We start from the raw sequence: 115343 nt of genomic DNA on the forward strand, positions 1-115343 counted from the left end.
ACTAGCGGAGGTGAAAACAAATATGTCTAAACAGAAGAATAAGAAATTGAAGAATAATCCTGCAATGCCGAAAACAGATGTAGAATTTGCCCATAATGGACTGGAAAGAGTCGCATTAAAAGCCCAAGAACGTCAAAATAAGTAAATAACAAAAAGCAGAGCGAATTCACATGAACCGCTCTGCTACTGAATTATTTCCGCAAACACCATCCGGTCCTTGCCGTTAATATCATTAAGAACTTCTACCTTCACATTCACAAACGCCTTTTTAAAAAGGTCGGCTACCGCCTCCCCCTGACCGGCCCCAATTTCAAAGCCAACCAGCACGCGCGGTGCGATCACTTCCGGCAGCTCCACCATAAAGCGGCGGTAGAAATCAAGCCCATCCTCGCCCGCAAACAGCGCCCGGTGCGGCTCATGCTCAGTTACTACCTCTGACATGGTTTCCATGTCCCTTACCGGAATATAGGGAGGATTGGAGATCACCACATCAAACCTCTGACCGCGAAACGGCTGCAGCAAATCCCCTTGGACAAATTCAATCTCAGCGCCAAGCTGCCTAGCATTTTCTTCTGCAACCTTTAACGATTCCTGAGCAATATCAGAGGCATATACCTGTAACGTTGGCTGCTCAAGCTTCAAAGTGATGGCAATCGCCCCGCTGCCCGTCCCGATATCTACAACCTTTACTTCCCGTTTATTGATTCGCTTCAATGTTTCATAAACGAGTTCCTCGGTTTCCGGCCGTGGAATCAAGACCTCTTCATTGACGATAAACTCCCGCCCATAAAATTCCTCTGAACCAATTATGTATTGAACCGGCGTACCCTTCACATGTTCATGGACCGCAGCTTCAAATCGACAAACTTCGGGTGGTGACAGGCACTCCCTCATATTCGCAAACAGCTGTGCCCGCGACATCCCCGTGATATGGCGAAGCAGCAGTTCCCCGGCGTTATCGTCTCGATTAGCTTTTTTTAAAAAAGAAGAAGCCCATTGCAGAGCTTCATACACTTTCTTACTCATCTTGACCACTTTCAAGCTTACTTGTTTGATCTTCCAGCGTTAACGCATCGATGATTTCGTCAAGCTTGCCTTCGATAATTTGATCAAGCTTCTGAAGGGTTAAGCCAATTCGGTGATCCGTAACACGGTTTTGCGGGTAGTTGTAGGTACGAATACGCTCAGAACGGTCACCGGTACCAACCGCAGATTTACGAACCTGATCATACTCTGCCTGTGCTTCCTGCTGGAACTTGTCATAAACACGTGCACGTAATACCTTCATCGCTTTGTCTTTGTTTTTGTGCTGTGATTTCTCATCCTGAATCGATACCACAATTCCAGTCGGAATATGGGTTAAACGAACCGCTGACATCGTCGTGTTAACAGACTGACCGCCGGCGCCGCTTGAAGCAAACGCGTCAAAACGGATATCTTTATCATGGATTTCCACTTCTAGTTCTTCTGCTTCTGGTAAGCAAACAACGGTAGCGGTAGAAGTATGAATGCGTCCGCCAGATTCCGTTTCCGGCACACGCTGCACACGATGGGCACCATTTTCAAATTTCAACTTAGAATAGGCACCTTGGCCATTGATCATAAAGCTGATTTCTTTGTAGCCGCCAAGACCTGTTGCGTTGGCATCAAGCAGTTCCGTTTTCCAGCCTTGCGCTTCTGCATAACGGCTGTACATACGGTAAAGCGTACCTGCAAATAAAGCCGCTTCCTCGCCGCCTGCAGCACCGCGGATTTCAAAGATAACGTTTTTGTCATCGTTTGGATCCTTCGGAATCATCAGGAACTTCATTTTTGCTTCTAGATCCTCGATTTGCTGTTCCAGTTCATTGACTTCTTCTTTGACCATTTCGCGCATATCGTTGTCGAGCTTTTCCTCAAGCATAGCCTTAGCATCCTGAAGCTGTTCGCGGACCTCTTTATATTCACGATACGTTTGCACGGTCTCTTGTATATCAGATTGTTCTTTTGAATATTCACGTAATTTTTTTGAATCATTAATAATGGTCGGATCGCTCAAAAGTTCATTTAATCTCTCATAGCGATCTTCAACGGATTGAAGACGATCAAACACAGTTATTCACCTCTAGTTTTTGTCCATAACATTCTAATTATAGTATAGGTGAAAACCCCCGTCAAAACCAAATTCTTGGAGAAAAAATTTTGGTCTGCAAAAAAAAGCCCGAAATCAAAAAAACATGCCCTGAAGCCAGAGCATGTTAACGTTCCCTTATTTGGAAAGAATAACGCGGTAAAGCCTGCTGCAATTTTGCACGAAGGGTGTTAACGGCTTTATTGCGTACTTGGCCATTAAGCTCGCCTTCCGTATCTACCGTTACTGTCATCCGGTTTTCACCATTATTAATCCAAATCGATTCCGCTCTAAAATCATCACTTTCATTTACAATATCTCTGGCGATGTCTATATCTCTGCCGGTATTGTTTCTATTAGAGGCATCATTCATTGCTGTTCCGCGCAAATTAAGGAAATTCGGGTTTTGGTCAGACATTGGCCCCATATCCTGATTTACCCCGTTAGACATAAAATTTGGGTTCGTATTGTCATCGCGTAAATTATAGGCGGTATTTTCCGTGTCATTTCCTTTCATACATCCTGAAAGCATAAGGACCGTTAATACCCCAAAACACATGATTTTTTTCAACGTATTGCACCTCCTACAACTATCTTTCCCAAGCAGTCGGAGGAACGTTCTAGTAAGATTATGCCAAAAAAACCGCCTGAGAGACTCAGACGGTTTTTAGATCTATTTCACCACAGGTTCTTGTATGCGGTAGGATGCCGTTTTAGGTACCTCATGATGGTGGCGGCAGCGCGGCTCGTAGGCTTCGGAAGCACCAACCAGGATAACAGGATCATGATAAGAAGCCGGTCTGCCATCGATTAAGCGCTGCGTCCTGCTTGATGGCGAGCCACAAACACTGCAGACAGCCTGGAGCTTCGTTACCGTTTCCGCAATCGCCATCAATGCTGGCATTTGCGCAAATGGTTCGCCGCGGAAATCCATATCAAGACCCGCCACAACGACACGATGTCCACTGTCAGCAAGCTGTTGAACCACCCTTACAATCCCTTCATCGAAAAATTGCACCTCATCAATGGCGATGATGTCGATATCCGCCTCTACATGGTGTAAAATCTCAATCGAATGGGAAATCGGCTTCGCATGAAAAGAGGTGCCATTATGAGAAACGACAGATTGTTCGCTATAGCGATTGTCAATTTTCGGCTTGAAAACAGCAATTTTTTGTTTAGCAAATTGAGCCCGTCTGACGCGACGAATCAATTCCTCTGATTTTCCTGAAAACATACTGCCGCAAATAACCTCTACCCATCCGAGTTGCTTCATTAAATACATAAACCGGCGTCTCCTTCCTATCACGAAACCTTCATAAATCTATATTTTTAAAATTCATTGCCTTTTATTCAAATAAAAAACAGGCAAGTAAGTTTCTGCTTGCCTGTTTTGTGTGAGTGATTATTGTTGTTGTGCGTTTGGATCTTTAAGGCCGTATTTTTTGTTGAAACGGTCTACACGTCCACCAGCTTCAGCAAACTTTTGACGACCAGTATAGAATGGATGACATTCAGAACATGTTTCAACGCGAATTTCATTTTTCACTGAACCAGTTTCAAATGTATTTCCGCATGCACAAGTCACCTGTACCATTTTATAATTTGGATGAATTCCTGCTTTCATTCTTTTCATCTCCTTCCGCCCTGAATCATTCGAAACAGAGTTATATAAATGCCTGTCTTAAAAACAAGCACCAAATACTAAAAACACACTGTTCACATTATAACAAGGTGAACCTATTTTGGCAAGTTGGGTTTTTATGGATTTTACTGTTTTAATTGGTCTGTTGATTTCCGCTACAGGCGCTACGCTTTCCGCGGGCTCGCCCGTGAGCCTCCTCGATCGTTCCGATCTGCGGGGTCTCACTCAGCTCGTGCATCCCGCAGGAGTCGAGCGCCTTTCGCTCCAATCAACGAGTTCTAAAATCAACGGTTTCCTGTTAACACAGACCATAGACCAAGAATTAAACCCTAAGACCTTCTACCCTTTAATTCTTCCCCGATTTGGGCGAAGAATTCTTCGTTGGATTTGGTTTGTTTTAGTTTTTTCAGGAAGCGCTCGGCGAAGTCTGGTGAGTCTGACATTGATTTTCGGATTGCCCATAGCTTGTCCAGATGATCTTTTGGAAGAAGAAGTTCTTCTTTCCTTGTTCCAGAGCGGCGAATATCCATTGCAGGGAAGATACGGCGTTCTGCAAGCTGTCTGTCGAGATGCAGTTCCATATTACCTGTTCCTTTAAACTCTTCATAAATAACATCGTCCATACGTGAACCTGTATCCACCAATGCTGTGGCTAGAATCGTTAAGCTTCCGCCTTCTTCAATGTTTCGGGCTGCCCCGAAGAAACGCTTCGGACGGTGGAAAGCCGCTGGGTCAATACCACCAGAAAGGGTACGGCCGCTTGGCGGAATCACTAAGTTATACGCACGAGCCAAACGCGTGATGCTGTCCATTAGAATAACAACGTCACGTTTATGCTCGACTAAACGCATCGCGCGGTCCAGCACAAGCTCTGCGACTTTAATATGATTTTCTGGTACCTCATCAAACGTGGAGCTGACGACATCGCCGGCAACCGAACGCTCAATATCGGTTACTTCCTCTGGGCGTTCATCGATAAGAAGCACAATTAATTCCACTTCAGGGTGATTCGTCGTAATGCTGTTAGCAATTTCCTTTAACAGCATGGTTTTCCCTGCCTTTGGCGGCGCAACAATTAAGCCCCTTTGTCCAAAACCAACTGGAGCAACTACATCCATAATTCTTGTAGAGATATATTTTGGAGTGGTTTCTAGTTTCATATGTCTATCTGGATAGAGAGGAGTTAATGCTGGGAAGTGAACACGTTCTTTGGCTGACTCTGGATCTTCACCGTTAACTGCTTCTACATGTAAAAGTCCGTAATAACGTTCATTTTCTTTTGGAGGCCGAACCTTACCGGATACTTTATCCCCATTTCTTAAATCGAAACGACGGATTTGCGATGCAGAGATATAAATGTCTTCAGAACTTGGCGAGTAATTGATTGGTCGTAAAAACCCAAATCCTTCCGACTGGATAATTTCCAAGACGCCTTCCATGAAAAAATACCCTTGCTGCTCCGCACGTGATTTCAAAATGGCAAAAATAAGTTCTTTTTTCGACAACTTGCTATAGTAGGTCACTTTAAATTCGCGCGCAAGCTCATAAAGCTCCTTCAGCTTCATGTTTTCTAAACTTGATATAGTTAATTCCATAGTACACCACACTTTAAAATTTTTACTCTATTTTCGTTTCCGAGAACTAATCGTATAATAGAGGGTTTTTGATTACTAAAAATATTGAGGGAAAAAAGAGAAATGAATAGAATAGCAGAATCAATTTAATAAAACACTATCTATTGTACCCTTTGAGTAAAAAATTAATCAACTGGAAATTTTCTATTTGGAGGGGTTAATAGACTTTTCATTGGAGATAAGAGACTAGAATCTACATCTAGTCTCTTAGTAAGTGTTTACTATTTTCGTTTATCTAATCACTAAATTGGGTTTCTTTTTCAAACTGTGACGACCTTCGACAAATCGGACCGTTCCAGATTTTGCGCGCATAACGATGGAATGAGTAGACCCATAAGAGCCCTTGAATTGGACACCACGAAGCAGTTCGCCGTCTGTTACGCCGGTTGCTGCAAAAATCGCGTCGTCACCTTTCACAAGGTCTTCCATGCGAAGAACTTTTTTGACATCTAGTCCCATTTTCACGCAGCGCTCTAATTCGGCATCACTTTGCGGCAGCAACTTACCGATGATTTCACCGCCCAGACATTTTAACGCAACCGCTGAGATAACGCCTTCCGGTGCACCGCCAGAGCCGAATAAAATGTCAACGCCTGTGTTATCAAAAGCCGTATTAATTGCTCCTGCCACATCGCCATCATTGATTAACTTAATTCGTGCGCCTGCATCACGAAGCTGTGCAATGATATGCTCATGACGCGGACGGTTTAATACCGTTGCCACAACGTCTTCGATATCCTTGTTTTTCGCCTTCGCCACTGCCTTCAGATTATCAAGCACAGAAGCATTGATATCCACAAGTCCTACAGCTTCAGGACCAACAGCAATCTTCTCCATATACATATCTGGTGCATGAAGAAGGTTGCCATTGTCAGCAATCGCTAAAACAGCTAGAGCGTTCCATCCGCCAGCGGCTAGAATATTTGTACCTTCGAGTGGATCGACGGCTACATCGACGCGAGGCCCGAACCCTGTACCAAGTTTTTCACCGATATAAAGCATAGGGGCCTCGTCCATCTCGCCTTCACCAATCACTACCGTTCCCTTCATTGGGATCGTGTCAAACACATCACGCATGGCAGAGGTTGCAGCCCCGTCTGCTTCATCCTTTTTCCCGCGGCCCATCCAGCGTGCTGAAGCAAGTGCAGCCGCTTCCGTTACGCGGACAAGCTCCATAGATAAACTTCTCTCCATGTTCTCAATCCCCCAATTTTCTGTTTATACTTTTTTTAATACTATTAGTATAACAGATTCAAGGAATTAGTATAGCTTATTTACGTATTCTTTAGTTGTTCGACTTCATCTTTTGACAAAGCTTCACGCCAAACCGTTGCACCAAGCCCATTTAATTTTTCAACAAGATTGCTGTACCCGCGGTCAATGTGCTCAAGGCCTGTGACTTCTGTAATGCCTTCAGCAAGAAGGCCGGCAATGAAAAGTGCGGCTCCAGCTCGAAGATCGCTTGCCTTCACTTTTGCACCTTGAAGCTTGAGAGGTCCGCTTATAATTGCCGAGCGGCCTTCCACTTTAATGTTGGCGTTCATTCTTCTTAATTCATCGATGTGTTTAAAGCGGGCACCATAAATCGTATCCGTTACAACGCTAGAACCCGTCGCTCTCGTTAACAGTGTGGTAAATGGCTGTTGCAGGTCGGTTGGGAACCCAGGATAAACAAGGGTTTTGATATCAACAGACTTCAACTTGTCCGAACTGCTGACAAACACCTGATCATCGCCCGTTTCAATTTTCACACCCATTTCTCGCAGCTTAGCAATCAGCGATTCCAAATGCTGGGGAATGACATTATCGATTAATACACCTTCACCGACGGCAGCACCTAAAATCATATAGGTTCCCGCTTCAATTCGATCCGGAATAATCGTATGCCGGCAGCCATGGAGGCTGTCCACACCATCAATCCGGATGACATCGGTTCCTGCACCCTTGATTTTCGCTCCCATATTCGTAAGTAAGGTAGCGACATCAATGATTTCCGGTTCTTTTGCAGCATTTTCAATAAGTGTCCTGCCCTTTGCTCGTACCGCCGCTAACATAATATTAATGGTTGCGCCAACACTGACAACATCGAGATAAATACGTGCGCCGCGAAGCTCGTCCGCCCGCAAATAAATAGCGCCCTGCTCATTTGTTACCTGAGCACCAAGTGCCTCAAACCCTTTAATATGCTGATCGATTGGCCGTGGTCCGAGATGACATCCACCCGGTAAACCGATGACGGCCTTTTTGAAACGGCCAAGCATCGCCCCCATTAGATAGTAAGAGGCACGAAGCTTCTTGACTTTTCCGTTTGGCAATGGCATTGAAATCATCGTCGATGGGTCAACCGTCATATCAAAATCATCTGAAAGTTCTACTTTCCCGCCAATTTCTTCGAGCAGGTCCTTCAATATTTCTACGTCTGAAATATCTGGAAGCCCTTCAATTGTCACCGGTGATTCTGCTAAAATGGTTGCTGGTATCAACGCAACTGCACTGTTTTTTGCACCACTTATTCTTACGGTTCCCTTAAGCGGATATCCGCCCGCAATTTTAAGTTTTTCCATTTTCGACTCCCTTCTACGCCATTGGGATGGACTGTGATCCTTATTAATCAACTAAAATGATATTCAAATCTGAATTTAGGTAATTATTTCCAACAGCAAATTACATAATCCGACAATTTGTCTATCATCTAGTGTACACCAATAAATTATTTTCATGTATCAATATGAAAAAAAGTTTTAAAAATTGGTAAATTTATGCGTTGCGGCCTTCCCAATCCTTTATGAACGCTTCAATTCCCTTGTCGGTTAATGGGTGATGGAACAATCCGATTAATACTTTGTAAGGAATGGTAGCAATATGAGCACCTCTTAGTGCTGCTTCTGTTACGTGAACTGGATTACGAATGGATGCTGCAATGATTTCAGATTGAATTCCGTGAACAGCAAAGATGTCAGCTACTTGAGAGATTAAATCTAAGCCGTTTTGACCGATATCATCTAATCTGCCAAGGAAAGGAGAAACATAAGAAGCACCAGCTCTTGCTGCAAGAAGCGCCTGATTGGCATTGAAAATTAAGGTAACATTGGTTTTAATACCTGCTTCTGCAAAGGCGTGACAAGCTTTTAATCCGTCTGGAGTCATTGGAACTTTAACCGTTACATTGGGAGCGATGGCTGCAAGTTCTTTTCCTTCTTTGATCATGCCTTCTGCATCAAGGGCAATAACCTCCGCACTTACAGACCCAGGAACAAGCGCTGCAATTTCTCTAATGCGATCATGGAAGGAAACACCTTTTTCTCTTGCTACAAGTGTTGGGTTTGTTGTGACTCCTGCTAATAATCCAAGCTCATGTACTTCACGAATTTCCTCTAAGTTAGCTGTATCAATAAAAAATTTCATCTGTTTCTCCTCCAATTTTTCGGCAAGTTTCGCCAATATTCTAATTTTTCCTTACAGTTTGAAACCGCCCATTCGTAAAGGGGCGGTTTCAATTATTACTGTCAATGTTACCAAACATTGGATAGTTTTTTCAAGAGGACAAGTCCCCTTATATTAAATTATGCTTTACCTGATGAACCGAATTCGCGCATTTTGCCGATTACGGTTTCTTTGATGGCATCGCGTGCTGGGCCTAAGTATTTACGTGGATCGTATTCATTTGGCTTCGCTGCTAATGTTTCACGAACCGCTTTTGCAGATGCAATTTGGTTTTCAGTGTTTACGTTAATTTTCGCAGTTCCAAGAGAAACTGACTTTTGGATATCATGTGTTGGAATACCAGTTCCACCGTGCAGTACTAGTGGAAGACCTGTTGCATTACCGATTTCTTCCATCTCTTTATAACCAAGGTTTGGCTCACCTTTGTATGGACCGTGAACAGAACCAAGTGCTGGTGCAAGGCAGTCGATGCCTGTACGCTCAACAAGTTCTTTACATTCAGCAGGATCCGCATAAATAATGCTGCCAGAAACATCGTCTTCTTGTCCGCCAACTGTTCCTAATTCTGCTTCAACAGAAACACCTTTTGAATGCGCGTATTCTACTACTTTAGAAGTAGTTGCTACGTTTTCTTCAAACGGATCGTGAGAAGCGTCAATCATAACAGAAGTAAAGCCCGCATCAATCGCTTCTTTACATTTTTCAAAGCTAGAACCGTGGTCCAAGTGAATGGCAACAGGAACGGTAATTTTGTAATCTTCTAATAAACCTTCTACCATTTTAACAACGGTTTTAAAGCCGCCCATATAACGAGCTGCCCCTTCAGAAACACCAAGAATAACAGGTGATTTTTCAGCTTCCGCTGCTTGTAAAATAGCTTGGGTAAATTCTAAGTTATTTAGGTTGAATTGCCCAACAGCATAACCTTCCGCTTTCGCTTTGATGAGCATCTCTTTCATTGAAACTAAAGGCATTTTATTTCCTCCTTGGTATGGGTGTCTATCTTCTCGAATTAGGGCTTTCCTAATAAGGATTTCCTATCATTTTACTGATTATGTATACTCGAGAAAGATAAATGGACGAGCAAAAGTTCATAAGTATCATACCAAACTGATTGATAAAATGCCATTAAAGAAACTATAATATTATAAACGTTCACAATGAAAGCGGCAACACTTTTCGACAATCGTTTTATTTTTCAAAAAATTCCATTAATTGGCTTTCTGAGGAATATGTTTTCTTACCGCCGCACGAATATCATCAATATCGAATGGCTTTGCAAAATGCGTAATTGCGCCTAGATCCTTGGCCTCTTGAATCATATCCAATTCACCATAAGCGGTCATGATAATAACGCGGATATCAGGATCAATGACTTTCATTCTTTTTAAAATTTCAATACCATCCATACCAGGTATTTTCATATCCAATAGGACGAGATCAGGGTCATGCTTCGTAACAATATCTAGTGCTTGAATTCCATTTGCTGCCTGAAAGGTTTGATACCCTTCCTTTGAGAATACCTCATTTAATAAAATCCGTATCCCAAATTGATCGTCAACAATTAAAATTTTCTCTTTCATAACTCCACCTCTTCCACCCTTTTTTATTTATAGTTGATTCCTATTTCTACCACCATGATATTCTTCGACATTTCTTTTATAAATCCTCTATTTATTATAAAGGTATATTGTGGAAATTGTCTTTTATTTTTAAAAAGCTATAATATTTCTGTGAAGGAGTGGTTTTAATTGATGAAAATGTTTACGACCCAATTGACTGGATTATTTAAAAGAATCGAGGAAAAGGCAGAGTTTTCTTTTGAAGACGGTGCCCGCCTGCTCGCGCAAGGTCAGACGATTTATCTTGTCGGATTTCGGGAAATGAAGGCTGTTGAATTTGAGGCTTTGGAGGGTGCAGAACCGTTAAAGGGTGCTTTAACGAATGTCGACGCTGCAACTAGTGCCGACAGAGTGCTGCTATTTACTCGGACCACAGCGGATAACGATGCGCTAGAGCTTGCAGCGAAGCTTTTGGAAAAAGATATCCCATTTGTTGCTGTATCTACATCGGTATCTGATGGAAAATTGGAAGAAATGGCGGATGTACATATAAATTTACAGCTGGCGAAGGGTTTATTGCCGGATGATTTCGGAAATCGATACGGATATCCATCCTCTATGGCAGCTTTGTATGTTTATTATGGCTTAAAATTTACAATTGATGAGATATTAGCGGAATATGAATGATTTTTTGCGGCCTAGATTAGGTCGTTTTTTTATTTTGGACTTTTTTTAGAGTGTTTTGGAATTTTTTTGATAAGTTATGGACTTTTTTAATGTGGTTTTGGACTTTTTCAAAATGGTTTTGGACTATTTTCAACAACTTATGGACTATTAGACATTTTCTGGAAATACCAACCACATAAAAAGCCAGTCCCCACAAAAGGGAACTGGCCGCACAAATCTTATTTTTGCAATGTAGCTTTAATAAAGTCACGGAATAGCGGCTGTGGACGCGTAGGTCTTGAAACGAATTCCGGATGGAACTGAGACGCCACAAACCATGGATGGTCTTTAAGCTCAATGATCTCCACAAGACGGCCATCTGGGCTAGTCCCAGAGAACACAAATCCAGCGTCTTCCATTTCTTGACGGTAATGATTGTTAAACTCATAACGGTGACGGTGACGCTCATAAATCACTTCATCCACATAGGCATCGAACGCTTTCGTACCTTCAATTAGACGGCATGGGTAAAGACCCAGTCTTAATGTTCCGCCTAAATCCTCAACGTCCTTCTGCTCTGGAAGTAAGTCAATGATTGGGTGCTTGGTTTCCGGTACAAATTCTGCAGAATGTGCATCCTGGTAGCCAAGAACGTGGCGTGCATATTCAATCGTTGCCAGCTGCATTCCTAAGCAAATGCCAAGGAAAGGCTTTTTCGTTTCACGCGCATAGCGGGTGGCTTGAATCTTCCCTTCAATTCCACGGTCACCGAAGCCGCCAGGAACAAGGATTCCATCCACATCCTGCAGAAGCTCGGCGACATTATCTGAAGTAACATGTTCTGCATTAATCCACTTAATTTCCACATCAGCGTCAAACGCATAGCCTGCATGCTTCATCGCTTCAACAACAGAAATATAAGCATCCTGAAGCTCAACATATTTTCCAACTAGGCCAATGCGCGTTTTACCGGAAAGATTAAGAACCTTGTCCACTAATGCTGTCCACTCGGTCATTTCTGGTTCTGGTGTCGTTAACTTCAAGTGGTCACAAACAATTTGATCCATGTGCTGCTCTTGAAGAGCAAGTGGAATTGAATAAAGCGTATCGGCATCCTGACATTCAATGACCGCTTTCGCATCGATATCACAGAACAATGCAATTTTATCCTTCATATCCTGGGAAACCGGCATTTCAGTACGAACGACAATGATATTTGGCTGAATACCAAGGCTGCGAAGCTCTTTAACACTGTGCTGTGTTGGTTTGGTTTTCATTTCGCCAGCCGCTTTAATGTAAGGAATTAAGGTACAGTGAATGTACATTACATTGGAGCTGCCAATGTCACTCTTAATTTGACGAATCGCTTCTAAGAATGGCAGTGACTCAATATCCCCAACTGTTCCTCCGATTTCAGTGATGACCACATCGGCATTTGTTTCGTTACCCGCACGGAAGACGCGTTCCTTAATTTCATTGGTAATGTGCGGGATAACCTGAACGGTTCCACCTAGGTAATCCCCACGGCGTTCCTTGCGCAAAACAGTAGAATAGATTTTTCCAGTGGTTACGTTAGAGTACTTGTTTAAGTTAATATCGATAAAACGTTCATAGTGTCCTAAGTCTAAGTCCGTTTCCGCGCCATCATCGGTAACAAATACTTCACCATGCTGGTAGGGACTCATCGTTCCTGGGTCCACGTTAATGTATGGGTCAAACTTTTGAATCGTAACGTTCAATCCACGGTTTTTCAACAAACGGCCTAAAGAGGCTGCGGTAATCCCTTTTCCTAACGATGAAACGACACCGCCAGTTACAAAAATATACTTCGTCATAAAATATCCTCCTCTAATTCAGTTTGTACAATATTCTTGTTGTTTAAGGCTTCTTTTATAAAATTTTTTTATTTGTAAAGAAGTCTCGGCTTCCACCGAAAGAGCTGTGTATCATTTGACTAAAAAAATAAAAAAGCACTCCGCATACGCAATGTAAGGGAGCGCTCTATAAGCTAATTATGATCCGTTCCTGTTTAAAGGAGCCCAAAAAAGATTTTACAAGTGCAGAGTTAAAAAGTCAAGCCTATAATAGGTCGTCTTCATCCTCTAACTCTTCTTCTTCATCAAGATCCTCGTCAAGTTCTTCTTCTTCATCAAGCTCAAATTCATCATCGTCTTCGATAACCTCATCATCATCGTCTAAATCATCGACATCATCAAGGTCATCCAGAAGATCATCATCATCATCGTCATCGAGGAGATCATCTTCATCGGCAAAGTCATCCAACTCATCCTCGAAGTCTTCATCAATTTCATCGACATCATCAAAGTCTTCATCGACAACCTTTTTCGCCTTTTTCTTCTTAGGTTTAATAACGGTAACGACTTCTTCTTCCTGTGTATCGACTGGATACCAGACGCGAAGTCCCCAGCGGTTGTCACCTAATGAAAGAAAACGACCGTCGATATTTATATCGGTATAAAATTGTGCAATTCTTGATTTGATTTGTGCCTCTGTAATTTCTGTAGCGGCCGCAATTTCTTTGATTAAATCATGGAAGGAAATTGGCTGTTTGCTGTCTTTTAGAAATTCATACGCCATCTCAATGAGGGATAACTCTTTTAATTGTTCTTTTGAGTAACCTTGTAAACTCAATATCGGCACTTCCTTTCTCTATTTAACACTCTATAAAAATGAGTGATAACGGGCAAAAATTTCAGCACCAAAGTGCTTGCATTTTTTACATATTCTTCATTATAAACAATATTCTCCCGTTTATGCTAGTTCTATCTATTGTTTTATTTGATATTTTCCCTCTTTGGCGGGGTATCATCAGGTTTCTTCTCTTTTTTCAGCATTTTTAACTCTTTCATCGCCGAAAAAAGGAAGATCATAGCCAGCACTAGGAAGGAAATTGCCCCTAATTGGTGTTGATAGAGATAGTATAACGGCCAGGCTAAAATTAATAATAGTAAAATCATATAATTTTTTTTCATCTGTCAACACCTGCCCCGGGATCCATTGATGTATGTATGTTCATCTATTATATAAGAAAGTGAGCCAATATTAGTACTAGTTTAAAATTTATTTTTAAATAAAAAACAATGGCTTAAAAGCATTTTGCTTTTTAAGCCATTGTAATATATTTTTACATATTTCTCCGGTACTGCCCGCCTACTTCGTAGAGTGCTTTTGTTATTTGTCCGAGGCTGGCTACTTTTACGGTTTCCATTAGTGCCTCGAAAATATTTTCGTTGTTGACTGCTGCTGCTTTTAACCGCTCTAATGCTTTCGCAGTTTCTGCTGCATGAGTTTCTTGGAAGGCGCGTAAATTGGTAATTTGTAATTCCTTTTCCTCATAGGACGCTCTTGCCAGCTCCATGCTGTCGATGTCTTCCGCTGAAGGTGGATTCGGATTTAAATACGTATTTACTCCGATAATTGGAAGCTCGCCTGTATGCTTTTTCATTTCATAGTACATCGATTCATCTTGAATTTTTCCGCGTTGATACTGGGTTTCCATTGAACCAAGAACACCACCGCGATCATTTAAGCGTTCAAATTCTTGCAGAACCGCTTCCTCTACAAGGTCCGTCAGTTCCTCGACAATAAAAGAACCTTGAAGTGGATTTTCATTTTTCGCTAACCCATGTTCTTTTGTGATAATCATCTGAATCGCCATCGCGCGGCGAACCGATTCTTCTGTCGGTGTCGTAATCGCTTCGTCATAGGCATTGGTATGAAGCGAATTACAGTTATCCTGCAAGGCCATCAATGCCTGCAAGGTGGTACGAATATCATTAAAGTCAATTTCCTGGGCGTGCAGCGAGCGGCCTGAGGTTTGAACATGGTACTTCAGCTTTTGGCTGCGTTCACTCGCACCATATTTATCACGCATCACACTTGCCCAAATCCGGCGGGCCACCCGGCCAATGACGGTGTATTCAGGATCCAAGCCATTAGAGAAGAAGAATGACAAGTTTGGTGCAAAGTCATCGATGTTCATCCCGCGGCTTAAATAATACTCCACATACGTAAAGCCGTTCGATAATGTAAATGCCAGCTGCGAAATCGGATTCGCACCCGCCTCAGCAATATGATAGCCAGAAATCGAAACAGAATAATAGTTGCGCACCTGCTGGTCGATGAAATACTGTTGAATATCACCCATCATCCTTAAGGCAAACTCAGTAGAAAAAATACATGTGTTTTGGCCTTGGTCTTCTTTTAGAATATCCGCTTGCACGGTACCGCGGACAGACTTAAGGGTATACGCCTTCACTTGTGCAAATTCCTCAACCGTTAACACACGCCCAAGCTCAGCCTCTTTTTTCTTTACCTGCTGGTCAATCGCTGTGTTCATGAACATCGCCAAAATAATCGGAGCCGGACCATTAATCGTCATCGATACCGAAGTAGATGGATGACAAAGGTCAAAGCCGTCGTAAAGCTTCTTCATATCATCAAGTGTACACACATTGACTCCGCTTTCGCCAATCTTTCCAAAAATGTCCGGACGGTGATCTGGGTCCTCGCCATACAAGGTAACCGAGTCAAACGCGGTGCTTAAGCGTTTTGCATCATCATCCTTGGATAAATAGTGGAAGCGGCGATTCGTTCTTTCCGGTGTCCCTTCGCCAGCAAATTGGCGTTTCGGATCTTCCCCTTCGCGTTTGAACGGGAACACCCCAGCTGTAAACGGATAATAACCTGGTACATTCTCGCGGTACACCCAGCGGAGGATTTCACCGTAATCTTTATATCTTGGTAAAACAACCTTTGGAATATAAATGCCAGAAAGACTTTTTGTTTTTAAAATGGTAATGATTTCTTTGTCACGAATTCTCGTTACAAATTTATCAGCCTGGTAAGCAGCCTTTGTTTTCTCCCAGCCATTGAGTATTTTTTTCGATTCTGGTGTTAATTTCTCTTCCGTTGCTTGTCTAATGGCTTCTAAGGATGCAAGAACTTCACCATTTGCCTCTGTCTCCTTGACCGCTGCAATCGCCCCTTCAAGCTGGAATAATTTCCGGGCAATATTTGCCTGCTCTTCGGCTTTTTGATGATAGCGGCGGACTGTCTCCGATATTTCCCGGAGATAATAACGGCGGTCAGTTGGAATAATCACATTTTGCTTTTCTACTAACGCAGATTTACTAAAAGAAGTAACCCAATCAGTGCCCGTCTTTTCATTAATTTTTTCAATTAATGCCGCAAATAAAGCATTGGTGCCTTGATCATTAAACTGGCTGGCAATCGTACCATATACCGGCATCTCGCTTGTATCTTTTTCAAACAGCATATGACTGCGCTGGTATTGTTTTTGCACCTGACGCAGTGCATCCTCAGAGCCCTTGCGCTCAAATTTATTAATGACAATTAAGTCTGCAAAGTCAATCATATCAATCTTTTCAAGCTGTGTAGGTGCCCCGAATTCACTGGTCATCACGTAAAGGGAAACATCACAAATTTCAGTAATCTCGGCATCGCCCTGGCCGATTCCGCTCGTTTCTACAATGACAAGGTCAAATCCAGCCGCCTTTACAACCGATACAGCGTCTTTAATAGCAAGCGACAGCTCGGTTTTGGAAGAACGGGTTGCCAGGCTGCGCATATAAACATTTGGATTAAAAATCGCATTCATCCGAATACGGTCGCCTAATAGAGCTCCGCCTGTTTTTTGCTTCGTCGGGTCAACAGATAGAATCGCCACTTTTTTATCAGGCAGTTCATTGATAAATCGGCGAATCAATTCATCGGTTAGTGAACTTTTCCCAGCACCGCCCGTACCAGTGATCCCAACAACAGGAATCTCTTTTGTTAGCGATTTTACTTTTTCAAGCAGACTTTCTGCAGCCGCTGCCGCTTCCCGGTTGCTGTCCACATGAAGCTCAGCAAGGGTAATTAGTTTCGAAATCGCATTCACGTCACCAGTTGGCAGCTTTTCAATGTGTTCCGAATGGTCAGCCGAAACCGTTGGAAAGTCGCACTCCTCGAGCATTCGGTTAATCATTCCTTGAAGCCCCAGCTTCCGGCCATCGTCAGGAGAGAAAATCCAGGCAATCCCATAATCATGCAGTTCCTTAATCTCGCGCGGGATAATAACACCGCCTCCGCCGCCATAAATGCGGATGTTCGGCGCCCCTTTCTCCTTCAGCAAATCGTACATATACTTAAAATACTCGACATGTCCGCCTTGGTAAGAAGAAATCGCAATCCCCTGCGCGTCTTCGTGAATCGCCGCATTGACAACCTCTTCAACCGAACGGTTATGACCAAGATGGATGACCTCCGCTCCGCTCGCCTGCAGAATTCTCCGCATAATATTAATCGAAGCATCATGTCCATCAAACAAACTCGACGCCGTGACAAAACGAATATGGTGCTTGTGTTGATAAACCTCCGTCGTACTCATATGTCTCCCCCTTTATTTCGTTATCGTCCCTTTTTTCTGGGCCTGACTAAGCCCGTTTATTCCCGAAAATAAATATTCCGTTTGCAATTCAATATATTCTTCTAATGAAAATAATTTTTGCAATGACCAGCGGCGGAAGCTCCACATTTGTCCCTCGACAATAATCGTGTGCGAAAGAATTCTTATCTGATTTTCTGTTAGGTTCAATTCCCCATTTTCTACACACAGCGTGATGAGTTTTTCAAACATCGCCGCCATCTCATTTTCCTTATTCAACACATATGGGAGGGCATCCTTCGTAAGCGACTTCGCCTCTTGATACATGACCAATACTTCGTCCTGCATTTCATCAATAACGCGAAAATAATCGGCAACTCCATGCCTCAAGCTATTGAGGGTGCCTTGCTTATCTTCAAGATCCTCCTGAAGCCGCTCGCTCACATGGTCATAAATGCTATCACAAACGAGGTAAAGGACGTCTTCCTTCGTACGAATATATTCGTATAACGTCCCAATGCTAAAGCCTGCCGCCTTCGCAATTTCCCTTGTCGTCGTCCGGTGAAACCCTTTTTCTTTAAAAAGTGAAACGGCCCCTTTGATCATTTGATCCCGTCTTCTTTGTACAAGGCGTTCATCTTTCACTGAAGCTTGCACTTCACGCTTTTTCATCCCTTTTTACCGCCTTTATTCATTAAGTGGTTATTTCGTAATCATTCTAGAGATTACGAGGCGTTGGATTTCCTGTGTTCCTTCGTAGATTTGCGTAATTTTCGCATCGCGCATGTATCGCTCTACTGGGTAATCCTTTGTATAACCATAGCCCCCAAATACCTGAACCGCTTCCGTAGTAACCTTCATCGCCGTGTCGCCAGCGAATAGTTTTGACATTGCCGATTCCTTGCCGTACGGCAGGCCTTTCGACTCGAGCCATGCAGCTTGATAGGTTAATAGTCTTGCTGCTTCAATGTTTGTCGCCATATCCGCAAGCTTAAAGCCGATTCCTTGGTTGGCAGCAATTGGCTTGCCAAACTGCTCGCGTTCTTTTGCATACTCGACCGCAGCGTCAAGTGCACCCTGCGCAATTCCAACAGCCTGTGCCGCAATTCCATTACGTCCGCCATCGAGTGTCATCATCGCAATTTTAAAGCCTTCGCCCACTTCACCAAGTACGTTGGTGACAGGCACCCGGCATTCTTCAAAAATAATTTCCGTTGTTGGTGATGAACGAATGCCGAGTTTCTTTTCCTTTTTACCAACAGAGAAGCCTGGGAAGTCACTTTCAACGATGAATGCAGTCGTTCCTCTTTGTTTGCTAGATGGATCTGTTAACGCGAAAACTACGTAAATATCAGCGATCCCGCCATTGGTAATGAAAATTTTCGAACCATTTAGGACATAGTGGTCGCCTTCAAGTCTAGCGGTTGTTCTCATCCCGCCAGCGTCCGAACCGCTTCCTGGCTCCGTTAAGCCGTAAGCACCGATTTTTTTACCTTCCGCCATTGGACGAAGGAATTGCTGTTTTTGCTCCTCGGAACCGAACTTGTAGATCGGCCAGCCCGCTAGTGAAGTGTGTGCGGATAAAGTAACACCCGTTGACGCGCAAACCCTTGATAGCTCTTCCACCGCAATACAATACGCAAGGTAATCGCTTCCAATTCCACCGTACTCCTCCGGCCACGGAATTCCCGTTAAACCCAGCTCCGCCATCTTGTCAAAAATCTCACGATCAAAACGCTCCTCCTCATCACGCTCAGCCGCTGTTGGAGCAACCTCATTTCTAGCAAAATCACGAACCATTTTCCGAATCATTTCATGTTCTTCAGACAAGCGAAAGTTCATTTTAAACGTCCTCCTCAAGGTAACTTCTCTTTTTACCGCACCGTTTTTACGAAAAACCATACAGTTCCTACACAGAACCGTACAGTTTCTACAAATAACCATACTGCTTCTACAAATAACCGTACACCTTCTACAAAAAACCATACTGCTTCTACAAATAACCGTACACCTTCTACAATTAGCCTGGACATCCACATATTTCAGTCCGATATCTATACAAATTGCTCAGATATCTACACATTCCAACGCGATATCTACAAAAATCCGTAACCTATCCACAAACTAAAGATATTTACTAATCACAATCCGTTGTATCTCACTAGTCCCCTCATAAATCTCAGTCACTTTGGCATCGCGGAAGTAGCGCTCGACGGGATAGTCTTCTGTATAACCATAGCCGCCAAACACCTGAATGGCTTCTGTTGCCGTCTCCACAGCCGTTTTCGACGCAAATAACTTTGCAATGGATGCTTCCATGCCACATTTTAGACCCTGTGCCCGTAAATCTGCTGCCCGAAAGAGTAATAGTCTAGCAGCTTCCACATTCGTCGCCATATCCGCTAATTTGAAACCAATTCCCTGCTGCGCAGCAATGGGCTTCCCAAATTGCACGCGCTCTTTCGCATAATTCACCGCAGCCTCTAAGGCCGCTTCCGCAATCCCAAGCGCCTGGGCAGCAATCCCGATTCGCCCAACATCCAGGTTCGCCATCGCAATTTTAAACCCTTCGCCTTCCTCGCCCAAAAGGTTTTCAGCGGGTACGATCATATTTTCAAACGTAAGCTGGACCGTACGAGAGCCATGAAGCCCCATTTTATGTTCATCCTTGCCAATTACGAGGCCTGGTGAATTTTTTTCCACAATAAACGCTGAGATTCCGTTGCTGCCCAATTCAGGATTGGTTGAAGCAAATACAATATAAACATCCGCTTCCCCGCCATTGGTAATAAACATCTTGGAGCCGTTGATGACATAATGGTCATCCTTTTTTACCGCCCGGGACTTCATACTTTTCGCATCCGATCCTGAGCCTGCCTCCGTTAAGCAAAACGCCGCCAAATACTCACCAGATGCCAGTTTTGGCAAAAAACGCTGCTTTTGTTCATCCGAACCAAAATACAAGATTGGGTTTGTTCCGACGGAAGTATGAACGGAAAGAATCACGCCCACTGTCGCGCTTACTCTTGAAATCTCATTGATCGCGATGATGTAAGAGACAAAATCCATTTCAGCACCGCCGTATTTTTCAGGAACCGGAATTCCCATCAGGCCAAGTTCACCCATTTTACGGAGTATCTCCCGAGGAAATTCTCCCTTTTCCATCCGCTCGACAAACGGGGCAATTTCATTTTCAGCAAAATCGCGCACCATTTTCCGCATCATTTCTTGCTCTTCTGAAAATGTAAGATTCATAGTGTGACCTCCAAATTATTCGTATGTGTAGAAGCCTCGCCCTGATTTTTTGCCAAGCCATCCAGCTTTCACGTACTTGCGCAGCAGCGGGCATGGACGGTATTTTGTATCCCCAAAGCCTTCATGTAAAGTTTCCATTATATAAAGACAGGTATCGAGTCCGATAAAATCAGCCAGAGTCAACGGACCCATGGGGTGATTCATCCCAAGCTTCATGACATCGTCAATCGCTTCCTTCGTTGCCACACCTTCATACAGTGTATAAATGGCTTCATTGATCATCGGCATCAGAATTCGGTTCGCCACAAATCCAGGGAAGTCATTTACCTCAACCGGAACCTTGCTGAGTGTCTTGGTCATATCCTCGATCACCTGGTAGACCTCATCTGCTGTTGCCAAACCACGAATAATCTCCACGAGCTTCATTACAGGTACCGGGTTCATAAAGTGCATCCCGATTACCTGTTCCGGACGTTTCGTGGCAGCCGCAATTTCTGTAATCGGCAATGATGACGTATTGCTCGCCAAAATCGCATGTGCCGGCGCAATTTCATCTAACTGCGCAAAGATTTTTGTTTTGATGTCCATATTTTCAACCGCCGCCTCAATGACGAGGTCGACCGTACGGGCATCCTGAAGGTCAGAAGATGGTGTAATTTTGTTTAACACTTCCTGTTTTTGCTCCTCCGTCATTCGGCCTTTATCCACATGACGAGACAAGTTTTTGCCGATCACACTCAACCCGCGCTCCACAAATTCCGGTTTTAAATCGTTAAGATACACCGTGTAGCCAGCCTGTGCACAAACCTGTGCAATCCCAGAACCCATTTGACCGGCTCCAATAACCATAATTTTTTCAACCTTCATTATTTCCCCTCCAATTGAGGCTTGAAATGCATTCAAGCCCCTTTTTTTATAAAAAATTTCGACTTTTTATGTTTTGGACTTTTTTTTATGTGTTTTGGACCCTTTTCAATGTGATTTGGACAATTTCCATGACGTTTTGGACTTTTTTCTTATGGTTATGGACTTTTTTCAAGCCCTTTTGGACGATTAGACATTATCTGGAAAACAAAAACTCCTTAACCCCTTGGAACCTCAATCATAACCGCATCACCCTGACCGCCGCCGCTGCAAATCGCTGCAATCCCAATTCCGCCGCCACGACGTTTCAGTTCATGCATTAAGGTAATAATAATACGGGCACCACTTGCCCCGATTGGATGACCAAGCGCGACCGCACCGCCATTGACATTGAGCTTTTCAGGATCAAGGCCGGCAATTTTTCCACTCGCTAAGGCAACCGCCGCAAAGGCTTCATTGATTTCAAATAAGTCGATGTCTTCTACGTTTTTACCGGTCTTTTTCAACAAGTTATTGATGACGACACCTGGTGTTTGTGGAAAATCCTTTGCTTCAAGGGCAATCGCTGCATGCCCTAAAATAATTGCTTCTGGATTTCTGCCTTCGCGTAAGGCTCTTTCTTCACTCATTAAAACGAGGGCCGCCGCACCGTCATTGATTCCAGGTGCATTCCCTGCCGTAATCGTCCCGTCTGAATTAAAAACAGGTGCTAATTTTGAAAGTCTTTCGATTGAGGTGTCTTTTCGTGGTGATTCATCATGCTCGACGACAACCGGTGCACCTTTACGCTGTGGTACGGTGACAGGCACGATTTCTTCAGCAAAAATTCCGCCTTCGATGGCACTAACCGCCCTTTGGTGGCTTCTTAATGCCCACTCATCCTGGGATTCTCGGCTGATTTCCATTTCTTTTGCGGTTGAATTTCCGTAGGTTCCCATATGAGCCCCTGTGAAGCTGCAGCTTAAGCCGTCATGAATCATTAAATCCTTCACGGACGAATCGCCCATTTTTAAGCCCCAGCGTGCTTTTGGTAAAATATATGGTGCGTTGCTCATCGATTCCATGCCGCCTGCTACAATCAAATCTTCATCGCCCGCACGGATGATTTGATCCCCTAACGTCACACTGCGCATACCGGATGCACAAACTTTATTAACGGTTTCTGTTTTCACTTCCCAAGGAAGTCCAGCCTCTCTCGCTGCTTGGCGTGAAGGAATTTGTCCCTGTCCGCCTTGTAAAACGGTACCTAAAATAACCTCTTGTACATCTTCTGATTTCACTTCAGCTCGAATAATCGCTTCTTTAACCGCAATTCCTCCAAGCTGTGCAGCCGTTAGGCTGCTAAGTGATCCTCCAAATTTTCCAAAGGGTGTTCTAACTCCACTTAAAATAACTGTTCTTCCCATCCAAAACACTCTCCCTTTTTATCACTTTAAATCATTACCGACTGAACGCTCGCTCGATATAGCAGCAAAAAAAATCCCTGCCATCTGAAAGCGTTTTCCCACTCACTATCTATTTTACATAAAAAAAGGCAAAAGTTGAAATGTTTTACACAAAATTCTTAAGATTTTATGAATTCAGGTATCTCATAACAACTTCTGCCTTACCTACGGCTGCGTACTAGCCCCACGGATCTATTTTTCTATGCTGCTTCCCCACAAACCGCTTTTTCTAAAAGCTCTGCCACATCATAAGTTGCAATCTTTTCTTCTACTTCTTTTGCCTTGGTTCCGTCTGATAACATCGTTAAGCAGTACGGACATCCGGAACTGATGATGGAAGGATTGACTGCAATGGCTTGCTCGGTTCTTGACACGTTAATGCGGTGTCCGGTTTCTTCCTCCATCCACATCAAGCCGCCGCCTGCCCCACAGCACATTCCTGTTTCTCTGTTTCTTTCCATTTCCACGAGCTGCACACCTGGAATCGATTTTAGAATCTCTCGTGGCGGATCGTAGACGTCATTGTATCGACCTAAATAACATGAATCATGGAAGGTAATTTTTTCATTAACCGCATGCTTCGGTACAAGCTTTCCGTCACGAACGAGCTCATAAAGAATTTCTGTATGGTGATAAACCTCTGCCTCTAAACCGAAGTCAGGGTATTCATTTTTGAAAATATTGTAGGCATGCGGGTCAATCGTAACAATCTTCTTAACCTCAGCCTTTTGGAATTCCTCGATATTTTTCGTCGCAAGCTCTTGGAACAAGAACTCATTGCCGAGACGGCGCGGTGTATCGCCAGAGTTTTTCTCTTTGTTACCTAAAATCGCAAACTTCACTCCTGCTTCGTTCATTAGCTTCGCAAAGGAAAGAGCGATTTTCTGGCTGCGGTTATCATAGGATCCCATTGAACCGACCCAGAATAAATATTCGAACTCTTCGCCTTTTTTGTTCATTTCTTTTACCGTTGGGATTTCAACATCCTCGCGAACCTCACGCCAAGTTTCGCGTTCTTTTCTGTTTAAGCCCCATGGATTTCCCTGGCGTTCGATGTTCGTCATCGCACGCTGAGCGTCTGCATCAAGCTTTCCTTCTGTTAAAACAAGATAACGGCGAAGGTCGATAATCTTGTCGACATGCTCGTTCATAACGGGACATTGATCCTCACAGTTTCGGCAGGTTGTACAAGCCCAGACTTCCTCTTCCGTGATTACATCGCCAATCAGGCTTGGATTATAAGCCAATGTGGCCGCTGTTTCTTGTGCACCTTGGCTGCTTGCTGCAAGTGCGATTTGATTGCCCGTTGTGTTGCCAAACGCGAAGGTCGGCACCCACGGCTGTTTCGAGGTAACGGCTGCACCATGATTGGTTAAATGGTCACGCATTTTCACAATTAAGTCCATTGGTGACAGCATTTTCCCAGTTCCTGTTGCCGGACACATATTGGTACAGCGTCCACATTCCACGCAGGCATAAAAATCGATCATTTGGTGCTGCGTAAAGTCCTCAATTTTTCCAACACCGAAGGATTCTTGTGACTCGTCCTCAAAATCAACCTTCATCAACTTACCTGGTTTTTCTAAACGATTAAAATATACGTTTGCCGGTCCGGCAATTAGGTGTGCGTGTTTGGATTGCGGCACATACACTAAGAAAGTTAATAAGAACAATAAGTGCAGCCACCATGCCACATAAAATATGACAATTGAAGCGGTTTCACCAATTCCTGAAAAAATAAGCGCAATTAACGACGCAATTGGCTCTGTCCAAGTAGCTTCATGACCGTGCCATATAATGCCCATACCATTTCCTACTAGAACGGACAGCATTAATCCGCCGATAAAAATTAACACAAGACCTGATTTAAAATTGCGTTTCAGACGGACAAGTTTTTCAACATAACGTCTGTAAAATGCCCAAATGACAGCAACTAGAATCAGCAATGTAACGATTTCTTGGAAAAAGGTAAATCCAGCATAAAGCGGTCCGAGTGGTAAATGAGAACCCGGTACTAATCCCTTCCAAATAAAGTCAATCGCACCAAATTGGACAAGAAGAAAGCCGTAAAAGAACATGACGTGCATGATTCCACTTTTTTTGTCCTTTAATAGCTTCTTTTGACCAAAAACATTGACCCAGATTTTTTGCATTCGTTCCTTGACATTGTTGTCAAACTCGACTTTTTTCCCCAGCTTAATGAATTCAATCCTCGTTTTCACTACGTAAACGAATAGACTGATCGCGTAAGCGGTTACAGCCAGGAATGCAATGAGGTTTACCCATAAAAGCCCATTCATTCAATACGCCCCCTTGTTTTCTATTGTTCACTCTTACTAGAAAATTTTAAAACAATCCAATTTTCTGAATTCTATTAACACCATTATATAATGAATGAGCATTCAGTCAAATGTTTTTCTGAAAATTTATTTGACCTTTTATCAAATTCATACTATCGCCCCTGTTTGGCAAACCTAAAATAAATGATTGGAGGAACAATACGGAATGAATTTACCATCCATAGTCATCGCTCTTATAATTCTTATCATTGCATGGCTTTATCTTGATTTAACCTTCGGCAGGAAAAAGCATATCAGCCTTTTTCAAAGGCGCGAAACACCGATTCTTCATGGAAACTTTGATATTTTCCCACATGGAAAAGAGCTGTTTGCAGATTACTTCCATGAATTGAAAATGGCCCGAAGCCATATTCACATCCTGTTTTATATCGTCAGGGATGACCAATTTAGTCAGCAGTTTTTCGATATTTTAAAAGCAAAGGCAAAAGAAGGCATCGAAGTCAGACTGTTAGTCGACAGGATTGGCAGTCATAAAGTGAAAAAGCCTGTCATTAACGAATTGCGTGCCGCCGGTGTTCAATTCGCCTTTAGCAACCGGATACGGCTTCCGTTTCTTTTTTATTCCTCTCAGGTGCGAAACCACCGTAAGATTACGATTATTGATGGAGAAATTGGATATCTTGGCGGCTTTAATGTGGGTAAAGAATATATCGACGAAGATCCAAAGCTGAGCCCATGGCGGGACTACCATTTAAAAATCACCGGTGAAAGCATCCCATTCCTGCAGCAAGAGTTTTTTATTGATTGGAATGAGTATTCTTCTGAAAATGTGAGTTCAGATGCTTATTTTCCTGAGCAGCCTAAAGGAACGGTAGCTCATCAATTTGTACCGACAGAGGCTGGCTATCTTGAAGAAAGGTATTTCGACTTTATTCAAAAAGCAAAGAAGTCGATTATCATTGGCACACCGTATTTCATTCCAAGCAGCAAACTCATCCATGAACTCATTACTGCTGCAAAACGTGGTATTAAGATAACCATCGTCGTTCCCTATATCACAGATCATATGCTTGTCCAAGAAGCTTCATACCGATATTTACGTTCGATGTTGAAGGCAGGAGCACAGGTTTTTCAGTATAGGAATGGTTTTTACCATGCAAAATCAATCATCATTGACAACCAACAATGTGATATCGGTACCGCTAATTTTGATAAACGAAGCTTATTTTTAAACAAAGAAATTAACTGTTATTTTTATGATGCTGCCTTTGTTAATCGGTTTAAGGAAGTCATTCATAAGGACATATTAGACTCCAAACCTTTGAGGCTGGAGGACCTTAATAAGCCAAATTTATTCAGATCCTTGAAGGAAGGCGTTGCAGGTGCTCTGTCTTTCTTTTTATAGTAAGGAGTTATACGATGAAGATTCGTTTCGGCTATGTTTCGACGGCCATCACCTTGTGGGACGCCTCTCCGTCGAAGACACTGACCTTTACACGCTATCAGCAGCTAACAGATAAAGAACGTAAAAGTAAATTGCTTGAACTTACAAAGCTTAATCTAGCCCATACCCTAAGAATGTTTTATTTCAATCTCGCTCATGAAATTGAATTGTACCGGCTATCTAGTTCCATTGTTCCATTAGCTACCCATCCGGAGGTATTTTGGGATTTTGTCACACCTTTTAAGAAGCAGTGGAAGGAAATTGGCATGTTAATCAAAAAGAACAACTTGCGTGTCAGCTTCCATCCCAATCAATTCACGTTATTTACTTCTCCACAAGATAAAATTACAAATAACGCCGTCATCGATATGGAATACCATTATCGGATGTTCGAAGCCATGGGTGTTGAGGACAGAGGAATGATGAATATTCATATTGGCGGTGCCTATGGGGATAAGGTTGAAACCATTGTTCGCTTCCATGAAAATTTAAAAAAGCTTCCGAGCCATATTAAAAAGGCGATGACCTTGGAGAACGATGACAAAACCTATAATGCGGAGGAAACGCTGATTGCATGTGAAAAAGAGACCATTCCCTTTGTCTTTGATTATCATCATCATATGGCAAACCTTTGCGAGCCGCCATTAGAGGAGTTGCTGCCACGGGTTTTCAAAACCTGGGACAATGTCGGCCATTTACCGAAAATCCATATCTCCTCTCCAAAGGCTGAAAAGGAATTCCGTTCCCATGCCGACTACGTTGACCTAGAATTTATCATGCCCCTGCTAAAAATGCTGAAAGAAATTGGACAGGATGTTGATTTCATGATTGAGGCCAAGGCAAAGGACCAGGCAGCCTTGAAATTAGTCGAGGACATTAGCAAGGTGCGCGGTTTTAAACGAATCAGCGGAGCAGCTATTGAGGTGAAATAACTCCCAGCATTTTTACAAGGAGAAATGGTTAAAGTAACAACAGATTCACACAAGGAGGGATTGTTGATGGAAAGCACTAGCCAATTCGTGCAAAAATTAGCCGAAAACCAAAAGAAGCAGGAAAAAAATAAAAAGCATGGCAATAATGACCCTGAAAGCAAATTACCAAATCACCAGCACTCACAAGGTGTATAAAAAGAAAGAGTCTCCTTAGCGGAGACTCTTTCTTGTCTAGCTCCAGTGCCTAGCCCCTCGAGGTCGCTTCGGCCCTGCGGATGAAGTCAAAGAGCGCGACTTCACCCACAGGCCCTCCAGCGCTTGTCGGGGCTGATCGAGGCACTTCCGCTTTTCTTACTCTTCAATTAGGTTTAATACTGGTACTTCCCGTTCATTATCAGGATCAGACTTCGCATAAATCCTCGCCATCTTCGTATTATCATCCACATGCTGAATAATCACAGGCGTCCCCTCATACGTAACAGTAACCATCTCCAAAGACTCAGAAATTTCCTTCGCTCTTCCCACATTCATCAGAGCCACTCCCATCTACTCATCTCAAAATCACCTTACTAACATTTCCAAAAAACGGATAAATATGCAGTGATGTATAAATGGTGCCTGTCACCAAGGTGACACCGTTATAACCGCTATAAAAAAACAGCCCCCTAAAAGGGAGCCGAACTAGAACTTACATTTTTTCGGGAGCGGAGACACCGATCAAGGCAAGGGCATTTTTCAATGTGATTTGAACGGTTTTGATTAACGCGAGGCGCGCCTTTGTGCGCTCTGGCTGCTCGCTGTCGAGTACTTTTTCTGCATTGTAGAAGCTGTGGAACGTTGAAGCCAGTTCCATAATATAGTTCGTAACGCGGTGCGGTACACGCTTCACTGCTGCCTCTCCAACCGCTTGCGGGAACTCGCCCAGCTTCTTCAACAGCTCAATCTCTTTTTCCGCACCAATTAATGAGAAATCAGCATTCTTATCAACTGCAATACCCTGCTCCTCACCAGAGCGAAGAATACTGCAAATCCTCGCGTGTGCATATTGAGCATAATAAACAGGATTTTCATTTGATTCTGATACCGCTAAATCCAAGTCAAAATCCATGTGGGTATCTGAACTTCTCATCGCAAAGAAGTAACGCGTGGCATCAAGGCCAACCTCATCGACCAAATCACGCATCGTCACCGCTTTACCGGTACGTTTACTCATCTTCATCTTCTCACCGTTTTTATACAGGTGAACAAGCTGAATAATTTCCACCTCGAGGGCGTCCGCACCATAGCCAAGTGACTGAATCGCCGCCTTCATCCGCGGGATATAACCGTGGTGATCCGCACCCCAAATATTAATCAGCTTTTCAAAGCCGCGGTCAAGCTTATCCTTATGGTAAGCGATATCCGGCGTCAAGTACGTATACGAACCATCCTGCTTAATCAGCACGCGGTCCTTATCATCACCGAAATCCGTCGAGCGCAGCCAAGTCGCGCCCTCTTCCTCATAAATATAGCCGTTCTTCGTAAGCGCCTTTAAACCCTCATCGATTTTTCCATTTTTATAAAGGGACGTTTCAGAGTACCAAACATCAAACGAAACACGGAAATCCTCAAGGTCTTTTTGCAATTTCGCCATTTCGTATTTCAAGCCGTATTCACGGAAAAATTCAAAACGCTCCTGCTCGTCCACATTCACATACTTATCGCCAAACTCTTCTGCCAGCGTCTTCCCAATCCCAATGATATCAGCACCATGGTAGCCATCCTCCGGCATTGCTTTATCCATGCCTAACGCCTGGAAATAACGCGCCTCAACGGAAAGTGCAAGATTATTAATTTGATTACCAGCGTCATTAATATAGTACTCACGGGAAACATCATAGCCCGCTTTCGCTAGTATATTGCAAAGCGAATCACCGACTGCCGCACCGCGCGCATGTCCAAGGTGCAAATCACCCGTTGGATTCGCTGAAACAAACTCAACTTGAACCCTCTGCTTGCCGCCAACCGTCGTTTCACCGTACTTTTCCCCAGCATCTAAAACCGTCGGAATGAGATCGGTTAAGTAAGCATTATTCATATAAAAATTAATGAACCCTGGACCCGCCATTTCCATTTTTTCAATTGAAGCTTTGGAACGGTCGAAATTTTCGATAAGTGCCTCCGCAATCATTCGCGGCGCTTTCTTTGCCACACGCGCAAGCTGCATCGCCATATTTGTGGAGTAATCGCCGTGCGCCTTTTCCTTTGGCACCTCTAGAATCACATCAGGAATCTGCTCTTCCGTTGCCAGATTTGCTTTCACAACCGCAGCCCGAATTTCCTCTTTTAATCTACTCTGAACCTGTTCTACAATGTTCATTCCTTCTCCTCCTGAAACACAATTTCTAACTGATATGTACTTGCCGGACTACCCTCCATTGAAAAATCATAAAGAACATCAAAGTGACCTTTGCCATTTTCATAGGAATAGTCTAATCTTTTTGCCTTTGTCACGGTTGCAAACTGTCCAAACGGCATTTCATAACTGCCATTCAGCTTTCGATTTAATTCAAATGGAAGACGCATTTTAATCGCACCGCCGCGTAAAATCAAGGCGTTATTCGCGGCCATCTTTACAATCGTCCGGACACTTCCCTCTTCCATCGCTTCCTCATATCGAAGGTAAGCAGCATTTCCTTTTTCAAAGTATGTACCAAATACCATCAATTCAAAAGTCTCTTGCTGGTCAATTGTCGTCTTGACACTAATTTTCACAGGTAATTCAGGGATTGACAACGAAATGCACACCCTTTTTAAAAATGAACCTTATGCAGGTCCTTGGAATTTTTCTAGTTTACCCACTTAGGGCACGCTTTCTATTATAACCATTGTATAAACACAATTCAAAACATGCCTGCCCCGCGATTGGGACAGGCACGTTAGCAAGTTTTTATTTCACCCAGCCAAGCAGCATTTCACGAATCAATTTGCTGGCGGTGTTCGCTGTTTGCTCAGATGGATCGTAGATTGGGGCAACCTCAACAAGGTCACAGCCAACCACGTTCACACCAGAACGGGCAATTTCATGAATAGAAGCTAGGAGCTCTCTAGAAGTAATCCCGCCGCAATCAACCGTTCCTGTACCAGGCGCATGAGCAGGGTCTAAAACATCGATATCAATCGTGACATAAACCGGACGTCCGTCAAGCTCTGGAAGCACCTCTTTTAACGGCTGATGCACTTCGAATTTAGAAATATGCATGCCGTTTTCTTTTGCCCATTGGAATTCTTCCTTCATTCCCGAGCGGATACCAAAGGAATAGACGTTCTTCGGTCCGATATGCTCAGCAATTTTGCGAATCGGAGTGGAGTGGGAAAGTGGTTCACCCTCATAGTTCTCCCGGAGATCCGTATGAGCATCCATATGAATGATCGCTAAATCAGGATATTTCTTATAGACCGCCTTCATCACCGGCCATGACACCAGGTGCTCGCCGCCCATGCCAAAAGGAAACTTACCAGCATCCAAAACTTGATCCACGAATTCCTCAATCAAGTCCAGGCTCTTTTGGGCATTTCCGAATGGAAGCGGGATATCACCAGCGTCGAAGTATTTAACCTCCTCCAGCTCGCGGTCCAAATAGGCACTGTACTCCTCTAGTCCAATCGATACCTCACGGATACGAGATGGCCCAAAGCGTGAGCCCGGACGATAGCTAACCGTCCAGTCCATCGGCATTCCGTAAAGCACAACCTGACTCTCCTCAAAATTCGGATGACTCTTTATAAACACATTACCAGAATAAGCCTCATCAAAACGCATCTATCAAACCTCACTTCGTATGTAATAAAACAGATTAAGTGCTGCAGTGACCGTAAAGTCGTTTTGGATTCCATTTCAGTCACTCCAGGCACCCTGCATTGACCCTAATCCCTTTTTCAAACCTGTTTCGGTCACTCCAGACACCCTGCATTGACCGTAATTCCTTTTTCAAACCCGTTTCAGTCACTCCAGACACCCTGCTTTAACCGAAAACCCTTTTTTTAAGCATTTTCGGTCACTAACTGTCCGCCTGAGGGTTGGAAGTGTCCGCCCCCGGTGGACAGTGTCCACGAGCGGTGACAGGCACCGCCTACTTCACTAAATCCCCAACAAACTTAGGCAATACGAATGCTGCTTTGTGTAGTTCTTTTGTGTAGTATTTGGTTTCGATTTCGTGGAAGCGGTCTTCGCTTACTTCCAGCGGGTCGTGCTTTTTGGATCCGATGGTGAATGCCCATAGCCCGCTTGGATAGGTTGGGATGTTCGCTACATATAAACGGGTAATCGGAAAGATTTCCCTAACGTCACGTTGTACGCTGCGAATAAGATCTGCCTTGAACCATGGATTATCAGACTGTGCTACGAAGATACCATCTTCTTTTAATGCCTTAGAAATTCCCGCGTAGAAGCCTTTTGTAAATAAATTCACTGCCGGACCTACTGGCTCTGTTGAGTCAACCATAATCACGTCATATTCATTTTCGCTATTTGCGATGTGCATGAAGCCGTCGTCTACTTGAACGTCAACGCGCGGATCGTCAAGCATCCCAGCGATTTCTGGTAAAAACTTTTTAGAGTACTCAATTACTTTTCCATCAATATCAACAAGCGTTGCTTTCTTCACACTTGGGTGCTTCAATACTTCACGGATAACGCCGCCATCACCGCCGCCGACAACTAACACGTTCTCTGGGTTTGGATGTGTAAACAATGGTACATGTGCCACCATTTCGTGGTAAACAAACTCGTCCTTAACAGAGGTCATCACCATGTCATCTAGTAGAAGCATGTTGCCCCACTCTTCTGTTTCTACCATATCAAGCTTTTGAAATTCTGTTTGTTCCGTATGTAAAGTTTTATTTATCTTCATTGTGATGCCGAAGTTTTCAGTTTGCTTTTCTGTAAACCAAATTGCCATGTTTCATCTTCCTTCCAGTTTCTATTTTATTTGTTACCTGTCTAGCTCTTGTCGCCGATAAACAGGCGCCTTCCGCTTTTCTTTTTATAGTACCCAAACTATTGAATTACAAACATAAAGAAAAGTCTAGCATAATCTATCAAAATTTCTAGAAAAATTTTTCTTTTTACTAGTTTAAAAATACTTTTTTGTTTCAATACTGTTAAGAAAAGGCGAAGGAGGGTATTCTTGTGGAGTTGATGACGAATCATGGGTTTCGAAAAACGATAAAATACTTGCGCGCCTTTATTATCATTAGTTTGATAGGCTTGGCATGCATGCTGATTGTTTTCCTTGGAATTCTTGGTTATGCCAAAATTCTCGGGGCGCCGCCGCTTGCGGTTCCACAATCCACTTTATTCTTTGCCAATGATGGTACGCTGATTGGTGAAAGCAACAGCGGTCAAAAGCGATACTGGGTTCCTCTTGAAGAAATCTCGCCTGATTTGATTAACGCGACGGTCTCCATTGAAGATAAAAATTTTTATGATCATAATGGCTTTGACTATAAACGAATTTTAGGTGCCATTCTTGCTGATATCAAAGCCGGCGCGAAGGTTCAGGGTGCCAGCACAATTACCCAGCAATATGCACGGAATCTATTCCTTGAGCATGACAAGACGTGGTCACGGAAATTGCATGAAGCATTTTATGCGATTCGGATTGAAATGAATTATTCAAAAGAAGAAATTCTGGAAGGCTATTTAAACACTATTTATTATGGCAACGGTGCATATGGTGTCCAAGCGGCCAGCCAATTTTATTATGGGAAAAATGCTTCTGAGTTATCCCTGGCTGAAGCCTCTATGCTAGCAGGGGTTCCAAAAGGACCTAGTCATTACTCACCACTTGAATCATTAGAAAACGCTACAAAACGTCAAGCTATTATTTTAAATACTATGATAGAAAACGGCTATATTAAAAAAGATACAGCCCTAAAAGCAAAGGAAACTCAGCTTACGTTTGTAGGCGAGCATCCGCATAAAACGGTCGAGGCTGCACCATACTTTCAAGACGCTGTTAAAAATGCACTAAAAAATCAACTTAAACTAGATGACCGAACCATTGCTCTTGGCGGTTTAAAAGTCTATACCACACTTGATTTAAAACAGCAGCAGGCTGCAGAAAAACAAATTCAAGAAACGATTGCGAGTGAATCAGAAATTCAGGTTGGTCTCGTCGCCATGGATCCGAAAAACGGTCATATCCGAGCAATGGTTGGCGGCCGGAATTATGAAGAAAGTCCGTTTAATCGTGCTGTTCAAGCCGTTAGACAACCAGGCTCCACTATTAAGCCTATTCTTTATTACGCGGCATTAAGTCAAGGATTTACCCCATCCTCAACAATGAGAAGTGAGAAAACTACTTTTAAATTTGATGATGGCCGAACGGAATATTCACCACATAACTTTAATAACAAGTATGCGGATGGAGAAATAACCCTTTCACAAGCCCTGGCTGTCTCAGATAATATTTACGCAGTCAAAACGCACTTATTTATGGGTATAGACACCTTAATCGATACCGTTAAAAAGTTTGGCATCTCTACAAAAATGGACAATGTTCCGTCCCTGGCGCTAGGTACTTCAGGCGTTCGGGTTATTGACATGGCGAATGCCTACAGTCAATTTGCAAATGGCGGAAAAAAGGTAGAACCTACATTGATTACAAAGGTAGAAGATTATAATGGAAAGGTTATTTTTGAAAGAAACCACGAGGCCGAAAAGGTGCTGGACCCGGCAAAAGCCTATGTTATGACACAGATGATGACAGGTATGTTCGATAAGAAGCTCAACGGCTATGCCAAGGTTACAGGGAATTCCCTTATTGACGACATCACACGTCCTTATGCAGGTAAATCGGGTTCAACCGAGACTGACAGCTGGATGATTGGTTTTACACCACAGCTGGTGACAGCCGTATGGGCTGGTCATGATGTGGGGAAACCAATTACCCTTACGGCAGAAAAGAGCTATGCGAAAAATATTTGGGCAAGCTTCATGGAGAAATCCTTAAAAGGGAAGCCGGTTAAGGCCTTTGCTCCGCCGAAAGAGGGTGTCATTGGCGTTTATGTCAATCCTGTGAACGGCAAGCTTGCCTCAAAGGATTGCCCAGTACGCCGCTTTACTTATTTTGTAGCAGGCACTGAGCCAACAGAATACTGTACCGATCATTTAGAGCATAAAGAAGATAAACCAGCGAAAGAGAAACAGGATACAAGGGACCCTTGGTATAAAAGGATTTTCAAGTGGGGCGCCTAGGCGCAGCAGCTGGGGATTAAATTAGAAAAGCTCCGGAGAATGTCTCCGGAGCTTTTCTGTGTCCTAGTGTTATCGTGCTTAAACACTGCCTTAATTTTACTACTTATTTTTTGAAAATGCTATCGTAAAAAATTAAATTTTATTCAACCGCCAAGCCTTTTTTCAACTCTTCCGCTGAATTGTTCCACATGTCTTGATTGTGATTTTGAAGGAAGTCGGATAAGATTTTTTTCGACTTATCGTCCATATGGTCGACAATGATATGACGCTTCAACGACTTATCCATCCTGTTAACATGCTCAGGAAGCGACTTGTAACCGCGGCGGATTTCACGGTCCACGGTCATTTCACAGGCAGTAACTCCCGCATAATAAGGACCCTCTTGTTTTCGATCGACCGTCACCCACACCAGCCAGTACGGTTTGCCGTTCGGAACCTCTTCCTTCGTCTTAAGGAACTTAATTCCCTTTTCGACCACGCTGCGCGCATGCATCGCCCCGACATCAATGACCGCATCACCGGCATCAACATCGACAATAACTGGAGAAACATTATCAAGGCTAAGCGCTCCCTTGCCAAAGCCCTTATGTCCATCCGTTGGGTCAGGTTTTATAATATTAAAGCCAAGTGGTTTTTTCTTATTTTCTTCCATTGAATCTTGAGACCTCCTATGTTAAAAAAATAATTGATAAAAGAAATTATCTATTCCCTGCCACAGCCCAGGGAGAATAAATTGGAATATTGGTTGAATTGTGTATTGGTCCAAAGGCGTAATGACTAAAATGATAAAGATTAAAACGCCGTACTGTTCATATTGAGTCATTTTAGCCCTGATATCGTTTGGCACCAAATCCTCGAGGATTCGATAGCCGTCAAGCGGTGGAAATGGTAATAAGTTAAACACAAACAGAACTAAATTGAGCCAGTTAAAGATGTCGAGAAAATCATAGAAGCCTGCAAAGTTTGCCGCCATTCCTGTCCGTGCTAATCCATATCCAGCCAAAAAGCCAATCAATGCCAGGACAAGGTTACTAAGCGGTCCTGCTACAGACACCAGCACACCTGCAAGACGGGGCTTTTTAAAGAAAAAACGGTTCACCGGCACCGGACGAGCCCAGCCAAATCCAGCTATAAAAATTAAGATCGTACCGAATGGATCAAGATGCTTCAGCGGATTCAACGTCAACCGGCCCTGCTTTTGCGCTGTATGATCCCCGAATTTATAGGCAACATACGCATGGGCAAATTCATGAAACGTGAACGCAATCATTAACGTAATCGCAACATAGGGAATTTCCTTCAGTGAATAGGCCAGAAATCCTTCCAAATTTTCCATATCGGTTTCCCCATTTCTCCTCTTTTTTCTTTTTAGTATACATGAAACTGGATATAAAATGAAAATGTTTGCTAAACTATCTATGATGCTATGAAATAGGCTGTGTTAACTGGCCAATAAAGGAGGAATACATAATGCCATATGTTACGGTAAAGATGCTTCCAGGACGTAGTGATGACCAAAAGAGAGCACTTGTTGAAAAGGTGACGGATGCTGTCAGTGAAACAACTGGCGCACCAAAAGAAGCCGTTGTTGTTTTTATTGAAGAAATGCAGAAAGAACATTACGGTGTTGCCGGCGTTCGAGCAAGCGACAAATAAACGAAAAAAGCTAAGCCCCATATTAATGGAGTTTAGCTTTTCCTTTTAATGCCTCAATATAAGCATAGGCTTGGTCAATTTCTTCCTCTGTATATCGCTGGCTGCTTTTTAGGGTAAAGACTTTGTCGGTTACTTCTTCTTTTGATAGATTATCAAAATATAAAACAGTTGAAACAAGCTCGAGGAATCTAGCATTCTGCTCGTTCATGTCCCCTAGGCAATCTTGTAAAAATGGCATTTCCACTTCGTTTAAGCTTAAAAACTCTTTTCCTGTGTCGGTCAGGGTATAGCGATATTGAAAATATCCGCCCTTTTTCTCTTTGATTTCATTGAGAAATCCCATATTGCAAAGCTCTTCCACTCGCAATGTTAATTCCTCAGAATATGGGCCATAAAAATGAAACTGAAACCGCTCATGGAACGGAAAACTCACCTTTTTTGCAATATATATCATCTTTTGCAGTTTTTTTCTCCCGATGATTTCTCCGGATACTAAAACAGCCTGCATCAGCTTAGCATGATCTTTTAACAACGCTCGTCAGCTCCTACTCGCGGGTTTATCTCTAATAGGCTACGTATTTGTTTTTTTATCTCTTTTTCCGAGGATTCGTCCTCTAAGAAATCAACTGGGTAATATAGCTTATGGTCGGTTCTCCTCTTACCAGAGATGGCATCCACAATCTCAGACTCTCTGGAAAGCTCCTTTAATTCCCCGTTTTTCATTAATAAATGAATCGGCAGACGTTCCTCTTCTTCACCGGGACGATAAAAGTCATACGGTAAATCCGAAGACGAATCGACAACTAAATAGTATTCCGGATCCAATCCGGCTTTTTCAAAAAGACGCGTCAATTCAGTTAGCTTTTTATACTCTTTTGCAGGATCAAACTCGGCAAATTTAAACAAGTTCCGATTGACAAAACGCCGGCAAAGGTCACTTAAAATCACGTCATCTTCTTCCTGCCAGATTTGAAAATAATACAAAATAATCGATTCATCTAACTTTAAATAGTCTTCTAACGTTACTTTATCGGTAAAGAAAGAATAAAAGTGAATCGGATCATTTTTAAAAGAATAATTGTTTTCATAAAGCTGCTTAGCGCGGTGCAGAATTTTGGTCAAAATAACCTCGGCACTTCGGGAAACAGGATGAAAATAGACCTGCCAATACATCTGATAGCGGCTCATAATATAATCCTCAACCGCATGCATACCGCTCTTCTTAATAACAACCTGGTCTTCCTTCGGTCTCATGACACGAAGAATTCTCTCCATATCAAATTGACCATAGCTTACACCGGTAAAATAAGCGTCCCTTTGCAGGTAATCCATCCGATCGGCGTCAATTTGGCTGGAAATTAAGCTGACAACGAGCTTTTTGGCAGATGTTTTTGCAATCACCTCAGCGACTTGCTGGGGAAAATCAGGACTAACCTTTTTTAAAATAAAATTGACCTCTGTATCTCCTAACACAATCGCTTGTGTAAAATCTTCATGGTCAAAGTCGAATACTTTTTCAAATGAATGGGAAAATGGACCATGCCCCAAATCGTGAAGGAGAGCGGCACATAGAGTAAGAAGACGGTCATCGTCATTCCATTCCGGCCTGCCTGCAAACACATCATCGATGATCCGTCTGACAATTTCATATACTCCGAGAGAATGGTTAAAGCGGCTGTGCTCAGCGCCATGGAAGGTTAAAAAGGTGGTGCCAAGCTGTTTGATACGGCGCAGGCGTTGAAACTCTTTTGTTCCGACCAAATCCCAAATCACGCGGTCACGTACGTGTACGTAGCGATGAACAGGGTCTTTAAACACTTTTTCTTCACTCAGTTTTTCCGCCGAATATCGCATTGCTTTCCCTCTTCCTCTAAACTTTCTTCTATTATATCCCAATTCCCAACAATTTTCTGCAGGATTTTTCGACAATTACATGAAATGAAAAATCACCTAGGAACGCGTAGTCGCAGGTGATTATTTTAGCTTTTTATTTACTTTCTCCATTAATTCCTCTTCGGTTAGGGCAGCAACCGGACGGTTATTGACAAAGGCAAATGTTTTCTTCCGGCCAGGTCCACAATAAGATTGGCAGCCAATTTTTATTTCAGCTTCAGGATCCAATTCTTTCAAACGAGGGATCAATGTCTTCGGATTCACCGCCTGACAGTCATCACAAACGCGGAATTCATTTGACATTACTTCCACCCTTTCTTTTGGGCTATCTATTATTACTATTTTATCCAATATATTTACGGTTTAACTCCTTAGGTATTTTACAATTTCTTTCTATCCATTGCAAGTTGCTTTTCGTTTGAAATCCTTCTAACTCTTTTAGTTAAAAAAACTATTATCCTTGCAGACATTTTGGTATAAAGCTTACAAAACTTGTCCAAGATAAGACTAGAACTTTTAAAAACTCGTCTCCGAGTTCATTGAAATTATATTTAGGGAGTTGAAAAGAATGAAAGTACGGCAAGATGCCTGGACAGATGAAGATGATTTATTGTTAGCTGAAACCGTCCTTCGCCATGTACGTGAAGGAAGTACCCAGCTGAATGCTTTTGAAGAGGTTGGTGACAAGCTAAATCGGACATCTGCAGCCTGTGGATTCAGATGGAATGCAGTTGTGCGCCATCGCTATGAAAAAGCATTGCAATTAGCAAAAAAACAGCGTAAACAAAGACAAAGAGTGTTAGGGAAAGACCAAGGAGGAAAGAAAAAGTTACTTTATAATCCTCCAGTACCGGCTGCAGATGACTTTGAAACACTTTCTGCACCAATCGAAGTACAAATGGAAGCAGCTTATGAAATGCCAGATTTAACAACAGAGGTTGCAGCTGAGACATACGTTAAACCTGCAGCGCCAGTTTACAGACCAACAGCACAAACGGCGTCAGGTTTATCACTTGATAGCGTCATTGATTACTTACAAAACTTTAATCATGCGAATCTGCAAAATGAAGCATTAAAAAGTGAGAATGAAAGATTAAAGCGCGAGATCGCAGAGTTACGTAAGCAAAATCAAGAAATGTCTGCAAAAATTGAAGGTCTCGAGCAAAATACCGAAACCATCCAGGAAGATTACGAGACACTCATGAAAATCATGAACCGCGCTCGTAAGCTTGTATTATTTGAAGAAGAAGAAAGACCTGCGACAAAATTCAAGATGGACCGTAACGGGAACTTAGAAAAGGTCGCTGAGTAAAACGAAAAGCTAAAAGCGCCTGCCTATCGGCGCTTGCGCTAGACAAAGCTATTGGGAGAAGAACAATATCCTCTTAAAAAGGGCCGTAAATCCACTTTTGGATTACGGCTTTTATATTTTTTCATTTCGCTCAATAATCCTTTGATAGTAGCCGGGGAGGAGGTCCAATTCAAGCTCATTTAATCCTCCTGAGTAAAGATGGACACTGTTCTTTTTTAATTGTTTCAATAGACGCAGCATCACATCTGATATGGTAAATGGCGTTTCCAAAAGCTCAGAGAGAGAAGCCATCACTTCCGGTACAATTTCCGGAAAGGTGAACTTAGTTTGCTGTTCATTTTTAGCAATCTCATAAAATTGTTTTATTACCTGTGCCCGCTTACTGCCGCTGCCATTGACACATAAATAGATTTGAACCGCGACCCCTTTTTTGAGGCGGCGCTGGGAAATACCAGCGAACTTTTTCCCATCAATACTCAGATCATAGCTTCCCGGGCAATAAGAGCCGACGATTTCCCTTGCCTCAATACGCTTATTATATTCCGCGAACATATCCTGAATAAGCTGCCACATCGTATCGTACCCGCGGTTTATATCGATCCCTTTTTCTTTTTCAGGCAGAATCAATGAGATATTCAAAACACCCTCATCGAGCACCACCGCTAACCCGCCTGAGTTCCGGACAATAGACTGATAGCCCTGTGCCTCAAGAAATTGTCTACCTTCATTTAAGAATGGCAGTTTCGTATCTTGTATCCCGAGGACGATGGTATTGTGATGGACCCAGGTTCTAGCCGTCGCAGGAGCCTGTCCAGAACCGACAGAGGCACATAACGTATCATCTGTACCAAAGGACTGTAATGCTTGAAAATGACGGCCAGCTGTCGACTGATCGATAATCCGCCATTCTGGTTGACGCAATAAACCTTCCATATTGTTTTTCTCCTCAAAATGAATAGTAAGCTTATTTTAGCAAAAAGATTCTGGTTTAAACAGGTGCTCGAATTTTCCATAAAATGTATAAAAGTACAAAACCCCTTTAAAAAAGTCCAAATGCCAGCCAAAAAGGTCCATAACCTATTGAAAATAGTCCAAACACCACGCAAAAAAGTCCATAACCCTACAAAAATAGTCCATAACGCAAAAACCCACCATCAGAAAAGCCAGCCCAACCCCGGACTGGCTCTAAAAACACTATTTTATTCCTTGCGCCGCCGTGATTAATGCCAATTTATAGACATCTTCTTCATTACAGCCGCGTGATAGGTCATTCACAGGTTTGTTTAACCCTTGAAGAATCGGACCAACTGCTTCGAACCCGCCTAAACGCTGGGCAATTTTGTAGCCGATGTTTCCAGCTTCGAGGCTTGGGAAAATAAATACGTTCGCGTCCCCTTGAAGCGGTGAATCCGGTGCTTTACTTTTCGCCACAGATGGAACAAATGCAGCATCAAATTGGAACTCACCATCGATTACCAAGGATGGCTCGCGGCGCTTTGCTTCTACCACTGCCCCTGAGACTCTTTCCGTTTCTGAGGACTTCGCTGAACCCTTTGTAGAAAAGCTTAGCATTGCAATCCGAGGTTCCATATCGAACATATCCGCCGTTTTCGCACTTTCTACCGCAATTTCCGCTAAATCATTGCTGTCCGGAGCAATATTGATGGCGCAATCGGCAAATACATATTTTTCATCCTCACGAACCATGATGAAGACGCCAGACGTTTTCTTCACGCCTTCTTTTGTTTTAATAATTTGCAGCGCAGGGCGGACCGTATCGGCTGTAGAGTGCGCCGCGCCGCTAACCAATCCGTCTGCTTTATTCAAGTACACCAACATGGTACCGAAGTAATTTTCATCTAATAAAATCTTACGCGCATCTTCTTCCGTCGCTTTTCCTTTACGGCGCTCCACAAACGCTGCCACAAGCTCGTCCATGGCTGCATAACTTGCTGGGTCATAAATTTCCGCTGCCTCTAAGGAAACACCAAGCTCCTTGGCCTTAGCCTGAACCTGTTCGATATTTCCAACCAAAATAGGAGTTAGTCGCTTTTCCTCCGCAAGTCTGCTGGCTGCTCTGACAATTCGCTCATCCAAGCCTTCAGGAAAAACGATTCTCATATCACGGCCTGATAATTTTTGTTTTAAACCTTCAAATAAATCTGCCACATTAAATCCTCCCTAAATACATCTACTACTTTTAGCATACTTTACCTGTTGAAAATTTCAACTTAGGCAGCGTTTTCACCCAAATGTTCTTATTTTCAAAAAACTCCACACTATCCTTTACTATTTACCTCTTTTCATAAAATTATCCAAGGAGGTTTATTCGAGCGTGTCTTGGTCAAACTATGATATAGTAAAGATTGTAAATAAGAAGAATGATTATTTAGGAGTGATTATAATGAGTGAAGCAGCTCAAACGCTTGATGGCTGGTATTGTTTGCATGATTTCCGTACGGTTGATTGGACGACTTGGAAAATGCTTTCAAGTGATGAACGTCAATCGGCGATTCACGAGTTTTTAAGTCTCGTTGAAAAGTGGAATCACACGCAGGAACGGAACGAAGGCAGCCATGCTTTATATACTGTTGTTGGTCAAAAAGCTGATTTTATGATGATGATTTTACGCCCGACAATGGCAGAACTAAACGAAATTGAAACAGAATTTAATAAAACAAAATTAGCTGAATTTACAATTCCAGCACATTCTTATGTATCCGTTGTGGAACTCAGCAACTATTTGCCTGCTGGTGAGGATCCATACCAAAACCCGCAAATTCTTGCTCGTTTATATCCGAAACTTCCTAAAACTGCGCATGTTTGTTTCTATCCAATGGACAAACGCCGTCAGGGCAATGATAACTGGTACATGCTGCCGATGGAAGAGCGCCGCAATTTGATGCGCAGCCATGGTATGATTGGCCGTACATATGCAGGAAAAGTAAAGCAAATCATTACCGGTTCAGTCGGCTTTGACGACTACGAATGGGGCGTAACGCTTTTTGCTGAAGATGTTCTTCAATTTAAAAAGCTGATCTACGAAATGCGTTTTGACGAAGTAAGTGCACGTTACGGTGAATTTGGTGCCTTCTTTGTTGGCAATCTGTTAGAAGAGGAAAGAGTATCTCGATTCTTACATGTTTAATCTAGAAAGTTCTCAGCATAAGCTGAGGACTTTTTTTGTATTTTCGGTAAGTCATATTTCCCCTTTCCTCCTCATACTAATAAAACAGCGAGTCTTAAGTTTTTGCTCCGAATCATCTCACAAACGGGACTATCCCGATTGTCACCATTTAGGCTTCTGGGAGTATGAATAGAATGTTGGTACAAAAGGGTTAGTCATTTTTTAGGAGGGGAAAAGATGAATCAGTATTATAATCAACAAGGGTATCAGCCCTATCAAGCTAGACAGGGAGCCGCAACTCCATATCAAGGGCAGGGATTTTTTCCTGGACAGCAACAGCAAGGATTTCCGCAGTTCCCACAACAAGGAGTTCCATCGGGGCCTCCTGCAGCAGCTCCACAGCCTCAGGGAATGCTGCCAGTTGAACAATCGTACATCGAAAATATTTTACGTTTAAACAAAGGGAAGTTAGCCACCGTTTATGCAACCTTCGAGGGGAACAATCAATGGAATGCCAAGAAATTTGTTGGCATTATTGAGGCAGCCGGGAGGGACCATATTATATTAAGTGACCCGCAGGTTGGCACACGCTTCCTCATTCCTATGGTGCCGGTCGATTACATTACGTTTGATGAAGAAATTGAATATGAATATCCTTTTGGAGCCGGAGCACCAGCTTTAGGTACTTATCCTCCAAGATAAAAACAAAAGGCATTGGAAGTCAGGTCCAATGCCTTTTTACTATTTTACAAATCTTTAACGGTACCGATAATCATCAAAACCCAGCCTGCTAAGAAGCATACTCCGCCAAGCGGCGTGATCGCCCCCAGCACTCCTACCTTCGTCAAGCTTAAAACATAAAGACTGCCGCTGAAAAGAATGATTCCGATAAAAAATAACCAGCCGGACCAAGTAAAGAAAGAACTAGCTCCTACCTTTCCGAGGAGAATTCCAATTACCAAAAGACCTGTTGCGTGAAACATTTGATAGGTGACACCTGTTTTCCAAATTTCCAGATAATGAGGATCTAGTCTATCCTTAAGTCCATGTGCCCCAAAGGCTCCAAGTGCTACAGCTAAAAAGGCATTAATCGCTCCAATTATTATAAAAGTCTTCATGTTTTCCCCGCTTTCTTCAAGTTAAAAATCAAATAAAGAATCTCCGTTTGCTTCGTCTTCCATTTCTAGTTTTTTTGGTTGATTTAGTGAGACTGGCTGCTGAACCGCTGGCTGCACCATTACTGGTTGATACGCAGCTTTTAACGGTAATTCTTGCTGGGTCTGCTTTTCATCTAGTATCAACTCGCATAATATTTTAATAGAGTACACTTTTTCCCGCAAGTTTTCTTGCTTCGTGCTGTTTTTCGCCAGTTTTAATTCCTCTTCTATTTTCCTTAGTAATTTATCTACTGAAATATCCACCATTTATTAACTCCTCTATTTCAATCTCTATATCATCATACCAAATTCCTCTATCAATTAGAAATTCGACACCTTTCATTGTTTCACGTGAAACATGTTAGGTTTTGTCAAAAAAATAAGAACCCGCACCATAAAGGTACGAGTTCTTAGCCCAATATTCTCTGGTAAATAGATTTTGCATGTGTAAGATCTTTCGTTCCATGAATGAGGGCACGGCCGTCGTTAAAGATAACCATCCGCTCACTTCCCATTTCTACTGATAAAAGATAAGGGTTCCCTTTTACGATATATCCTAGCGTACTAAGCTGTTCTGCCAGCTTCTCTAGCGATATTTCACCTTTAGCAGATGGGCGAACTTGCACCGTATCCCTTCCACATAGAACAGTGGTTTTTGTCATATTTTCCTGGTCGAGATAAGGGTAAGTCCTCTCCTCGCCACACGATAAACAGCCTGCAAATTTGGCTTTCCCCATTTTCAAGCTTGTATATTGATTCCGCCATAAGTCAAAGCTGACAAACGAAGTTCGAACCGCATCCCAGTCCTCGACGAGCATTTTGAGCGCTTCGGCACTTTGATGTGCAATGACCATCTGGACAGCCGGCGAGATAATTCCACCGGTGTCACACGTTAATCCCTGCATCGGGATTGTCCGCAACAAACAATTTAGGCATGGGGTTTTCCCAGGAATAATCGAAAAACTCATCCCATAACTGCCGACACACGCCCCGTAGATCCACGGTATCTGATACTTTTGTGAAACATCATTCATGACCATCCGCGTTTCAAAATTATCGGTAGCATCCATGATGATATCTACATCCTTCACCAAATCCTCGAGCATCGCTGGAGTGGCATCGCCGATGATAGCGTTTATTTCAACATCCGAATTGATTGCCTTAAGCCGTTTTTCAGCGGCAGCAGCCTTCGGAAGTTTCTCCGCCACATCCTCCTCGGTATAGAGCTGCTGGCGCTGCAAATTGCTTGATTCGACATAATCTCTATCGACAATCGTCAGCCTGCCAACGCCTGCCCGAATGAGGATCTCCGCATTCCCAGAACCAAGCGCCCCCGCACCGATCATCAACACATGCTTCGAACGGATTTTAGCTTGCCCCTCTTTTCCGATCCCCGGAAAGAGGACCTGTCGTGAATATCGTTCGTTCATTCTGCTTCCCCTTCCAAGAGTGAATCTCGCTTATCCGAGAGTAATTTCTGCCATCTGAGAGTTATTCCCGCTCATCCGAGAGTTATTCTCGCTATCCGAGAGTAACCCTCGCTCATCCAAGAGTAATCCTCGCCATCCGAGAGTAATTTCTGCCATCCGAGAGTAACCCTCGCTTATCCGAGAGTAAACCCCTATTTATGGCCTTTTCTCTGATCAGCCGCCGCTTACTGGCGGGATAAAGGCGATTTCATCTCCGTCTTGAATCACTTCATCGTCCTGGGCAAACTCTTCGTTAACGGCCGTCATAACGGTATCCAATTTAGGAAGATTGTAGATTGCCGCCAATTCTGCTTTCAATTCAGCCACACTTTTACCTGTCGCATCTAATCGAAGAAACTCTTCGCCAACTGCATCACGCAAATGAGCGAAAAACATTACTTTATTCATTCAAATCGTCCTCCTCAGGTTTGCCGCTTGGATAAGCAACCGTTTCAAGCTGGTTGCCCATCCACTCTTCGCCATCTTCCCAATGCTCTTTTTTCCAAATCGGGACAATTTCTTTAATCCTCTCAATCGCATACCGATTGGCCTCGTAAGCATCGGCACGGTGTGGTGTGGAAACAGCAATAACAACGGCGATATCCGTGATATCAAGACGGCCGACACGATGGGTAATGGCGACCTGAGAACCTTCCCAGCGCTCTTCAATCTCTCTGCCGATTTGCTCAAGCTTTTTCACAGCCATGGCTTCATACGCATCGTAAATTAAGAATAGTGTCTTTTTCCCTTTTGTTAATTCACGAACGGTTCCAATAAAAGTAGTGATCGCTCCAGCATTGCGCTGAACGACCTTATCAATAACCGATTGGATATCAATCGGTTCTTTTGAAATTTGAAAGTTCATTTTCTCCACCTCTTCAGCCCAAATTCTTTGGCTCTGCGTTTTCCACTACTTCATATCCGCCAATCTTTTCGACCTGCTCTTTAAAGGACGGGGATTGGATAATGTCGATTAATAATTTGCAGCTTTCACTTTCATAGAAGCTTCTCGTCATCAATAAATCATATTCTTCGTCACCAACAGGAATAAAATCCAAGTCCATGGCCTTTGCAGCTGGATAAATCCCTAGCCCCGCTCCATGACCATCCCCATTTACCTCAGCTGCAACCGCTAAGTGTGAGAACATTTCACGATCATATCCGGTAATTTCATCAGAAGAAACCCCATTTTCCTTAAGAAGCATGTCAAGGAGAATCCTTGTTCCTGCCCCTTTTTGACGGTTAACAAAATTCGCTTTTTTCTCAGCGATATCGATCAGTGTTTCAATCCCCAGCGGATTTCCTTTTGGTAAAATCCATCCTTGCTTTCTTTTTAAAAATGGATAGAGGACAACATCCACACCAGCTAACATTTTCTTAACATATGAGATATTATATTGCTTTGTATTCGGATCAAGCAAATGAATGCCCGCTACATGGGCCTCTCCTTTTCGAATTGCCATAATACCAGCCATACTGCCGACATGCGCTGAAACAATCTTCATATCTGCACGGACTCTTTTCACCTGTGAGGATAAAAGATCAATGGTCAAATCATGGCTGCCGCAAAACATAATCGCATTTTTGATTTCCTCAAGCGGCCTTAAAAGCTCGACTTCAGCAAAATCACCTTGTTCATAGCCAATGACGTTGGCTGGCACGACAAGAAGGCCATCTGCTCTCACATAGGACATCGTTACCCCCGCCGCTCTTGTCAGCGGATTTGCAACAAATTGTCCATTCACATAGCCGATATTCATTCGTACAAAATCCTCGGCACCCATACCTGAAACGATACGGCGGCCAAGCTTGACGGTAACCGTCTGCCTTTTTGGCTCAGGGATTTGTAAATACTTGCAAATCAACGGCCTGACAAACCATTCTAAGGACAAATAGGCGGAGACAGGATATCCTGGAACACCTACGACAATCTTTTCATTTATTTTCCCTAAAATCACAGGCTTCCCAGGTCTTGCGGCCACACCATGGGTGAATACGGTTCCAATTTCGGTGATGATATGTACGGTATAATCCTTTGAACCTGCTGAGGATCCAGCATTAATGACAATAATATCCGAAGTCTCTGCTGCTTCAAGCAATACAGACTTGATCATTTCAGGGTCGTCCTTCACAATCCGATGAAGTCTCGGCTCCCCGCCCCAATCCTTTACAAAGTTCGCAAATACCGTTCCATTAAATTCAATAATATTTCCAGAAGAAAGTACGCTATCCGCCTCGACTAGCTCATTACCTGTCGGGATGATGGTGACAACTGGCTTTTTCGCAACCGGAATCTGAAGCTGCTGGGATGCTAACAGAACGCCCAAATCCGCTGGTCTTAGTATATGTCCCTGCGGGAAAAGCATTTCCTCCTGTACAATATCCTCGCCAATCGGGCGTATATGCTGCCACGGAGTTGCGGGCTCAATAATTTCAACATTTTCTTCATCGATAATATCGACATGTTCAATCATGATTACCGCATTAAATGGAGCTGGAATCGCATTTCCTGTATCCACTATAGCAAAATCAATTCCCAGCTTAAGCTGAAGTGGATTTTGCTCATGGGCGGTATATGTTTTTTCAGCGATTACCGCAATTCCATCCATGGCAGATGCATGGTAATGAGGCATTGAAACATTTGCAAAAATTGGCTCAGCCGTCACACGGCCAAGGGCATCACTTATTGGAATCATTTCTACTTCAAGGGGCAGAGAAAAGTTCTCAAGAATTTCTGTTTTCGCTTCCGATCGGGGTTTGTCCTCTAAATATATTTTCCGTTTATAGCGTTTCTGGTCCATCTATTTTATCCCCCTCATCGTGTTGCAATCACAGGTACATAATCCCCCTGTGAAATACCCTCTTTTTCTGAACTAATCTCAACAATTCCATCGCTTTTTACTAACGTCGTAATTAGCCCTGATTTCCCGATAATCGGCTCCGCCCACCATTCTCCTCCTTTCTCCATCAAACGAACACGAATATAATCGGAACGCCCTGGTGCAGAAGGAATATTCTTGGTAATCCGGGCAAAAATCCGATCAGGCTTCTTATCGATTTTTTCACCTTTTAACTTTTGAATAATCTTTTCGCCAAATAGCATGAAAATAATCATCGCTGAGGCTGGATGACCCGGCAGGCCTATGACCGGTTTTCCATTCGCCATTGCAAGAATCGTAGGTTTCCCTGGTTTAATAGATATGCCATGCACGAACACACCTGGTGAACCTAGGGACTGAATCACATCTGTTGTGTAGTCCTTTGCTCCGACCGAGCTTCCCCCTGAGAGAATTAAGCAGTCCACTTCATTATATAAAGCCTGTGCTTTTTGCTGAAACTCCTGATAGTCATCCTTCACAATTCCACCGTACACAACCTCAACATTCCATTGTTTTGCGAGCCCGGAAATCGTCAAATAGTTAATATCACGGATTTGTCCTTCTGAAAGTTTTTCTGTTTGATAGGGAACAATTTCATCACCCGATGATAGATACCCGACCTTAAGCTTACGATAAACACTTACATGGCTAATACCCAGGGAGGCAATCGCACCTAACTCCTGAGGTCTGAGCATTGTCCCCTCTGGAAGGAGAATTTCCCCTTCACGGATATCCTCGCCTGCACGGATAATATTTTCACCAGGTGCTACTGGCTTGTAGGTGTTTAATAGTCCGTCATGATCTTCACAATGTTCAATCATTATCACGCTATCACTTCCTGGAGGAATCATCCCGCCTGTTGGGACATAGACGGCTTCCCCTTGACCGACAGGGAGCGAAGCAGATTCTCCCATTGAAACTTCTCCCACCACCGTTAAAAACCCCGGCATGGAATCAGAGGACCCATAAGTGTCCTTTGCTTTCACAGCATAGCCATCCACCGTTGAGCGATCAAAGCCAGGGACATTTTCCTTCGCGGTGACAGGCACCGCCAATATATATTGAAGAGCCTCTTCAAGAGAGCGTTCTTCGGCAGCTTTTATCGCTGGAATTTTTTCTTTAATCATTGCAAACGTTTCTTCAACTGTTTTTACTTTGAAAAATTGCACTGTGCCTTACATCCTTCCTGCCTAATCAGCTTCCAGCCATTTTTTTGCGTCCTCATACTCATGGGGATGATTCATATTGAAAAAAACTCGCTCCATATCGATGTTGGTATAGGCTTGCAGTTCTTTTTCCGTTACATAAAGGACATTTAAATGATCAAGCAGATGTTTGATTGGAAGACGTCCATTTTCAATACATTCTTCAATTTTCGTTACACACTTCTTTTGAAAAACCGCACATAAAGTTTGCATTTTTCCATTAATAACGGGAACTAAGGCATCGTGATGGTCAATCATATTCACCAGGGCAGCAGCTAGTTCTCCGGACATAAATGGCATGTCACACGCTACTATGAAATTCACATCATATTCCGAAGCACGTAAGCCGGCATGAAATCCTGCAAGCGGTCCCTTTCCAGGATAGTGATCAGACACCATCTTCACTCCTAAAAACTGATAGGATTCCCTATCATTGGTGACAAGAATGATATCATCAAAATAGATTTTAAGAATATCAACCATTCTTTCAATTGTCGTCTTCTCATTTAGTTTAAGGAGCGCCTTGTTTGTGCCCATTCTGCTTGATTTCCCGCCTGATAAAATAATAGCACCAGCTTTCATGAAAAAGCACCTTCTTAATTTGATTGTTTTACTTGTCTAGCTGCAGCGCCTAAGGGCTCGGGGGCATTAGCCAATCCGTCAAGAAGGTAAAGACCAACCTTCTCGCCGGATCGTCTAATGCCTGTCGCCCTTGGTCAAGGCGCTTCCGCTTTTCGTTTCTCCAACCGCTTGATATCCTTGCTCCTGGGCTACAAAATCTAGATGAATCGTATTTAAGTCCAGCATGGCAGCTGAAGGCTTGCTGAGATATTGTCTTGTATCTATCACTTTAATATATCCTGTACACTTTTCGCAAACCTGAATTTGTGAGGCTGCATCCCCTTCAATGGAGATAAACTGGATGGTGTTATGGTCATCATTGCCGCAATGTGCACATTCAACACGCTTTGCATTCCAATGTGCCAGGCAGCGCGGACATGTCATTACCTTTTTTCCTTCATCTTCTAGAACGGCAAGCCGAGCTGGTTCACCGCAAACAGGGCAGCCTGCAAATGGAACAGCATGAGTGATTTCGTCCTGAAGTTTTTCTGCTGTCAGCTGCAAGTATGGCCTTAATGCTGTTTCTGCCAGGAATTGAGGAATCCACGCTTCAAGCCCATTTTCTTCCGCAAAACTAGCAAAATACATACTATTAAAAGAAAAGGCTTCATCGATCCAGCGAATCGCAGTTTCTTCGTTTAATAGAGCGCTAATCCCAGCAAGCTTTGTTTCAAGCTCAGGATTCATCTTGATTAAAAGTACGTTTATTTCCTCTATCCACTGTAAGAATAGTGAAATTTCGAAATTAATAGACGCTAATGCAGCCGCTGGCACTCCTGCTGACATCGCCGCTTTATCAAGATTTGGAATAATAGATTCAGGATTGATACTCTTCTTCCAATTCTCTTGAAGGGTTAAAATATCCTTCTGTAAATTCTGATATTCTTTTGAAACAACAGATTTTTTCATCGTGTGCACCTCTTCTTTTTTTAAATAAAGGCTGTCCTGCGAGAGACAGCCTTTTTTGGTATTAACTTTTAACTTGGTTATGCGCCTTTTTTCTTTTTCTTGTTATGACCAGTAGTTGGACCTGGACTATTTGGTTTATGCGGGTCGTCTAGTTTAGGGAAGTTGCCTTTTGCGACTTCTTCGTCATACCAGTCTGGATAGTGTTCTTGTGCCCACCATGCAGGTACTTCACCTGTGATAACTCCGGTATATCCTGGTTTAGAGTTTTTGTGTATAACAGATAGATAGACGTGTCCGACTACTACCGCAATAGCTAGACCGAAACCGATGTTGTGTAACAAATATCCCCATTGAACGAAAGCTCTTGGGAAGAATTCAGGGAACCACATTGGGATACCTGATCCAATGATTAAAATGGCAGTGAAGATTTGAATAATTGAGTTAATCTTTTCACCTGCGTTAAAGAACGTTTGTCTAATGTGTTTAAAATTAAATCCGAACAGCTCTTTTACGAATTCAGTAAAGAATTCAAGGTCACGTTTTTTCCACGTAACTAGTTCCTTCATCCATAGCTTAAAGCCTTTGAAGTCAAAAATCACCCAGATAAACGTTGGTGTTACAAATGCAACGGCAAAGATTCGGTGAAGGAGACGAGCCCCTTCCGGTCCGCCAAGAACTGGATACAGCCAGTCAAAAAACTCCGTATACATTGGCAAAGCCGTAATATAGAGGGCGAAGAAGGAAATCGCGTTAACAGCATGCGCCCAAACAAATGCCTTCGAAAAACGTCTTACTTTTATTGTCGACTTTTGAGGTTTACTCATGGCTGTCACCTCCGTCTACGTTTTTACCATTCTTTTTCTTGCTAATGATGGTATTGGTAATAAAAGCACCGACAACCGCCATCGTGGTTGCACCAATCATCATTTTACCAATTGGCTGTGCATAGTCTTTCCAAATCACAGCAGATGTTGGAACCTTAGGGTTTTCAGGCAAACCGTAAACGGATGGTTTTTCTGCAAGTACATAAACCGTATGCGTTCCGCCAACACCTTTCGGGTTATATACCATTGCATTTGGATAGCGGTCCTTGATTTCGTTTACGCGCTTTTCTGCTTTTGCAATCATCTCATCTTTGTTTCCAAACTCCATTGCTCCTGTGTGACAGGTTGTAACGCAGGCAGGCTGTAAGCCTTCTTCAAGACGATCTGTACACATGGTACATTTATGAGCTTTTCTGTATTTGTCACCATTTTTATCAACATATTCCTTAAGGGAAATGACTTCAAATGGACAGTTATTGACGCAGTATCCACAGCCTACACATTTCTCATGGTCAATGACAACAGTACCAAAATCAGTGTAGCTGATTGCATTTTCCGGGCAAACCTTTTCACAGGCAGCATCCGTACAGTGGAAGCATGCAGAGTGACGGAACAGATAGTCAAGTTTGCCTTTTGAATCTTCATGCTCGATATATTGCAATACATTCCATGTATCTGCCGTTGTTTTCGCATGTGACTGTGCGCTTCCAAGAAAGTCCTGTTGTTCAGCCGGAAGGTCATTCCAGTTTTTACAGGCAACCATACAGGCACGACAGCCGTCACACTTGGTCACATCTACAAATTTCACATATTCAGTAGCCATTAGTCAGCCCTCCTTACGTCACAGAGGAATGCCTTATATTCTGGAATGGTTGTATTGGCATCCCCGATATGAGGCGTCAGGCGATTTGCTGTATCCCCAGTTGCAATTCCTTTATATCCAAAATGCCATGGCATTCCGATTTGATGAACATTTTTGCCATTGATTTTATGAGGCTTAAAGCGTTTCGTCACCATTGCGAAGGCTTTTACCTCACCACGGGCTGAGCTGACAATGATTTTATCTTTGTTTTTAATGCCCTTTTCCTTAGCTAACTCTTCACTCATTTCGATGTACATATGTGGAACAAGCTCTGATAACCATTCTTGGTTACGCGTCATGGAACCGGACTGCCAGTGCTCACTTACACGATACGTTGTAGCCACGATTGGGAAGTCCGCTTTAAAGCCGCGCTTATTAAATTCCCCATCAAATAATTGAATCGCTGGGTTAATTTCCTGCTTTGAGAACGGATTTGGAATTGGACTTTCAAATGGTTCATAGTGTTCAGGGAATGGACCATCATTTAATGTTGGTGCATATAACCCGCCTACTCCATCAGCCATCATGATAAACGGTGATGTAAATCCAGGTTCTCCCGGCTTCTTAATGGCGACAAAATCTGGTACATCATGTCCAACCCACTTACCTTGAACAGCATCAAACCAAATGACCTCTTTGTCCTTGCTCCATGGCTTACCGTTTAGATCAGCTGCACAGCGGTTGTATAGAATACGACGGTTCATCGGCCAAGCATAAGACCAGTTTAGGTAGTTGCTCATACCCGTGTCTTTGTTATCACGGTTTTTAGAACGATTCTTTCCTTCTTCTGGGTAGAAGCCGCAATAGATCCAGTTACCGGAACAGGTTGAGCCATCATCTTTCAGATTCCCAAATCCGGCAATTAATTTTCCTGTATTCACATCATAGCCATTGATTTCTCTCGCTACTAGATCGATATCAGGATGATGTCCTGTGCCGTAGTTCCAATATAATGCATTGATTGGTGCCGCAGCAGGACCGGCTTCATTTTTATAAAGAGCTTTAATTCTTGTAGTGAGCTCATGAATGATTTCTAAGTCTGCTTTTGACTCTCCTAATGGCTTAATTGCCTGCCAGCGGTACTGCATCCAGCGGGAGCTGTTTGAAATACTTCCTTCTTTTTCATAAGAAGAACATGCTGGTAAAAGGAATACTTCTGTATTGACCTTAGATGGGTCACTGCCTGCTTCTTTCTGCCAGAACGATGCCGATTCTGTTTCCCAAAGGTCAACCGCTACTAACCATTTCAGGTTGCCAAGTGCTTCTTTTTCCTTGCCCGCATTTGGTCCGCCGACGACTGGGTTTGTTCCAAATAGGAACGCACCTTCCAGCTTACCCTCATACATGGCTTTAAAAAGGTTAATGTGTGAGTAGTTTTTATTGCCCTTTGGCAGGTATTGATAGCCAAATTCATTGTTTGCTGTAGCATTTGGTCCATACCATGCTTTCAATAAGCTGACGATGAACTTCGGCTTGTTGCTCCAATAACCTGTTTTTGGTGTTTCTTTTTCCATATGGCCTTTAAGGGTTGCATTCTCTGGAACCTTTGAGGTTGGTGAGTTTAGATAGCCTGTTAAGTTTCCATAAAGCAGACCAAAGTCTGTAGAACCTTGTACGTTAGATTCACCGCGCATTGCGTTTACACCGCCGCCAGGCAGACCAATATTACCTAAAAGAAGCTGAAGCATTGCATAGGCACGTACATTTTGTGTTCCAACTGTGTGCTGGGTTGTACCCATTGCATACATGATTGTTCCAGATTTTCCAACCTGACCAGTTGCACAGAACGTTTCACAAACCTTTACGTAATCTTCCTTAGCTGTACCCGTTACTGCTGTTACTGTATCGACATCATAACGTGAGTAATGCTTCTTCATTAATTGGAAAACACAGCGAGGATCCTGTAACGTCATATCTTTTACAGGTGTTCCATCTTCGTTCTTTTCCCATGCCCATTTTGTTTTATCATAAGCGCGTTTTGCTTCGTCATAGCCAGAGAACAAGCCATCTTCAAAACTATAAGTATCTTTTACTATAAAGCTAGCGTTTGTATAGTTAACAACATACTCTTTGTGAATTAAATCATGATCAAGCGCGTATTTAATCATTCCCCCAATAAACGGAATATCCGTTCCAGAACGAAGCGGTGCATACACATCAGCCATAGAAGATGTTCTTGTATAACGCGGGTCAACCGAGACAATTTTACCGCCTTTATCCTTTGCTTTTTGCAGCCATCTAAAGCTGATTGGATGGTTTTCAGCAGGGTTTGCGCCAATGATTAATGCACAATCAGTATACTGCAGATCATTCCAATGGTTAGTCATTGCTCCACGACCATATGAAGGTGCCAGACCGGCAACCGTAGAACTATGTCATATTCGTGCCTGGTGCTCTAAATAGGTGACACCAAGCCCTCTCATCATTTTAGCAAGCAGGTACGTCTCTTCATTATCAAGAGCTGCTCCGCCAAGGCTGGCAATCGCCTCGGTCTTATTCACTGTCATGCCGTCTTCACTTACAACAAATGTTTTATCACGTGTTTCTTTCGTACGCTTGGCAATGGTTTCATACATCCATTCCCAATCTTTTTCTTCCCACTTATTGCTGCCTGGTGCACGGTAAAGCGGTTTCTTTATACGTCTTTCAGAAGTGTATAATTGTCTAATTGTTGTACCTTTACTGCATAGCTTACCTTCGTTAATTGGGTTATCCGGATCCCCTTCCGTATAAACCACTGTGTTGTCCTTTGTATGGACTAAAATTCCACAGCCAACGCCGCAAAAGCAGCAAATGGTTGGTGTAACAGTTGATTTGGCAATTTTGAATTCTTTTGTGCTGGCATACGCTTTTTTCTCATTAAAGCCCAGCTCAACTACTGCTAACGTCGCTGCAGTGGCACCAGACAACTTCAAGAATTGCCTGCGATTTAAGTTGATTTCAACCATTTTTCTATCTCCTTCCCATTAAATGAATAGAACATCCCATTTTTATCTATTTTGTTACCTTGGCCTGTTTATTCCCCCCCTTCAATGCAACTCTGCAGCGGGTATTTCCAATAAATCATTTTCAACTCTGCCTGTTGAGGTGTAAATATTAGCCATTTTCCCTCGTAAATAGCCAATAACCTCAATGTTTAAGAATTTAGCCAATTGAACGGCCTGCTTGGTAGCTGCTGTTCGTGAACCAATAACAGGAAAGCCAAATTTCGCTGCTTTGGAGAGCATTTCATATGAAACCCTGCCGGTTGTTAATAATACTAACCGTTCAGGCTGTAACCCATTTCTGAGTGTGTGGCCAATGATCTTATCGACTGCATTGTGCCGGCCTATGTCTTCGCGGACGGTGATAGTGCCATTTTCTTCAACAATACAGGCACCATGCATGCCGCCGGTTTCCAAGTAAAACGGTGAATTTTGAGCAAATTCACTTCGCTTTTTTAATAAAAAACTTAATTTATAGCTGTGTTCAGAAGATACTTTTTGAAAATTCTTCACGTCTGTCATCGAAAAAAACGTGACTCCGCGGCCGCAGCCAGCCGTATAGTGCTTCTTTTTCGTAAATAACTCTTCTTCATTAAAGCCATTCAGAAGTGAGACGTTGATACTTCCCATCTCTTCATTAATCGTAATGGCTTCAATCTCACTCGCTTCCCGAATAAATCCTTCAGAAAACAAATAACCATAGGCCCAATCCTCTAAATCATGTTTCGTTAGTTGAAATACGGCTATCTCATACCCATTTAAAATTAAGGTAATCGGATATTCATCAGGACATCCTTTGCGGTACATTGGTTTCCCTCCTTTTAGGAAATACCATTCTAGAACTTTTCAATTGTAATCATGTTAACCAGCCTTCTCAGCGACATTTATCACAATTTACAGCACATCCAAATGAATTAGCTATGCCTTTTAAATTTATAATAAATATCGAAGCCTAGATTTCAGGACTTTGACGAGCCTTGGTCTTTTTTGTGTCAGATTATCGAATTTATTTCAAAACTTCCTGCTTTAATGCTATTTGTAAGCGATACCAAATTGTCTCTTGTATCTTTAGTACTATCGTACGATGAGTCTTTTTTCTCGGAAGTAAGAATTATCACATATAAACATCTAAAGAATATAAAAACGGTCATTTGTCATCTTTCTGACAAAATCAATCCATTTCAAAATTTCTGCTATATTTCTACATTTGATTTATAATAGGAATAGTGATTTTCACCAACTAGTTTTTAGGAGGAGTACATATGACAATTAAAAAAGTTATGACGATCGCGGGTTCGGACACAAGCGGGGGTGCAGGGATTCAGGCTGATATCAAAACATTCCAAGAACTAGGTGTGTACGGAATGACGGCACTGACTACCATCGTTACGATGGATCCTAAGGATTGGCACCATAGCGTGTTTCCAATCTCCGTTGAGACGCTAAAACCACAAATCGACACCGTCCTATCAGTAGGAATTAACGCCATGAAAACAGGTATGCTTGGTACAGTTGAAATCATTGAGTTAGTCGCAAAGGTGATCGATGAACATAAAATGGAAACCGTCGTCATTGACCCTGTTATGGTGTGTAAGGGCGAGGATGAAGTCTTAAATCCGGAAACCACTGACGCTATGCGTGAATTATTACTGCCACGCGCATTAGTTGTGACACCTAACCTTTTCGAGGCTGGCCAATTAGCTCAAACAGGCCCCGTTAAAACCTTAGAACAGATGAAGGAAGCCGCACGAAAAATTCACGATTTAGGTGCTAAATATGTGGTGATTAAAGGCGGCAGCAAGCTGTTAACAGAAGAAAAATCAATTGACCTTTTATATGATGGCAAAGACTTCACCATTTTTGAATCCGAAAAAATTGAGACGAACTTCACTCATGGGGCGGGCTGTACCTTCTCATCTGCCATTACCGCAGAACTGGCAAAGGGCCGTTCCGTTATCGAAGCAGTTGAAGTTGCAAAGGACTTCATTTCCGCTGCGATCAGCCAAGGCTTCCGCTTAAATGAATTCGTCGGACCTACTTGGCACGGTGCCTACCGCGGAGCAAAAACCGAATACTGCACAGATTGTTAATCATACCAAGGCCGTTCTCCATCCGAACGGCCTTTTTTATTATGAAAAACTAGGCTAACATTTCGCTTTTTCAATGTGATTTTAGTATGATAGATACATTATTAAATACACTAATTTATAGATTACATACCATGTACAGGGAAAGGAGCAAAGACATATGGAACCGATTAAGAATCATCTCCAGGTTCAAGAAGTGATTAACAGGTTCGCAAACCAGGATGTATATATTCACCTGGAAACTACGAATGGTGCCTACGCATCCCACCATGATCAGACCTTCTTTTCAGCAGGTGCCTATATTCGAAATGCGCTGGTCCAATACGAACATGGGAAAATCACCGGAACTGACCCCTATCGTGTCGGCTTAAAAATTAACCTTGGCTGGATATATGCGGAAGGTCTAACTCATTTTGAAGTCGATGAAGAAGACCGCTTGCTGTTAGCAGGCCATGATAACAAAGGGAAACTCGCGGTTGCCCTAGAAATCAGCCCTACACCGTTTGAGTAATGGAAAGGAGGAGCCTTTTATGGAAAAAGAACGTCATCTATTAGTCGTCTTTCCACATCCAGACGACGAAGCTTTTGGAGTATCTGGAACCATTGCCACCCATATACAAAATGGTACTCCTGTCACTTACGCCTGTTTAACCTTGGGTGAGATGGGCCGTAACATGGGGAATCCCCCTTTTACCAACCGAGAAAATCTCCCGAAAATTAGAAAAGAGGAGCTTAAGGCTGCCGCTGCTGCCTTAGGTATTCAAGATTTACGAATGCTGGGGTACCGTGATAAAACGGTTGAGTTTGAAGACGATGAGAAGCTGGCAAATGCGATGTTGTCATTAATTAATGACGTAAATCCATCACTTGTCATCACTTTTTATCCAGGCTATTCTGTTCACCCCGACCATGACGCTACCGGTGCGGCGGTGGTAAGGGCAATCGAAAAGATTCCTGCCGACGCAAGGCCGAAGCTGCACTGTGTTGCTTTTTCAAACAATTGCGTCGAGGAGCTCGGTGAGGCCGACATTATCCATAACATCACTGCCGTTGCAGATAAAAAACTGGCTGCCATTCAGGCCCATCGCTCCCAAACGGAGCAAATGTTTGGAGACGTAACAGAAAAATTGAAAAACCAAGACCCGCAAATGATGGTCTGGATCAATAATGAGCGATTCTGGACGTATAAATTTGATAATTAAATTTGCCTTTTTTATAAAGAGCCCTTGTTAAGGACAAATCTTTCACTGTCTCATCGAGTTTTGTCCTTAACCAGCAAAAAAGCCTTCGTCCATGACGAAGGTTTTTTTTAATAAGCTGGATTCATTAAAGTGCACAGTTTGCACATATCAAGGATGATGATTTTCCTTGATTTCATATCGATAATTCCTTCTTTTTTCAGCTTCGAGAATACTCGGCTGACACTTTCCCGTGTGGTCCCGACTACCGTAGCAAACTCTTGAATCGTCAAGGGAATTTCAATATTCCATCTCGAGGTTGAATTATTAAATTTATTCCCTAACCGCTCTAACGTCTTTACTGTCTTCGCATAAACATCTAACAAGGCGACGTCTCTTAAGGTGGAAGTCATTTCACGAAGAGAATCGCTCATGTATTCGATCATTTGAACAGCTAGCTCGGGATATTCATGAAGACCCTTCTCTAATTCCATTTTATCTAAAAAGAAAAGCTGACCATCTTGGAGCATAGTGGCCGTCGCTGGATAGAGCTGTGAGGTTTTCGAGAACAGGCAAGCCTCCGCAAACACATCACCCTTTTGCTTCATACAAACAATGATCTCATTACCGTGTTCATCCTGCTTTGTTAGCTTTACCGCTCCCGAATGAATAAAAAATACCCCTTTGGCCACTTCATCTTCACAAATAACCTGTACTCCTTTTTTAATGGTTATTGTTTGAATCCGATTGGCGATTAGATGAATGGATTTTGCCGATAAATCCTTAAAAATGACTATTTTTCGTAGAAAGTCCTCGATTTTCAACTCTCTTACTTTGCCAAATGGCTGTTCCTCTAAAGCATGTACGGGATTCATTCTGCTCCTCCTTCCCTTTTTAAAAATCGCTGTGATACCACATATGTTACCTCCATTGTAGTGAAAATCGTCTCATCTTGAAGTGATAATTTTCACAAAACGTTCAATTTCTTAAAACCCTTTCATTTCAACGCCCTTCACAAAACGTTCAAAGTTGACTAAAAAAATGTGAGTAAAGTCACATTTTAAATATTGATTTCTTATTAGGATGAAGTTGTTCATTAGACAGAAGGAGGGGGAAGTATGAATAAGGCAATTATCAGCTTTGTCGTTAGCATCGTAATTGGTTTTGGTCTTGGGTACTTGGTATTTGGCGTCATTATAGGAGATGGCGATTCACAGCCTCAAGTCGCTCAAACAGAACAAACAGACGAAGCAGCTGAATCAGAAGGACAAAAAGAAGAAGCAAAAGAGGAAACATCAACGGTGGATGCCAATAACATCCTTAGCAGCAAAGGCTGTCTCGGCTGTCACGCAGTTGATAAACTTGGCCTAGATGGCGGGGCAACGGGCCCAGATCTTTCCAAAGCCTATACAGAGGTTGAAGGAAAGCATGGCAAGTCACTTGATGAATTCTTAAAAGAACCAACTTCCGCGGTTATGTCGAGCGTTATTGGCGGCAGCCCGTTAACAGATGAAGAACGCGCGCAAGTGTTAGATATGTTGAAACAAGCTTCAGAAAAATAATAAGGTGGTGTAATAGATGAAGAAATGGATTCCAATCGCCTCTGGTTTACTAGCAGGCTTTGTCGCAGCAACGATAACATTCGCCGACTTTTCAAAAAGCACGGACAATCAAGTTGCTTCTAGTAATAATAAAAGCAATGCAGAAAAAGTTTATGTGCCATTCGGTGAAAAAGATGATTACTACCTATTCGCATCAGGCGGCCACTCTGGTCAAATGTTTATCTATGGTGTGCCATCCATGCGTCATATTCGAACGGTTCCAGTATTCTCACAAGACTCTGCAACAGGATATGGGTTTGATGAGCATACGAAGAAATTAATGGGTGACTACACATGGGGAGACCTGCATCACCCGGCATTCTCAGAAACAAATGGTGACTATGACGGTAAATACATGTTTGCCACAGACGTTGGAAACAGCCGTGCAGCAGCAATGGATTTAGAAACCTTTACGGTAAAAGACATTATTAATGTTCCAAATACTAGCGGTCCGCACTGTGCGGCGTTCGTTACGCAGAATACAGAGTATATGTTCCTGCCAACACGTTTCGCTGTGCCAATCGGCTCTGAATACAAGCCTCTGGACGAGTACAGCCAGCAGTACCGCGGTGTAATGTCAGCCGTAACGTTTGATCAAAACAAAGATAAGCTCAATATTGCCTACCAGGTTGCTCTGCCGCCATGGTCCTATGATTTATCTGACGCTGGTAAGAAAAGCTCCGCAGACTGGGCAGTCATGACAACGTATAACACAGAAGAAGCAACAACCAATCTTGAAATTAACGCTTCACAGGCTGACCGTGACTTCATTGTTCTTTTTAACTGGAAAGAGCTTGAGAAAATGGTTGCCGACGGACAGTATGATGAAGTGACTGGTCAAAAAATGATATTCCCTGAAAAGCATAAAGGCGGAATTTACCTTGTTCCTGTTGCGAAATCACCACATGGTGTCGACGTAACGCCTGATGGAAAGCACTTTATTGCTTCTGGAAAACTTGCACCATCCATGACAGTATTCTCTTTTGAAAAAGCATTTGAAGCGATTGAAAAACAAGATTTCGCTGGCGAGCGCAATGGTATTCCAATTATCAACTATGATTCTATTATGGAAAGAGAAGTTAACCCTGAAAATGCACTTGGACCGCTTCACACTCAATTTGATGACAAAGGAATGGCTTACACAACGATGTTCATTTCTTCTGAAATCGTGAAATGGGATCCAAAAACAGGCGAAACATTAGACCGTGTACCTGTACAATATTCACCAGGACACTCAGTAGCAGCTGAAGGTGATACCGTTTCACCTGATGGAAAATGGCTGATTGCTCTTAACAAAATTGCCAAAGACAGCTATTTATCAGTAGGACCTTCACATCCAGAGTCCATGCAGTTAATCGATATCAGCGGCAAGATGAAGGTAATCCAATCTTCACCAGTTAACCCTGAGCCTCACTACGCGCAAATCATTAAGGCAGATAAGATTAAAACGATAGAAGTTTATCCGAAGGATGAAAACAATAAGCAAGCGACTTATAAGCAAGATCAGGCTAGGATCGAACGGAATGGAAACGAAGTTCATGTCTACGGTATCGCGATGCGTTCGAAGTTCATCTTTGACGCAAAAGCAAAACGTCCTGATGTGATTGAAGTTAATCAAGGGGATAAAGTGTTTATCCACTTAACGAATACGGATTTTGATGAGGATATTACCCACGGATTTGCCATCAACAAATATGACTTAAACATTGAGGTTCAGCCAGGTCAAACGAATACAATTGAATTTACTGCAGACAAAGCAGGTACGTTCCCGCTTTACTGTACTAACTTCTGTTCAGCACTACACCAAGAAATGACCGGCTACTTCCTTGTAAAACCAAAGAATTAGCAGAAAAGCGGAAACGCCTTGCTCAGGGGCGACAGGCATAAGACGAGCCGGCGGGAAGGTAGCTCTTTAACCTTTCTGACGGATTGGCTTATGACCCCGATCCCCTAGGCGTTGGAGCTAGACTCAATATGTTGGCGGTGGGTATCAATTGATTCAATTGATACCCTTCTCCGTATAGAAGGGACTTGTTTTACATGAAGGCAAAGAAATTATCACTCGTATCGTCTATACTGATTGCACTTGCTGCTGTCTTGGTTGGACTCTCTTTATTTTTCCCATGGTGGCAAATGATTTTCTTTGCACCGCAATATCCAGAAGGGTTAAATATAATTGTTTATCCAAATAAGCTTGAAGGCGAAATCGATATTGTTAACGGATTAAATCACTATATAGGTATGGAAAATTTCAGTGAAGAGAATTTCCCTGAATTAGCGTATCTATCATACTTAGTCATTGGTTTAGCTGCACTTACCCTCTTGACGGCCATCCTGCGCAAGAAAGCAGTGCTTTATGGATTAATTGGTTTGTTTATCATAGGCGGTGCGCTTGGAGTTTGGGACCTTACCCGTGCACTTCGTAAATTTGGTACCAACTTAAGCCCGACCGCTCCGATAAAAATTGACCCTTTTGTTCCGCCCCTTATAGGGCATAATACAGTGGCAAACTTTGTCACTGAAAGTATTCTTGGATACGGTGCGTATTTCCTTATCGCAGCCTTTATCCTATTACTCATTCCGTTGTGGAAGGATCGAACAAGATGAAAAAATTACTGCTCTTTCTATTCGTTTTCTCTATTACATTTTGTATCAACCCTGAGGAAAATAATGCTGCCGAAAACTTGCAAGCCATGATCGACAGCTTGGAAGAAGGAGCAGTTCTGAAGCTTGAAGATAAAACGTATGAAGGCAATCTTGTTATCAACAAAGAGTTGACCCTTATTGGAAAGGCAAATACCGTTATCAAGGGAGACGGAACTGGGAATGTTATCTCCATAAAAGCTCCCAACGTGACCCTGAGAAAGCTGACTGTTACCAATAGCGGCATGGACCGCAACTCTGCTGAGGAGTATGCGGGCATTAAGATTCATACAAACGGAAATGTCGTGGAACACGTCAAAATTGCTGATTCCTTTCATGGGATCTACTTAAGCCAAGCACACGAAAATAATATCAACCATGTTGAGATAAAAGGAATGGGCAAAGGGGAAATTGCAGCACAGGGTAACGGAATCCATGTCTATTACGCAAATCATAACCTCTTCACCCATAACACCATTGAAGGCACTCGTGATGGAATGTTCTTTGACTACGCAAACAACAACGAAAGCTATGAAAATAAGATAAGCGACACAAGGTACGGTCTGCATTACATGTATTCCGATGAAAATATTTTTAAAAGTAATACCTTTACAATGAATACGGGCGGCGCTGCGGTCATGAATTCCAATCGTTTGCTCCTAGAGGATAACCATTTTATCGTAAACTATGGAAACCAATCGTTCGGATTATTACTTCTTCAAGCGAATGATAATCAAATAAAAAACAATACCTTTTATATGAACCAAAGAGGTATCTACATCGATCAAGCGACAAGAAATACGATTTCAGGAAATAAAATCTCTCAAAACCAAATTGGAATTGAGCTTTGGGCTAGTTCTAACGAACAAGTTTTTACAGGAAATCTAATTACTGAAAACACTATTCCCGCCGTGACAATAGGCGGAACAGGAGAAACCAATTTCTGGAGTCATGAAGGCAAAGGAAATGACTGGGGAAACTCCTTCCCGCTCACTGATTTAAACCAGAACGGCATTGGGGACTTTCCTATAACCTACCGATCATCGTTATATCAATTAATTGAAGACCAAGAATTATCTTATTTATTTTTAAAAAGTCCAGCACTCGCTATCTATGAAAAAATGAATGCAGTATTGGTGGATGAAAAAGTGATGTTTCATGACCCTCATCCGCTCGCAGCTGCAAAAGGAAATCACAACCTCATACTTTTTGCTCTGTTAGGGTTAGCCGCAGTGTTGATTTTAATAAAAGGGAGACATTTACTATGCATTACATTTGGAAGGAATGGAAGGAAAATATAAGAGGAAAAGGATTATGGCTCGCCTTAAGCATCATTGTTCTCATATCAGTCAGTATCTTGTTTCGTTCCACTGCTCTTTCATTTGATAAAGGCTACTATGTTCTCTTAATTAATTTGTTTGATACGATTATTTTCTTTATCCCGATACTCTGCTTGTTTATTGGCGCTTTTTCTATTTTTCAAGAAAAGGAACAAAAGACGTTAATCATGCTTCTGACAAAAAAGGATTCTTATGCTAGTTTTTTACTGCGGAAAAGTTTAGGACTTTATGCCGTCGTCCTTATACCAATCCTGGTCTGGTTTTTTCTCTATTTATTATTGCTCAAGTTTAATTTCCAACTGGATATGAAGGCGTATTTCATCTTTATTTTAGCCATTGTGACCTTGTCACTGGTGTTCCTGCAGATGGGAGCGGCAATCGGCAGCTTCAGCAGTTCAAGAATGCAGATAATCGGCTATACGATTTTTGTTTGGTTTTACTTTTTCTTCTTGCACGACTTTATTTTGCTCTCATTTTTACCTGATGTTACCCATGAAAATGTAAAATTATTTTCGTCACTCTATTTTTTAAATCCGCTGCAGTCTGTTCGAATGTTCTTAGAAACCGGGATGGGCGTTTATTCGTTTGGTCATATGTCACGGCTGCTGCAGGCCTTCATGTGGACAAAACCAGCATTCTTCTTGCTTTTTAATCTTGTATTCTGGCTGATCACTTCCATCATCACAGCCATTGTTTTTCACCGTAAGGAGGGATTTGAATGATAACGGTATCCAACTTAAACCAATCCTTCGGGAAAAAATTAATTCTAGAGTCTATCAATATTGAAATTAATAAACATGAAATTTGTGCCCTTGTTGGGCGTAATGGTGCTGGAAAGTCCACTTTTATCAACAGCCTGCTTGGGCTCCTTCCAGTCAAACAAGGCACGATTAGCATTAACGGGGTTCAAGTGACCAAAAAAAATCATGACTGGAAAAAGTCGATTGCTTACCTGCCAGAAAAGTTTCAGCTTTATCCCATGTTGACAGGGCTTGAGAATATTACCTTCTTTGCTGAGGCCGCCTGTAAGAAAGTTGAACAAGACCGTATCGAGAGCGTCCTTAAGTCGGTAAGTTTGTGGGAGGACCGAAGTGTTCAGGTAAAGAAGTATTCAAAAGGGATGCTGCAGCGCCTTGGGCTGGCCATCACCCTCTATCAGGATTCAAGTATTCTGATTCTCGATGAGCCTACAAGCGGGATTGACCCGATGGGACGAAAGGAAATTTTAGAGGTGTTAAAATCGCTTCATGATAAAACCATCCTTCTCTCCTCGCACCATCTCGATGAGATTAGACAGGTTTGTACACATGTCGCTTATTTAAATAATGGAAAAATAGAGAAGTATACTGTAGAGGAATTTTTACAAACACATAATCTTGGAGGAATTGAATCATGAAAAAAGTGATGAGGCTGACCGCACTGCTGCTCCTTGCCGTATTGGCAGGCTGTAGTGCCGACCCTGAGTATAGTATTGAAGTGGTAAAACCAATCTATCAGCTAGCAGATAAAGAATTGCCTTTTGAAATAAAGGTTACAGAAAAAGATAAGGCAGCATCCGGACTTAACGTATCGGCTGAGTTTTCAATGACAAATATGGACCACGGCACAACGGAAGTGGAACTAACAGAAGAAGAAGATGGGATTTACTCTGGTAAGGTCGAACTCCCCATGACCGGTAAATATGAAATTTTCTTTGTGTTAGAAAAGGACGGGAAAAAGACAGAAAAGGTCATCAATTATGAGGTCAAAGAGTCAGAAGGCGTTGCTTCCATTAACGGAGAATGGATTACCTATGAGGATATAGAGTTTTACAAGTTTATCAACTATCTTCAGCTAGCCATCAACCGTGAAACTGATCAAAAGCGCTATACTGGCGACCAGCTAAAAGAAGCATTATCTTACTGGGAGTCGCAGGAAAAACTGGTGGAAGACCAAAGTCAATTATTAACACAAATCATCCGCCTCCGCTCCATGGCGATGCTCGCTGAAGAAAAGGGACACACCGCTACCGACGCGGAGGTCGAAACAGAAATCACTAAAGTCCGCGACCAATACAGCCAGTATGAATCCGTTAAGGCGATGATCAACGAATACGGAGAAGATAAATTTTGGGAAATCGAAAAGCAGCAATATCAACTCATCGTCCTCTCCCAAAAAGTACAAAAAGACATCATCGAAAAAGTAAAAAAAGAAAACCCTAAAATGGGCCAGCAAGAAATCAACTTCCAAGCCCAAAAACAATACGAAGAACTGCTAGTATCGCAGGTTAACTCAATGAAAATAGTCATCCTTTAGCGGTGACAGGCACCATTTATGCAAAATCCGCTGCTTATGCATCGTATTTTGCATAAATGGTGCCTGTTTTTTAGTCTTCTGGTGTGTTGATGATTTTTAGGGTTTTGAAGCCGAGGTTGATTTTGTAGTTAAGGTTCCAGTTTGCGCCTTGGATTTCGATTTCGTTTTCTTGGAGGGTAAATCTGAGCATGACGTCATTGTCTTCATCGATGATGGCGTAAGAGTTTTTGTTTGTAAAGATTTGATAAGTAGGATGAGCAATCAATGTCCATCCATATTGTAATTTATTGCTTTTTGTCGTCATATTCACACCAGCCTTTCCTTCCTATAAAACTTCCAGTATTGCCTTGGCTACTCCATGCTCATCATTTGTTGCGGTAATCACATCACAAAGCGATTTAATTTCATAGGCTGCATTCCCCATCGCAACCGCTCTTCCGACTCTTTCCAGCATTGAGACGTCGTTAAAACTATCACCTACTGCCATGGTCTCAGCTAATTCAATTCCCCTTGCTTTCACAAATGCTTCAAGTGCTATTCCCTTTTGTGCGTTCTTATTGGTAATTTCAAGATTTTCATGTCCAGAGCTCGAAACAACGAGGTCTTCTAACTCATGAAGGTCAGCCGCTACAGCTTCCAGCCTTTCAGAGTCAAAGGAAAAGGCTAAAAATTTATAAATTTGAACCTCATCATCTGTAAAAAGCAGGTCATAGCTTTCAATGCCGTGAACCAAGCCATCTCGAACTCTAGCTCCTGCTGCATAAAGGACTTTTTCCTGATCAGCGTCCGGGTTGGCGCTGACCACAATATCAAATAGAATGGAAACTGCCTTTTCAAGATCTACACTGTATGTACCTTTGTTCGTGTAAGCTTCAAAATAGATATCACTCTTTGTCAGCTTGTCTGCAGCTTTCCTCGCTACTTGTTTAGTAAGTGGTACAGATGACAGAACTTCACCTTCTCTGCTGCGAACCTCTGCACCATTGACACCAATAACAGGGCATTGTAATCCAGCTTCCTCTAAGACATAACTCGCTTCCTGATACGACCTTCCGGTTGCCACAACCACATCAATTCCCTGTGCCTGTGCTTTTAAAATGGCCTCTTTGTTTTCCTGGCTAATTTGTTGCACGGAATTTAATAATGTACCATCCATATCTGTTGCAATACACTTAATCATGTTGTCCACCTGTTCCCTTTTTAAAAGTTACTGCCATTCTAACATGATTCCACTAGACATTTTCACCATTCTGCTCAGGAAAGATACTTGCTTCCTTCTCTGATACTTAACGGTGCCAGCTGATTTCCCTCAATAAACGCCTTAACGGACTCAGGGTTTGTTTTGGAGTATTCTCTTAAAGCCCAGCCAATCGCTTTTTGAATGAAAAATTCTTTGCTGTCAGCATTCTTAACGATGTAGTCGTAGAGAAGGTCTTCATATGTTTGCTGTTTATATTTTAATTGAAAAAGAATCGCACTTCTCCGAAGCCAGAAGTTATCGTCAACAGACCAATGATTAATAGTCTCATCGATAAGTTCAGGATATTTTCGTGCTAATTCTCCTACTAAAGGAGCAATTGAATCAACACTATCCCACCAAGATTTTGTCGTGATTAATCTCTCTAAAAACGGAATGGCGTCCTTTGGAAGTTTCTTTATGAACTTCCCCATATAGGTAATGGCTGTATAGTGATATTCTCTTTCATCCTTTTCCCAAAGACCTTCTACGAAATCTTTGTTAAATTCCTCTTTCAGTATTCCTGTCTCTTTAAAAAATTGCTTTTCCAGCTTTTTTCGGAGCGGTGACTTAATTCCTAAGAATGGGAAATGATTCATCATATATTTTTTCATAGGTCCAGCATTATCCTCATTACGATGCTCTTCAAATAAAGCAGTTAGTTGTTCGATTACATTTTTCAAAGTTCCCACTCCTAAAATTGCTATAGTGCTATTTTAGCTCTTTTACTATTTCTATAAACCCACACAATACCCTCTATTAAAATGCATAATGACTGCCCTAAATGCCAAACTAAACTGTACCAAAGGATGAAAGGAGAGGATTTTATGACGAAAAAGGTTAATAAAGGCAGTAAAAACCAAAATTCGCCTCAGGCAGGCCATGCAGAGGCTGAATTCGCTAGTGAATTTGTCAGCGGAGATAACAGCAAGGGCAATAAGCGAAATAAAAGCCAGCAAAGCAAAACCAATCCCCAATAGAAAAAGAAGTCGGCTTTCCACATTGGGAGGCCGACTTTGCTTTCATCTATTGAGGGGTGGAAATGGCTGCAGGTGAAGTACGTATGTCTTTATTTCCTTCATTATTGAACTGATTTTGTAAATCTATGTTGGCTCTTTCTGCTTCTGATTGTGCCTCAACGGGGGCATGGACCTTTCCATCTTCCAATTGTCTATTTATTTCAATATTCGCTTCTACAGTATCCTTTGCTGAATTTGGGTCATTTTTCACGGTAAACATCTCCCTAATCGTTTGTTAAAGAACATACCGTTATCTTTCCCAGCCAGCACATAAGTATCACTTAAAAAAACTGTCCCTTTTCGAGACAGTTGATATATTTTTCCTTTTCCTATTGCATGTTGTAAATATTGTTTGATTCTAATTCTCTAATTTCCTCTGCAATCCTGTTCTGAATCTCTTCGACAACAGAAAAATCCATTGCGGGGACATAAATGGCTTCTAGCTTATCGTGAAGTTCTTTTGCTCTCGCTAAATAAGAGATCGCTTCCTTCATTTTACTTTTATAGCTTGCCGCAATTGGTTTAATTTGATCTTCATAGATTTCATCTGTTCCCGGTGTAATCAGAAGTTCATACATATCGATAATTTCATCGCCGGCCCGGCTTGGGAAATACTCGTGCGGTGCCGTACTGTCAAAGATGGCAATGCCCAGCTCTCTAAAAATAACCATATCGAGACTATTCGGGTCAAATCCGCAGTGAAAAACCTCTATATCAATCCCTCTAGCCTCTGCAGCAGCTGCTAACTTCTTTAACATTGTCGACTTTCCAGAACCAGGGCGTCCTTTAATAAAATAACGCTTTTCAATATCCTCTGTTAAATTCGGAACAAAATCGACGGCACCTATTGGTGTCGCTGCCCCAAGGAATCGATGGCGGATATCGGATTGCTTATTTATTTTCAACTTACCAAAAAACGATTGAATTAATTTATTGGTCAGCTGGTCTGCTTTTTCAAAATCCATGTTTTCAATATAAATTTTCTCCCAATCATCATGAACATCTAATGCCTGCTTAAAGGTTGAGTAAGCTAAATGAAAGGAAGCACTAATTTGTTTTGTTAAGCGCTCAATGTTCTTTTTCTCAGCAGCAAGCGCTTTTGCGTCCCATGCCTCACCCAAATTGATATACTGTTCTACAGCACCTGGTGCCTTGGGTTCGATGACATGTGGAGCCGTCCCATCAACAATTCCTACCTTTAAGGCGCGGATGATGACACCATCAATGGAATGATTATCTGATGAGCAATGTAAGTATTCGATATCATATCCTTTATCGACCCATTCATTGCCTATTTTTTTCATCAGTGAGGACTTTCCTGTCCCAGGACCGCCTTTAAGAATATAGATCCGTTCGAGTCCTTGAAGATTTGAATCATACAGGCTATGGAATCCTTTAGCGGTATTCCCGCCTGCAAAATAATTTTTTATCTTACCTGCCACACTGAACACTCTCCTTTACGTGACATAGCGTAGTTTAAATTGTCTAGCTGCAGCGCCCCTAGGAAAAATTGAACTGCATTTTTCCCTGTTCAAGCCGCTTCCGCTTTTCATTTCTCCATATCCTATGCAATGCCAGTTTTATAGGTGAATGCCTATTAAATTATTTTCTAACATCAGGTGTTTCAGCCCTTGTCAGATCTACTAACATTTTTGGATCAATGACGATTTGAACGCCTATTTTCCCAGCACTGACCACCATATTCTCAAGCACTAAGCAGCTATCGTCTATAAAGGTCTTGTACTCTTTTTTCATCCCAATCGGTGAGCAGCCGCCGCGGATGTATCCGGTCCATTTCAGAATATCCTTAACGGGAATCATCTCGACATTCTTTTCCCCAGCAGCCTTTGCTGCTTTTTTTAAATCCAATTCCGACTCAACCGGAATCACATAAACATAGATACTTTTACTTGCTCCTTGAGCGACAAGCGTTTTGTATACATCACGAGCTTCTCTGCCTATCTTCGCTGCAACAGAAACCCCATCAATTTTTCCATCCTGATTATCATATGTAAGCACTTCATAGGCAATCTTTTTGCTATCGAGAATCCGAATTGCATTCGTTTTAACCTTTGCCATTTTCCTCATCCTTCATCTTTTTTACCATTATTATATCAATACTCCTCAGCCAAAATAAAAGACAAGGTAAGGAATGATAGGTTTCCTTACCCAGTGCTTTTTATGAACATCTAAATGATCGAATTCTGCTTAAATCAATTCCAAAGTATTCCCAACGGAACCTGCGCCAGCGATATCCAGCAACTGAATTCCGACCAACAAAGGTAGGATAAAACCAGAAGCTGTTCCCATTGTTTAACCAAACAAAGGTAAAGCGATAGAGGCAGCCTCTAATCGCACCAGGATCAACGGCGAATAATGAAGGTGATTCTTGTGGCGTGTAGGATGGTGGCGGTGAAGATGGCGGTCCATCTTGTTGTTGTCCTCCCCCAAACGGCGGGAAACCTTGCTGTCCACCACCAAATGGAGGGGGCTGGAATCCAGGCTGCTGTCCACCACCAAATCCAGGGGGAGGGAATCCAGGCTGCTGTCCACCGCCAAATCCAGGGGGAGGGAATCCAGGCTGCTGTCCACCGCCAAACCGTGAAGGGATATAGGGCATTTCATAACCATAATAATACAAGGGCATATTCCTCCTTTAATATGTTTTCCCTCTACTATATGTTTTCTGCCTAACATGGTGAGTGGTCAGCCATACTCTATAAAGCCCAACCATACACCTAATCTCCACATTGTTGTCACCCGTTTGTCACTCTATAAATCCATCATTATAGTAAAATAAAGGTAGCTAGAAAATACTTACAGTTGTGAATGAGGTAACCATTTATCAGGTTAATCCCTTTGTCACAGTTAATACAAAGAAATCATGTGAACTTCTTCACAATAATTACTATATATATTTAAAATAGAAAAGGGTGGCTTATATGAAGTATGATTTAGTCCTTTTACACGCACCAAGTGTTTATGACTTTCGAAAAAATTCCCTGCTTGCAGGACCCATAAGCGATGTAGTGCCGTCATCACCAGTATTTGAAATGTATCCCATTGGATTAACAAGTATTGCTGATTATTTAGAACGGTATGGACTTCGCGTTAAAATTATCAACATTGCCAACCGGATGCTGATGAGTGAGAAATTCGATGTAGAAAAGAAGCTTAAAAAAATCAATACACGTGCCTTCGGAATTGACCTGCACTGGCTGCCACATGCACACGGCAGTATTGAATTAGCTAAAATTGTTAAAAAACTGCACCCTGATACACCGATGATTTTTGGAGGCTTATCCGCTACCTATTATCATAAAGAGCTAATTGATTATCCATTTATTGATTTCGTTATGCGCGGGGACTCAACAGAAAAGCTTATGCTTCTCTTAATGAATAAATTAGAACTCGGAAATACTCATTATGCTGACATTCCAAACTTGACCTGGAAGAAAGGCAGCGAAATTGGCTATAATCCTATTACTTACGTACCAAAGGATTTAGATGATCTTGACGTACCAGGCTATCGCTATACAGTCCGCTCCGTGTTTAAATATCGCAACTTCCTGGATCCACTGCCATACAAGGGCTGGCTTGAATATCCCAACACTGCGTTACTAACAGCAAGAGGCTGTTCGCAAAACTGTCTCATCTGCGGCGGTTCAAAGGATGCCTATGATCAAAACTGTGGAAGAAGCTCTCTAGCACTGCGTTCACCAGAAAAGCTTATTGATGACATTCAGTTTATTTCACGCTTTAGCCGTGCACCAATCTTTATTCTGCATGATCTAAGGCAAGGCGGCCGTGAATATGTAAAAGAGTTCTTTAGCCGTCTTAAGCAGCTTAATCTTAAAAATGAAATCGTCTTTGAATTATTCCAATACGCCGGCGAAGAGTTTTTCCAAATGATGAATGACAGCTGTTCTAAATACAGTATTGAGATTACCCTGGAAACTCATGATGAAAAAATCAGACGTTATAATGGAAAATTCAATTGTACCAACCCTAAAGTAATCGAAACGCTTAACTTTGCCTTAAAGCATGGTGCTAAAAAAATAGACTTGTTCTTTATGACAGGTATTCCTAGTCAAACCTATCAAAGTGCCATTGAAAATATTGATTTTTGTGAGAAAATCCACCTTGCCTGCAATCAAGACCCTAGACTTTTCTACTTTGTGGCGCCGCTTGCACCGTTCCTTGACCCTGCAAGCCCGGCATTTGAAAATCCAGAGCTGCATGGCTTTAAGAAATTCTGTCATACCCTTGAGGACCACCGCAAGGCGATTACCCAGCCATCCTGGAAGCATATGCTCAGCTATGAAACGACACAAATGACACGTGATGATATCGTAAGATCTACCTATGATTCTGCTCAAAAATTAAATGAGTTTAAATTAAAATACGGTCTAATTGATCAAGCTGGCTACGAGGAAATCAAAGGCAAAATTGAAAAATCACAAGCCTATATTGAAAAAATTGATTATGTTCTTTCGCTGCCTGAAGAAGAGCAGAAAGCAGAATTGGATTTAATTCAGAAGGAAATTGAAGAGTTAAATAAATATAGTATTTGCGGTAAGAACGAGTTAAAGTGGGAAGTACAAAAGAATTATGCAAACTTTTTCTCCCTAGCACTAGTTGGCTTAGAGCAGCTATATGAAGAGTATGCAACAAAAATCAAACATTCCTTACAACCAAAGCTCCGTCATCAATTTAAACTAGAAACCGAACAACAAAAGGCAAAAATGTAAGAGAATGTTTCTGCTATCCGAGAGTGTTTTCCGCTATCCGAGAGTGTTTTCCGCTATCCGAGAGTGTTTTCCACTATCCGAGAGTGTTTTCCATAATCCGCAAAAAGACGTGTGAATTTTAACTCACACGTCTTTTTACTTCTATTAATGGCCGCCCAAGTAAGCCATTCGTATTTGGTCGCTTTGGTTTAACTCCTCAGATGAGCCTGAGATCACGATTTTTCCGGTCTCGATTACATAGGCGCGGTCAGCGATGGATAACGCCATGTTTGCATTTTGCTCAACCAACAGAATCGTAGTGCCTGACTGATTGATTTCTTCGATAATCCGAAAAATGGTCTTAACTAAAAGTGGTGCCAGTCCCATGGAGGGTTCGTCCAATAGTAAGAGCTTCGGACGAGCCATCAAGGCCCTGCCCATTGCCAGCATTTGCTGCTCACCGCCTGATAACGTACCAGACAACTGCTTACGCCGTTCGAGAAGACGAGGGAAAAGGTTATAAACCTTTTCAAAGTCCTCCTTTATCCCTTGCTTATCCTTCCGTAAATAAGCTCCTAATTCAAGATTCTCTTCTACAGACATGTTGGCAAACACACGACGTCCTTCAGGAACATGTGAAAGTCCCTGTTTCACGATGGACTGAGCTACCTTACCTGAAATGGATTGACCTTCAAACAAGATATTCCCGTTCTTTGGCTTAAGTAACCCGGAAATCGTTTTTAACAGCGTACTTTTCCCCGCACCATTTGCACCTATCAAGGTAACGATTTCCCCTTCATTAATATCAAGAGAAACGCCCTTTAAGGCATGAATATTACCATAGTACACATTGATATCTTCAATTTTTAGCATTACGAAACCTCCTCTCCAAGATACGCTTCGATGACTTTTGGATTATTTCTGATTTGTTCAGGAGTCCCATCTGCAATAAGCTGACCGTGGTCCAATACATAAATTCGCTCACATACACCCATTACAAGGAGCATGTCATGCTCAATTAAAAGGATTGTTAAATCAAACCTTTTACGAATTAACGCAATTAAATTCATTAATTCTTCTGTTTCCTGTGGATTCATACCCGCTGCAGGTTCGTCCAGCAGCAAAAGCTTGGGATTGGCCGCGAGCGCTCTCGCAATCTCTAGACGGCGCTGCTGACCGTACGGGAGATTCTTTGCCGTCTCATGCATGACATTATCTAAATTAAAAATCTTCAAAAATTCAATTGCCTTTTCTTCCATATACTTTTCTTCTGAAAAGTGCTTAGGGAGGCGGAAGATTGAACTCATGATCGAATGCTTTGCCAATGAGTGGTAAGCCACCTTAACATTATCAAGCACAGACAATTCACTAAACAACCGAATGTTTTGAAAGGTTCTGCTTATTCCTTTTTTGGTAATCTTATAAGGTGCTAAACCATTTAATTTATCTCCATCTAATTCAATACTGCCTTCTGTAGGTACATATACCCCAGTTAACAGGTTGAAAAAGGTCGTTTTTCCGGCACCGTTTGGACCAATTAAGCCCACTAATTCGCCTTGCTTCAATTCGAGATTCACATCTGAAACAGCCTTTAATCCGCCAAAACGGATACCTGCATTATTTACTTTAAGCAACGGGGTGTTTACTGTCATGAGTTGACTCCTCCTTTTGCAGACTTGCCAAACTTAAAGAATGAGGTCAATTCTCTTGTTCCCATAATTCCCTGTGGACGGTAAAGCATCATCAGTACCAATACTAAGCTATAAATAATCATTCGTAATTCAGGAAAGCTTTGCAAGAATGTCGATACGATTGTTAGGAGAATCGCAGCCAGTACCGCACCAGACATACTTCCTAACCCGCCAAGTACCACAAAGATTAAAATATCAAATGATTTTAAGAAACCGAAGTTTGTCGGCTGGATAATGAAAAAGTTATGTGCATATAAAGCACCTGCGACACCAGCAAAAAAGGCTCCGATGGCAAACGCAACCACCTTATAGTAAGTTGTGTTAATCCCCATGGCGTCCGCTGCAATTTCATTTTCTCTTATCGAAATACAGGCTCGTCCATGAGTTGAATTGGTAAAGTTTCTGATGACAAGAAGTGTTAGAAGGATACTTCCAAATAGCCATGGCCAAGTCGTAAGCTGGGTAACGGTCATCCCGCTTGCTCCGCCAACATATTCAATATTTAAAAAGACAATCCGGACAATTTCACCAAACCCAAGTGTGGCAATCGCTAGATAATCTCCTTTTAGCCGAAGTGTAGGAATTCCAATAATTAAGCCTGCAATCGCAGCTGCTACTCCTCCCGCTAATAGACCAAGAGAGAAGGGAAGTTCTAATTTCATTGTAATAATGGCAGAGGCATATGCACCCACAGCCAGGAAGCCTGCATGTCCAATCGAAAACTGTCCAGTAATTCCAATAATCAAATGTAAGCTGGCAGCAAGAATAATATTAATCCCAATAAAGTATAGCGTGTTCACATAGAAAAAGTTAATTATTTCTCCGGTAATTAAAAATTGCATCACAACACCAAAAACAATGGCTAAAACGATTGATGACCAAAAACCTTTCGCACCTTTGAGTATATTCATCATTGCAGCTACGCACCCCCTTACACTTTTTCCCGTACATTTTTACCGAATAAACCGGCTGGACGGAAAATCAAAATTAAGATCAATACGACAAATGCCACACCATCTCGCCAAAGTGAGAAGCCTGCTGCACTTACCAGTGACTCGATGACACCTAATAACAAACCGCCAACCATTGCACCTGGAATAATTCCAATACCGCCTAATACGGCTGCAACGAAGGCTTTCAGGCCAGGGATAATTCCCATTAATGGTTCAATTTTTGTATAATACATTCCGAAAGCAACACCAGCTGCACCCGCTAACGCTGACCCAATGGCGAATGTTGCGGAAATCGTATTGTTAACGTTAATTCCCATCAATCTTGCCGCATCCATATCATGGGAAACAGCACGCATGGCTTTTCCAATCTTTGTTTTATGAACGATAAATTGTAATAAGATCATTAATACTAAAGAGGTACCTAAAATTAGCAGCGACTGACTGCTTACCGTTACACCTAGGAAATCTAAGCTTGTTGCCGGGATTAAGTCACCAGGATATGCTTCAGGCTGGGCACCGCGGACATAAATGACTCCATATTCAATTAACAATGATACCCCAATTGCAGTAATAAGGGCCGCAATCCTCGTGGCATTACGCAAAGGTTTGTAGGCAATTCTTTCAATGAGAACCCCTAGGATGGCACAAACGGCCATGGAAATAAGCAGGGAAGGGAAGAATCCCAAGTCTAGTATCGTAATCGAGTAAAAACCGATAAATGCACCGACCATGAAGACGTCTCCATGGGCAAAGTTAATTAATTTTACAATTCCGTAAACCATCGTGTAACCAAGGGCAATCAAGGCATAAATACTGCCTAACGACACCCCGTTAACCAGCTGTTGTAAAAATTCCATGTTTAAGTCTCCTCCTAAAATAAGGAAAGTATCATCTAAATAAGGAATAGGGAGACAAAAACGCTCCCTATTCTTCTTGTTCATTATAAAATTTATCCAGCTCCAGCGCCTAGGGGCTCGGGGTCATAAGCCCCTGTGCAAGGCGCTTCCGCTTTTCTTTTTATTCTGGGTCTACTTTAGTATTAAATTCTTGCTTTCCGCCTTTATATTCAAGGATTACGGCAGATTTAATTGGATCGTGGTTTTTATCCAGCTTCATCGTTCCTGAAACTAACTGCAGGCCATCTGTTTCTTCAAGTGCCTTTTGAATCTTTTCAGGGTCATCACTTCCAGCACGCTTAATCGCATCTGCAAGGAAGTATAGTGAGTCATAGCCTAATGCATTAAAGGCATCAGGAGATTTACCATCATATTTTGCTTCAAATGCTTTAACGAAATCTTGTACTTTTGGATCAGAGTCACCAGAAGAATAGTGGTTCGTGATGAACGTATTGTTTAATGGATCAGCGCCAGCGATTTCTACTAGTTTAGGAGAATCCCAGCCATCGCCGCCCATAAATGGAGCTTCAATACCAAGAGCACGAGCTTGTTTAATAATTAAGCCGACTTCCTCATAATATCCAGGAAGGAAAATAAAATCAGGATTTGAAGATTTAATGTTGGTTAAGATTGCATTGAAATCTGTATCCTTCGCAACATAAGCTTCTTCTTTCACAATTTTTCCGCCATTTGCTTCAAATGCTTCTGTGAATGCCGCTGCAAGTCCTTTTGCGTAGTCACTTGAGCTATCGATAATAATCGCTGCATTTTTCACTTTAAGATCTTTCGAAGCAAAGTTTGCTGCAACCGTTCCTTGGAAAGGATCGATGAAGCAAGTACGGAATACGAAGTCACTTAGGACGCCGTCTTTATTCGTAATCGTTGGATTTGTTCCAGTTGGTGTTAACAAAGGAATCTTATTTTTCTGAGCAATTTGTACTTGTGCTAATGTGTTTGTACTTGTTGCCGCACCGATAATGGCTGATACCTTATCTTGGCTGATTAACTTAGTTGTACCGCTTGTTGCTTCCGCGGCATCAGATTTATTATCAAAGGTTACAAGCTCTAGCTTCTTCCCATCAATGCCTTCTTTATTGATTTCTTCTAATGCTAATTTGATACCTTCTTCAATCGACTGACCATAAGAAGCCACTCCGCCTGAAAGTTCAAGGTTAGCACCAATTTTAATTACTTCGCTGTCCTTTTCTCCGCTTGTACTCGAAGAACCCGCACAGCCTGCTAACACACCCGCCGCCATCATGAACGACATAAAAATACCTGCAAGTTTTTTCTTTCTCACTGTCTATACCCCCTAATTTTGAATAAAATTCCCCTTTTTACTCGATGTTTATTCAAAAAGATGTTTAAAAAAAGATAATATTCTGAAAACATTGTACAAAATAAATTCCTATTCGTCTAGTAGTAAAATGCGTTATTTTAATATAATTCTGAAAAATAAATATTTTAATTATCTCCAACTATCATCCTAGGAATAAAAAGGCTTTCAAAAGCTTTGACCCTTTAAAGGGGTAAAATGACGCTGTGTTAAAAAACAAAAGAGAGACTCCCATTTGGAAATCTCCCTCAACGAAACATTATACTAATACTTTATTTTTCGTTTCTTTTCCTAAAAAAATAACGGCTAAGGCAGCAATGAAAACCGATATACAAAAGATCGTAAAGATGGTGGAGATGGATGTATTTTGTGCCACTAAATAACCAACCAATAACGGTCCAAGCACTCCTCCTAACCGGCCAAAAGCCGCTGCCGATCCTGAACCCGTTCCACGGATAATCGTCGGATATTGTTCCGGCGTATAGGCATATAATCCTCCCCATGCCCCAAGATTAAAGAACGACAAAAGAATGCCCGAGGTGATTAACAGGGTCGTTGACTCTGCATTTCCAAATAGAAAAGCACTAATAGCCGTTCCAATTAGATAGACAGCTAAGACAAATTTCCGGCCGAATTTTTCAATCGCCCATGCTGCTGTAAAATAACCCGGTAATTGGGCAAGGGTCATAATTAAAACATATCCAAAGCTTTTGATTAGACTAAAACCTTTCAATACCATCACACTTGGAAGCCATAGAAACATTCCATAGTAGGAGAAAACCACGCAAAACCACACAATCCAAAGCATGGCAGTACGGCGGCGGTACTCATTCGTCCATAGATTCGCAAGACTTTGAAACGGAGAAATCTTTTCTTTTTTCTTAATCGCTTCAAATCTCGGTGAGTCCGGTAAGCCGATTCGTAAATATAAGGCATAAAGTGCAGGTGTCGCACTAATTAACAACGCTGTCGACCAGCCAAACCTCGGAATAATAAAATAAGAAGTGACTGCAGCAATCAGCCAGCCAGCTGCCCAAAAGCTTTCGAGTAACACGACAATTCTTCCTCGTTTTTCGGCAGGAACACTTTCAGAAACGAGTGTCGAGGCAACGGGAAGCTCACCGCCAAGACCCATCCCAATAAAAAATCTTAATATAAGAAAAACGGTAATCGATGTGGCAAAGGCTGAAATTCCACTGCCAATTGAAAATAATAATAACGTAATGATAAAAACATTTTTCCGGCCGACTCGGTCTGCCATTAATCCGAAAATTAATGCTCCTACGGCCATCCCGATCGATTGGACGCTTCCAATCCAGCCCATTTGTTCCGCCGATAAATCCCATTCTACTTTCAATGCTGCAATAATGAAGGAAAGCATACCGACATCCATTGCATCAAACATCCAGCCTGTTCCGGAAACCCAGAGTAATTTCCGGTTAGAAATTTCCTTCTTCATAACCAGCCCCCTTTAAGACTACATTATTCCCTAATGCAGGATCTTTCATTAATCTACCGCAATTTCTACATTTTTAAATTGATTAAAGAACATATTGTGATATTTCCCTTGCTGGTTCATGAGTTCGACATGATTTCCCTTTTCTAGGATTTGGCCATTTTCAATCACCATAATGCTATCCGCATCACGAATTGTGTTTAACCGATGCGCGATAATAAAACTAGTCCGTCCCTCCATTAAGGTTAGCAGTGCCTCTTGAATATGAAGCTCTGTACGGGTATCAATACTGCTTGTTGCCTCGTCTAGTATCAGGACTGCGGGCTTTGCAAGAATAACCCTGGCAATGGCAATCAACTGGCGCTGCCCTTGACTTAAGTTTCCGCCATTTTCTGAAAGGGATGTTTCATACTGGTTGGGCAACCGTCTTATAAAAGAATCTGCATTGGCCATTTTCGCAGCCATGATAACCTCATCATCACTTGCCGAAGGCTTACCGTACTTAATATTCTCCTTAATACTACCTGAAAACAGATAGGTATCCTGAAGAACAAATCCAAAACAGCTTCGCAGGCTATCACGTGTATAGTCTCTAATATCATGACCATCTAACAAAATTCTGCCTTCTGTGACGTCATAAAAACGTGTCAATAAATTAACAATCGTCGTTTTCCCCGCGCCAGTAGGTCCGACTAATGCCGTGCTGCTCCCAATCTCACTTTCAAAACTAACATTTTTTAAAATCGGTACATCCCCGCGATAGCCGAAGCTGACATTATCAAAAACAACATGCCCTTTTGGCTTGTCTAACACAATGGCATCCTTTCTATCATCAGGCTCCTCTTGCTCATCGAGAATTTCAAAAACTCGCTCCGCACCGGCTACACCGGACTGCAGCATGTTAAAAATTTGGGCAAGGTCGTTAAGCGGCCGGACAAACTGTCTCGAATAGGTAATAAAACTCGCGATCGCACCGATGGTAATCATGCCCTTTACAGCAAGAAACCCTCCCGTTACGGCCACAATCGCAAAGCCTAAATTATTAATCACGTTCATGATGGGCATCAGAAAGCCGGACCAAATTTGCGCCTTAAGGCCAACCTCACGCAGTTTTTGATTGACCTCTTCAAATTCAGAAATAACCTTCTCCTCATGATTAAATGCTTTAACAACCTCAATACCTGAGATCGTTTCTTCAATTTGTCCATTTAACTTCCCAAGCTGAATTTGCTGTTCTTTAAAGTAAACACTTGTTCTTTTGGCAATACTCTTGGTTAAGAGAAAGACAAGGGGAACGGTCAGTAAACTCGCTGCCGTCAAAATCGGACTAAGGATCAGCATCATCATAAACGAACCCACAATCACAATGACCCCTGACATCAGCTGTGTCGTCGATTGCGAGATGGTACTGCTGACATTATCGATATCATTTGAAAGTCTGCTCATTAATTCTCCATGTGTCCGCTTGTCAAAAAAGGAGACTGGGAGATTCTGAAGCTTTTTAAACAATGCATCCCGCAGCCTTTTTACGATCCGTTGTGAGACACCAGCCATCAGCCAGCCCTGCATAAACGTTAACACACCATCTAAAATATAGGCAGTGATCAGGATCATGACCATCACTTCTAGAAAATTAAAGTCTACTTTGTTTTCAAGGCTTATCGCATCCACCGCTTTTCCGATTAAAAACGGAGAGAGCAATGATAGTGCTGAACTGAATAGAATGAGTAAAAACACAATACTAAGCATTTTTCTCTCATTGCCAAAATAATGCCATAACCTCTTTATTGTCTCTTTAAAGTTCTTCGGTTTTACAATGGGGGCACCCCGGCGATTCCCCCCAAAGCCCGGTCTTCCTGGGAGTGAGAGGGGAGGCGGTGTGTTACTGGATTGATTTGCTGCCTTCGACATTTAGAGTGCCACCTCCTTGCCTACCTGTGATTGATAGATTTCCTGGTAAACCCTGCAGCTTCGTACTAATTCTTCATGTTTTCCTATGCCGACCATTTTACCATGATCCATGACAACAATTTTATCAGCATCTATAATGGAGGTAATCCGCTGGGCAATAAGGATACACGTCAGCCCTTTTGCATATTTTTTTAATCCAGCCTTAATTCCTGCCTCCGTGGTAACGTCAACTGCACTGGTGCTATCATCTAATATTAAAATTTTCGGGTTTTTAATTAATGCCCTCGCGATCGAGATTCGCTGCTTTTGACCCCCTGAAAAGTTTACTCCGCCTTGGCCTATCCTGGTTTGATACCCTTCTTTCGAGGAGGCTATAAAATCATGTGCACCAGCAATCTCTGCCGCCTTTTCAACTTCTTCCATTGAGGCATCTTCTTTTCCCCATTTAATGTTTTCCTCCACACTCCCGGTAAAAAGAATGTTTTTTTGGGGAACAAAAGCAATCTTTTCTCTTAGTCTTTTAGGATCTACAAGGTGGATATCCTCACCATCTACTTTGATACTGCCAGCACTCACATCATAAAAACGGGGAATTAAGCCGACAAGGGTGCTTTTACCAGAACCGGTCGAACCAATGATTCCGACTGTTTCTCCCGGCAGGATGGTCAGGTTAATATCTTTTAGCACAGGTTCACCGCTTGTCCCTTCATATGAAAATGTTACATGATCAAATTCAATTTTTCCTTGTTCAACAGCGGCTTCACCCGCTTCATCTTTCCAAGTTAGATCATCTGCCTGGACAAATACCTCGCTAATCCTTACAGCAGAGGTTTTCGCACGGACAAACATATTAAATACCATCGAAATCATCATCAGTGAAAACAGAATTTGAGTCATGTAGTTAATAAATGCGATGATATGACCTACTTGAACATTGCCATTTGTCACACCGAAGCCGCCAATCCAGAGGACAGCGACAATTCCAAGGTTAACACTCAGCATAATCGCCGGGCTGAACACAGCCATCAGCCTCGTTGCAGCAATCGATTGCTTTTTAAAATCATCATTCGTTTTCTCGAATTTGTTTACCTCGACATCGAAACGATTGAACGCTTTGACCACACGTACCCCGGACAAATATTCACGCATCACGCCATTCACCCGGTCAAGTGCCTTTTGTACTTTTGAAAACATAGGGAATCCAAGCCTTAGATTTAAAATGATAAAGATAGCCACAATCGGGACAACGACAATTAATACGACCGATAAATGGATATTTAACCGCGTTGCCATGATTAAGCCCCCGATCGCTAATAACGGAGATTTAACAAAAATTCGCATTAATCCATTCGCAAAAACCTGCACCTGAGTGACATCATTGGTCAGCCTTGTGATTAACGATGCGCGTTCAAATCGATCAATATTTTTGAAGGACAGCGTTTGAATCTTTTTATATAGATCTGACCTTAACTCTGCCCCAAAGCTTTGTGAGACATTGCTGGCAATGATACTTCTAGTCGAAGCCGCAATCGCACCAAAAAGCGTAATCAAAAGCATTAATCCGCCCATTTTAAGTACATAATCTAAATCTCTGCCTGCGACACCGACATCAATAATTTTTGCCATGATGGTTGGCATCATCAAATCACTAACCGCTTCAAAGGTTAAAAATAATACCGCTAAGCTAAAAGACTTCCAATACTTCTTTATGTATTTTGCTAAAAACCCCATGATTTCTTCACCCCGGCACCCATATGGAAATCTTTTGAATAAAGATATTATAGCAAAAAAAAGTATGAGTCCTATGAAAAGAACTCATACTTTTACTTAATCTTCTAGAGGGCGAAACTCATGAACCCAAACGCGCATATGCGGAAGCCATGGCATTCCTGGGTGATAAGCAAGAATCGATTGCTTATATTCTTCAACCGTCGAGAAACCCTCACTGCGTGCGTCATCATCTGTCAGTTCACCTAAGCTTTGTGAGTAAACACGTTCTACGACAAATTTACGTCCTTCTAATGTCATGACTTCGCCTATATCTGCATATCTTCCATTTCGTCTTGTTGCCGTCTTCTTACCGGAAAGCACCAATTTCACATCACTTTCCATTGTCACTAAACGTTCAACTGAGCATGATTTTGGTGGTAGTGTAGTGTTTTCATTTTGCATATACTATTCCTCCTATTTCCATTTCGACTCCCCTATTTTACACTATCACCATATTATTAAAAAGCATACTCACACATTCAAATCTCTTTTTTTAAAAAATAAGAATGTCACCGCCGTAAGGACAGCAATTAGAATACTTGATAACAGTACAAAGATGAATTCAAACCCACCGCCGAACATTACATTTTTCGCTTCAAAGTATTTAAACGGAGTGAGGTATTTTAAGCCTTCTATCTTTTCATTCAAGTCAATCGCAACCGAGATGACATACGTAAGCAAAAGAACGCCGGTTGCTAAAGAAGCTGCACTTTTTGACTTCTTTTTAACAGCTGCAAGGGAACTGCCGATTACCATAAATAGGAGCTGTAAAATGAACATACCAGCCATTGTGATCGCAATATCCTTGGTAACCACTTCACCATTGCTGTATTTCCCCACCAATCCTACTGAAGAAACAAAGGTAACCAAATTCAAGATTAGGATATTTAAGAAAGCTGCCAGCAATTTTGCTATAATAACCCGATTTCTTGATACGGGTTTAACAAATAGAAACTCCGAGGTTTTGTCGCGTTCTTCCTTAGCAATTATCGTTGCCCCCAGCATCGCAGCATGAATGGTTGCCATTAAGAGCAAATAAATGAACAGCAACCCGTAATAACCAGTTGCGGTCGAAATATCAAAATCCCCTATACCTAGTACGGCAAGCATAGATTTTGGCATTCCCGCCAGCATTTCATTCATTGGCTGGCCAGAAGAAGCTAGACTCTCATATTTAACCATCCCTGATGCAACCATAAGAAAAACACCAATACTCCAAAAAACAAGCGATTTTCTATGTGACTTCATTTCTTTTAGAAATATATTCATTTCAACATCACCCCTCCTTATTAAACCGAATGAATATCCTTTTTTGCATAGATAAAGAAGCTAGCCCCAATCGCTGCAATAATAACCACTGCCCCGGTGATTAAAAAGGACGCCTCATAACTAGATTTTTCAATGATAAAAGCAGTATCAAAATATTTAAAAGGAGAAAGATATCGTTTCACTTCATCACCGGAAGTAGCACTAAACATCCCTAAAAAGTAAAAGGCAAAAACGGTTGCGAGCGAAATCGTCAACACAGATTTTATCTTAGGGACAATCACAGAAATGATGATCCCTATAGCTAAAAAAATCGCCTGTACGAAAAAGACCGTCAAAGAAAGGAGGATAAAAATACTCACGCTAAACTCCTCCGTTTTCACTTGTGAGGCTATGAATGTGGCCGCGGCTATATAAACAATATTGGTTAGAATAATTGAAATCAGTGCCGCCAATAATTTGTTAATCAAAACAGCGGTCCGCGTAACAGGCTTTGTTAGCAGGAAGTCAGCTGTTTTTTCGCGGACCTCCTTACTGACTATACTCGTTCCTAGATTCATAGCCTGAATCGCTCCGCAAAGCGTCACAAAGGTAAGCCCATAACAGTAGAATCCAAGAATCGAAAAGAAAGTATCGAGATTAATTCCGAATGCAGCTCTTAGCGCTGCTGGATACCCTTCAAGCAGCTTTGTAAACTCCTCCGTATCCTTTGTAAAAGAAGGGAAAAATGACATGAACAGCGCTACAATAGCAACTAATGATATCGTCCAAATAATCGTAGACTTTCGATAAGCCCTCAATTCATGCAACAAAATGTTCATCGTCTTTTATGCCTCCTTTTCGTAATAGTGCATAAAAATCTCTTCAAGGTCCGGCTCTTCAATCCATAGATTACTAATTTCAACGTCCGCTATTTTCCTCATGACTTCGTTAATATTCCCTTTAAATAGGAAGCTGGTAAGGTTGGCCTTGACCTCTAATTTATTCACACCTGCTAGGTTGAAGTAATTTGGATCCAGGGTTGATTTTGTTTCTATTTTAAACTTTTTATAAGTGTTTTCTTTCAAGGTACTTATCTTTTCAACAGTAACAATCTTGCCCTCTTTAATAATCGCAACCCGATTACATAAGCGCTGAACCTCAGTTAAAATATGAGAGGAAAACAGAATTGTCGCACCTTTTCTATTCTCTTCCTCGAGCAATTCAAAGAATTTCTGCTGCATGAGCGGGTCTAGTCCGCTAGTAGGTTCATCGAGAATAATCAGTTTCGGCTCGTGTAGCAGCCCCTGAACAATCCCGACCTTCTTTTTATTTCCCAGTGAAAGGTCATCAATTTTTTTCGTGAGATCTAAATCCATTATCTCAGCTAACTCTTTTATTCTCTTACTACAATCCTTTTTATAAAAACTAGCTGAATAGTTTAATAGATCCTTGACCTTCATATTGTCGTAATAGAAAACTTCTGATGGCAAATAGCCAATTTCCTTTTTGATTTCTGGAGCAAACTGGACGGTGTCTTTCCCAAAGATAGTCGCACTGCCGCTGGTGGGGTAAATGAGGGAGAGGAGAGTCCGAATCGTGGTCGATTTCCCTGCACCATTCGGACCGATAAAGCCAAAAATCTCACCTTCCTCGACAGAAAAGCTAATATCGCTGATTCCTCTTGCTTTGCCGTAAGTCTTTGTTAGATTCTTAATCTCAATCACATTCATCATCACTGCCCCCTATTTATAAAAGCATTTAATGAAAATCTCAAAATACTCTTCTGCTTCCAAAAAGACTTTTTCATAATCAATCCTGTGACCAGGGACCATCTTGGCCTTGAGGAGCTCGTCATCACTCATTTTTTCAAACGTCCATGAAATAATCTTTAAGATTTTCTGGACATCAACGTCATCCCTGAATTTAGAGAGGTCGATCCCATCATAAATAATTCCAATATTAACAGCGTTAAGTTCCTGTTTCTTTTTATCAAACTCTTCTTTTATTTCTGGGGAATCCTGCATAAAAGCCTCTTGGATAAACGTTAAGATATCTGGATATTGTGATTGCAAATCCATTTTTATCAGCACTGCCTGGCGAATTCTCTTAAAAAAATCTTTTTCGGTCAAATCAATTTTTTTATAAAATTCATCGGCAACCAAGTCGTAGCAATAGTCAAACAGGAAGAAAAACAACTGCTTTTTGTTCTTAAAATAATGAAAGAGAAGTCCCTTTGAAATGCCAGCCTCTTTAACCATTTCATTTGTCGAGGCGTTATCATACCCCTTTTGGGCAAATTCCTTAATTGCTGCGTTAATGATACGATCCTGTTTTTCAGAATCCAGGTTAAAAAACTTCGAAAACAAACTGGCAGCCCCCTTTCCATTTATCGTTGACCACTTCAGTCAATCACAGTTTACTCCCATTGACTCTTCTGGTCAATACTAGACAAGCTAAATTTTTTACAAATTTATGAAGTTCATATATTTAAGGGGAAGGATGTGCTAGGATACATGTGGAGGTGAAAAATGAAAGAACGTTCTGACTCTCTTACATTAAAGGGCTTGATTACTGCCCAAAGCAGGCTTTCCAAAACGCATCCAATGATTTCTACTCTTGCTTCAAAACAATCGAGTATTGAGGCAGGTATTGGAGGCGAGGAACAGGTTGCTGAAGTCCTTCAAAAGTACCGATTTCCATTCAAAAACAACATTTCCCACGATTTATCCCTTTCTTCAGATACCTACTTTCAAATGGACCATCTTTTCAAAACACCCCATTTTGGCCTTATTTTAGAAACCAAAAATATGGCAGGCAGTTTAGAATTCAGGGATAATCCACCCCAGCTTATTCAAAAGCGAGAAGACGGACAAATAAAGTATTACGAGAGTCCAGTCGTGCAATTAGAACGGAATATCGAGCTTATGTCGGCTTGGCTGTCACAGCGAAATATCGATTTTCCTCTTTATGGTGCCATTGTATTAGCCTATCCCAAGCAGCATGTGGAAATTCCACCTGTTCATACCAAGATATTATTCCCTAACCTGATTCCACCATTTATTAAAGGTCTTCCCCAGGAAGGAAAGGGGCTGGATCCTTCGGCGTTTCATAGACTTTCTAGGGAACTACTAAATAGCCATCAAACATATATACCAAAACCTATTTGTGAATCGTACCAAATTCCCTTAGACGATGTTCAACCTGGAGTGCGGTGTGTGGCCTGTGGGAAGATCGGGATGAAGAAATTACCACGGACCTGGCATTGTCCAACTTGTAATGTGAACAATCATCTGGCCCATCAGGGGACATTGGTTGAGTGGTTTTTGGTGGTGAAGAGGAGTATTACTAATCGGGAGTGCCGGGAGTTTTTGGGGGTGGATATACATACGGCAAAGCGAATTTTACTGAGTATGGATTTGATTACCTGTGGCAAATTTAGAGATAGGTCCTATAGGATGGATTTTTCTAAAAAAAGGTAATATTGCTCTTATCCGCCAGTGCTTCTCGCCATCCGCCAGTGTTTCTCGCCATCCGCCAGTGTTTCCGGCCATCCGCCAGTGTTTCCGGCCATCCGCCAGTGTTTCTCGCTATCCGCCAGTGTTTCTCGCCATCCGCCAGTGTTTCCGGCTATCCGCCAGTGTTTCTTGCTATCCGCCAGTGTTTCCCGCCACCCGCCAACATTCCACCCAAAAATACCTTTTTTCAGCAACCCCATTCCCCCATTTCCACCCGGCCCACTCATCATGCTATTATTAAGTGGTAAATTATTGAAAGGGGAGTGCTGCAAACGTGAAGAATGAGATTATTGAAAGGTTTACTTCCTATGTGAAGGTGGATACACAGTCGAATGAGAGCAATGAGAACTGTCCTTCGACACCAGGACAGCTCACATTAGCCAATATGCTGGTGGAGGAGTTAAAGTCAATCGGCATGCAAGAGGTAACAATCGACAATAACGGGTATGTGATGGCGACCTTGCCGTCCAATAGTGTTAAAGATGTGCCAACCATCGGGTTCCTGGCTCATGTCGATACAGCAACTGATTTCACGGGCACCAATGTTAACCCGCAGATCATTGAAAACTATGACGGTAACGATATCGCACTTAACCCAAACGTCACGATGTCAACGAAGGATTTTCCAGCACTGCCAAGCTACAAAGGACACACGCTGATCACAACAGACGGCACGACTCTGTTAGGTGCAGACAACAAAGCGGGGATTGCCGAAATCATGACCGCAATGGCTCATCTGATACAACATCCAGAAATCAAGCACGGTAAGGTCCGCGTTGCGTTCACGCCCGATGAGGAAATTGGCAGAGGTCCACATAAGTTTGACGTTGCGGCGTTCAATGCCAAGTATGCGTATACCGTAGATGGCGGTCCGCTTGGGGAGTTAGAATACGAAAGCTTCAATGCGGCGGCGGCAAAAATTACGATCAAGGGAACAAATATCCATCCAGGTTCTGCGAAGGACAAAATGGTAAATTCAATGAAGATTGCCATGGAATTACATAGCCAGCTGCCCGCATTGGAAGCACCTGAACATACGGAAGGTTATGAAGGGTTCTACCACCTGATTTCCTTTAACGGTGATGTCGAGCAAACGAAGATGTACTATATTATCCGAGATCATGACAAGGAAATATTCGAAGCTAGAAAAACCAGGATGCAGAACATTGTCAACCTGCTCAATGAAAGACATGGCAAGGATACCATTCTTCTAGAATTAAAAGACCAATATTACAATATGGGTGAAAAAATCAAACCGGTCATGGAGATTGTCGACATTGCGCAGCAGGCAATGGAGAACCTCGACATTAAGCCGCTGATCAAACCAATCCGCGGCGGTACAGATGGCTCACAGCTATCCTATATGGGATTGCCAACTCCAAATATTTTTACAGGCGGGGAAAACTTCCACGGAAAATATGAGTTTATTTCCGTTGATAACATGATTAAGGCAACAAACACAGTCATCGAAATTACGAAACTTTTTGAACAAAAAGCATAAAAGAAAGCCCAGCTGAAAAGTTGGGCTTTCTTTTACATTTGATATCGGTCTAATCTGGAAAAGAAATCCTTTAAGAAATCATAAAAGATCCTGACCGTAGGAAGCAGCTTACGTTCACTCGGGATAATTACTCCGACCGTACGGGTAACCTCAGGCTCAATAATCGGTATCTTAACGGTTGCCCTGGGAAACCCATCCACCAACGTAATTTCAGGAATTAAGGTGATTCCGAGACCTGCTGATACTAATCCTTTTATCGAGTCAGTATCCACGCCTTCAAAGGACACCTTTGGCTGGAAGCCAATCTGCTCACAAGCGCGAACGATGATTTCTCGTAATATGTACTCCTTTGGAAACAAGACAAAGGAATCCTCGCGCAGCTGGCCTAACTTTATCGCCTTTTGATTTGCTAAGGGATGAGTAACAGGCAAGAGCGCCACAATATTATCTGTAAATAATGTTGTCCCTAACACCTTCTTCTCCTGTTTGGGAACAGGGCCAATTAAAGCCATATCAAAATCACCATTAATAACACCCTCTATCAACTCATTATATGAACCTTGTTTTAGTTGAAATTTCACCTGAGGATAGCTTTCGCGAAAGGCTGAAATGGTTGTTGGCAGGGTATAAGATGCCAAGCTGCTTGGAAAACCGATTCGAATCGTACCTTTCATGGGGTCTAGGTATTCTTCAATTTCCCGTTGTGCCTCCTCAATCACCTTCATCGCTTGTTCCATATGTTCTAGAAACATTTGTCCGATCATCGTCAGTTTGACATTTCGTCCCTCGCGGATAAATAAATTCACGCCGAGTTCTGTTTCCAAATTGAAAATTTGCCTGCTAACAGCTGATTGTGCCACATGCAGAGCCAATGCTGCCTCCGTAACATGCTCTCGCTTGGCAACTTCCATAAAGTATTGAATTTGTCTTAATTCCAAAGAGTTCACCTCCATTCATCTCATTTCGAGATGAATGTTATCTATTATTAGCATTGTTAAGATTGTTATTTAATTATAAAATATTCCTTATTAATATTCTAATAATTTAAAAATCTAATTTTTCATTAAAGAGGTGGATAACGTGAAAACAATTGAACAGTTAAAACAAGATAATCAAAGTACAGCACTTCAATATGTGGATGAGGTGTTTAATTCAGTAATGTGCCGCAATCCATATGAATCTGAGTTTCAACAAGCCGTTAAGGAAATTTTTGACTCACTGATTCCTGTTTTTACAAAACACCCAAAATACATGGAGCAAAGTATTCTTGAAAGAATTGTAGAACCTGAAAGAGTCATTTCCTTCCGTGTTCCTTGGGTTGATGATAAAGGAAAAGTTCAAGTAAACCGCGGCTTCCGTGTGCAATTTAACAGTGCAATCGGACCTTATAAAGGCGGATTACGCTTCCACCCATCCGTGAATTTAAGCATTATTAAATTCCTTGGCTTCGAGCAAATCCTTAAGAATTCCCTTACTGGTCAGCCTATCGGCGGAGGCAAGGGTGGTTCTGACTTTGACCCTAAAGGAAAATCAGATGGCGAAATCATGCGCTTTACCCAAAGCTTCATGTCAGAGCTTTACCGTCATATTGGACCTGATGTCGATGTACCAGCAGGAGATATCGGCGTAGGCGCCCGTGAAATTGGATATATGTTTGGACAGTATAAAAAAATCCGCGGTGCCTATGAAGCAGGTGTGTTGACAGGTAAAGGACTTGGTTATGGCGGCAGTTTAGCACGTACAGAAGCCACTGGTTACGGGACTGTATACTTTGTACACGAAATGCTTGCTGACAAGGGCCTTAGCTTTGAAGGAAGTACGGTAGTCGTTTCTGGTTCAGGAAACGTTTCTATTTATGCGATTGAAAAAGCAACCCAATTAGGAGCAAAGGTCGTAGCCTGCAGCGATTCAAACGGATTTATCTATGATCCATCAGGCATCAAACTTGAAACCGTGAAACGAATTAAAGAAGTAGAACGTAAAAGAATCAGTGAATATGTTCTTGAGCATCCAGAAGCTCAATACTTCGAAGGCTGCTCAGGTATTTGGTCGATTCCATGTGATATCGCCTTACCTTGCGCAACTCAAAATGAAATTGACCATACAGCAGCTAAACTACTTGTTTCAAATGGCGTAAAAGCAGTTGGAGAAGGTGCGAATATGCCATCCACTCTTGAAGCGATTGAAGTATTTTTAGAAAGTGATATTTTATTTGCCCCAGGAAAAGCTGCAAATGCCGGCGGTGTAGCCGTATCTGCTCTAGAAATGGCGCAAAATAGCCAAAGATTATCATGGACTTTTGAAGAAGTTGATGCAAAATTACACCAAATTATGATCAACATCTATCGTAATAGTATGAATGCTGCCGAAGAATATGGCTACCCAGGCAACCTCGTTGTCGGCGCCAATATCGCAGGATTCTTAAAAGTAGCAGACGCAATGATTGCACAGGGTGTTATCTAAAAAACATAAGGGTGCTCCAAGATGGAGCACCCTTATGTTATGCCGTTTTTTTAAGCCAATTCTTGCCTTCAACCATCCTCGAAACCATCATCCCCGCAACATTATCGCCGCTTGCATTCAGCATCGTTGCAGGAGGGTCAATTAGCGTAGAAATCGCTGCGATAATTGGTAATGCCTCAGGAGGGAATCCAAATAGACTTAGGATTAACATTTCCCCAATCATACCGCCGCTCGGAATTGCCCCCATTACGGCTCCGACTAAAAGAGATACACTGATAATTAAGAAAAACGTTCCAATTCCTGTGTTATTCATATCAAAAATCCCAAACAGGAAGACAATTTTTAATACGCCGCCAAGAACAGACCCATCTTTGTGCAGGGCTGCTCCTAATGGAATCGTTGTATCACGAATATCCTGCTTGATTCCCATTCTTTTTGAAGCTTCTAAGTTAACAGGGATAGACGCAGCACTTGAGCAGGTGGCAAGCGCCGTAATCGAAGGGGCAAGCATATTGCTCCAAAACACCCGTATTCCTTTTCCCTTGCCTGCCATAAAGGCATAAATCGTAAAGGCAATAAAGAAGTAGACGATCGAAGCCACATAATAAGTAATACCTGCTTTGATATATGAGCCTAATAAAATCGGACCATACTGTCCCACCAGCGTTGCAAAATAAGCTCCAAGACCGACTGGCGCTACGTACATAATCAAGGATACGACCTTCATCATCACCTCAGAACCTGAGCTTAAAAAGCTGGTAAAAGGCTTACCGCGTTCACCAATGGATTGGGCAGCAAATCCAACCAAAATAGAAATCACAATGAGCGCCAGCATATTGCTCCTTGAAAACAATTCAACAAAGTCTGGTACAGTAAAGGTTTTAACGATTTGTGCGACCGGATTTAATTCCTCCGCCTCTTCTGGTTTAACCAGTTTTAAACTAACACCCTCACCAGGATTCACCAACTTTACGACAAAATACATATAAATCGCTGAAATAAGTCCTGTAAACAAGAAGGTTCCAAACATCCAGCTAATAATTTTCCCTAATCTTTTTGCACCATTCATCGTTGCGATCGAAGATGAAATGGTGAAGAATATCAGCGGAACGATAATCGTGAATAAAAGATTTAAAAAGACATCTCCAATCGGCTGTAGGATGACAGCGCCTTCTTTCATGACTAAACCTAAAATTGCGCCAAGCAAAATCGATAGCAATAGTATAATAGGAAAACGATAATTCTTAAATTTTTCCATACTTTTTCTCCTTTAGGCTGCTATTCAAGGAAAGTGTTTGTTCACGCTTTCACTTCCTATTATATGATTATAATTTTAAACCTACTGAATAGAAAGGATATTTTATACTAAAAGTCATTTAATGTTAAAGCCCCTTAAAATATTATTAAAATCCTTCTATGCTATAATAAACACAATTCTTATTTTCAAAAGTATAGGGGGGAGAATGGATGGAAATAGGTTTACTTTCCGTACTCGGTTTAGGGCTTGTGCTTGGGTTCAAACACGCCATTGAACCGGACCATGTTATTGCAGTATCAACTATCGCCAGCCAAAGTAAAAAGTTATTGCGATCGTCATTAGCCGGTGTGTATTGGGGAATAGGCCACACTGCAACATTATTTATTATCGGAATTATTCTCATACTCATGAAAGGTGAGATCCCGGAAAAGTGGGCAATGTCATTGGAGTTTTTAGTAGGAATTATGCTTGTTTATCTTGGGATTACTACGATTCGATCCTTTAAAAATATTCATCTGCATAATCATGTCCATTCTCATGATCATAGCGGCGTTCACGAGCATCATGACCAGCATAGAAAGGTCTCTTATCTAAAATCCATGTTTATTGGCCTCGTTCACGGTCTTGCTGGAAGCGGAGCCATGGTAGTTCTGACTATGAGTACAGTAAATAGCGCCTGGGAGGGTGCGATCTATATCCTTATATTTGGAGTGGGCACCGTCATAGGAATGCTCTTCTTTACTACCTTGATTGGGATTCCGTTTGTTTTTAGCGCAAAAAAGTTAAGCTTGAATAAAACCCTTACCCAGGTTACAGGAGTAATAAGTACTGTATTTGGTATTTACTACATGTATAACTTAGGCGTAACAGAAGGGTTATTTAAACTATGGATTCAGTAATGATAGAAAATGGGACCCTATTCATCGGGTCCCATTTCTCTATTTATTCATACTCGCCAGAAATCCGCCAAGCAGATCATCTAAATCAGGCTCTTCTTCAACCTTTTCTTCTTCCATTACTGGTTTCGCATTATCCCAATCAAATCCGCTCAGGTCATCATCCATATCACTTAAATCAATCGAAGCAGCGATTTCCTCTTCGGCGCTGTCATTTTCTCGATAAGAATGGATTTCAGGAACACTTTCCTCTTGAAGATATAATGCCTCATCAATGTCTAGTGAACGGCTATTTAAACTCGCAAGCAGGGAGGTAGACCTTACTGGGTCTGAAATTAACTGATAGATAATACTTCCCAATAACGCCTCTGAATGCTCGTGCTTCAACCAGTCACGCTGAGCCTTCGTAAGCTTTTTTGGCAACGGGACGTTAATCATCTCACGTTCTCTTGCATTAACGTTACTGACACCCTCCATCACAAACTCTGCAATCTTGCTGGAAAAATTTCTTCTTTCTGTTTCCTTTAACTTTTGCAGTTTCTTAACCAAATGGTCAGGTGTATCAGAAGGAATACGGAAGGAAATCGCCTGTCCCCGCTGAATTTCATGTGTTCCAGCCTTTTTCATATCATCACCCTATTAATTGGTAACAGGTTTTTTAGTTTGTTCAGCCTTTGGTTTTTCTGCCTTTTTAACAAAATCTTGAATCAGCTTATAATAGGCATTCGCCATCATCCAAATGCTTTCCTTTTCATCTTCAAAGAAATCAATATTAAAACCGTCGAGATTGTTATTTAATGTTTTAAGATAATCCTTTAAAACGGTAGCACCACCGCCGACAAAGTAGCAAATTTCTGTTTGAGAGTTCTTTGACCAAACATTTCGTAATAAACGATATTGCTTCTTAGCTAAATCTAGTAGAATGCGGTCAGTTATATCATGAACGCTTGTTCTGCTTCCTTTAACCATGATATGGTTACGGTCATTTTTCTTAGTGATAATTTCAACAACATCACGACGGCTGTCTAGTTCAACACCGTGCTTTGTTCTAATTTCTTCACGGATTGCTTCTAATGATTCTGAAACCCCGAGATTAAACCCTTGCGCCTTATCATCATCGACATTACGGTTTTTAATAACGGCGATATCTGTTGATAATCCCCCGATATCTTGAATAAGAATCCGCTTATCGATTAAGTCTTTATTAATAATTTTTGAGTTATTATCCATTACTAGGTTAATATAAGCAGCAAATCCTTCAGGATATACCTTAATTTCATCAAACTTGATATTTACCTTTAATCCTTGGTATTTAGGTGTGACAAGGAACTCAACTTGATGGACAGATCCAATTAACTTAGAACGATAGCCTGCGTCCTTGCCTTCCTTAACTTCACGAAGAGGGAGGCCAGTTCCTAGTGTGTAGTTCGCATCAATGACATTTTTCGTTTGACGGAAATTATTCTTATTTCCTTCCTTCACAGCGTCTAAAGCCAACGTAGTAAAGAGTAGAATTAACGTTTGATCTTCTTCAGACTTACTGCTGCCAGGATCTAATTCAGTACCATTGTTGCTTTTAGTTGCTAGATTTCCGACACGATAGATGGCGTTATTCTCCTTTAATGCAGGAGAGTGCACTTTTACATGAATCCCATCTAGTGGATTTTTATTATCTAATTCCTCTATACCAATAACAGGGCGGTCTTCCGTGTCCCTTGCGATAATATTTGGGATGTTAAGTTCATATTCTAATTCTCCAAAAATAGCCTTAATTGAATCATTTCCTACATCAATAGCTGCAATTCTAGTATTATTCAAAATTGTCATCCTTTCATTCTATTAATTTAGATGTTAATGAAGATATGTATATAACTTCTCTAGTATAAGAGTATAGAAGTTTACTAGATTCTTCAATATCCCAGACAAAAAGAAATGAAAGTGTAAAATTGTAAACAATACGTAATCGTTGTATACAATTGCGTTTACAACGATTACAAACCTGTACACATAGCTCTATATCAACATGTGTACAGGTTCGTGTACATGTATACATTTTTGTAAACACGATGTATACAACATCGTAAACAAGTGTACAGTTTCCGTAAACATGTATACGCATTCTGTATACAAAAAAATAGACCCCATGGGTAAGGGAGCTATTCCTTCTTCGTCCGTTTGATTCCTTCATCCGTTACAGCAAACTCTCGAACCATTTTCTTGATTTTTTCAGGCTTACGGAACCTTAATGCAGACCAATCATCGTCAATCGCAATTTGCCGTACTGGTTCATAGCCTTCTTCAGAGAGCATACCCATGACCGTTTCACGGCTGCAATCTGACCCTTTATAAGTCTTCGATGATTTCTTAGGGTAGCAGAGCCAAAATAAACCATCATCCTTTACATAGACAGCTGCCTTTTTAGCATTAGATTGAAGCTCTTCATTACTTGATCCAAACACCTGAACAAAATCATACATCGCAAGCCTTGCCTGTTGATGGACCTCCCCTTCAAAGGCAGCCTTAATATCATCATAAGACTTTGGGGCATTGATAACCAAAACCGTCTGTCCTTGATCCTTAAAATTCAACTTTTTTAATAAGGGAGCTGCTTCTGACATTAATAAAACCTTCCCCTCTTTCTATATACTCTCTATCCTAGTATATACAATCTTTCAGAACATTATAATAGTATCTTCTTCTTCCTATCTCTTAAGTCTATTAATCAAAAACTAAAATCGCAAAAAAATGCTAGAAATTAGGTATTTCGACTCCCTAAATATAAAGGGAAATTAGGTATTTTGTTTCTCTTATTTATCTGATAATTCTGATATATTATAATTCTTAAGTAATTTTAGGAGTGACGCTCATGTTAAAAGTACTATCAAAAACCGGTCTAACTCTAGCATTAGCTGGAAGTATTGTGGCAGCAGGTTTTCAGCCTACTGAAGCCCCATCCACAACAAAAAGTACATACTCTCTAAGTCCAGCAGATTTTGTTGGAGCTGCTCCAGAACTAGCTGCAAAAGCTAAGGAGCTCGGAGTCGACTTATCAAAGGTTGACCCTGCAGAGAAGGCTAATATAGGAACTAAATTCCAGGAGCCTGGGGACAATCATGTAGCATATAAAGAAGCAACAGGTGATGTACCTGTTCTAGTAATCCTCGCAAAATATAAGGATGGCGATGAGCCAGTCGGCGATTTACCTGGACAAGTTCCTGCTAAATACTATGAGGACTTAATCTTTGGAACAGAATATAACCCATATGAATTGGATTATTTTAAACAATATGCAACCTATAACGGAGTTACTGCACCAACAGATCGTACTATGCAAAATGCTTATAAAGAGTCTAGTAATGGAAAAATTAACCTGGTTCGCAACGAAAATACTGAATTCGCTTGGGTAGAACTTCCTGAAGGCGCTTCTTATTATTTAGACCAAGAAGGCACATATGCTGAGAACGGTAAATATGTACATGGCAATGTAAACGGCGATGCTCATACAGGTGAATTCGTTCGTGACCTATTAAAGGCTGCAGACGCTCAGGTAGACTTCTCAAAGTATGCTGAAAACGGTGAAGTTCCAAACATTTTCGTTGTACATGAAGGTACAGGGGCTGAGTGGAGCAGCGATCCTGCTCAATTCTGGTCTCATAAGTGGAATCTATTAAGTGCCCTTTATTATGGGAAATACTATGAAACTGGTAAACCAGCAGATGTACATGCTGGAATGAGCCAATCTGCTTGGATTGAAAAAACCTATGCTGACGATATGACCTATGATGGCGTAGTCGTGAACAATTACAATATTCAGCCGGCTATTGGCGGTAACGTTGCTGGATTTAATGCATCAACAGGCGGTTATGATGAGGCATCGAAAACAGGTCCATATCCTGCTCAAGCTGGGGTATACGCTCATGAGTTTGGACATGCTTTAGGACTGCCTGATTTTTATGACACTGCTTATAGTTCTGAGGGTGTTGGAAACTATTCAATGATGGCTGGCGGCTCTTGGATGCGCTATCCAGATAATGGTGCATATTCTGGTAACTCACCAACTCATTTTGATCCATTCTCAAAGGTTTTCCTAGGCTGGGCTGAACCTATTAATGTAACACCTGGGGATGGAGTACAAGAGATTACTTTACCAGCTATTAATAATGCTGAAGCAAACAATGGAATCGTAAAAATGGAAGTTCCTGGTTCGCATGGAACAGAGTACTTCTTATTTGAAAATGTCCAGCAGGATGGCTTTAATAAAGGATTAGTACGTCAAGGCGAGGATTCTCATGGATTATTAGCATGGCATGTCGATGAAAATATCATCAACCTATATCAAACGGCCGGCTTCCGCCCTAATAACGTTGAAAACTGGATGAACAAGCGCTTCCAGTATAACCAGTCACAAACAGCAAGCAACGGTACTGTTGTTACACACTACGGACTATCTGTCCTGCAGGCTGATGGACTATATGAGTTAGAAAAGAACCTAAATCGCGGTAACGCTGGAGACTTCTTCAAGACAGGCGCGAAGATCACTCCAAACTCTGCTAATGTCCATACTGGTTCCTACTACTTCTGGAAGGGCTATAGCGCTACTCCAGCAGACTCTGGAATTCATGTGACAGATATTAAAGAAAACGCTGATGGTTCTATCACTGCTAAATTCTATTATAATTTTAATGAAGGAACGAAAAAGTAATATTCCTATAAAAATCCGGGTCCATTGGGCTCGGGTTTTTTCTTGCTTTTCTCTTATTGAAAACCCTCCCATTTTACATTTCTAATGAATTTTTTGTAATAAAAACCCGTTAATCTACGAATACCGTTGTCGTATTTGATAGTATTTCTTCTATTTTTGTAATCAGTTATTTAAATATTTACAATACTCAAACTTAGCTATATCATCATATTACACTACTATATTATTAGGGACTCGAACCTTTTTATTAGTAGTAGAATCTTTTTTGTTAGGAGGGATCAATACATAAAGTTAACGGTTATTAAAAGAGGATAGATAAAAAAGGGAGGTTCTATATGAAGAAGAGAAAAATTTTATCCACAGCACTAACTGTGTCTTTAGGACTTGGGTTGTTTAATGTCGCTTCATTTTCGCCAAGTGTTAAGGCTAACGATTTATCTACTAAAATTACATCATCAGGCGCTCCAATCGACCTAGGAATTGCAAACGATGAGAGATTAATAGAAATGCTGAAAAAGAATGGCACTATTGCTAAAAATGCTACCCCAGCTGAGGCAGAAAAAGCATTGCAAAAGTTTTTACAAGCAAAAAGCAAATCTACCAAGACACTAGATCAGTTACCAGCAGGGCTTGGAAAGATGAAGAAAAGTGAAAAGGCAGAATCTACAGGTCTTAAGAATGGCAAGGGGAATAAATTAGGACAAGCCAAGAAGAATACGGTAGATTCCGTTGAAAAAGAAGCCTATGGTGAAGAGGTTCGCACTGATAAGGTCCTTGTTCTTAAAATTGACTTCCCAGATTATGAAAACAACTCGATTACTAAAGAAGAAACAAACATGTGGTATGAAGATTATACTGATGAACACTTCCAAAATATGATTTTTGGTGATGAGGGACATGTTGGTCCTAATGGAGAAGACCTCATTTCAATGAAGCAGTACTATGAACAACAATCCGGAGGCAGCTATTCGGTTGAAGGTAATGTAGCTGGTTGGTACACAGCGGATCACCCTGCAGCCTATTATGGCGGAAATGTTCCTGCTCCAGATGGCAGTGACGCACGTCCACGGACCCTAGTATATGAAGCACTTAAAAAGGCCGCTGCCGATCCAAATATTAATTTAGGAGATTATGATAAGTGGGATCGCGATGACTTGGATGGAGATGGAATCCACGCTGAGGCTGATGGCGTAATTGACCACTTAATGGTTATCCATGCTGGCGTTGGTGAAGAAGCAGGCGGTGGAAGCTTGGGTGGAGACGCAATTTGGTCCCACCGTTGGAATCTTGGAGGTTATGTTTTAGTGCCTGGTGAAGTTTCCGATAGTAATAATTTCGGTGGTAATCGTTTAACAGCATTAGATTATACCATTGAACCTGAAGACGGTGCTGCTGGAGTATTTGCCCATGAATTTGGTCATGACTTAGGTCTTCCTGATGAATATGATACCCAGTATACTGGTACTGGTGAAGCAGTAGCCTATTGGTCCATTATGGCTAGTGGTAGCTGGGCAGGTGCGGTTGGAGGAACAGAGCCGACTGGATTCAGTCCATTTGCAAAGGAAATGCTTCAAAATATACATGGTGGTAACTGGTTAAGTGGAACCACACTACATGCAGATGATATTACAAGTACTGGTGAGACTGTTCTTCTTGATGAAGCTGTAACCAAAGGCAAAAATAATGATGCAGTAAGAATAGATTTACCTGGAAAATTAAAAGTATTGAATACTCCAACAGGGGAATTCGAATACTATGGCGGCAAAGGCGATGAAGTTGACCATAAAATGGTTGCAACCGTTGACTTAACAGGTGCTACTATCGCAACACTTGATTTTGATGCTTGGTATGATATTGAAAAAGATTGGGATTTTGCAATGGTGCAAATCTCAAAAGATGGTGGGACTACTTGGGAGTCTTTATCAACTACAAGAACTACCGATGTCATTCATCCTGATGGATATCCTGCCATCAAAGAAAACCTGCCAGGTTACACTGGTTCAAGTAATGGCTGGGTTCATGAAACAATGGATTTAAGTGCATATGCTGGACAAGAAATTCAACTTCAATTCCGTTCAATGTCTGACTGGGCAACCAATTTAGATGGCTTTTTTACTGACAATGTAAAAGTAACAGCTGATGGGGCTGAAGTATTCTTTGATGGCGCTGAAGGAGAACCTAAATTTACTTTAGATGGCTTTGAAAAGCATGATGGTAAATCTTCAACTAACCACTATTACCTATTGGAATGGAGATCACACAACGGTATTGATGAAGGCTTAAAGAACATCCGCCGTGGTGCAAGCTTAATGAGCTATGATCCTGGTTTAGTCGTATGGTATGTCGATGAGTCTTATGATAACAACTGGACTGGAACACACCCTGGTGATGGTTTCCTAGGTGTTGTCGATGCTGATCAGCATACAAATTACTGGAGCAATAAAGCAGTTGGGTCAACTCGCTATCAGCTTAATGATGCTGCATTTAGTTTAAACAAATCTAGCAAAATGTTCCTAGATTATAAGGATCTATTAGGCACTTCCCTTACAGATAACTTTACTCAACGTACTCCGTTATTTGACGACAGTGCTGACTACAGTAATGCTGGTATGGTTGACGCTGGCCGTAACGTACCAAACTACGGATTAAAATTCCGTGTTGTTGGTGAAAGTGCAGATGGTACTGTTGGTAAGGTATTAATTTTTAAGTAAACACGTAACATGCATAAAAAGATGGCTCTGAAATTTTCCAGAGCCATTTTTTTATGAATTCCCCTTCTCTTAATGAAAAAAGACAGTTAATGACTATGTTACTAGTCATTAACCGATCTTTAGCCTTTTTACATTACTTCTTCTTTGGTGATTTCTCTTTCAAGTTTATTTCATACGTAAAATCTACTGGATTTTTGTCTCCTGCAGGAGCAGCATAAGATGTAATCATATAGTTCTTACCATCTTTGAATAACTGTCTTAGAGTTAATGCATCCTCTTCTGTTACGTTGAATGGATCGACTGTGATTACCTTGTAGTTTGTTTTCGCACCCTTTTTATTACCAACTTCTTTTTCATTGATAAATGTTACGGTGTATTTAACATATTGACCAGCTAATTCCTGGAACGATTTAAAATCATCAGTTGAACTTCCATCGTTGCTAAAGCCAATTTCAGGAATTTCAATATTATCGACATACCAGCCGCCATCAGTATGACCCCAGTCTGTTAAGTATCGGAAGGAAACCAACACCGCTTGCCCTGCATATTCACTTAAATCAAACGATTCCTCTTGCCAGGTTTTTAAATTTCCAGTAAAACCAGGGACGTTTTCCTTAATTTTTGGATAACCCTCTTCAACAACATCACTGCGTGTATTTCCATTAGCTAAGCTTTTCCAAGTCTCACCACCATCAGTTGATACTTGAACCACTCCGAAATCCCATTGCTCTTCGATATCAAGATAATTGTCAAAATTTAATGTTGCGGATTCTACAGCAGTTAAGTCAGCTTCTAAGACTATGGCATTATCAGCCTCGTCCCCCTGGTTACCCCATAATACCTTGTTTGTTGCATCTGTTGGGTCTGCAACAGATTGCCATGGGGATGCTAAGAAATCAACACCATCAAATGATATACTTCTTATTTTATCCTGGAAATCTAATTCTTTAAAATCCCCGCCCCATGCTGGAACGCCTTCTTTTTCAAATGTTACCGCTTTTTCAAAATCCACGGTTTTTCCTCGTTTTGTACCTTCTTTGTCAACAACAAGGTTACGAAGATCAATACTATCAAAATTATATACCCCATTACCAACTCGATCAGAATCTAGTGTTAATGCAGTAATAAAGTTTTGGTAAAGTTGTGTAAAGTCTAGGCTAGAACCATGTGCTTTTAAAATTTCGTTAACACTGTTCATGCCTTGTGTTTCGCTAAGTGCTAAGTCACGAATAAATTCACGACCAAATTTGTCATTCATATATAACGTAAATAGGTAAACTTGACCATAGTCAGCAATTGTTTCTGGACCAGTTGTTGCTCCTTGGTGTTCATCCCAATTCACTAGTGAGTTCTCTGGATGATCTAAGTAAAAGTTAATTGAGCTGTCGTCATGACCATATCCTCCAAGATATTCAGAGAAAGTTGACATACCTTCATTTAACCAAGTTTCTTCCGCACCATCATTGTCAGCATGGATTAAATGCTGTAACTCATGGATGGTAGTTCCAAAGAATGTAGACTCCAAGCGAGTTTCCCAGCTATTTGTATCGATGGTAATGATATTTCTATTAATATAGTTTTCTAGTGTTTGCCAGAAGAAACCAGCAACGAAGAATGGATAAGATGGATTGGTGTAACCTTCATCGATAATGTTATCTACTAGCATGATTACTTTGTCGCTGCCTTCATAGTATCCTTCTGGAAGTCCGACCATACCAGGTAAAGGAGATTGGGATCCATCAAGAGCATCAGGTGTTCCAAAGAACTCAGTGGCCTTTGGATAAATATTACTATCAAACTCATCACGTAGTTTATCAACTTGTTCCTGCGTTACAACATGTGCCGGGCGTTCATCTGGAAAGGATAGGTCCTCCGCTACCCAAATTTCAACATTTTCTCCGACACTGCGAAGAGTAAATTCTTTAAAGGCTAAATTCCTATTTAAAAAGAGCTTAGTCCCACCATCATATGTAAAATTTTTATCAGCAGTTGGATTTTCTGATGCTGCTTGACCATCACCATCAAAATTAATTTTTGCCGCTTGTTCTTTCATTCTCTTTTCAGCTTGTTTGAGATATGTAGAATCATTAGTTAGTTGATTTAACTGACCATCAATATCTACTCGATCTCCATAACGCTCTACATCCCATTTTGGTGCTGTAGCTTCAGCTGCAGATGCCTTTGAGTCATTAGCTGATAATGGAGCAAAAAGTGATAGAGCTAATGCACTAGTTGATAGGATTGATAATAACTTTCTCTTTTTCAACTTCTGGTTCCTCCCTTTTATCTCTATTTGTTTTCCAAATAATAGTAACATAGTGAATTTTTAGAATATATAGTTAATAGGACACAAACAAGTATTCCTAAAGTTCGAATTTCACTATATTTTCCCATGTTTCCTTTTACCCAAAAAACAAGTAATTTTACTGATACTACTCATACAAAAGCACCAAACTTTTATATAAGAATTATTTCCCGGAAATATTTCATAGTTTATTTTCAAAAGCACATCCTAAGGAAAAGAATGACAACAGGAGGAAGAAATGTGAATGTAGATGACATAATTATTGCACGAGAGAAGATGAAGGGAGTGGTCCATACGACGCCGCTGGACTATTCTAAAACCTTTAGTCAGCTCGCTCATAACGAGGTATATTTAAAGCTCGAGAACCTTCAAAAAACGGGCTCTTTTAAGGCTAGAGGGTCTTATAATAAGTTAATATCCCTTTCACCGGAAGAGCTTCAAAAAGGGGTTGTGGCGGCCTCTGCGGGCAACCATGCGCAAGGAGTAGCTTACTCTAGTCAAATGCTTGGCATTAACTGTACGATTGTCATGCCAAAGGGTGCACCTCTTAGTAAGGTGTTAGCTACCAAGCAATATGGTGCAGAGGTACTTTTAGAGGGGGCTACATTTGATGATGCACTAGCCTTTGCTTTAGAGCTTAAAGAGCAAAGGGATGCTGCCTTTATCCATGCCTTTGATGATGATGCCATCATCGCTGGACAAGGAACGGTTGGGTTGGAGATACTCGACCAGCTTCCCGATGTAGAAGCTATTATTTGCCCCGTAGGAGGAGGCGGGCTGATTGCAGGAGTTGCAATGGCAGTGAAGGAGAAAAACCCTCATATCGCTGTGTATGGCGTCCAGGCACTGGCCTGTCCTAGTATGAAACAGTCGTTACTTGAAAACAAACCTGTTATGGTAGAATCAACACCCACGATGGCAGATGGAATCGCTGTTAAAAAGCCTGGACTGAGATCCTTTGACATCGTCCAAAAATATGTCGATGATATTTATTGTGTCGATGAAATGGAAATTGCTAGAACGATGCTAATGGTTTTAGAAAGAAATAAGTTGTTAGTGGAAGGGTCCGGTGCTTGTTCCCTCTCAGCCCTACTATATGAAAAAGTAAAGTTGAAGGAAAAGAAGGTTGTGGCCGTTTTAAGCGGCGGAAATGTTGATATGAATTTTATTTCAAGGGTCATCGAACGAGGATTAGTGGAATCAGGACGGTATGCTGTTTTTACAATCACCTTAAAGGACAAACCTGGAGAACTTCAAAAGGTGCTTAGCGCTCTAACCGATTTAGATGCTAATATTCAATCCGTAAATCTCAATCACATGGGCAAGAATATTTATCCAGGTTATGCCGGTCTGGAAATTTCCGTAGAAACAAAGAATAAAGAACATATCGACATGCTATATAAAGTCCTTAAAGAAAAAAACTACATAGTAGAAATGAATCATTTCTAATTCCATAAGAATTTCACACAAAAAATCCTTACTTTTTTATAAGTAAGGATTTTTTAGCAGCAGTATTCTCATGATTCTATTCATTTTACTTTTGCTCATTTTGGTATCTTTCAAATTCCTTTGCCGTACAACGTACGAAGTGTCCTGGAACAACTTCTCTAAGTTCAAACTCACCATTTGCATCATGTACAGCAGGATCATAACTAATACGCTTACGAGCGCGCTCATACCTTGGATCCGGCAGCGGAATTGCTGATAACAATGATTTTGTATAAGGATGAATAGGATTATTGTATAATTCATCACTATCAGCTAGTTCAACTAGATTCCCCATATACATAACGCCAATACGGTCAGAGATATATTTAACCATGGAAAGGTCATGGGCAATAAACAAGTACGTTAATCCACGTTCTTTTTGCAGTTTCTTAAGCAAATTAACTACCTGTGCCTGTATGGATACATCCAATGCAGAGATAGGTTCATCGGCAATTATAAACTCAGGGTCAACAGCAAGCGCTCTAGCAATACCAATACGCTGTCTTTGACCGCCGCTAAATTCATGTGGAAAACGAGTAGCATGCTCTCTATTTAAACCAACCGATTCTAATAATTCTTCAACCTTTTGTTTACGTTCAGCCTCATTCTTTACGAGTTTATGAACATCTAGTCCCTCCGCAATAATATCCAAAACGGTCATACGTGGATTTAAGGAAGAAGAAGGGTCTTGGAAAATCATTTGCATTTTGCGGTTAAATTTAAGCAGTTCAGATTTATTCTTTTTCCCGTGAACATCTTCACCATTAAATTTAACTTCTCCGCCTGTTGCATCGTAAAGTCTGATGATGGTTCTGCCTGTTGTAGACTTTCCACAGCCAGACTCCCCAACTAGACCAAAGGTTTCACCTTTGAATATATCAAAGCTAACACCATCAACAGCCTTGATTGTATTCTTTTTACCAACGGCAAAATGTTTTTGTAAATTTTTTACTTCAAGTAATTTCTCTCTTGTCACCGTTTTCCACCGCCCTTAGTACCTGTTTGAGCAAAACCTTGCATCCTGTGCTTAACGGCATCAGGCGGCTCAATTTTAGGCGCATCTGGATGCAGCAGCCAGGTTGCCGCATAATGTGTGTCTGAAACCTTAAACATAGGCGGTTCCATTACTGTATCAATTTCTAAAGCAAATTGATTTCTTGGAGCAAACGCATCTCCTACAGGAGGGGTAAGCATGTTTGGCGGGCTTCCAGGAATAGCAAAAAGCTCTTCATCTGAACTATCCAATGTTGGCATAGAGCCTATCAATCCCCAAGTATAAGGGTGCTTTGGATTGTAGAAAATATCATCTACTGTCCCAATTTCAACGATTTTTCCAGCATACATGACGGCAACACGGTCTGCAACGTTTGCTACGACACCAAGGTCATGCGTGATAAAAATAATCGCACTATCAGTTTTTTGTTGAATACTCTTCATCAATTCTAAGATTTGAGCTTGAATGGTTACGTCAAGAGCAGTAGTTGGTTCATCTGCAATTAAGATTTTTGGATTACATGCTAATGCAATCGCTACCACCACACGTTGACGCATACCGCCAGAGAATTGGTGAGGATATTGATTAATACGTACATCCGGTCTTGGAATACCAACAAGAGTTAGAAGTTCAAGAGCCGTTTTTCTAGCCTCTGTTTTGCTCATATTCTGGTGCTTCATCAAACCTTCCATGATTTGATAACCAATTTTCATAGTCGGGTTAAGAGACGACATTGGATCTTGGAAGACCATAGAGATGTCTTTTCCACGAATCTTCTGCATTTCTTTGCTTGTTTTTTTAGCAAGGTCTACTCCCTCGAGGAGGATTTGCCCTTCTTTAATATAGCCATGCGGCTCTGGAAGAAGTCTCATAATCGCATTTGAGGTTACTGACTTACCTGAACCAGATTCACCTACGATCGCTAACGTTTCACCTTTATTTAAATCAAAGGTAACACCTCGTACAGCATGCACTTCACCATTGTAGGTGTTAAATGATACTTTTAAATCTTTGACTTCCAATAATTTACTCATTTATTAAACACCTACCTTCTTATTTATGCATTTTCGGATCGAATGCATCTCTCAAACCATCACCAACGATATTAAATGCAATCATAAGAACAGATATTACAATTGCCGGGAACACAAGCATGTATGGATAAAGTCTGAGGTTATCAAACCCAAGGTCAATTAAAGAACCAAGTGAAGCATCTGGAGGAACAATACCTAATCCGATAAAGCTTAAGAATGCTTCAAAAAAGATTGCACCTGGAACAGAAAACATTGTGTTAATAATGATAATACCACTGATATTTGGAACCAAGTGTTTTCTAATAATAGTACCATTTGATGTTCCTAAAGTTCTTGAAGCTAAAACAAACTCTTGATTTTTCAACTTTAGTACTTCACCACGGACAATCCGCGACATACCAATCCAGCCTGTTATTGACAAAGCAATAACAATCGATATAATACCTGGTTTAAGAACAAGCATCATTAAGAGGATAATGACCAAGTTAGGAATACCAACTAATATCTCGGCAATTCGCTGCATGATATTATCAACTCTTCCACCATAAAATGCAGAAATCCCACCATAAGAAACTCCAATGGCAAGGTCAAGAAGTGCAGCAACAAAAGCGATGATTAAAGAAACCCTTGTACCTTCCCAAAGCCTTGTCCATTGGTCACGCCCTAAGGCGTCACTGCCAAACCAGAAATAGGTGTCTTTCATATCTTTCGCTTCATAAATACGATAGGTAGCTTTCACTTCAGCAGAATTTCTAGTGCCGTCACCTTTATTAATGACTTCAAGGTCAATAAACTCTTCTTTATTATCAAATCTTGCATTTGCCTTGGCCGTTGCCTGCTGAACATCTTTACCTTGGAACGTTCCAGATAAAGTACCATTCATACCAAGCCAAGAGACATTCTCCAAAACCGGTACACGTGGAGGCATTTTTGCCCTGTTTAAATTCTGTTCATCGGAACCATAATTGTTCATCCACGGACCGACAATACTCATGATGATAATAAACAGGATAAGAATCATGCTGAAAACAGCAGGTTTATTATTGAAAAGGGTTCTTTTCGCATCCTGAAAAAACGTTCTGCTGGGAGCTGAAATCTTATCGCTCGTATCCTCTTTACGAACAAGAGGGACAAATAAATCTTTTGGTATATTATTTAGGTTATTTTTATCCATTTTACTTATTTCCCCCCTGCTAGTCTTATCCTAGGATCAATTAATCCGTATAGGAGGTCAATGATTAAGATAATCACAATAAAGCCAAACGCAAATAACAATGTTGTACCCATAATGGTTGGGTAGTCATTTACCATTACAGATGTAACGAATTGCTCACCAATACCAGGAATCGCAAAAATTTGCTCAATAACCATTGAGCCTGTCATCAAACCAACTGCCATTGGACCCAATACTGTAATTAACGGGATAAGTGCATTACGCAATCCATGTTTTAAAATAATTCCAGATTCAGCAACACCTTTAGCACGTGCAGTTATGATGTAATTAGAATGTAACACTTCTACCATTTCTGTTCTTGTAAAACGAGCAGCTGTTGCCATCGGGTGAATGGCCAAAGCGATCGTTGGCAAAATGGTATGTGCAGGTGTGCCCCAAAGAGCAACCGGGAACCAGCCTAATTTTACTGCAAAAACATATTGTAATAATCCTGCAAATACAAACGAAGGTATCGAGGTTCCGATAACCGCAATGATTGTGGATGAAAAGTCAATCGGACTATTTCGGAAGATTGAGGCCATTAATCCAAGGAATATTCCCAAGATAGAGCCTATCACTAATGCCTGAAAACCTAATAGTGCAGATGGCCCGATTCTATCAAACAAGATTGTTGTTACCGGTGTATTATCAAATTTAAAGGATACACCCAAATCACCTTTTACAAGTCCGCCAAGATATTTGGCGTACTGAACAGGTATTGGATCATTCAATCCATACTTTTCTAAAATAATTTCCTTTTGTTCTTCAGTCAATTTATCTTCTGCCTGTAACGGGCTCCCCGGCAAGATTTTCATAAGAAAAAACGAGAATGTCGCAATAATAAATAGTGTTATTAGCATATACCATACGCGACGGAGTAAATATCGAGTCATGTTTGCACCTCCTAAATTTCTCTTTATTATATGTTATATCTAGTCGATTATAAATTTTTGTTATAATCGGAATATTCAGGTCCAAACAGGAGAAAAGAGAGTATATGCCTTAAAAGCATACACTCTCTTCAATTTTTCATAATAGCAATTATACTATTTTTTGCTGATTATTCTTCAGCACCAACGCTAGCCCACTTGTATTCGTAAGTTGCTCCGAATTGGTTTGTAAACACACCTTGTATTTTCGGAGATACTAACAAAGCGCCTGCTCTTTGATATACAGGAGCAATTGCTGCATCTTCAAATAAAACTTTTTCTGCCTTTAAGAAGTTTTCATAACGTGCATCTGGATCTTGAGCTAAAGTTGTTGCAGTTTCATTTATTAACTTATCATATTCTGGGTTAGAATAGCCCATTTGGTTATTACCGCCGCCAGTTAACCAAAGATTCATAAAGGTATATGGATCAAGGAAGTCTGGTCCCCATCCAGCAAACTGCATGTCATAATCCATAGCAGTATCTAATTCTAAACGCTGTTCAAATGGTACTTCTTTTAAAGTAACTTTTAAACCAGGAAGGTTAGTTGATAACTGGTTTGCAAGATATTGGTTCATCATTTTAGAAACATCATTGTCGCCGCCTAGGAATTCAATTTCAACTGTATCAGTTCCTAATTCAGTTTTAGCTTGTTCCCAGATCTTTTGTGCTTCTTTAACGTCAAATTTCACAAGGTCTCCACTAACTTCGCGGAAGTCTTTTCCGTCAGGAGTTGCAACGAAATCTTTTGGAACTAAACCGTTAGCAACGATAGAACCGTTGTTTAAGATTTCATCTACTAATGCTTGCTTATCAAATGCTCTAGAGATAGCTTTACGTACGTTTACGTTCTTAAGAGCTGGGTTTCTTGTTTGGTTCATTTTAATATAGAATACAGAGTTATCAGGTTCAACTGTGTAATCATCATGAGTTGAGTATGTATCAACTAGGTCAGATGATAAACCAGCACGGTCAACTTCACCTTTTTCATATAAGTCAACACCTGTTTGTGCTTCTTTTACTACTACATAAGTCATTTTTTCTAACTTTACAGTTTTTGCATCCCAGTAAGTTTCGTTCTTAACTAATTCCCACTCATTAGCAGTACTAGTCCAAGATGCGAACTTAAATGGTCCGTTAGCTAATAATGTATCAGCGCTAGTTGCATATGTGTCACCTTTTTCCGTTACAAACTTCTCATTTAATGGGAAGAAAGTTGGGAAGGTTGTTAAAGATTCAAAATAAGGAGTTGGATTTTCAAGTTCAACAACTAGTTTGAAATCGCCATCAGCTTTAACACCTAATTGATCTACAGGAACTTCACCTTTGTTAACAGAAGTTGCGTTTTTGATAACGCCGCCCATCATGTATGGACCATATTCAGATCCTTGCTTCGGGTCTACTGCACGACGCCAAGAAAATACGAAGTCGTTAGCTGTTACAGGGTCACCATTTTCCCATTTTGCATCTTCACGTAAAGTGAAAGTCCAAGTTTTACCGTCTGCACTTACTTCGTGCTTAGTAGCAATACCATCAGTTGGTTTTCCGCTTTCATCAAGACGGTATAAACCTTCCATAATAGCAGCAGTGAATTGGATACCGTATTCATCTGTTACCATACCAGGGTCCATTGAAGGAATTGTATCCCCATTAATAAAGTGTAACACTTGTTCAACTTCTGGCGCATCATCAGCTGGTTTTTTGCCATCATCAGCTGTATTCTTGTCGCCGCCTGAGCAAGCTGCTAAAAACATGCTTAGCACAAGACTTAGAGCTAAAAGCCATGCATACTTTTTCTTCATAACAAAAATGACCTCCTATTGTTTTATTTTTCTGTCAATTCGCTCTTAAAAAAGAAGCTAAGGAAATCATACTATTTTTATACTACTCTTGTAAAGACTAAATATATAAAAGAGTCAAAAAATTATTATATCATTATAGATTACATTAACATTACAGTTGATATACCAATACTTTTCCTGAAGATGTATGTAATAAATTTTATTCTAAAATAGGAATGCGTTTTCTTTTTTAATGCCTAAAAAAACAGGTAAAGTATACTTTCAAAGCGAATTGGGTTAAAATACCTTTATTCTTAATATCATGTCTAAAATAATTTTATAAATGAAAAGGTGAAATGGAAATGTTCAAGGATAAATGGAAATTTTTGATGATTAATATTTTATTAACCTGTTTATTCTTTCTAATTTTTGCAGATGAGTATAATCTCCTGAACTTTATTAATTCGGTATTTTATCTTTGTTTTGTTTATGTGATTGTTGTTTTGTTTATGTATACCTCAAAAGGAGGCTTTTTTGATGGTGTTACCTTCGGATTTAGAAGATTCAGAAGTATCATGTTTACGCGAAATGGTTATCTCGAAGAATATCTTGATAAACCGCTTCCTTCTGAAAACTTTAATGCTTCTATCTATCAAAGCCTTAAATTCCAAGCTATTTCTTTATTCGTGCTGTTAATCTTTTTACTTTTCCTATACTATGCACTATAAAATAACCTGCAAGGGAGAATCTATCTATGGATATTCAAAAGGTTGGTCAAATTGCGGTACCTGTTAAGAATCTAGATCGAGCGGTACAGTTTTATATAGAAAAACTTGGACTTCCTCATTTATTTTCTTCAAACGGATTAGCGTTCTTTGACTGCAGCGGTTTGCGTCTTTTACTAAGTGTTCCAGAGAAAGAGGAATTTGCTCAATCGAGTTCCATAATCTATTTTCAAGTCGAAAACATTCATGCGGCTTATGAAGAATTGTTAGTTAAGGAAGTTACATTTATCGATGAACCACACCTTATTGCCAAAATGGGACAAACGGAAACATGGATGGCCTTCTTTAAGGACAGTGAGGAAAATACCCATGCTTTAATGAGTGAATTTGAACGATAGTTAATTGACAAAGAGACCGAAATTAAAATTCGGCCTCTTTTCTTTTGTGTAAAAAAGTCTTAATACCTGCCCATCCAATGAATATAACGATCCAATTTCTCTTGCATATGTTTTTCAACCATCTCTCTATGGATAGCTTCATCTAGTGTGACTTTACGGGGTTTTATGCTTATGGTGAAAAAGAAAATATTTAAGGTCATGGTTATTTCCTCCTTCTCAAATTCAATTAGTTTCGTTTGTTATTTATCGTTCTCATCTAGATAACGTTTATAAGCAGTGAAGTGTTGGGGATATTATAGGATTTTTTAGAGAATAATCTTATGGTTAATCTTCAAACTATACCTAAAAGGTTTGAAAGGATATCAAAATGAAAAAAAAACTTGTACTTGTTATTGGAGTCATTTTTTGTTTAATATTCCTTCCTATAGCTCCAGTCCATGCAACTGAAATTCAAGGACAACATATCCTTATGACGAGAGGGGAATTTAAGGAATGGTTAGCTAACACCCAAGTAAACCGTGAAATAAAGTTAATTCAACAGCATCATACCTGGTTACCTTCCTATAAGCATTTTAATGGTTCTAATCATTTCCGCATGTTGATGGGTATGGAGAATCATCATAAAAAAACAATGGGCTGGAGTAATATAGCCCAAAACATCACCACCTTTCCAGATGGAAAAGTTGCGGTTTCCAGACCACTTAACGTCATTCCTGAAGGAACAATTGGTCCCATAGCTAATTCAGTTGGAATTGCCATTGAGCATGTTGGAAACTTTGATATCGGGCAGGATGTCATGACGAAGGAACAAAGGGAAACTATTCTTTACATTAATGCTTTGCTTTGTATAAAGTTTGGGCTGATACCTTCGATTGACAGTATTACGTATCACCATTGGTGGCACCTAAAAACGAAGGAAAGAGTCTTAGATGCCACAGCTAGTTATAATGTTAAATCCTGTCCTGGTACCGGTTTTTTTGGCGGTAATTCCACAAATAGCGCTAAGAGTAACTTTTATCCACTAATCTCAGATAAAATAGAAGAAATAGTAGAATCTGGGCAATAATTTCTAGTTCGTCTTGTCAAATATGTTTCTCTTTCCTCATAAAACATTCATTTTCTTGACCTATGTCAAGGAAATGAATGGCATAATGCCTTAAATTAAAATAGTAAATCAAAGAGGAAAAGGAGACTACATATTATGAAGAAGTTCAGATTATTATTATTAATGGGTGCAATCCTATTTGGCTTGGCAGCTTGTGGAGGAGCAGATGAAGAGGCAGCTCCAAAGGAAGAGGCAGAAACAGTTGATACAGCAGCATCTGCATCAGATGCAGAAGAATTCACAATCACGGCAACGAACTGGGATTTCTCTTCTGATAAAGAATTGACGATCAAAAAAGGTACGAAGGTTAAAATTAATTTAGTAAACAAAGAAGGCATGCATACTATTGCGAATGAGGACTTAGGAATTGACCTCAAAGCTGACACTCCTTCTGAGTTTACTGCAGAAACAACAGGTGAATATGAATTAATTTGTTCTACTATTTGTGGTGCTACCGAAGACCATGAAGCAATGAAAATCTCACTAAAAATTATAGATTAATATAGAAAGGTCCTGATTTTCAGGGCTTTTTTTGTTTTTCTACTATTCTATGTCTAATAAGTTCACTACCTAAATTATCCAACAATACTTTACAAGAAAACAAGTTAATGAGTATAATCATTCTTAGAGTCTCAATTTTCTGTAGATAAATAATATTCAGAATCAAACACAATTTAGGGGGAAAAACGAATGAAGGTCAAACATTGGTTATTGCTTTTAACATTTGGATTATTGCTAAGTGTACTAGCAGCGTGTTCCGGAGATGAGTCAAAGGAACCAGCAGGTACAGATGCTAAGGAGGAGGAAAAGGGAGAAAAAGTACTTAGCTTTTTAAACCCAGAAGCCATTCCTTCAATGGACCCTTCTTTAGCTACGGATGAGTCTTCCTTTATCTACTTAGCTGCAACATTAGAAGGTCTTTACCGATTAGATGAAAAAACACAACCATCTCCGGGGATTGCTACCAAGCATGAAGTTAGTACTGATGGTTTAACTTGGACCTTTACGTTACGTGAAGACGCTAAATGGTCAAATGGCGACTCAGTAACAGCTCATGATTTTGTATATGCATGGCAGCGTGCAGTT

Annotated in this window: 114 protein-coding genes and 2 pseudogenes (1 of these 116 cut by a window edge); 34 read left to right on the plus strand and 82 right to left on the minus strand. The window is 41.4% G+C overall.

Annotated features, from left to right (window positions below; genetic code table 11):
• Positions 1–22: 22 nt before the first annotated feature.
• Entirely contained in the window at positions 23–145 is a 123-nt protein-coding gene (locus tag ACY3XC_RS15805) for a hypothetical protein (protein WP_256989021.1), read from the plus strand.
• Positions 146–183: 38 nt separating this feature from the next.
• On the opposite strand, the gene prmC is transcribed toward ACY3XC_RS15805, so the two are convergent.
• The 11 genes from prmC to ACY3XC_RS15860 all read right to left on the minus strand — a co-directional run bounded on the left by prmC (position 184) and on the right by ACY3XC_RS15860 (position 10416).
• Positions 184–1026, minus strand: coding sequence for a peptide chain release factor N(5)-glutamine methyltransferase (prmC, locus tag ACY3XC_RS15810; RefSeq protein ID WP_464869398.1), 843 nt, complete (start codon positions 1024–1026; stop codon positions 184–186).
• Positions 1019–2092, minus strand: coding sequence for a peptide chain release factor 1 (prfA, locus tag ACY3XC_RS15815; RefSeq protein WP_464869399.1), 1074 nt, complete (start codon positions 2090–2092; stop codon positions 1019–1021). Before prfA ends, prmC begins: the two co-directional genes overlap by 8 nt.
• Positions 2093–2237: 145 nt before the next feature.
• Entirely contained in the window at positions 2238–2681 is a 444-nt protein-coding gene (locus ACY3XC_RS15820; RefSeq protein ID WP_464869400.1) for a hypothetical protein, read from the minus strand.
• A 102-nt stretch (positions 2682–2783) separates the two neighbouring features.
• Complete coding sequence (locus ACY3XC_RS15825; protein WP_464869401.1) at positions 2784–3395, minus strand: thymidine kinase; 612 nt, start codon at positions 3393–3395, stop codon at positions 2784–2786.
• A gap of 120 nt (positions 3396–3515) precedes the next feature.
• Positions 3516–3737 (minus strand): 50S ribosomal protein L31, encoded by a 222-nt coding sequence (rpmE, locus tag ACY3XC_RS15830; protein WP_179158036.1) that lies wholly within the window; start codon positions 3735–3737, stop codon positions 3516–3518.
• 347 nt (positions 3738–4084) lie between these two features.
• Positions 4085–5350 carry a transcription termination factor Rho gene (gene rho / locus ACY3XC_RS15835; protein ID WP_179158035.1) on the minus strand — a complete coding sequence of 422 codons (1266 nt, stop codon included), beginning with the start codon at positions 5348–5350 and terminating at the stop codon, positions 4085–4087.
• A 270-nt stretch (positions 5351–5620) separates the two neighbouring features.
• Positions 5621–6583: a class II fructose-bisphosphatase gene (gene glpX / locus ACY3XC_RS15840; RefSeq protein ID WP_179158034.1), complete on the minus strand. Its 963-nt coding sequence runs from the start codon at positions 6581–6583 to the stop codon at positions 5621–5623.
• Between the two features lie 80 nt (positions 6584–6663).
• The gene (locus ACY3XC_RS15845) at positions 6664–7953 is read right to left on the minus strand and encodes a UDP-N-acetylglucosamine 1-carboxyvinyltransferase (RefSeq protein WP_179158033.1); all 1290 of its coding nucleotides are present in this window, start codon (positions 7951–7953) and stop codon (positions 6664–6666) included.
• Positions 7954–8146: 193 nt separating this feature from the next.
• Positions 8147–8794 carry a fructose-6-phosphate aldolase gene (gene fsa, locus ACY3XC_RS15850; protein WP_179158032.1) on the minus strand — a complete coding sequence of 216 codons (648 nt, stop codon included), beginning with the start codon at positions 8792–8794 and terminating at the stop codon, positions 8147–8149.
• Between the two features lie 158 nt (positions 8795–8952).
• Positions 8953–9807, minus strand: coding sequence for a class II fructose-bisphosphate aldolase (locus tag ACY3XC_RS15855; protein ID WP_179158031.1), 855 nt, complete (start codon positions 9805–9807; stop codon positions 8953–8955).
• A 237-nt stretch (positions 9808–10044) separates the two neighbouring features.
• Positions 10045–10416, minus strand: a complete 372-nt coding sequence (locus ACY3XC_RS15860) for a response regulator (protein WP_179158030.1) — start codon at positions 10414–10416, stop codon at positions 10045–10047.
• A 168-nt stretch (positions 10417–10584) separates the two neighbouring features.
• On the opposite strand from ACY3XC_RS15860, the gene ACY3XC_RS15865 reads away from it, so the two are divergent.
• Positions 10585–11082, plus strand: coding sequence for a DUF2529 domain-containing protein (locus ACY3XC_RS15865; protein WP_464869402.1), 498 nt, complete (start codon positions 10585–10587; stop codon positions 11080–11082).
• A 218-nt stretch (positions 11083–11300) separates the two neighbouring features.
• On the opposite strand, the gene ACY3XC_RS15870 is transcribed toward ACY3XC_RS15865, so the two are convergent.
• The 11 genes from ACY3XC_RS15870 to ACY3XC_RS15920 form a co-directional block, all read right to left on the minus strand.
• On the minus strand, positions 11301–12896 hold the full coding sequence (locus tag ACY3XC_RS15870; protein ID WP_464869403.1) for a CTP synthase: 1596 nt from the start codon (positions 12894–12896) through the stop codon (positions 11301–11303).
• 244 nt (positions 12897–13140) lie between these two features.
• A complete protein-coding gene (gene rpoE / locus ACY3XC_RS15875; protein ID WP_464869404.1) occupies positions 13141–13713 on the minus strand; it encodes a DNA-directed RNA polymerase subunit delta in 573 nt (190 codons plus the stop codon).
• Positions 13714–13856: 143 nt separating this feature from the next.
• The gene (locus ACY3XC_RS15880; RefSeq protein ID WP_179158026.1) at positions 13857–14054 is read right to left on the minus strand and encodes a hypothetical protein; all 198 of its coding nucleotides are present in this window, start codon (positions 14052–14054) and stop codon (positions 13857–13859) included.
• A 152-nt stretch (positions 14055–14206) separates the two neighbouring features.
• Complete coding sequence (icmF, locus tag ACY3XC_RS15885; protein WP_464869405.1) at positions 14207–17473, minus strand: fused isobutyryl-CoA mutase/GTPase IcmF; 3267 nt, start codon at positions 17471–17473, stop codon at positions 14207–14209.
• Positions 17474–17485: 12 nt separating this feature from the next.
• Positions 17486–18142 carry a TetR/AcrR family transcriptional regulator gene (locus ACY3XC_RS15890; protein ID WP_179158024.1) on the minus strand — a complete coding sequence of 219 codons (657 nt, stop codon included), beginning with the start codon at positions 18140–18142 and terminating at the stop codon, positions 17486–17488.
• A gap of 30 nt (positions 18143–18172) precedes the next feature.
• Positions 18173–19312 carry an acyl-CoA dehydrogenase gene (locus tag ACY3XC_RS15895; RefSeq protein WP_464869407.1) on the minus strand — a complete coding sequence of 380 codons (1140 nt, stop codon included), beginning with the start codon at positions 19310–19312 and terminating at the stop codon, positions 18173–18175.
• A 32-nt stretch (positions 19313–19344) separates the two neighbouring features.
• On the minus strand, positions 19345–19503 hold the full coding sequence (locus tag ACY3XC_RS15900; RefSeq protein ID WP_464869408.1) for a hypothetical protein: 159 nt from the start codon (positions 19501–19503) through the stop codon (positions 19345–19347).
• A 91-nt stretch (positions 19504–19594) separates the two neighbouring features.
• Positions 19595–20725: an acyl-CoA dehydrogenase gene (locus ACY3XC_RS15905; protein ID WP_464869409.1), complete on the minus strand. Its 1131-nt coding sequence runs from the start codon at positions 20723–20725 to the stop codon at positions 19595–19597.
• Between the two features lie 15 nt (positions 20726–20740).
• On the minus strand, positions 20741–21592 hold the full coding sequence (locus ACY3XC_RS15910; RefSeq protein WP_179158021.1) for a 3-hydroxybutyryl-CoA dehydrogenase: 852 nt from the start codon (positions 21590–21592) through the stop codon (positions 20741–20743).
• Positions 21593–21807: 215 nt separating this feature from the next.
• On the minus strand, positions 21808–22995 hold the full coding sequence (locus ACY3XC_RS15915) for an acetyl-CoA C-acetyltransferase (RefSeq protein ID WP_464869410.1): 1188 nt from the start codon (positions 22993–22995) through the stop codon (positions 21808–21810).
• Positions 22996–23234: 239 nt separating this feature from the next.
• A complete protein-coding gene (locus ACY3XC_RS15920) occupies positions 23235–25334 on the minus strand; it encodes a (Fe-S)-binding protein (protein ID WP_464869411.1) in 2100 nt (699 codons plus the stop codon).
• Positions 25335–25539: 205 nt separating this feature from the next.
• Between ACY3XC_RS15920 and cls the strand changes: the two genes are divergently transcribed.
• The 3 genes from cls to ACY3XC_RS15935 all read left to right on the plus strand — a co-directional run bounded on the left by cls (position 25540) and on the right by ACY3XC_RS15935 (position 27905).
• Positions 25540–26739, plus strand: coding sequence for a cardiolipin synthase (cls, locus tag ACY3XC_RS15925; protein WP_464869413.1), 1200 nt, complete (start codon positions 25540–25542; stop codon positions 26737–26739).
• Between the two features lie 14 nt (positions 26740–26753).
• Positions 26754–27710, plus strand: a complete 957-nt coding sequence (gene uvsE, locus ACY3XC_RS15930; RefSeq protein WP_464869414.1) for a UV DNA damage repair endonuclease UvsE — start codon at positions 26754–26756, stop codon at positions 27708–27710.
• A gap of 66 nt (positions 27711–27776) precedes the next feature.
• The gene (locus tag ACY3XC_RS15935; RefSeq protein WP_081954341.1) at positions 27777–27905 is read left to right on the plus strand and encodes a DUF4023 family protein; all 129 of its coding nucleotides are present in this window, start codon (positions 27777–27779) and stop codon (positions 27903–27905) included.
• 156 nt (positions 27906–28061) lie between these two features.
• Here the strand turns inward: ACY3XC_RS15935 and ACY3XC_RS15940 are convergent, their stop codons facing one another.
• The 5 genes from ACY3XC_RS15940 to speE all read right to left on the minus strand — a co-directional run bounded on the left by ACY3XC_RS15940 (position 28062) and on the right by speE (position 32650).
• Complete coding sequence (locus ACY3XC_RS15940; protein WP_464869415.1) at positions 28062–28241, minus strand: H-type small acid-soluble spore protein; 180 nt, start codon at positions 28239–28241, stop codon at positions 28062–28064.
• Between the two features lie 157 nt (positions 28242–28398).
• Entirely contained in the window at positions 28399–30069 is a 1671-nt protein-coding gene (gene argS, locus ACY3XC_RS15945; RefSeq protein ID WP_464869416.1) for an arginine--tRNA ligase, read from the minus strand.
• On the minus strand, positions 30066–30485 hold the full coding sequence (locus tag ACY3XC_RS15950; protein WP_464869417.1) for a YwiB family protein: 420 nt from the start codon (positions 30483–30485) through the stop codon (positions 30066–30068). Before ACY3XC_RS15950 ends, argS begins: the two co-directional genes overlap by 4 nt.
• A 154-nt stretch (positions 30486–30639) precedes the next feature.
• The gene (speB, locus tag ACY3XC_RS15955; RefSeq protein ID WP_464869418.1) at positions 30640–31512 is read right to left on the minus strand and encodes an agmatinase; all 873 of its coding nucleotides are present in this window, start codon (positions 31510–31512) and stop codon (positions 30640–30642) included.
• A 310-nt stretch (positions 31513–31822) separates the two neighbouring features.
• On the minus strand, positions 31823–32650 hold the full coding sequence (gene speE, locus ACY3XC_RS15960) for a spermidine synthase (RefSeq protein ID WP_464869419.1): 828 nt from the start codon (positions 32648–32650) through the stop codon (positions 31823–31825).
• Between the two features lie 230 nt (positions 32651–32880).
• Between speE and ACY3XC_RS15965 the strand changes: the two genes are divergently transcribed.
• Positions 32881–34950, plus strand: coding sequence for a transglycosylase domain-containing protein (locus ACY3XC_RS15965; RefSeq protein ID WP_464869420.1), 2070 nt, complete (start codon positions 32881–32883; stop codon positions 34948–34950).
• Between the two features lie 139 nt (positions 34951–35089).
• Here ACY3XC_RS15965 and ACY3XC_RS15970 read toward each other — a convergent pair whose 3' ends face one another.
• Both ACY3XC_RS15970 and ACY3XC_RS15975 read right to left on the minus strand, forming a co-directional pair.
• The gene (locus ACY3XC_RS15970; protein ID WP_179158011.1) at positions 35090–35602 is read right to left on the minus strand and encodes a YwhD family protein; all 513 of its coding nucleotides are present in this window, start codon (positions 35600–35602) and stop codon (positions 35090–35092) included.
• Between the two features lie 21 nt (positions 35603–35623).
• Entirely contained in the window at positions 35624–36277 is a 654-nt protein-coding gene (locus ACY3XC_RS15975) for a site-2 protease family protein (protein ID WP_464869533.1), read from the minus strand.
• Positions 36278–36420: 143 nt separating this feature from the next.
• Here ACY3XC_RS15975 and ACY3XC_RS15980 point away from each other — a divergent pair, with 143 nt between their 5' ends.
• On the plus strand, positions 36421–36606 hold the full coding sequence (locus ACY3XC_RS15980; RefSeq protein WP_179158010.1) for a 2-hydroxymuconate tautomerase: 186 nt from the start codon (positions 36421–36423) through the stop codon (positions 36604–36606).
• A gap of 22 nt (positions 36607–36628) precedes the next feature.
• On the opposite strand, the gene ACY3XC_RS15985 is transcribed toward ACY3XC_RS15980, so the two are convergent.
• From ACY3XC_RS15985 to ACY3XC_RS15995, 3 genes are all read right to left on the minus strand, one after another.
• On the minus strand, positions 36629–37138 hold the full coding sequence (locus ACY3XC_RS15985; protein WP_464869421.1) for a YwgA family protein: 510 nt from the start codon (positions 37136–37138) through the stop codon (positions 36629–36631).
• Positions 37132–38460, minus strand: a complete 1329-nt coding sequence (locus ACY3XC_RS15990; RefSeq protein ID WP_464869422.1) for an HD domain-containing protein — start codon at positions 38458–38460, stop codon at positions 37132–37134. Before ACY3XC_RS15990 ends, ACY3XC_RS15985 begins: the two co-directional genes overlap by 7 nt.
• A gap of 120 nt (positions 38461–38580) precedes the next feature.
• A complete protein-coding gene (locus ACY3XC_RS15995; protein WP_464869423.1) occupies positions 38581–38802 on the minus strand; it encodes a YuzB family protein in 222 nt (73 codons plus the stop codon).
• 265 nt (positions 38803–39067) lie between these two features.
• Here ACY3XC_RS15995 and ACY3XC_RS16000 point away from each other — a divergent pair, with 265 nt between their 5' ends.
• On the plus strand, positions 39068–39811 hold the full coding sequence (locus ACY3XC_RS16000) for an RsfA family transcriptional regulator (RefSeq protein WP_464869424.1): 744 nt from the start codon (positions 39068–39070) through the stop codon (positions 39809–39811).
• A 111-nt stretch (positions 39812–39922) separates the two neighbouring features.
• Here ACY3XC_RS16000 and lipL read toward each other — a convergent pair whose 3' ends face one another.
• Together lipL and pta are read right to left on the minus strand one after the other, a co-directional pair.
• On the minus strand, positions 39923–40744 hold the full coding sequence (lipL, locus tag ACY3XC_RS16005) for an octanoyl-[GcvH]:protein N-octanoyltransferase (protein ID WP_464869425.1): 822 nt from the start codon (positions 40742–40744) through the stop codon (positions 39923–39925).
• A 261-nt stretch (positions 40745–41005) separates the two neighbouring features.
• Positions 41006–41980 carry a phosphate acetyltransferase gene (gene pta, locus ACY3XC_RS16010; RefSeq protein WP_464869426.1) on the minus strand — a complete coding sequence of 325 codons (975 nt, stop codon included), beginning with the start codon at positions 41978–41980 and terminating at the stop codon, positions 41006–41008.
• A 235-nt stretch (positions 41981–42215) separates the two neighbouring features.
• Between pta and hemQ the strand changes: the two genes are divergently transcribed.
• Both hemQ and gerQ read left to right on the plus strand, forming a co-directional pair.
• Positions 42216–42959, plus strand: coding sequence for a hydrogen peroxide-dependent heme synthase (gene hemQ / locus ACY3XC_RS16015; RefSeq protein WP_464869534.1), 744 nt, complete (start codon positions 42216–42218; stop codon positions 42957–42959).
• Between the two features lie 216 nt (positions 42960–43175).
• Complete coding sequence (gerQ, locus tag ACY3XC_RS16020) at positions 43176–43640, plus strand: spore coat protein GerQ (protein ID WP_464869427.1); 465 nt, start codon at positions 43176–43178, stop codon at positions 43638–43640.
• 44 nt (positions 43641–43684) lie between these two features.
• Here gerQ and ACY3XC_RS16025 read toward each other — a convergent pair whose 3' ends face one another.
• The 14 genes and pseudogenes from ACY3XC_RS16025 to fdhD form a co-directional block, all read right to left on the minus strand.
• Positions 43685–44056 (minus strand): DUF423 domain-containing protein, encoded by a 372-nt coding sequence (locus ACY3XC_RS16025; RefSeq protein ID WP_464869428.1) that lies wholly within the window; start codon positions 44054–44056, stop codon positions 43685–43687.
• Positions 44057–44077: 21 nt separating this feature from the next.
• The gene (locus ACY3XC_RS16030; RefSeq protein ID WP_464869429.1) at positions 44078–44362 is read right to left on the minus strand and encodes a YwdI family protein; all 285 of its coding nucleotides are present in this window, start codon (positions 44360–44362) and stop codon (positions 44078–44080) included.
• A gap of 143 nt (positions 44363–44505) precedes the next feature.
• Positions 44506–45525, minus strand: a complete 1020-nt coding sequence (locus tag ACY3XC_RS16035; RefSeq protein ID WP_464869430.1) for a thiazole biosynthesis adenylyltransferase ThiF — start codon at positions 45523–45525, stop codon at positions 44506–44508.
• Between the two features lie 213 nt (positions 45526–45738).
• On the minus strand, positions 45739–45972 hold the full coding sequence (moaD, locus tag ACY3XC_RS16040) for a molybdopterin converting factor subunit 1 (protein WP_179157999.1): 234 nt from the start codon (positions 45970–45972) through the stop codon (positions 45739–45741).
• Positions 45965–46429 (minus strand): molybdenum cofactor biosynthesis protein MoaE, encoded by a 465-nt coding sequence (locus ACY3XC_RS16045; protein ID WP_283862806.1) that lies wholly within the window; start codon positions 46427–46429, stop codon positions 45965–45967. The genes moaD and ACY3XC_RS16045 overlap by 8 nt, the downstream gene beginning before the upstream one ends.
• A gap of 13 nt (positions 46430–46442) precedes the next feature.
• Complete coding sequence (locus tag ACY3XC_RS16050) at positions 46443–48365, minus strand: molybdopterin biosynthesis protein (RefSeq protein WP_464869431.1); 1923 nt, start codon at positions 48363–48365, stop codon at positions 46443–46445.
• A gap of 14 nt (positions 48366–48379) precedes the next feature.
• Positions 48380–49612, minus strand: coding sequence for a molybdopterin molybdotransferase MoeA (locus ACY3XC_RS16055; protein WP_464869432.1), 1233 nt, complete (start codon positions 49610–49612; stop codon positions 48380–48382).
• A 21-nt stretch (positions 49613–49633) separates the two neighbouring features.
• Positions 49634–50230 (minus strand): molybdenum cofactor guanylyltransferase, encoded by a 597-nt coding sequence (gene mobA / locus ACY3XC_RS16060; RefSeq protein ID WP_464869433.1) that lies wholly within the window; start codon positions 50228–50230, stop codon positions 49634–49636.
• Positions 50231–50344: 114 nt separating this feature from the next.
• The gene (locus ACY3XC_RS16065) at positions 50345–51178 is read right to left on the minus strand and encodes a formate dehydrogenase accessory protein FdhE (protein ID WP_464869434.1); all 834 of its coding nucleotides are present in this window, start codon (positions 51176–51178) and stop codon (positions 50345–50347) included.
• 77 nt (positions 51179–51255) lie between these two features.
• Entirely contained in the window at positions 51256–52002 is a 747-nt protein-coding gene (locus tag ACY3XC_RS16070) for a formate dehydrogenase subunit gamma (RefSeq protein WP_464869435.1), read from the minus strand.
• Positions 51995–52825, minus strand: coding sequence for a 4Fe-4S dicluster domain-containing protein (locus ACY3XC_RS16075; protein WP_464869436.1), 831 nt, complete (start codon positions 52823–52825; stop codon positions 51995–51997). The genes ACY3XC_RS16070 and ACY3XC_RS16075 overlap by 8 nt, the downstream gene beginning before the upstream one ends.
• Positions 52825–55227 (minus strand): annotated as a pseudogene (gene fdnG, locus ACY3XC_RS16080) (formate dehydrogenase-N subunit alpha); the annotation flags it as partial. The gene ACY3XC_RS16075 and the pseudogene fdnG, both read right to left, overlap by 1 nt.
• A 12-nt stretch (positions 55228–55239) precedes the next feature.
• Entirely contained in the window at positions 55240–55812 is a 573-nt protein-coding gene (locus tag ACY3XC_RS16085; protein ID WP_464869437.1) for a twin-arginine translocation signal domain-containing protein, read from the minus strand.
• 81 nt (positions 55813–55893) lie between these two features.
• Complete coding sequence (gene fdhD / locus ACY3XC_RS16090) at positions 55894–56655, minus strand: formate dehydrogenase accessory sulfurtransferase FdhD (protein ID WP_464869438.1); 762 nt, start codon at positions 56653–56655, stop codon at positions 55894–55896.
• 455 nt (positions 56656–57110) lie between these two features.
• On the opposite strand from fdhD, the gene pdxK reads away from it, so the two are divergent.
• The 3 genes from pdxK (at position 57111) to bshB2 (ending at position 59137) form a co-directional block, all read left to right on the plus strand.
• Positions 57111–57938 carry a pyridoxine/pyridoxal/pyridoxamine kinase gene (pdxK, locus tag ACY3XC_RS16095; protein ID WP_464869439.1) on the plus strand — a complete coding sequence of 276 codons (828 nt, stop codon included), beginning with the start codon at positions 57111–57113 and terminating at the stop codon, positions 57936–57938.
• 157 nt (positions 57939–58095) lie between these two features.
• Positions 58096–58446, plus strand: a complete 351-nt coding sequence (locus ACY3XC_RS16100) for a YojF family protein (protein WP_464869440.1) — start codon at positions 58096–58098, stop codon at positions 58444–58446.
• 19 nt (positions 58447–58465) lie between these two features.
• Positions 58466–59137: a bacillithiol biosynthesis deacetylase BshB2 gene (gene bshB2, locus ACY3XC_RS16105; protein WP_464869441.1), complete on the plus strand. Its 672-nt coding sequence runs from the start codon at positions 58466–58468 to the stop codon at positions 59135–59137.
• Positions 59138–59244: 107 nt separating this feature from the next.
• Here the strand turns inward: bshB2 and ACY3XC_RS16110 are convergent, their stop codons facing one another.
• Entirely contained in the window at positions 59245–59988 is a 744-nt protein-coding gene (locus tag ACY3XC_RS16110; RefSeq protein WP_464869442.1) for a Crp/Fnr family transcriptional regulator, read from the minus strand.
• A 243-nt stretch (positions 59989–60231) separates the two neighbouring features.
• On the opposite strand from ACY3XC_RS16110, the gene ACY3XC_RS16115 reads away from it, so the two are divergent.
• The 7 genes from ACY3XC_RS16115 to ACY3XC_RS16145 all read left to right on the plus strand — a co-directional run bounded on the left by ACY3XC_RS16115 (position 60232) and on the right by ACY3XC_RS16145 (position 66992).
• Positions 60232–60675, plus strand: a complete 444-nt coding sequence (locus ACY3XC_RS16115; protein ID WP_464869443.1) for a cytochrome C — start codon at positions 60232–60234, stop codon at positions 60673–60675.
• Between the two features lie 16 nt (positions 60676–60691).
• Positions 60692–62560, plus strand: a complete 1869-nt coding sequence (nosZ, locus tag ACY3XC_RS16120) for a Sec-dependent nitrous-oxide reductase (RefSeq protein ID WP_464869444.1) — start codon at positions 60692–60694, stop codon at positions 62558–62560.
• 194 nt (positions 62561–62754) lie between these two features.
• Positions 62755–63321 (plus strand): hypothetical protein, encoded by a 567-nt coding sequence (locus tag ACY3XC_RS16125; RefSeq protein WP_464869445.1) that lies wholly within the window; start codon positions 62755–62757, stop codon positions 63319–63321.
• Positions 63318–64658, plus strand: a complete 1341-nt coding sequence (gene nosD, locus ACY3XC_RS16130) for a nitrous oxide reductase family maturation protein NosD (RefSeq protein WP_464869446.1) — start codon at positions 63318–63320, stop codon at positions 64656–64658. The genes ACY3XC_RS16125 and nosD overlap by 4 nt, the downstream gene beginning before the upstream one ends.
• A complete protein-coding gene (locus ACY3XC_RS16135) occupies positions 64622–65419 on the plus strand; it encodes an ABC transporter permease (RefSeq protein WP_464869447.1) in 798 nt (265 codons plus the stop codon). Before nosD ends, ACY3XC_RS16135 begins: the two co-directional genes overlap by 37 nt.
• Positions 65416–66093, plus strand: coding sequence for an ABC transporter ATP-binding protein (locus ACY3XC_RS16140; RefSeq protein ID WP_464869448.1), 678 nt, complete (start codon positions 65416–65418; stop codon positions 66091–66093). Before ACY3XC_RS16135 ends, ACY3XC_RS16140 begins: the two co-directional genes overlap by 4 nt.
• Positions 66090–66992, plus strand: coding sequence for a FixH family protein (locus ACY3XC_RS16145; protein WP_464869449.1), 903 nt, complete (start codon positions 66090–66092; stop codon positions 66990–66992). Before ACY3XC_RS16140 ends, ACY3XC_RS16145 begins: the two co-directional genes overlap by 4 nt.
• Before the next feature lie 70 nt (positions 66993–67062).
• Here the strand turns inward: ACY3XC_RS16145 and ACY3XC_RS16150 are convergent, their stop codons facing one another.
• From ACY3XC_RS16150 to ACY3XC_RS16160, 3 genes are all read right to left on the minus strand, one after another.
• Positions 67063–67296: a hypothetical protein gene (locus tag ACY3XC_RS16150; RefSeq protein WP_218781119.1), complete on the minus strand. Its 234-nt coding sequence runs from the start codon at positions 67294–67296 to the stop codon at positions 67063–67065.
• Positions 67297–67317: 21 nt separating this feature from the next.
• On the minus strand, positions 67318–68172 hold the full coding sequence (locus tag ACY3XC_RS16155) for a Cof-type HAD-IIB family hydrolase (protein ID WP_464869450.1): 855 nt from the start codon (positions 68170–68172) through the stop codon (positions 67318–67320).
• A 74-nt stretch (positions 68173–68246) separates the two neighbouring features.
• Positions 68247–68912 (minus strand): DNA alkylation repair protein, encoded by a 666-nt coding sequence (locus ACY3XC_RS16160; protein WP_464869451.1) that lies wholly within the window; start codon positions 68910–68912, stop codon positions 68247–68249.
• Positions 68913–69056: 144 nt separating this feature from the next.
• On the opposite strand from ACY3XC_RS16160, the gene ACY3XC_RS16165 reads away from it, so the two are divergent.
• Entirely contained in the window at positions 69057–69209 is a 153-nt protein-coding gene (locus ACY3XC_RS16165) for a hypothetical protein (protein WP_179157979.1), read from the plus strand.
• A 46-nt stretch (positions 69210–69255) separates the two neighbouring features.
• On the opposite strand, the gene ACY3XC_RS16170 is transcribed toward ACY3XC_RS16165, so the two are convergent.
• The 4 genes from ACY3XC_RS16170 to ACY3XC_RS16185 all read right to left on the minus strand — a co-directional run bounded on the left by ACY3XC_RS16170 (position 69256) and on the right by ACY3XC_RS16185 (position 71895).
• Positions 69256–69459, minus strand: coding sequence for a hypothetical protein (locus ACY3XC_RS16170; protein WP_464869452.1), 204 nt, complete (start codon positions 69457–69459; stop codon positions 69256–69258).
• Positions 69460–69577: 118 nt separating this feature from the next.
• A complete protein-coding gene (locus ACY3XC_RS16175) occupies positions 69578–70690 on the minus strand; it encodes a PRK06851 family protein (protein WP_464869453.1) in 1113 nt (370 codons plus the stop codon).
• A gap of 160 nt (positions 70691–70850) precedes the next feature.
• Positions 70851–71327, minus strand: a complete 477-nt coding sequence (gene ybaK, locus ACY3XC_RS16180; RefSeq protein ID WP_464869454.1) for a Cys-tRNA(Pro) deacylase — start codon at positions 71325–71327, stop codon at positions 70851–70853.
• A 100-nt stretch (positions 71328–71427) separates the two neighbouring features.
• Positions 71428–71895: a hypothetical protein gene (locus ACY3XC_RS16185; protein ID WP_464869455.1), complete on the minus strand. Its 468-nt coding sequence runs from the start codon at positions 71893–71895 to the stop codon at positions 71428–71430.
• Between the two features lie 295 nt (positions 71896–72190).
• Between ACY3XC_RS16185 and ACY3XC_RS16190 the strand changes: the two genes are divergently transcribed.
• Positions 72191–73999: a TIGR04190 family B12-binding domain/radical SAM domain protein gene (locus tag ACY3XC_RS16190; protein WP_464869456.1), complete on the plus strand. Its 1809-nt coding sequence runs from the start codon at positions 72191–72193 to the stop codon at positions 73997–73999.
• A 144-nt stretch (positions 74000–74143) separates the two neighbouring features.
• Here the strand turns inward: ACY3XC_RS16190 and ACY3XC_RS16195 are convergent, their stop codons facing one another.
• The 13 genes and pseudogenes from ACY3XC_RS16195 to ACY3XC_RS16255 form a co-directional block, all read right to left on the minus strand.
• Complete coding sequence (locus ACY3XC_RS16195; protein WP_179157974.1) at positions 74144–74851, minus strand: ABC transporter ATP-binding protein; 708 nt, start codon at positions 74849–74851, stop codon at positions 74144–74146.
• Complete coding sequence (locus ACY3XC_RS16200; RefSeq protein WP_464869457.1) at positions 74851–75612, minus strand: ABC transporter ATP-binding protein; 762 nt, start codon at positions 75610–75612, stop codon at positions 74851–74853. Before ACY3XC_RS16200 ends, ACY3XC_RS16195 begins: the two co-directional genes overlap by 1 nt.
• Positions 75605–76580 (minus strand): annotated as a pseudogene (locus ACY3XC_RS16205) (branched-chain amino acid ABC transporter permease). Before ACY3XC_RS16205 ends, ACY3XC_RS16200 begins: the two are co-directional and overlap by 8 nt.
• A gap of 20 nt (positions 76581–76600) precedes the next feature.
• Positions 76601–77479: a branched-chain amino acid ABC transporter permease gene (locus ACY3XC_RS16210; protein WP_464869458.1), complete on the minus strand. Its 879-nt coding sequence runs from the start codon at positions 77477–77479 to the stop codon at positions 76601–76603.
• 160 nt (positions 77480–77639) lie between these two features.
• On the minus strand, positions 77640–78818 hold the full coding sequence (locus tag ACY3XC_RS16215) for an ABC transporter substrate-binding protein (RefSeq protein ID WP_464869459.1): 1179 nt from the start codon (positions 78816–78818) through the stop codon (positions 77640–77642).
• Between the two features lie 295 nt (positions 78819–79113).
• On the minus strand, positions 79114–80313 hold the full coding sequence (locus ACY3XC_RS16220) for an MFS transporter (protein WP_464869460.1): 1200 nt from the start codon (positions 80311–80313) through the stop codon (positions 79114–79116).
• 48 nt (positions 80314–80361) lie between these two features.
• Positions 80362–82221, minus strand: coding sequence for an ABC transporter ATP-binding protein (locus ACY3XC_RS16225; protein ID WP_464869461.1), 1860 nt, complete (start codon positions 82219–82221; stop codon positions 80362–80364).
• Positions 82222–83952 carry an ABC transporter ATP-binding protein gene (locus ACY3XC_RS16230; protein ID WP_464869462.1) on the minus strand — a complete coding sequence of 577 codons (1731 nt, stop codon included), beginning with the start codon at positions 83950–83952 and terminating at the stop codon, positions 82222–82224.
• 96 nt (positions 83953–84048) lie between these two features.
• Positions 84049–84393, minus strand: a complete 345-nt coding sequence (locus ACY3XC_RS16235; protein ID WP_464869464.1) for an ASCH domain-containing protein — start codon at positions 84391–84393, stop codon at positions 84049–84051.
• Positions 84394–84462: 69 nt separating this feature from the next.
• Positions 84463–85260: an ABC transporter permease subunit gene (locus tag ACY3XC_RS16240; protein ID WP_464869465.1), complete on the minus strand. Its 798-nt coding sequence runs from the start codon at positions 85258–85260 to the stop codon at positions 84463–84465.
• Positions 85261–85280: 20 nt separating this feature from the next.
• Positions 85281–86078 carry an ABC transporter permease subunit gene (locus ACY3XC_RS16245; protein ID WP_464869466.1) on the minus strand — a complete coding sequence of 266 codons (798 nt, stop codon included), beginning with the start codon at positions 86076–86078 and terminating at the stop codon, positions 85281–85283.
• Positions 86079–86084: 6 nt separating this feature from the next.
• Positions 86085–86969 carry an ABC transporter ATP-binding protein gene (locus ACY3XC_RS16250; protein ID WP_464869535.1) on the minus strand — a complete coding sequence of 295 codons (885 nt, stop codon included), beginning with the start codon at positions 86967–86969 and terminating at the stop codon, positions 86085–86087.
• A gap of 12 nt (positions 86970–86981) precedes the next feature.
• Complete coding sequence (locus ACY3XC_RS16255; protein WP_464869467.1) at positions 86982–87605, minus strand: TetR/AcrR family transcriptional regulator; 624 nt, start codon at positions 87603–87605, stop codon at positions 86982–86984.
• A 162-nt stretch (positions 87606–87767) separates the two neighbouring features.
• Here ACY3XC_RS16255 and ACY3XC_RS16260 point away from each other — a divergent pair, with 162 nt between their 5' ends.
• Complete coding sequence (locus ACY3XC_RS16260) at positions 87768–88718, plus strand: nuclease-related domain-containing protein (RefSeq protein WP_464869468.1); 951 nt, start codon at positions 87768–87770, stop codon at positions 88716–88718.
• Positions 88719–88726: 8 nt separating this feature from the next.
• On the opposite strand, the gene ACY3XC_RS16265 is transcribed toward ACY3XC_RS16260, so the two are convergent.
• Entirely contained in the window at positions 88727–88981 is a 255-nt protein-coding gene (locus ACY3XC_RS16265; RefSeq protein WP_464869469.1) for a hypothetical protein, read from the minus strand.
• 47 nt (positions 88982–89028) lie between these two features.
• Here ACY3XC_RS16265 and pepT point away from each other — a divergent pair, with 47 nt between their 5' ends.
• Complete coding sequence (pepT, locus tag ACY3XC_RS16270; protein ID WP_464869470.1) at positions 89029–90255, plus strand: peptidase T; 1227 nt, start codon at positions 89029–89031, stop codon at positions 90253–90255.
• A 32-nt stretch (positions 90256–90287) separates the two neighbouring features.
• Here pepT and ACY3XC_RS16275 read toward each other — a convergent pair whose 3' ends face one another.
• Complete coding sequence (locus tag ACY3XC_RS16275) at positions 90288–91193, minus strand: LysR family transcriptional regulator (protein WP_464869471.1); 906 nt, start codon at positions 91191–91193, stop codon at positions 90288–90290.
• A 142-nt stretch (positions 91194–91335) separates the two neighbouring features.
• On the opposite strand from ACY3XC_RS16275, the gene gdhA reads away from it, so the two are divergent.
• The gene (gdhA, locus tag ACY3XC_RS16280) at positions 91336–92718 is read left to right on the plus strand and encodes an NADP-specific glutamate dehydrogenase (protein ID WP_464869472.1); all 1383 of its coding nucleotides are present in this window, start codon (positions 91336–91338) and stop codon (positions 92716–92718) included.
• A 37-nt stretch (positions 92719–92755) separates the two neighbouring features.
• On the opposite strand, the gene ACY3XC_RS16285 is transcribed toward gdhA, so the two are convergent.
• Positions 92756–93976, minus strand: coding sequence for a dicarboxylate/amino acid:cation symporter (locus ACY3XC_RS16285; RefSeq protein WP_464869473.1), 1221 nt, complete (start codon positions 93974–93976; stop codon positions 92756–92758).
• Positions 93977–94185: 209 nt separating this feature from the next.
• Between ACY3XC_RS16285 and ACY3XC_RS16290 the strand changes: the two genes are divergently transcribed.
• Positions 94186–94875, plus strand: a complete 690-nt coding sequence (locus ACY3XC_RS16290; protein ID WP_464869474.1) for an urease accessory protein UreH domain-containing protein — start codon at positions 94186–94188, stop codon at positions 94873–94875.
• A gap of 39 nt (positions 94876–94914) precedes the next feature.
• Here the strand turns inward: ACY3XC_RS16290 and ACY3XC_RS16295 are convergent, their stop codons facing one another.
• The 3 genes from ACY3XC_RS16295 to ACY3XC_RS16305 form a co-directional block, all read right to left on the minus strand.
• Complete coding sequence (locus tag ACY3XC_RS16295; RefSeq protein WP_464869475.1) at positions 94915–95499, minus strand: hypothetical protein; 585 nt, start codon at positions 95497–95499, stop codon at positions 94915–94917.
• 12 nt (positions 95500–95511) lie between these two features.
• The gene (locus ACY3XC_RS16300; RefSeq protein ID WP_464869476.1) at positions 95512–96690 is read right to left on the minus strand and encodes an Alp7A family actin-like protein; all 1179 of its coding nucleotides are present in this window, start codon (positions 96688–96690) and stop codon (positions 95512–95514) included.
• A 338-nt stretch (positions 96691–97028) separates the two neighbouring features.
• Entirely contained in the window at positions 97029–97490 is a 462-nt protein-coding gene (locus ACY3XC_RS16305; protein ID WP_464869477.1) for a DUF3052 domain-containing protein, read from the minus strand.
• A 248-nt stretch (positions 97491–97738) separates the two neighbouring features.
• Here ACY3XC_RS16305 and ACY3XC_RS16310 point away from each other — a divergent pair, with 248 nt between their 5' ends.
• On the plus strand, positions 97739–99574 hold the full coding sequence (locus tag ACY3XC_RS16310) for a M6 family metalloprotease domain-containing protein (protein WP_464869478.1): 1836 nt from the start codon (positions 97739–97741) through the stop codon (positions 99572–99574).
• A gap of 335 nt (positions 99575–99909) precedes the next feature.
• On the plus strand, positions 99910–102285 hold the full coding sequence (locus ACY3XC_RS16315; RefSeq protein WP_464869479.1) for an immune inhibitor A domain-containing protein: 2376 nt from the start codon (positions 99910–99912) through the stop codon (positions 102283–102285).
• 133 nt (positions 102286–102418) lie between these two features.
• On the opposite strand, the gene ACY3XC_RS16320 is transcribed toward ACY3XC_RS16315, so the two are convergent.
• Positions 102419–104551: a peptidase M6 gene (locus ACY3XC_RS16320; protein ID WP_464869480.1), complete on the minus strand. Its 2133-nt coding sequence runs from the start codon at positions 104549–104551 to the stop codon at positions 102419–102421.
• Positions 104552–104809: 258 nt separating this feature from the next.
• Here ACY3XC_RS16320 and ilvA point away from each other — a divergent pair, with 258 nt between their 5' ends.
• Entirely contained in the window at positions 104810–106039 is a 1230-nt protein-coding gene (ilvA, locus tag ACY3XC_RS16325) for a threonine ammonia-lyase (protein ID WP_464869481.1), read from the plus strand.
• A gap of 85 nt (positions 106040–106124) precedes the next feature.
• Here the strand turns inward: ilvA and ACY3XC_RS16330 are convergent, their stop codons facing one another.
• The 5 genes from ACY3XC_RS16330 to ACY3XC_RS16350 form a co-directional block, all read right to left on the minus strand.
• On the minus strand, positions 106125–107054 hold the full coding sequence (locus ACY3XC_RS16330; RefSeq protein WP_464869482.1) for an ABC transporter ATP-binding protein: 930 nt from the start codon (positions 107052–107054) through the stop codon (positions 106125–106127).
• A complete protein-coding gene (locus ACY3XC_RS16335; RefSeq protein WP_095247426.1) occupies positions 107051–108106 on the minus strand; it encodes an ABC transporter ATP-binding protein in 1056 nt (351 codons plus the stop codon). The genes ACY3XC_RS16330 and ACY3XC_RS16335 overlap by 4 nt, the downstream gene beginning before the upstream one ends.
• 19 nt (positions 108107–108125) lie before the next feature.
• The gene (opp3C, locus tag ACY3XC_RS16340; RefSeq protein WP_464869483.1) at positions 108126–109280 is read right to left on the minus strand and encodes an oligopeptide ABC transporter permease; all 1155 of its coding nucleotides are present in this window, start codon (positions 109278–109280) and stop codon (positions 108126–108128) included.
• Between the two features lie 5 nt (positions 109281–109285).
• Complete coding sequence (opp3b, locus tag ACY3XC_RS16345) at positions 109286–110212, minus strand: oligopeptide ABC transporter permease (RefSeq protein WP_095247424.1); 927 nt, start codon at positions 110210–110212, stop codon at positions 109286–109288.
• Positions 110213–110379: 167 nt separating this feature from the next.
• On the minus strand, positions 110380–112050 hold the full coding sequence (locus tag ACY3XC_RS16350; RefSeq protein ID WP_464869484.1) for a peptide ABC transporter substrate-binding protein: 1671 nt from the start codon (positions 112048–112050) through the stop codon (positions 110380–110382).
• A gap of 341 nt (positions 112051–112391) precedes the next feature.
• Here ACY3XC_RS16350 and ACY3XC_RS16355 point away from each other — a divergent pair, with 341 nt between their 5' ends.
• A complete protein-coding gene (locus ACY3XC_RS16355) occupies positions 112392–112757 on the plus strand; it encodes a DUF3899 domain-containing protein (RefSeq protein ID WP_464869485.1) in 366 nt (121 codons plus the stop codon).
• A gap of 26 nt (positions 112758–112783) precedes the next feature.
• On the plus strand, positions 112784–113152 hold the full coding sequence (locus tag ACY3XC_RS16360) for a VOC family protein (RefSeq protein ID WP_464869486.1): 369 nt from the start codon (positions 112784–112786) through the stop codon (positions 113150–113152).
• Between the two features lie 59 nt (positions 113153–113211).
• On the opposite strand, the gene ACY3XC_RS16365 is transcribed toward ACY3XC_RS16360, so the two are convergent.
• Positions 113212–113352 (minus strand): YrzI family small protein, encoded by a 141-nt coding sequence (locus tag ACY3XC_RS16365; RefSeq protein WP_464869487.1) that lies wholly within the window; start codon positions 113350–113352, stop codon positions 113212–113214.
• A 167-nt stretch (positions 113353–113519) separates the two neighbouring features.
• On the opposite strand from ACY3XC_RS16365, the gene ACY3XC_RS16370 reads away from it, so the two are divergent.
• The 3 genes from ACY3XC_RS16370 to ACY3XC_RS16380 form a co-directional block, all read left to right on the plus strand.
• Positions 113520–114218 (plus strand): peptidoglycan recognition protein family protein, encoded by a 699-nt coding sequence (locus ACY3XC_RS16370; protein WP_464869488.1) that lies wholly within the window; start codon positions 113520–113522, stop codon positions 114216–114218.
• 135 nt (positions 114219–114353) lie between these two features.
• Positions 114354–114758 (plus strand): hypothetical protein, encoded by a 405-nt coding sequence (locus ACY3XC_RS16375; protein WP_464869489.1) that lies wholly within the window; start codon positions 114354–114356, stop codon positions 114756–114758.
• A 189-nt stretch (positions 114759–114947) separates the two neighbouring features.
• On the plus strand, positions 114948–115343 hold the beginning of the coding sequence (locus ACY3XC_RS16380) for a peptide ABC transporter substrate-binding protein (protein WP_464869490.1). The gene runs 1269 nt beyond the window's last position; 396 of the gene's 1665 nt are visible here — the first part of the coding sequence; the start codon lies at positions 114948–114950; the stop codon falls past the right edge of the window.

The sequence above is a fragment of the Bacillus sp. CZDM1 genome, assembly GCF_055502545.1.

Coding starts and splice junctions, on each gene's coding strand:
- ACY3XC_RS15805 (WP_256989021.1), top strand. CDS start 23: ATGTCTAAACAGAAGAATAAGAAATTGAAGAATAATCCTGCAATGCCG.
- prmC (WP_464869398.1), bottom strand. CDS start 1,026: ATGAGTAAGAAAGTGTATGAAGCTCTGCAATGGGCTTCTTCTTTTTTA.
- ACY3XC_RS15825 (WP_464869401.1), bottom strand. CDS start 3,395: ATGTATTTAATGAAGCAACTCGGATGGGTAGAGGTTATTTGCGGCAGT.
- rpmE (WP_179158036.1), bottom strand. CDS start 3,737: ATGAAAGCAGGAATTCATCCAAATTATAAAATGGTACAGGTGACTTGT.
- rho (WP_179158035.1), bottom strand. CDS start 5,350: ATGGAATTAACTATATCAAGTTTAGAAAACATGAAGCTGAAGGAGCTT.
- glpX (WP_179158034.1), bottom strand. CDS start 6,583: ATGGAGAGAAGTTTATCTATGGAGCTTGTCCGCGTAACGGAAGCGGCT.
- ACY3XC_RS15845 (WP_179158033.1), bottom strand. CDS start 7,953: ATGGAAAAACTTAAAATTGCGGGCGGATATCCGCTTAAGGGAACCGTA.
- fsa (WP_179158032.1), bottom strand. CDS start 8,794: ATGAAATTTTTTATTGATACAGCTAACTTAGAGGAAATTCGTGAAGTA.
- ACY3XC_RS15855 (WP_179158031.1), bottom strand. CDS start 9,807: ATGCCTTTAGTTTCAATGAAAGAGATGCTCATCAAAGCGAAAGCGGAA.
- ACY3XC_RS15860 (WP_179158030.1), bottom strand. CDS start 10,416: ATGAAAGAGAAAATTTTAATTGTTGACGATCAATTTGGGATACGGATT.
- ACY3XC_RS15870 (WP_464869403.1), bottom strand. CDS start 12,896: ATGACGAAGTATATTTTTGTAACTGGCGGTGTCGTTTCATCGTTAGGA.
- ACY3XC_RS15880 (WP_179158026.1), bottom strand. CDS start 14,054: ATGAAAAAAAATTATATGATTTTACTATTATTAATTTTAGCCTGGCCG.
- icmF (WP_464869405.1), bottom strand. CDS start 17,473: ATGAGTACGACGGAGGTTTATCAACACAAGCACCATATTCGTTTTGTC.
- ACY3XC_RS15890 (WP_179158024.1), bottom strand. CDS start 18,142: ATGAAAAAGCGTGAAGTGCAAGCTTCAGTGAAAGATGAACGCCTTGTA.
- ACY3XC_RS15895 (WP_464869407.1), bottom strand. CDS start 19,312: ATGAACTTTCGCTTGTCTGAAGAACATGAAATGATTCGGAAAATGGTT.
- ACY3XC_RS15900 (WP_464869408.1), bottom strand. CDS start 19,503: ATGTCCAGGCTAATTGTAGAAGGTGTACGGTTATTTGTAGAAGCAGTA.
- ACY3XC_RS15905 (WP_464869409.1), bottom strand. CDS start 20,725: ATGAATCTTACATTTTCAGAAGAGCAAGAAATGATGCGGAAAATGGTG.
- ACY3XC_RS15910 (WP_179158021.1), bottom strand. CDS start 21,592: ATGAAGGTTGAAAAAATTATGGTTATTGGAGCCGGTCAAATGGGTTCT.
- ACY3XC_RS15915 (WP_464869410.1), bottom strand. CDS start 22,995: ATGGGAAGAACAGTTATTTTAAGTGGAGTTAGAACACCCTTTGGAAAA.
- ACY3XC_RS15920 (WP_464869411.1), bottom strand. CDS start 25,334: ATGAATGGGCTTTTATGGGTAAACCTCATTGCATTCCTGGCTGTAACC.
- cls (WP_464869413.1), top strand. CDS start 25,540: ATGAATTTACCATCCATAGTCATCGCTCTTATAATTCTTATCATTGCA.
- uvsE (WP_464869414.1), top strand. CDS start 26,754: ATGAAGATTCGTTTCGGCTATGTTTCGACGGCCATCACCTTGTGGGAC.
- ACY3XC_RS15935 (WP_081954341.1), top strand. CDS start 27,777: ATGGAAAGCACTAGCCAATTCGTGCAAAAATTAGCCGAAAACCAAAAG.
- ACY3XC_RS15940 (WP_464869415.1), bottom strand. CDS start 28,241: ATGAATGTGGGAAGAGCGAAGGAAATTTCTGAGTCTTTGGAGATGGTT.
- argS (WP_464869416.1), bottom strand. CDS start 30,069: ATGAACATTGTAGAACAGGTTCAGAGTAGATTAAAAGAGGAAATTCGG.
- speB (WP_464869418.1), bottom strand. CDS start 31,512: ATGCGTTTTGATGAGGCTTATTCTGGTAATGTGTTTATAAAGAGTCAT.
- speE (WP_464869419.1), bottom strand. CDS start 32,650: ATGGCAATTTGGTTTACAGAAAAGCAAACTGAAAACTTCGGCATCACA.
- ACY3XC_RS15970 (WP_179158011.1), bottom strand. CDS start 35,602: ATGGAAGAAAATAAGAAAAAACCACTTGGCTTTAATATTATAAAACCT.
- ACY3XC_RS15980 (WP_179158010.1), top strand. CDS start 36,421: ATGCCATATGTTACGGTAAAGATGCTTCCAGGACGTAGTGATGACCAA.
- ACY3XC_RS15990 (WP_464869422.1), bottom strand. CDS start 38,460: ATGCGATATTCGGCGGAAAAACTGAGTGAAGAAAAAGTGTTTAAAGAC.
- ACY3XC_RS15995 (WP_464869423.1), bottom strand. CDS start 38,802: ATGTCAAATGAATTCCGCGTTTGTGATGACTGTCAGGCGGTGAATCCG.
- ACY3XC_RS16000 (WP_464869424.1), top strand. CDS start 39,068: ATGAAAGTACGGCAAGATGCCTGGACAGATGAAGATGATTTATTGTTA.
- lipL (WP_464869425.1), bottom strand. CDS start 40,744: ATGGAAGGTTTATTGCGTCAACCAGAATGGCGGATTATCGATCAGTCG.
- hemQ (WP_464869534.1), top strand. CDS start 42,216: ATGAGTGAAGCAGCTCAAACGCTTGATGGCTGGTATTGTTTGCATGAT.
- gerQ (WP_464869427.1), top strand. CDS start 43,176: ATGAATCAGTATTATAATCAACAAGGGTATCAGCCCTATCAAGCTAGA.
- ACY3XC_RS16025 (WP_464869428.1), bottom strand. CDS start 44,056: ATGAAGACTTTTATAATAATTGGAGCGATTAATGCCTTTTTAGCTGTA.
- ACY3XC_RS16030 (WP_464869429.1), bottom strand. CDS start 44,362: ATGGTGGATATTTCAGTAGATAAATTACTAAGGAAAATAGAAGAGGAA.
- ACY3XC_RS16035 (WP_464869430.1), bottom strand. CDS start 45,525: ATGAACGAACGATATTCACGACAGGTCCTCTTTCCGGGGATCGGAAAA.
- moaD (WP_179157999.1), bottom strand. CDS start 45,972: ATGAATAAAGTAATGTTTTTCGCTCATTTGCGTGATGCAGTTGGCGAA.
- ACY3XC_RS16045 (WP_283862806.1), bottom strand. CDS start 46,429: ATGAACTTTCAAATTTCAAAAGAACCGATTGATATCCAATCGGTTATT.
- ACY3XC_RS16050 (WP_464869431.1), bottom strand. CDS start 48,365: ATGGACCAGAAACGCTATAAACGGAAAATATATTTAGAGGACAAACCC.
- mobA (WP_464869433.1), bottom strand. CDS start 50,230: ATGAAAGCTGGTGCTATTATTTTATCAGGCGGGAAATCAAGCAGAATG.
- ACY3XC_RS16065 (WP_464869434.1), bottom strand. CDS start 51,178: ATGAAAAAATCTGTTGTTTCAAAAGAATATCAGAATTTACAGAAGGAT.
- ACY3XC_RS16070 (WP_464869435.1), bottom strand. CDS start 52,002: ATGAGTAAACCTCAAAAGTCGACAATAAAAGTAAGACGTTTTTCGAAG.
- ACY3XC_RS16075 (WP_464869436.1), bottom strand. CDS start 52,825: ATGGCTACTGAATATGTGAAATTTGTAGATGTGACCAAGTGTGACGGC.
- ACY3XC_RS16085 (WP_464869437.1), bottom strand. CDS start 55,812: ATGGTTGAAATCAACTTAAATCGCAGGCAATTCTTGAAGTTGTCTGGT.
- fdhD (WP_464869438.1), bottom strand. CDS start 56,655: ATGTACCGCAAAGGATGTCCTGATGAATATCCGATTACCTTAATTTTA.
- pdxK (WP_464869439.1), top strand. CDS start 57,111: ATGACAATTAAAAAAGTTATGACGATCGCGGGTTCGGACACAAGCGGG.
- ACY3XC_RS16100 (WP_464869440.1), top strand. CDS start 58,096: ATGGAACCGATTAAGAATCATCTCCAGGTTCAAGAAGTGATTAACAGG.
- bshB2 (WP_464869441.1), top strand. CDS start 58,466: ATGGAAAAAGAACGTCATCTATTAGTCGTCTTTCCACATCCAGACGAC.
- ACY3XC_RS16110 (WP_464869442.1), bottom strand. CDS start 59,988: ATGAATCCCGTACATGCTTTAGAGGAACAGCCATTTGGCAAAGTAAGA.
- ACY3XC_RS16115 (WP_464869443.1), top strand. CDS start 60,232: ATGAATAAGGCAATTATCAGCTTTGTCGTTAGCATCGTAATTGGTTTT.
- nosZ (WP_464869444.1), top strand. CDS start 60,692: ATGAAGAAATGGATTCCAATCGCCTCTGGTTTACTAGCAGGCTTTGTC.
- ACY3XC_RS16125 (WP_464869445.1), top strand. CDS start 62,755: ATGAAGGCAAAGAAATTATCACTCGTATCGTCTATACTGATTGCACTT.
- nosD (WP_464869446.1), top strand. CDS start 63,318: ATGAAAAAATTACTGCTCTTTCTATTCGTTTTCTCTATTACATTTTGT.
- ACY3XC_RS16135 (WP_464869447.1), top strand. CDS start 64,622: ATGCATTACATTTGGAAGGAATGGAAGGAAAATATAAGAGGAAAAGGA.
- ACY3XC_RS16140 (WP_464869448.1), top strand. CDS start 65,416: ATGATAACGGTATCCAACTTAAACCAATCCTTCGGGAAAAAATTAATT.
- ACY3XC_RS16145 (WP_464869449.1), top strand. CDS start 66,090: ATGAAAAAAGTGATGAGGCTGACCGCACTGCTGCTCCTTGCCGTATTG.
- ACY3XC_RS16150 (WP_218781119.1), bottom strand. CDS start 67,296: ATGACGACAAAAAGCAATAAATTACAATATGGATGGACATTGATTGCT.
- ACY3XC_RS16155 (WP_464869450.1), bottom strand. CDS start 68,172: ATGATTAAGTGTATTGCAACAGATATGGATGGTACATTATTAAATTCC.
- ACY3XC_RS16165 (WP_179157979.1), top strand. CDS start 69,057: ATGACGAAAAAGGTTAATAAAGGCAGTAAAAACCAAAATTCGCCTCAG.
- ybaK (WP_464869454.1), bottom strand. CDS start 71,327: ATGGCAAAGGTTAAAACGAATGCAATTCGGATTCTCGATAGCAAAAAG.
- ACY3XC_RS16185 (WP_464869455.1), bottom strand. CDS start 71,895: ATGCCCTTGTATTATTATGGTTATGAAATGCCCTATATCCCTTCACGG.
- ACY3XC_RS16190 (WP_464869456.1), top strand. CDS start 72,191: ATGAAGTATGATTTAGTCCTTTTACACGCACCAAGTGTTTATGACTTT.
- ACY3XC_RS16195 (WP_179157974.1), bottom strand. CDS start 74,851: ATGCTAAAAATTGAAGATATCAATGTGTACTATGGTAATATTCATGCC.
- ACY3XC_RS16210 (WP_464869458.1), bottom strand. CDS start 77,479: ATGGAATTTTTACAACAGCTGGTTAACGGGGTGTCGTTAGGCAGTATT.
- ACY3XC_RS16220 (WP_464869460.1), bottom strand. CDS start 80,313: ATGAAGAAGGAAATTTCTAACCGGAAATTACTCTGGGTTTCCGGAACA.
- ACY3XC_RS16225 (WP_464869461.1), bottom strand. CDS start 82,221: ATGTCGAAGGCAGCAAATCAATCCAGTAACACACCGCCTCCCCTCTCA.
- ACY3XC_RS16230 (WP_464869462.1), bottom strand. CDS start 83,952: ATGGGGTTTTTAGCAAAATACATAAAGAAGTATTGGAAGTCTTTTAGC.
- ACY3XC_RS16235 (WP_464869464.1), bottom strand. CDS start 84,393: ATGCAAAATGAAAACACTACACTACCACCAAAATCATGCTCAGTTGAA.
- ACY3XC_RS16240 (WP_464869465.1), bottom strand. CDS start 85,260: ATGAATATATTTCTAAAAGAAATGAAGTCACATAGAAAATCGCTTGTT.
- ACY3XC_RS16245 (WP_464869466.1), bottom strand. CDS start 86,078: ATGAACATTTTGTTGCATGAATTGAGGGCTTATCGAAAGTCTACGATT.
- ACY3XC_RS16250 (WP_464869535.1), bottom strand. CDS start 86,969: ATGAATGTGATTGAGATTAAGAATCTAACAAAGACTTACGGCAAAGCA.
- ACY3XC_RS16260 (WP_464869468.1), top strand. CDS start 87,768: ATGAAAGAACGTTCTGACTCTCTTACATTAAAGGGCTTGATTACTGCC.
- ACY3XC_RS16265 (WP_464869469.1), bottom strand. CDS start 88,981: ATGAGTGGGCCGGGTGGAAATGGGGGAATGGGGTTGCTGAAAAAAGGT.
- ACY3XC_RS16285 (WP_464869473.1), bottom strand. CDS start 93,976: ATGGAAAAATTTAAGAATTATCGTTTTCCTATTATACTATTGCTATCG.
- ACY3XC_RS16290 (WP_464869474.1), top strand. CDS start 94,186: ATGGAAATAGGTTTACTTTCCGTACTCGGTTTAGGGCTTGTGCTTGGG.
- ACY3XC_RS16295 (WP_464869475.1), bottom strand. CDS start 95,499: ATGAAAAAGGCTGGAACACATGAAATTCAGCGGGGACAGGCGATTTCC.
- ACY3XC_RS16305 (WP_464869477.1), bottom strand. CDS start 97,490: ATGTCAGAAGCAGCTCCCTTATTAAAAAAGTTGAATTTTAAGGATCAA.
- ACY3XC_RS16310 (WP_464869478.1), top strand. CDS start 97,739: ATGTTAAAAGTACTATCAAAAACCGGTCTAACTCTAGCATTAGCTGGA.
- ACY3XC_RS16315 (WP_464869479.1), top strand. CDS start 99,910: ATGAAGAAGAGAAAAATTTTATCCACAGCACTAACTGTGTCTTTAGGA.
- ilvA (WP_464869481.1), top strand. CDS start 104,810: ATGACAACAGGAGGAAGAAATGTGAATGTAGATGACATAATTATTGCA.
- ACY3XC_RS16335 (WP_095247426.1), bottom strand. CDS start 108,106: ATGAGTAAATTATTGGAAGTCAAAGATTTAAAAGTATCATTTAACACC.
- opp3C (WP_464869483.1), bottom strand. CDS start 109,280: ATGGATAAAAATAACCTAAATAATATACCAAAAGATTTATTTGTCCCT.
- opp3b (WP_095247424.1), bottom strand. CDS start 110,212: ATGACTCGATATTTACTCCGTCGCGTATGGTATATGCTAATAACACTA.
- ACY3XC_RS16350 (WP_464869484.1), bottom strand. CDS start 112,050: ATGAAGAAAAAGTATGCATGGCTTTTAGCTCTAAGTCTTGTGCTAAGC.
- ACY3XC_RS16355 (WP_464869485.1), top strand. CDS start 112,392: ATGTTCAAGGATAAATGGAAATTTTTGATGATTAATATTTTATTAACC.
- ACY3XC_RS16360 (WP_464869486.1), top strand. CDS start 112,784: ATGGATATTCAAAAGGTTGGTCAAATTGCGGTACCTGTTAAGAATCTA.
- ACY3XC_RS16365 (WP_464869487.1), bottom strand. CDS start 113,352: ATGACCTTAAATATTTTCTTTTTCACCATAAGCATAAAACCCCGTAAA.
- ACY3XC_RS16370 (WP_464869488.1), top strand. CDS start 113,520: ATGAAAAAAAAACTTGTACTTGTTATTGGAGTCATTTTTTGTTTAATA.
- ACY3XC_RS16375 (WP_464869489.1), top strand. CDS start 114,354: ATGAAGAAGTTCAGATTATTATTATTAATGGGTGCAATCCTATTTGGC.